Genomic DNA, 115,343 nt, shown 5'->3' with positions numbered 1-115,343 from the left:
GCTGCGCGACTTCCTGCTGCGCACGCGCGATGGCTTCGTTCCAGCCGCGTTCATAACCAGCGGTCAGGCCGCGCCGTTCACCTTCTGCCAGACCGTCGGCCACACCTTTCTGATAGCCCGCCTGCAAACCTTCTTCCTGTCCTGCGCGGCGACCCAGTCGTTCGCCTTCGTGACGGCCTTGCTGCCAGCCATTCTGGAATGCGATTTCAGAACGGTCAAAATAATCTCCGATAACCATGATGTGTGCTCTGTCTGAGGTTGGGTGATGGTGGTCAGCAAGCTGTTGTCCACCGCATTCACCGGAGATGGGGACGCTGGCGCGCAGTGCAAGATCCGTCTTACAAATTCCTGCGGTTGTTTAATTTTTGGCAAACAAGGCTTCGATGGACGCCAGATACGCTGCCATGCCCGGCTCGCCTTCTGCCGGTGCCCATGCGGCTTTTTCTACTTCCTGAACCACCACATACGGGCCGGCTTTCGCTTCAAAAAACACGGAATCTTTTTCCAGCGCCACCATACAGTGAAACACGCCGCTAGGAATATTCACACCGCGCTGCGCACCGGTCGCCGACATTACAAAATGCTGCGTGACCTTACCCTGTTCATCAAAAATCACCATGCCGAAACTGCCCGCTACCACGACGATGGTTTCTTCTTTGTTCGGATCCAGATGGCAATGCGGTTGCACGTAAGTGCCCGGTTGCAGCGCGTTCAGCAAGCGGTGGCAGGCGGCGTTATTGTCGCTGTGGAAATTGTGATTCTTACGCAGACGCGGACTGTCCTGCGCAGCTTTGGCTGTTTGCGCGAACAGGTCGGTATCGATGATGGTGATGCTCATAAAATTTTCTTACAAATGATTAATATGAAAAGCAGGCAACGCAGCGCTTATATTGCGGTGGCGATGTATGCAGATGCAGCTCACGGCGCAAGTATTTGTAAAGACGGAAACCAGCGTGCCGAAATGCGGCGGGCGAGTTTGATGCTCGCGACATCGGCGGCGACGTAGCCTAAGAAAGCGCCGAACGGGGGATTGGTGGCGTGCAGCCAGCCGCCTGCGCTTTCGGCGGCCCAGCGCCAGCAACCGAGCTGGGTACCGGCGATTTCCAGCGCCAGTACGATCCAGGCCATCAGGCCGTACACCAGACTGTAGCGGCGTTTGCGGAACACAAACAGTCCGAGCGCACCGAAGGCCAGCGACAGCGTATCGCCGAGAAACAGCGCCACCGCTGCGATGATCAGCCAGTTCACGCGCGCCAGCCACGGTGCAATCTTCGCGCCGTGTTTCTGAAAGAAAGAGAGATCCGCCAGCACCCATGCAATCACCAGCAGTATCGGGTGACCAAGCGGCACATACACCGGAATATTGCTGAGCCGGTATTCGTACACGCCGAACACCAGACTGAACAGGCATTCGCCGACAATCGCAATCGCGACAAAGCACAGCACAATCAGCTGACGTTCACGCGGCAGGCGTTGCAGGGTCAGCCATAAAAATCCGGCGGTCATGGCGACGGATACGCTCTGGCCCCAGCTGATGAATTGCTGCATCCACAGCGAATCCATGCCAAGCACGATCAGGAATAAAAAAGGCGACAGGCTATATAAACGGTTCAGCGAGATCATGGCGTATTCAGTTTGCGGCAGTGGCGACCCGCGCCGCCTGCATCCGCCGCCGATGGTAACAGAAGCGCCCGTCGCGGTCAGCGGCCTGATCAGATTGTCATCTAGCAGCCATTCTGCCGGTGCGATTCGCCCGACAGGCAAACAGCCCTGAAATTGCCCGAAAACAGCTCAAATGCGGTGTTCAGCACAGCGATCCGGCGGTCGTCGGCAGAAAGTCCGGCTCTCCGTAAAAGGCAAATGCGGATTACTGCATAGTCTTTGAACCATTTACCAGCGCAGACGGTGTGCATCCTGCCAGCCACAATACCGGAAAATCTTGCAAAAAAACCACATTGGCTGACGTATACTCAGCCTGCAACCGTGGCCTATGCTGGCTGCTGCACCCTTATCCAACTCACACCAGAGGAAATGCCATGACCGATCAGCTGTCCGCCCCTTTCACGCTGGAACGCCGCTTCGCCGCCCCGCGCAGCCGCGTGTATGCCGCGCTGACCGAATCCGCGCATTTACGCCACTGGATGTGCCCGCCGGGAATGAACATGGTCAAATGCGAAGCCGATGCCCGCGTTGACGGCGTGTTCCACTACGGCATGCAGGCTGCGATGCCGGGCGCACCGGTGATGTGGGGAAAATGGACATTCCGCGCGCTGGAACAGGATCAGAAAATTCAGGTCGTGGTGCAGTTCAGCGATGCCGACGGCGGCGTCACCCGCCATCCGATGGCGCCCAACTGGCCGCTGTACACCCTGTCCACCACCACCCTCAGCGACGATGGCGACGGCACGCTGATGCGCCTCGAATGGCGCGCCCTGAACGCCAGCCCCAGCGAAGAAGCCATCTTCGACGCATCTCATGCGAGCATGACGATGGGCTGGGGTGGGGCGATGGATGTTTTGGATGGATATTTAAGGACACTCTGAATAAATCCCAGCAAACGCACAAAATAGTCAGTTTTGCGCAGTTCTGCACAGCGATCCGGCGGTCGTCGGCAGAAAGTCTGGCTCTCCGGAAAAGGTGAATGCGGATAGCTGCACAATCAGACACCTCGCACAGCCGACAAACCCTGCTGACTCAGCCAGCTGGAAATAATCGTCCAGCTTTCTTCCGGATATCGCTGCAGAATGCCGTGCGGCCCGGGTAGCGGCTGCAGTGTCATTTGCGGACAATATCTGCGCAACTCCTGCCCGATGGCCGTTGGCACCAGCAAATCCTGTTGCGCCTGTAAGTACAACACCGGCGCAGCAACGGAGCGCAAACTTTCCGTGCAATCCAGATTCGCCAGCAATTGCAGTCGCGAAACAATCACCGACTGAGGCAAGCTACGCCAGACCTGTTCAAAATTTTTTCGCAAAGTTGGCGAGACCATGCCGAACAACAGCGTTTGCATGATCGCCAGTGGTATGTATCTGAACGGGATGAATGGCAAGGCGAATTCGCCTGCACGCAATAACCAGCGCGGGCTGCGGCAAAAACTTGCGGCGAGGATCAATGCCTTACAACGTTCTTCCAATTGCGCAGCGAGACTCACGGCAACGCTACCGCTGAAAGATTCTCCTAACAAAATTACTTGTTCATCGTCGCCAATGTGCTGCGCAACGTACTCTACATAATCGGTCAGTTTCCACTCAGCCCGCTGCGGGTAACGGACAACAACACACTCATACTGCTGCCCGATACAACGCACCAGACTCTCAAACAAAGCACCATTGCCATCCAAACCGGGAAGAAGTATGAGTTTCATATCAGTACGCTGCGTTGAAATAGTCGATAGCGCGGATGACACACATGCATTCCCGCCTTACGGCTTTGCTCAAATGCCGGCGCCAAATACGCCCATTAAAAGCAAGGCCGTCGCATTATTCGCAAAATGCGCAAGCGCGGTAACAACATAGCTGCTTTTTACACCCTGTGAACGGGTTCTCAAATACAGGCAGGCAAACACCGCACCGGCGAAAAAAGTCGAAATGCCGTGTTGTAAATTGCCGTTCAGGTAATGGCCACCACCGAATATCGCTGCACTGACGAAGCCAATCATCAGTGGCGGCAGCTTACACTTACGCAAAATCTCGACAGGTAATAATTGCGCAATCAGCGTTTCGTATAAAGGCGCAAAAATCAGCACGAAAAAGATCACCGATATCAAGCCCGGCCCGCTGTCAAAAAAATTCTCAGGTGCGGATTTGCCTGCCAGAGATGCGGGGATAACCAGCGTTAAGACGTAATTGAGTAGCCATTGAAGAACGAAATTTGTGCAACCCCATGCAATACCTGTTTTTAGATACAAGCGCATACCGAATCTCTTTTTCAACAAACTATTATAAAAATATATTTATTCACATGAAGTCGTCAACAAAAATAGTCTGATATATTTTTGGTCGTTAAATTTTTTCCTTTACCGATTTTTTGGCCTTTGATGAGCGCCAATCGTTTAATCAAAAAAAGAACTGCAACCGGAGAAAATGACGATGATTACTTTTGATCATGAGAGTGTGCGTTGCCTTGAATGCGATGAACATCATGTGTTTCCGCCTGAATTGTTGCTTTACACCTCTGCTGAAACGGGGAAAAAACCATCATACAGAGACTGGAACTGGGCTACGGTGCTGACTAACCGCATATGGTGTTTCCAGTGCGAAGGACCTTCCTATACGGAGAGAATTCCTTCACAACGTGAATTTGATTTAGCCTTTAAATTTCGTTCCGATCCGGACTTACCCAGACCTGACAATCTTGAAGATGAATTACTGGATATTGATGATGAACAATTTCATTTTCTCAGAAAATATCTGAAAGTTCGTCATCAGAAAAATAGCTGTATTTGTTGTGGTTCCGAGTCGGTTCGCTTCTTGCAAACTGCAATGAATCGCGTCGTCAATTTCAAGCATCCGCTGTGCGGAGGAATACTTCAGTTTGATCGCTTCTTTTTTTTGAATGGCTCCGGTAAGAAAACTATTCGCTGGTTTTCCATTCAGGGTGAATTTGTCGGCCAGCAGAATGACTATTTTTAAAGGGATAGTGTTTTTTCATATTTCAAAAATAAAAAAACAGGAGCCATCAGGCTCCTGTTTTTTTCAATCAGCTTCCGGAATAATGTTTACTCCACCGTCACACTCTTCGCCAGATTGCGCGGTTTATCCACGTCTGTGCCACGTGCCAGTGCGGTGTGATAGGCCAGCAATTGCAGCGGGATCACGTGCAGGATCGGGGACAGGTGGCCGTAGTGTTCCGGCAGGCGGATCACGTGAACGCCTTCGCTGGAAGCAATGTGCGAGTCAGCATCGGCAAATACGAACAGTTCGCCGCCGCGTGCGCGGACTTCCTGCAGGTTGGATTTCAGTTTTTCGATCAGTGCATCGTTCGGTGCAACCGTCACGACTGGCATGGCGCTGGTGACCAGTGCCAGCGGGCCGTGTTTCAGTTCACCGGCAGGGTAGGCTTCTGCGTGGATGTAAGAAATTTCTTTCAGTTTCAGCGAGCCTTCCAGCGCGATCGGGTAGTGCATACCACGGCCTAAGAACAGCGCATTTTCTTTGCTGGCAAATTGTTCTGCCCAGGAAATGATTTGCGGTTCCAGTGCCAGTACAGCCGAAATCGCTGCCGGCAGATGGCGCATGGCTTTGATGTGTTCCTGCTCGGCTTCGTCGCTCAGGCGGCCTTTGGCTTGTGCCAGCGCCAGTGTTAACAGGAATAAACCTGCGAGCTGCGTAGTAAAGGCTTTGGTCGAAGCGACACCGACTTCCACACCGGCGCGGGTGATGTAGTGCAGCGCACATTCGCGCACCATGGCGCTGGTGGAGACGTTACAGATAGTCAGCGTGTGTTCCATGCCTTGCGCGCGTGCATGTTTCAGCGCGGCGATGGTGTCAGCGGTTTCACCGCTTTGAGAAATCGTGACGACCAGTGTGTCCGGATCAGGCACGCTGTCGCGGTAACGGTATTCGCTGGCGATTTCGACATTCACCGGAATACGGGCGATGGATTCCAGCCAGTATTTGGCGGTGGAACCGGCGTAGTAACTGGTGCCGCAAGCCAGAATCAGTACGGATTTCACTTTCTGGAAGACGCCGTGTGCTTTGTCACCGAACAGTTCTGGCATGATGCCGGTCACGCCTTCCAGCGTATCGGCGATGGCGCGTGGCTGTTCGAAGATTTCTTTTTGCATGTAATGGCGGTATGGGCCGAGTTCCGCGGCGCCGCTGTGTGCGTGCACGGTGCGGACTTCGCGTTCTACCGGCTGGCCTTTGATGTCGGTAATCCAGTAGCGGTGTACCTGCAGATCCACCACATCGCCTTCTTCCAGATAAATGATCTGGTCGGTCACGCCAGCCAGTGCCATTGCATCGGAAGCGAGGAAGTTTTCACCCTGACCAACACCCACGATCAGCGGGGAACCGTGGCGCGCGCCGATGACACGGTGCGGTTCGTCGCGGCAGAATACGCCGATCGCGTAAGCGCCGACAAGACGTTTAACGGCTTGCTGTACGGCATCAAACAAATCGCCGTGATACAGATGATCGACCAGATGCGCGATCACTTCGGTGTCGGTCTGGCTTTCGAAGACATAGCCCAGCGCTTTCAGTTCTGCGCGCAGTTCTTCGTGGTTTTCGATAATGCCGTTATGCACGAGGGCGATACGTTCACGGGAAAAGTGCGGGTGAGCGTTTTCAGAGGAAGGTACGCCGTGGGTTGCCCAGCGAGTATGCGCGATACCGGTGAAGCCGGACAAGCCGCCCTGCTCTACCTGTTCCTGCAGTTCTGCCACGCGGGAAGTACTGCGGCTGCGGCGCAGACCACCGTCAATATGCAGCGCAACGCCGCAGGAATCATAGCCACGGTATTCCAGACGTTTCAGGCCTTCCAGCAAGACCGGGGTGATGTTTCTTTGCGCAACCGCGCCGACGATACCGCACATAATGACTCCCGTTGAATAAACGATGAAGAAAATAACAATATCGCTATGCTAGCCGAATGAAAGTGGAATTTTTTGTCTGATTCTATTTATAAATGAAATATAATTTCACATGGATTGATTGCATGTTTTTCAGAAATTATTGAATAAGATTTTGAAAGTAAATTTCACTTAAATTTCACCACCATGACAAATTTGCTTACACTGGATGATCTGGATAAGCGCATTTTGCTGCAATTACAACAAAACGCTGCGATCACAAATCAGGAACTGGCTGAAAAGGTACACGCTTCCGCGCCAACCTGTCTGCGCCGCGTCAGACGTTTAACCGAAGATGGCTGGATACAGCGTCAGGTGGCGCTGGTGCAACCGGAAAAACTGGGGATGACGCTGACGGCGATTGTAGAAATCACGCTGGATGTGCAGACCAGCGAACAACTGACCGCATTTGAACAACTGGTGGCAGGCGAACCGGCGATCCAGCAATGCTACCGTGTATCGCCGGGGCCGGATTTTGTGCTGGTGATGCTGGTACAGGATATGCCCGCCTATCATGCGCTGGCGCATCGTTTGTTTTCCAGCCAGCGCAATATCCGTAACGTGCGCAGTTTTTTCTCTGTACACCGCAGTAAGTTTGATACAGCTGTTCCTCTGCCTTAATCAGTACGCGCTGACAGCTGCAACTTGCTCAGCGCGGTTTGCTGCCCGCATTCAGCACATCGGGGCCGTAATACTGTTGAAACGACTTCCATACCACACCGCTGCGTGCGGCTTCTTCCAGTGCTTTCCTCAGGTGATTACGGTCAGTTTCATTCAGGCTGCGCAACGACAGATAGATGCCGCTGTCGGTCCAGTCTACTTCCGGTACCGGCAGGTATTGCAGTGACGATGCCAGATCTGCCACACGTGCATCCTGCGCAATAGATCCGGCGAAAATATACGGTGCCATCATCGTATATTGCACGCTGCCTGCCTTCATCAGCCTCGCTACCGACACCGGGTCTGACTCCAGTTGTACGCGGTTTTGCTGCTGCAAGGACTGCATCCAGTTCATGTAAGCATCTCCGTAATCGAAACCCCGGACCAGGCCAATCTGTAACGCCGGATTTTTCAGCACCGCATCCAGCGAGGCCGGCGGCGTGACGCCTTGCTGACGCATACCAATCAGGGTAGCGCGGGTGTAGAGCAAGGGAACAAAGATGCCATGACGGTCACGACGGCTGGTACGAATCGCGGGAATCAGCACGTCTGCCTGTCCGGTTTCAAACAGCATTTCCAGACGTGCGCGCGGAACGACACTGAATGTCATTTTGCAACCACTGGCTGTTGCAATCTGACGCAGCATGTCCGGGTATACGCCCTCAGGCTTGCCTTGCCGCACAAATACACTGAAACCAGTGGGGGCCATTGGTACCTGAATCAGACGTGTGCAGGCGGCGGCATTCGCGACGGTACACAGCAGATGCAGACCTGCCAGACAGCACACCAGGGTTTTCAAAAAATCTCGGATGAAGGGCATAGATTTCCACTTGCAAATGGCGGGAAGAAATTCCTTGCTTGCGCATTATTCAGAATAGGCGATAGCCACTGCCGATTCCAGCACGACCGTGCAACTCAAGCTTTTCCGTTGTACGACGAAAACGCGTTATGACTCTGCAATTTAGATTTCGCACACTAATGCCGTCGGGCAATTTGCAGGCTGACTGAAAGCTGGCAATCGCTATAACGTTGTTGTGGTCAGACACAAACCGGATATTGCCGTGTTGCCTTAAATCAAGTCACCACAATCACAGCGCATCAGGGTGAAAACAGTACAGTTACCCTTTGTTGCAGTTTCATTTTTTCAAAAAGTAAATAATATTGTGTTTTGTGCAGTTAAAAAATTCTTCAGCGTGCTGATACAACGGAGTCTGGCAATGAAACGATCTGCAGCGCATTTACAAGTCATCGTGATCACCGGTGCATCGGATGGTATCGGTGCGGAACTCGCCGTTCAGCTTGCCGCACGGCATCGCAGCAGTCTGGCGCTGGTACTGGCAGCACGCAATGAAGAACGCCTGCAAATGGTGGCGCGCACCTGCAAACGCTACGGAAGCGCATGCCTGATCGTACGCACCAATGTTGCCTCTGAAAGCGAATGCAAGCATCTGATCCGGTCTGCAGTCGAGCAATTCGGCGGCATCGATATTCTGATTAACAATGCCGGACGTACTGCACAAGCCAGTTTCACCGAACGCCGTGATCTCGGCTGGCATCAGGAGCTGATGCGTGTGAATTACTGGGGCAGCGTATGGTGTACACATGCGGCACTGCCTCATTTGCGTGAGTCACGCGGAAAAATCCTGACGATAGGCACCCATGCCAGTCTGACCGGTGTCGCCGGTGCCAGCGCCTACAGCGCCAGCAAAGCAGCGCTCAGTGCATTTTATCAGTGCCTGCGTGATGAATTGTGTGGCAGCGGTGTCGCAGTGCTGATGGCTTATCCGCACAATGTAGCGACACATTTACAGGATCATGCTTTTCTGAGTACCGGTGTGCTCGGTGCATCTGGTCGCGGATCACGCCTGATGCCGGCCAGTGAATGTGCGTTACGTATATTGCACGGCATGGAGAAAAATCAGTCGCGCATTATGCTGCGCCGCACTGACCGACTGACCCACTGGCTGTATTTGCTGGCGCCGCGTTTTGCTAACCGCTTGCAACGTTTATGGCACCGTGAAGCGGATGACACCACTCAGCAAGGTAATTCACTGCATCCGCATCACTGAATATCCCACGTAGTAATCACCGGCTTTCTGGATTCTCTTTCTGACACCACCTGCGTCCCCCGACACTTCGCAAAAATAAAAAACCCCGGCACGCGGCCGGGGAAAACGCTCTCTTTTTTACAGGGGACACTACAAATCAGAAGCGGTGCTGCATACCAATCGTTGCGCCGGACTGTGAATTTGCGAAACCTGCATCATCGCGTGATACGCCAGTCGCCAAACCATTTTTTGCCTTGGCGTAAGCAGCTGCTACATACAGATCTGTACGTTTGGACAGTGCGTATTTAGCACGTGCTACCAGCATGGACGGATCAGCATCTTTACCGGCTGCCAGATTTTTGATGTCCTGCCAGTAATAAGTACCTGTCAGTGTCCAGTTCGGTGCGACGGCATAATTTGCACCGAGCCAGTAGGTGTCGCTGCGCTGATCTGCAGCACCGGTCGCCAGTGTTTTCTTAAAGTTACGATAACCGGCAAACCCTTTTACCACGCCAAAATCATAGCTGCCCGCCAGATGCATGACAGTGGACTGGTCATACTGACCATTTGCCGCCAGCGCCGCATTGTTTTTTTCATAGGTTGCGACAACCGAAGCAGGACCTGCCGTCAACGCACCGGCGAGAATGTATTTTGCACCGGCGGAATTATTACCAACCGTTTCACCAGCGGCATAACTTGCACCGAGTTTGTAGGTAATGTCATCTGCCTTTCCGTCATACTGGTATTTAACCAGATTCGAAATCGTGGTCAGCATACCGTCTTTGCGGGCACCGGTTGCACCGGCAGAAGTTGCCCAGGAATACTGTGGTGCATAGCCCATCGGGTCATATGAAATCAGGAAATCATAGGTGGTGCTGTAAGAACGGCCAACCACCACTTTACCGAAATCACCCTGCAAACCGACGTTGGCCTGACGACCGAAAATATCACCGTCGGCAGCACCGGTATCCATCACGATACCGCCTTCCAGCTGCATAATCGCTTTCAGGCCATTACCCAGATCTTCGCTTCCGCGCAGACCCCAGCGCGATGTATTCATACCGCCGCTGTTCACTTTGAACTGCTTGCCACCGTTTGCGTCACCGCCATTGTTATAGGATGCATTCATGTCCAACAGACCATAAATGGTGACATTGCTCTGTGCTGCCGCTGTGCCACCGATCATTGCCAGCGCTGCCGCTACTGCGAGTTTCTTCATCGTTATCTCCTTTGTAAAAATTATCGTAATGCTGCATTTCCGCTGCGGGCGCGTCCGGGATCTCCGGCGGGTCTGCGGTTTGTCTGGGTGAATAAACCGCATCCGGTGATACGGTTTATATTGAAACTTATCAGGTTCAGCCTGAGCGGATCGCGCCTGAAGCCTGAGGACATCGTAGAGAGCGAAACTTTCAGTTTCCTTTCGCCCGCTTTCAGGATAGTCAACAGCGGGAAACCTGCATCAAAGCTGTCTCTTTAAAACATCAGTATGCAGAATTGTTGACAGATTTCATCGGAAATTACGGAAACAAAAAAGCCGCAGTCGGCGACTGCGGCTTTTCAGGTGCATCAGCGTCAGAACAAAAGACGCTGAATGATTTATACAGAATCAGGATTTCTTTTGTTTGACCGGACGCTGCCAGTTATCGATGGTCATTTGTTTAGCGCGAGACAATGTCAGTTTGCCATCCGGCGCATCTTTGGTCAGTGTCGTGCCGGCACCAATGGTGGCACCTTTACCCACTACCACGGGTGCAACCAGCTGGGTGTCACTGCCGATGAAAGCATCGTCGCCGATGGTGGTGCGGAATTTATTTGCGCCATCGTAATTACAGGTAATCGTACCGGCACCGATATTCACGCGGCTGCCGACGTCAGCGTCGCCGACATAGGCCAGATGATTGGCTTTACTGTGCGCAGCAACTTTGGAATTTTTGATTTCCACGAAGTTGCCGACATGCACATCTTCGCCGAGTTCTGTGCCCGGACGCAGACGGGCGTAAGGGCCGATCTGAGACGCTGCACCGACGACTGCATCTTCGATATGTGTGTAAGCCTTGATGCTGGCACCGGCGGCAATAACTGCATTGCGAATCACGCAGTAAGGGCCAATGCTGGCGCCTTCGCCGATTTCCACTTTACCTTCGAATACACAACCGACATCAATGCTGACATCACGGCCAGACTGCAGTTCACCGCGCACATCGATACGTGCAGGGTCCAGCAGCATTACGCCCTGTTCCAGCAAACGCTGCGCCACGCGCAACTGATGTTTGCGTTCCAGCTCAGCCAGCTGCACTTTGCTGTTGACGCCCAGCGTTTCCACCACATCATCCGGCTGCGCGGAGACCACCGGCACACCGTCTTCCACGGCGCGTGCCACAATATCAGTCAGATAGTATTCACCCTGCGCATTTTTGTTCGACAAGGTCATCAGCCAGCGCTTCAGATGCGGGGTCGGCACGATCATGATGCCGGTATTGGTTTCATGTACTGCTTTTTCTGCTTCGTTCGCATCTTTCTGCTCGACGATGCGGCAAATCTCACCGTTTTCACGGATGATGCGACCCAGACCGGTAGGGTCATCCATCATTACCGTCAGAATACCCAGCTTGTCGCTACCGGCGACGTCCATCAGGCGGCGCAGACTGACGCTGGTTGTCAGTGGTACGTCGCCGTACAGCACCAGTGTCGGGACTGCATCATCCAGCACCGGTACAGCCTGTGCGACTGCGTGGCCGGTACCGAGTTGCGGTTCCTGTTTTGCAAATTTCAGATCCGGAGCACCTATCGTTTGCGGCACTTGTTCGCCGCCATGGCCATAAATCACACAAATATTACTGGCTTCCAGACTGCGTGCTGTGTCGATCACATGAGCGACCAGTGGCTTACCGGCCACCGGATGCAGCACTTTTGGCAAATTGGATTGCATGCGCTTGCCCATACCGGCAGCAAGAATAACGACGTTCATAGGTGCTTTCTTTGAGAAAGATGAATAAAAGATAAACCGGTTGATTTTACCATTGCGGGGTACTGTACTGCGCACTGCAACAATTTGATAAGAAACAGTACAAACTTCCAGTGTGTTTTCCGGGTCTTTATGTAGACAAATCGGTGCATACCGTTATAATTGAGAATAATTATCATTTACAGGTTCAGAATGCAGGCCAGCTCTTCTCGCAATCAACCCCAGCAGCGCGCTTTCTGGCTGCGTCAGTTACATCAGTGGCACTGGATCAGCTCGGCGATTTGTCTGGTCGCCATGCTGGTATTTGCGATTACCGGCTTTACGCTGAACCACGCCGCGCAAATTGAAGCGCATCCTGTGGTCAGCCAGAATGAAGCACAACTGCCGGCAAATTTGCTGAAAGCCTTGCAAAAGGCGCGCGACGACGAGGCAAATGCAGTACCGCCGCAAGTCAGTGCATGGCTGAACAGTGAAATGGGAATACGCGATCCGGGGCAGGCGCCGGAATGGTCGCCGGAAGAAGTGTATGTCGCGATGCCGCGTCCCGGTGGCGATGCATGGCTGCGCGTCAGTCTGGAAGATGGTCATGCTGAATATGAACTGACCGACCGCGGCTGGATTTCGTTTCTGAATGATTTACACAAAGGCCGCAACACCGGTGCGGTGTGGAACTGGCTGATTGATATTTTTGCGCTGGCCTGTCTGATTTTCAGTATTACAGGTTTACTGCTGCTGAAAATGCATGCAGCGAACCGGCGTTCTACCTGGCCGCTGGTCGCGGGCGGGCTGGTGATTCCTTTGCTGTGCATATTGCTGTTTATTCATTAATTTACTCATTCATTTATTCGTTAAACCGATTCTGTTTTTTCTTTCCGGAAAGAGTTCTCTATGCGTTACGTTTTACCTGTTGCTATCAGCACCTTACTGGGTTCTCCGGCTGCACTGGTGCATGCCGCTGATCTGAATGTGAAACTGGAACTGCCGCGTCTGAATGTGGCGGAATACCACAAGCCTTATGTTGCGGTCTGGATTGAAAAAGGCGACCAGAGCTTTGCCGGCAACCTGACGGTCTGGTACGACCTGAAAAAACGCAATAACGAAGGTACAAAATGGCTGAAAGATTTGCGTCAGTGGTGGCGTAAATCCGGTCGCGATCTGACGATGCCGGTGGATGGCCTCAGCGCCGCAACCCGCACCGCCGGTGAGCACAGCCTGACCTTCAGCACCGATAAATCCGTGCTCGCTCAGTTGCCTGCCGGTGAATATCAGTTGCTGGTGGAAGCGGCACGCGAAGGCGGTGGCCGTGAAGTAGTGAAAGTGCCGTTTACCTGGGGTGGCAAGGGCGAATTCACTGCAAAAGCACAAGGCAGCCACGAAATCGGTACGGTGGCTGTACAAATTAAGTAATCCGCTTGTTAACCATTTCCATTCCCATTCAGATTCAAGATCATAAGGACAGATGATGAAACGCCTGACCCGTTTATGCGCCGCCACCCTGCTGGTTTGCGCCAGCTTCAGCGCCCACGCACACCGTGCATTTCTGGTGCCGTCACAGACTGTAGTTTCCGGCAATACGCCGTGGATTACCGTCGATGCAGCCGCAGCGACCAATGTATTTGAATTTGATCATGTTGCAACCCGTCTCGATAACCTGTTTATCACCGCACCGGATGGCAGCAAAGTCGCCGCAGAAAACCCGTTCACCGGTCGTCTGCGCAGCACGTTTGATCTGCAACTGAAACAAACCGGCACTTACCGCATCGGTATGCTGAACGAAGGTTTGTTCGCCAGCTACAAAGAAAACGGTCAGCCTAAACGCTGGCGCGGTACTGCAGAAACTTTCGCCAAAGAAGTACCGGCGAATGCAACAGATCTGCAAGTAACCCAGCGTATCGGCCGCGTGGAAACACTGGTGACGAATGGCAAACCGGGTGGTGTTGCTGTCAAACCAACGGGCAAAGGTCTGGAACTGAATCCGGTCACACATCCGAATGATCTGGTCGAAGGTGAAAACGCGACGTTCCAGCTGTTACTGGATGGCAAACCGGCGGCAAACGTGAAAGTCGAAGTGATTGCCGGTGGTATCCGCTACCGTCAGAAACTCGGTGAACAAACCTACACCACCGATGCCAGCGGCAAATTCAGCTTCCGCCCTGAAAAAGCTGGCATGATCTGGATGGAAGCCGAAGTGCGCGATGACAAAGGCGTACAGGCACCGGCCACCAACCGTGTTGCCAGCTATGTGGTGACGCTGGAAGTCCTGCCGCAATAAAGCGCTTTTGTTTTTGCTGCTGCGACTGCATTTGTGACTGTCCACCTGTATCTGCCTTTACACCAGACTGAGCCCCGCCCTTTGCCGGACGGGGCGCAGTCTGTACGTTTGTGCGGCAGCACCATGGGTACGCACTGGCAGATTGATGCGCTGATCCCGCACTCTGTGGACAGCGATGTGCTGGAACAGGCGGCGCTTGATCTTCTGCTCAACGTGAATGCGCAAATGTCGCACTGGGATCCGGATTCGGTGCTGTCACGTTTCAACCGTGCCGCTGCTGGTAGCCGTCTGACGATTCCCGATGCGTTTTACAAAGTGCTCGACTATGCGCTGTATCTGGCGCAGCAAAGTGAAGGTGCACTGAATCCTGCGGCTGGTAAGCTGATTAATCTGTGGGGTTTCGGGCCGGAAGGCCGTCGTACCGAAGCGCCGGTGCAGAAATCGGTACAGGCCTGTCTGGACGCCCAGGATTTTCGCGGGCTTCAGCCAGACCGCATGACGAAATCCATCACACAGCCGGGTGGCGTTGCGCTCGATTTATCGGCGCTGGCCAAAGGTTACTCTGTCGATTTACTGGCGGAGATGCTGGAACAGCACGGCGTACACAGCTATCTGGTGGAAGTCGGCGGCGAATTACGCGGGCTGGGCATCAAACCGGATTTTCAGCCGTGGTGGGTGGATCTGGAACCACCGGCAGAACAGGCAGACTGGCCGCTGCACCGCTTTGCGCTGCATGGTCTGGCGCTGGCCACTTCCGGTCAGTACCGCCAGCAATTCCGCGCTGATGGTCAGACTTACGGCCACACGATCGATCCGCGTAGCGGCTGGCCGGTCAGTCACGGCACACTGGCAGTGACCGTCTGCCATCCGCAATGCATGGTGGCCGATGCGATGGCAACTATTCTGCTGGTACTGCCACCGGAACAAGCCCTGCAATGGGCAGAACAACATCAACTGGCGGCACTGATCGTGTACCGCCCTTCTGAACACGCTCCCCTGACTGCCAGCGCCAGCACCCTGCTGCGTGCCATGGCGGAATTGCCATGACTGCTTCACGCTTACATCATCTGAGTGCTTCGCTGGCACTGTCTTCCGTTGCCGCGATGGCGTATCACTTACCGGGCTGGGCCAGCGCCTCGCTGGTCGGCAGCAGTTATCTGAGTTACTGCGCAGCCGTCTGGCGCGCGCACCGCAGCGCACAACAGCAGGCCGACGCCGCAGCCAGCGGGGACGCCGATACCATCATCGCCATTGCCAGCCAGACCGGTTTTGCCGCCACGCTGGCTGAAAAAACCTCGGCACTGCTGCAGGAGGCCGGTATCGCCCATCAGTGTGTCACGCTGAATCAGCTGAATGCGGAACGCTTAGCCAGCGTGCGCCGCCTGTTGTGCATCGTCAGCACCACCGGCGAAGGAGATGCGCCGGACAACGCCAGCCGCTTTTGCCGCGATCTGCTGCCGCAGCGCCTCGCATTGCAGGATTTATCATTTGCCGTGCTGGCACTGGGCGACCGTCACTATCAGCAATTCTGCGCGTTCGGTCATCAGTTAGCACACTGGCTGGATCATTGCGGCGCGCACCGTCTCAGCGATCTGATTGAAGTCGATAACGGTGACGAGGCCGCGCTGCGTCACTGGCAGCAAGAGCTTGGCCGCATCAGCGGCTACACCCTGAGCGCCGACTGGAGCGCGCCGGATTACACCGACTGGCTATTGAAAGGACGCCGCCTGCTGAACCCCGGCAGCGTCGGTGCGCCGGCCTATCATCTGATACTGCAACCGGCAGACGGCACAGCGGACTGGCAAGCCGGTGATATTGCCGAAATCCGTCCGCAACGCCCCGGCCAGCCGGAAGATCAGACGCTGCCGCACCGCGAATATTCGGTATCATCTGTCGCAGCAGATGGTCAGCTGGAATTGCTGGTGCGTCAGTTACGCAAAGACGATGGCAGCCTCGGCCTCGGTTCCGGCTGGCTGACCGAATATGCGGCGATCGGGCAAACCATAGGCTTGCGCATACGCCGTAATCCGCAATTCCATACGCCGGACTGCAAGGGCCTGATTCTGATCGGCAACGGCAGCGGTTTAGCCGGACTGCGTTCCCATCTGAAACAGCGCGAACGCGATGGCCGTCATCAGAACTGGCTGATTTTCGGCGAACGCCAGCGCGCCACTGACTTTTTCCATCAGGATGAGATTCTGCACTGGCAGGATAACGGCCACCTGCAGCGCCTCGATTTGTGCTTTTCGCGCGATCAGGAAGCCCGTCGCTATGTTCAGCATGCGCTGGCAGAACAAGCCGGCCAGCTGCGCGAGTGGATCAGCGATGGCGCAGCGATTCTGGTCTGCGGCAGCCTGCAAGGCATGGGCGAAGATGTACATCAAACCCTGCTCAGCATCCTCGGCGAAGCGCTGCTGGATGAACTCAGCGACACCGGCCGCTACCGGCGCGACGTGTACTGAGCACGACAACGGAGCGCGGCTACGGAGCACTAAAACCGCCTCCGTTGTGCAAATATCGTCATCTGCATTTTCCTGAGGCCCGGACTTTCTGCCGACGACCGCCGGATCGCTGTGCTGAACACCGCATTTAGCCTGTTTTTGAGCACTTGACGATGCTGCGCAGCCGAACAGCAGCTTGCCGGCTGGACAAGCCTCAAAACCCGCTCCTACAATGGGGCATGCAACCCGAACGTCCTACACCGAACGATGCCACCGCGCTGGCTGCACTGCACACCGAGGCGGAAGCCTTACTGTCCCGCCAGCAATGGCAGGCGGCAGATGTTGTGTATCAGCAAATACTGTCACACAGCCCGCAGGATGCCGTGGCGCTGTGCAACCGCGCTTATAGTCTGGAACACTTGCAACAATTACCGGCTGCCGTTGAACACTACCGGCACGCATTGCAACTGATGCCGGAAGAAGCGAGGATTGCCAGCAATCTGGCAGCGGTGCTGATACGGCTGGGGCAATGGCAGCAAGCAGAACAAGCTTGTCGCCACGCGCTGGAAAATGATGCCGGCTGCGTCAGTGCCTGGAGCAATCTCGGTATGGTGCTGGCTTGTCTGCGGCGTGAAGTGGAGGCGGAATCCTGTCTGGAAACCGCGCTGTTACTTGATCCGCAGCACCGGCTGGCGCAATTCAATCTCAGTTATCTGTATCTGCGGCAGGCGCGCTGGCAACGCGCATGGCCTTTGTATGAGCAGCGTCCATGGTTGCCGGATTTGCCGTTTGATTTACCGCGCTGGCAACGCGGCGATGCGCTGCACGGAAAACGGATACTGCTGGTACAGGAAGGCGGCTATGGCGATGTGATGCATATGCTGCGCTATCTGAATGCATTGCGGACGCTGAGTGGACACGACATCAGCCTGCTGTGCGAACCGGCTTTGCAGCGTTTGCTGACGCCACTACCGGCGCTGGAGGCGATTTACACCAGCCGCAGCGAACCCGATCCGCAAGCCTATGACATGTGGCTGCCGGTACTCAGTCTGCCCGCGGTCTTTGATACCCGCAGCAATGCGATACCGGCAGCTGTACCTTATCTGTTTGCGGATGAGGAAGAAGCGGCATACATGGCACAGCAATTACCGCCGCGTATTGCCGGTTTGCATCGTATTGGTCTGGTCTGGCAGGGCAATACCGCATTTCATAACGATGCGGAACGTTCGCTGCCCGTACAGACACTGCCGCAGCTGATACAAGATACCGAAGCGCAATGGTTCAGCCTGCAAACCGGCGCTGCCGCTGCACAGGCAGACAGCCTGCCTGCCCTGATCCGTACCGATCATTTACTGCATGATTTTGCTGCCACGGCCGCAGTACTGCGCCAGCTCGATGCGCTGGTCACGGTGGACACCGCCGTCGCGCATCTGGCCGGTGCGACGGGGATACCGTGCGCGCTGCTGCTGCCAGAACGCATGCCGGACTGGCGCTGGCTGCAGCATAGCAGCACTACCGGCTGGTATCCGCATACCCGTTTATGCCGCCAGCAAAGCGCAGGCGACTGGGACAGCGCGCTGAAGCAGGCAGCGCAGTGGCTGCAAACGCTGTGATGCGGACAATGCGATTCATCCGGCAATAAAAAAGCAGGCCTCAGCCTGCTTTTTCATGTGTACAGCAACATCCGCGTCAGGATTTTTTCGGCGCGTTTTTCTGGCTGCGTATCGTATCCATCAGAATCAGTTCAATCTGACGAACGATTTCAATTGCATCTTCCAGTTCCAGATTCGCACCTTTCGCCATCGCAGAAGCAGCGGGCATGGTATTGCTGACCAGCAGATATTCCAGCACTTCTTTCAGCAAGACATCGTGCACAGGAATTGTCAGCGCCGGTTGTACTTTTTCACGGAAGAACATATAACGCGGGCCGGTCAGATCGTAACGCTGGACCTTGCCACGGGCAGCCGGTTTTTCCGGTTCTGCCACCGGTTTGCTGTCGGCAACTGCAGGCGCAGGAGTCGGGGCAGAAACAGATGCTGAAACAGGTTCGGCAACCGGCTGCGCTGGTACCGCTGGCGGTACTGGCGGTACTGGTGGCGTTGCAGCTACCGGCGTTACAACAGCCGCCGGAGGCGCTGCAGGTGCGGGGGCAGCGACGGGAGCAGGTGCCGGAGCCGCGACTGGCGCTGGTGTGACCGGTGCAGAAGCAGCTACCGTAGCCGGCGCAGTGACAGCAGGGGCAACCGGCGGAGCGGACGACAGACTTTGCTGCATACCGGCGTATGCCGATGGCGCATTCAGCACACTGTCCGGCAGCGGGATATTCACGCCGAGCAAGCGGCTCAGTTCGTTGGCAATCTTGCTGGTCAGATCAGCGCGGGATTCAAAAAAGCGGATTTCATGCTGCAGGCTGATCTGGGCTTTCAGATCCGCGAGACGCAATCCAGCAGGGCCGGTATCAGCGTGTTTCGGCAGTATCCAGTGTTCATCTTCATCCATCAGAAACACCAGCGTCGGCACTGAATACAGTTGCGCTTCTTCGTATTCCAGCTGCACCAGCGATTTTCCGGTATCCGGATCAACATTGCCCAGCATCATGCCGAATATGACGATACAGACTTTGGAAGTACGTACCAGACGCAAACGTTCGGATACCGGCGTATCCGGAAATGTCAGCGCAGGATGCAGACCGGCAGCACTCAGGGTGTCGCCGATCTCTTTACGATGCGCGGCCAGATCAAACGGGGTAGAACTCAGAAAAACGGTAGTCATGCAGTATCCCCACAAAGTTTGCTCAGTCGGCTGCAGACCACCCGCCGGAGCGCTGGTGATCATGCAGCAATCTGCTCAGTATAACCCTTGCAGAGAACAGCGGGGCGGCATGCTGCCACTGCGGATGAATGCAATGTTCCCCGCATGCAACAGATCAGAGTATTTGCTGCAATTCGGGAAACTGCTGTACCAGCGCCGGTATGCGCTGCACCCTTGCGCGGATCTTGTCGGCCGCGGTCTGTCCGGGCATTTCGTGCGAAATCTGCGCCAGTCTTTCCCAGTAATGCCAGTATTCCGGCTGCTGCCGCACCCGTTCAGACACGGAGCGAAACAATGCACACATGATCGCAAATTCATGCTGACGTTCGTCTGCGCAGGCCAAGTCTTCCGGCAATACCGGCTGATCAAGCCAGATGTGCGCACCAAATTGTTCCGAGGGCCAGCTGTAAGCCGGAATGATCATGGCCTGATTTTTACGTGCCAGATAGGCGGTTCCCGGCATCACCCGTAAGTAACGGTCCAGAAACGGAACAAAACCGGTTTGCCGGATATCCTGATAAACATCGGGAAACATGGTCAGAATCTGCCCCTGTTTCAGCGCACGAACTGCTTTCGCCAGACCGCGCGGATTGTTGTACAGCACATTGATATTCGGCTGCGAAGTCAGCAAATCGAAGAAAACAGCGTTGCCGGCATTGTCGGCCGGATCATCGTAAAAAATATTGATCGTCTTTTCCGGCAGACTCTGCGCCAGCGCCAGACTACCGAATGCAAAACTACCGAAATGCGGCGTAACAATCATCACCGGACGCTGCTGAGCGGCTATCCATTCCCAGCTGACAGCACCGCTGGTCTGTATCATCGGTCGCCAGTCGCGGCGGGGAAATAATGCTGCATAACGCCGTAGTAAATCACTCTGCAAACGGGCGCGCTGCACTTTGCGATACCAGTGATCTGCCGGCAGCATTGCCTGTACGGACGCCGGAATCGTTTGCTGTAAAAACCGGCCCAGCTGCCATTTTTCCGGAAAAAATGGCTCAATCTGCGGTAAATGGTGCGCTGCGCGGTAGGCAAGCCGCAAAGCGCTTGCCTGAACAGCAGACAAAAGCGTGTTCTGCATAGTGCTGTCTCCGGTTATGTATGATCTGATCTGACAGCCGGTGCTGCCTGCGCCGTGCCACGGGCTTGCTTCAGTTGCAGTGTCTGCAATAAAGCCTGATGCACAGGATCATCCTGCTGCAGCAAAGCTTCACGTAACACGCATTCCAGCAAACGCATTTCATCCGCCAGCAGCGTTTGTAATTGCTGCGGATGTTTGCAGGCAAAGGTCTGTTCCGCCTCCCAGTCAGGCAAAGGCAGACTGATTTCATCCATCACCGCGCTGTACACTGTATCGGCATACAACTGAAACCGGTCCGGCTGAAAAGCTGGCAAGGTCATATCAACCGGCTGCAGCGTCAGGCGCTCAGAAATAGCGGCGGAGATGCGAAATACCGGTGGCCGGAATCGCTGAAATAATAAAAAATCGATGGCAGACAACATCAGTTCACGCGATCCGTCCTGCCACGGAATGAATGAAGGCCCGCTGCCGTTTAACTGGTCCTGCAAAACAATCACCGTGGCTGGTAATCCGGTTTTTCCCTGCAGACTGCGGATAAACGTAGCGGGACGCATCATCCGTTCAGCCAGCGCGCCGTTATCTTTTTCTTCCCATAACTGACTGCCGATCACAGTCACGGCCGGCCTGGTTTCCACCAGCCAGCGCCATAAGCGGCTTGTAGAACTGGCGATCATCAGCGCAGGTCCGGCCTCACTGACTTGCTCACTGAATACCGGCATCCATTGCACGTGGCGGCTCATGATTCCCTCACAACAGAAATGATGCTGCGCGCCAGGCGCAGTGCAGTCATCAGTGCAATGACACACAGCACTATCAGCAGCAAACCATGACCGCCGGCAGACATCCACGGCAAAACCGGTTGCAACAGCGCCTGTGTCAGTGCCGCAGCCTGAATGCCGCTCATATTGCCGTAGAACAGCAGCAAATTTCCGAAAAACAGTAAAGCCAGTGCCGTGAACGCGAGCAGGCTGAGACGCATTTTTCCTGATGGTGGCTGTACGCCGGACCCCGGCCGCAGACTTTGTACCCAGCGCCGGCTTTCCTGCAATAATTGCTGATGCAGGTTCGGTAACTTCAGCGCATCGGACAATATCCAGTAACCATCAAATTTCATCACCGGATTTAAAGTGTTCAGCATCATCGTTGCAGAAATCCAGATCGCAGCGAATACAGTGGCGTCGCTGCTTTGCAGATACCAGAGACTGAGACCCAGCACATAAACCGCTTGCAGATACAATCCACCGGCATCCACTACCACACGCTGCCAGCGGCTTAAACGCCACGCATCGTGGACTTCGGCATAAAACACAGGCCAGAACCAGTACAAACCTATGCCTATGCCCTGTTGCCTGCCGCCAAAGCGCTGTGCCGCACTGCAGTGGCCGAATTCATGCAGTAAGGTACCGGTCAGTCCCAGTGCCAGTGCGGTTCCCCACTGGGTCTGGTGCCAGTCCGCACCATGTCCTGTCCAGTGTGAAAAAAGAAGATAGCCACTGCATATTAAAAAACTGATTAACAAAAATGCAGCAACCGGAACCAGAAAAAAAAACTGAAAGAGGCGACTCAGTAAACGTACCCAGTCCGCCGGTAAAAAATGCCAGCGCAGCCAGAACGGATGCCGGACCGGGCTGTCGGTCCATAAGCCAGCGGGTAAAGCCAGAATCTGTTGCTGTAAAGATGTCGCATCACACGGGATCGCATACTGCTGCTGCATGATTTCCGCCAGCGCTTCGTAACTGGATTGAGGTTGCTGCAACAAGCGTAATAAGCTGACGGTCGCATGATCTGCGAGAAAATAGCGTTGCCCGGCAATGACCATCATTTTGTCGGGATGGCCGAGTTCAGATGCATTCTGGAATTCCAGATCCGGTCTCAGCGCGGGAACACTGCTTTGTAACTGCCCGGTATAGATTGACATGAATACCCGCCTCCGTAACGCGTACCGTTGCGGACAGGTATTCACCAATCCGGCATGATCGGAAACCCGTTGATCTGCGTTCAGATAAAACTGACCCGGCGGATGCCGGGTCAGGATTCAGCGAAATAAAGCCACGTAGTCCGGTGCCATTTTTATTGAATATCAACAAAAATCAGGTTCACCGAGCGCCACATAGCCCTTTGCTGAATTAGTTCGGAGAGCAAGTTGATGTGCAAGAGGAAGAACCTTTTGCTGCAGACATTTCGGCACCGGAAGTGTCGATCATCGCGCCGTCAGGCATTGCAACCATTTCCATTTCAAAACGGGATTCCAGTTCTTGTACTTCAAAAGTTTGCTTGGTCATGTCGTGTCTCGCTTTTTTATCGTCAATGTATCGCTGCGGATGCAGCTTTTTCCCCGGTTGTATCGTTTGGTATTGCAGAAACCTGACCGGGTACCGGTGAACCATTTCACCGATTCTTTATAAGGCATGTGAAGGCATGCCCAGTGAGAAACATCGTATAGCGATTCTTGCCACTCAGCCATGCGGGAAACAAGTACGATAAATATGAAATACGCATCATTTCAACAAAGAAACCTTTCCATGAATTGGAATCTTAGTTTCCCTTATTTCTTTTAAATCAGATTCAGGCTGTTCCCCTGACCGCTGCCCACACCCACAACAATAAACCAGCTGCTGATACCCAGACCAGCGTCGCGGTACCCAGCACCCACGGCAAACGAGCTTTCTCTGCCATTAAAAACACCGTCAGCAAATACAATCCATAAGGCAGTAATGACACCAGTCCGAACAGCGCTGTCTCACGCAATGCGGACGGACCACGCTCCGTTGCCACCAGAACATGCGCGATCAAAGCAAATGTTGGAAATAAGGGAACCAGTCCGGCCAGATACACATACCGTGTGCGTGCAACCAGACTGATCAGCAGCACAGCGGCGGCACCCAGCAGCGATTTCAGGAACAGGGAAAACATCATATTTGCGGCTTTTACTGCCGCCCTGAGAAAAACAGTCAGCTTAACAGCCCTGTTCTGCATGCCGTATTGTGGAAGTTGCTTAGCCGAAAGTGGTGGAAATTACCCCGTGCAGTCCGAACAATCTGCACTTTAATGCTTTAATTTTCATGAAAAAGATGCAAACCGGCACAATCACAGCCTCAGCCACCGTTACCTGCGAAGGAAATAAGATGAAATCAGGGATATATATTCTTTTCGCCAGCCTGACTCTGCTGGTATCTGCCACCAGCTATGCGGGCAGTGTTTGCCAGTCTTTATGTAGTTCAGAGAAAAAAGCATGCACCCGTGAAGCAGATCAGGATGCCAAAGCGGTGATTGATCCGCTGATCCCGAAAGCAACTGACAGTTACCCTTCGAAAAATCCGAACCAGTTACCGCCAACACCGACACAGGAAACCCGTCAGCAGCGTAATGATGTTTACCGCAAAAGCCTCGCTGAAAATGTGAAGCAATGCGATGTACAGGAGCGCCAGTGTCTTGCTGCGTGCAGTAAATCTGCCGATACAACGGATAAAGATGCGGATAAAAGTATCGAAAAATATTTAGAAAATAAAAAACTGCCGGCAGTACAGAAGGAAAAATAAATCACTGGGCGATACTGTTACCGGCTGCTGCAATCCAGCTGCATAAACATCCAGTGCGGTGCCAGCATCGAAGGCACTTCCGAACCGGGATAAGCAGCACATGGCTGAAAACCCAGATGCCGGTACAGGCTTTGTGCTGAATGCATGAAGGGGCCGGTATCCAGACAGATACGGCGCGCATCCTGCTGGCGCGCCTGCTGTATCAGATCGCGCAACAGCCTTGCTGCGATACCTTTTCCGCGCCACGTGCTTTGTAAATACACACGTTTAATTTCAAAATCACCGTTCGGCAAGCGCCGCATACCACCGTTGCCGATAAACTGATCTCCGTGCCGGATCAGATAAAACCAGTGTTCCGGTGGTGTATGCACACAGAGTTCTTTCTGCATTTGCTGTACATACGCATCCACAGTCATGCCGAGCAAATCCGTGGGCCGAATACCGAGATCGCTTTCTATGTGATGCATGACCCACGCAAAATAGTCGCGCTGCAGTTGCAGGATCACAGACTGATGCTGCGCTGCTGCAGCGACAAACTGAAACTGATCCGGCATATTTCCCCCTTTTTTTCAGAGCAGCACACCCAGTGCTGCCAGTTGCGCGCGGGTGCCGTCCCACCCCTGCACCTGCCATGCCTGCCAGCCTGCAGAGCGCGCGGTGATCACGTTTTCTTCCATATCATCAAAGAACCAGATTTGCTGAGGCTCCCTTTGCAGACGCACAGCCGCCGCCTCAAATATCGCAACATCCGGCTTCATGATGCCTAACTGATGCGAAGACAGCGCCGGATCGAAAACAGACAGCAAATCCGCAAATTTTTGCCAGTGCAGACTATTCGAATCACTCAGACAGGCGAGCTGATAATGCGGTCGCAAGGCTTGCAGGGTCTCGTTCACGCCTTCATAGAATCCTTCCGGCCAGCGGTAAAATTCCTGTAAGAACTCACTGGCGCTGATGGACAAATCCCACTCCTGCACAAATGCCTGTGCAAATTCATCAGCACTGCATAAGCCTGACTCAAAGCGGCGTATCACGGTGGAATGCAGCCAGCGCTGGCGCAATACACTGAGATCCTGTCCGGCTGGTAACAAGGCCGGTAAGCCGGTGAACACAGCATTGCGAATCAGTACGCCACCGAGATCAAAACACAGGCAAGGGTTCTGGCTGCGCGCATCATTTGCCGTATTCATTTTTCTCACTTTTGGAAAACAAAGCCGGTAATCCACTGGCCTGCGAAGGACATTGCAGCGCCGTATGCTGTTTCAGGTAACGCACCATCGCCTGCGTTGCCTGTTGCTGCTCTTCAGCACTCAGTGCACGATAACCGCGACCGTAAGACCAGCCATAACCCCAGCGGAAAGTCGTATTCAGCGCCGCATCGCCACCAACGCGCACACCGTTGTACATCATCTGCGCCAGTTGCGGACTGCCGGATTTGTTTTGTACGCACTCACGCAAAGCGATATCGGCTTGCAGGCGCTCTTCTTCCGTACCACCGCGCCAGTACGCGACATCGTGCTGCACACAGCAATCACACCAGTCCGGTGTGCCGCCCGGTGCACGGTCAGGAAACAGGCTGCAGCCATCTGTTGTAAATTCCTGAATGCCGGTTGTAGCTTTTGAGGTCGCGGGCGGCAAGTTCTGTGCGCTTGCAATACCCGTCAGGAACAGCGCCAGCAGCGTGGCGATCATTTGTTTTTGCAGACTGATCATGATTGCTTTGCATCAGCGTCGAAGACGCTGGCATATAAACGAAAATCTTTAGAAACACCGCGTACCATACGAAAATTTCTGAGCAAGCCTTCAAACTGCATACCGGCTTTTTCTATTACACGGATAGATCCCAGATTCGATGGCAGCACCGTCGCCTGCACACGGTGTAAATGTCCTTCCTGCAGCGCCCATTGCAAGGCGGCCTGTGCAGCAGCCGTGGCGAGGCCGCGTCCCCAGTAATCCGGATGAAAGTCATACGCCAGTTCTGCCGTGCGGTTCAGCGCAGAGACTGTATGAAAACCGACGGTTCCGGCCAGACGTCCGCTGTTGTCTTCGGTGACGGCAAAACGACGCGACGCGTCCGGTAGATTGCTGGCAAAGGCTTGCAGCGATGGCAGCAAGTCTTCTGCCTGCTGGACATTCCAGCTCGTGTGTTGCCAGACCGACGGTAAACACAAATAGTCGTACCACGCTGACGCATCGGTCAGCTGCATCTGCCGCAGGCTGAAACCGGGAAGCTGTAATAAAGGAAGAGAATCGGGAAACATGACATGTCATTGCATAGCTGGAAGAATGACATCATAGCAGCAGAAAATCCTGCACAAAAAAATGGAAAGCCGGCAACGCGAACTGCCGTTGCCGGTTTGCCAGGAGAGTACGGTACGGAAAATTACTGAGGTGCTTAAGACAGTCTGGCAGATTGGCCCTGGGACTGGCTGGCGCGTATGCCTGCATCATGCGATTGCGTCAGGCCAAACAACAAGCCCAGATGCAAACCGATCAGCGCAGCCTGTGGCGCCAGGCCGCTGCTGTAACCCAAAAAGCCACCTGCTACTGCACCGGCAGCAGCGCCGGCCATGAGCATTTTCCATTGAATCTGATGAAGAACAGCGCGCATGAAAAACTCCTGAATCGTGCAAAGCCGTATCACGGCAATGCATTCAGATTACGCTGCTCCGAGTGCGATGCTTTGCGCCGCCGCAAACACCGGCCTGCACTGTTGCAAGGCCACCATACGGATTTGCGCTGGCGCAAAAACCGGACAAGACCTTAACTGGCTTGTGCCGGCATCATGTCGCGTTGCAGTGCTTCCAGAGCCAGCTGACGCATGCGCTGCCTCATAAGTTGACGCCGGATAAAGCGCCAGCACACGACCCATGCCAGCGCCGGAAACAGGATTTTTGCACCTTCATACTTGGCAAAACCCAGTCCCACCGCATACGCCAGAAACACAGCAAACCAGCCCAGCGTCGCCAGCCTGACCCGCCAGTCCGTCCGGATTGCTTTTTCTGCCTGCTGATACACATCCGTCTGGGTGGCTTCATTCAGTTTCTTCAGCGCGGGCAACTGATACAGCTTCGGTACCGCCGCCGCATACGGGAATTCACGAAATGCTGCGGACGACTGCCGGCGCTCCAGCAGGATATCCGCCACTTTTCCGGCGGTTTCCGGATTCAATACATGCACTGGCGTATCGCCGGAATGTTCTGGCTTGTTCGGGGAAGACATCAGATTCACCACTGAAAATTTCACAGGCAGCCATCATGCAGCAGCCCGCGCAGCCCTGCAAGCCTGCTCACGGTGCAGCCGCCACTTAAATGTCAAAATTGCACCAAAATCGTGCAAAATGCGGTGTTCAGCACAGCACCCCGGCGGTCGTCGGCAGAAAGTCTGGCTGTCAGAAAAATACAGATGCGGATAGCTGCACAGTCGCAGGTTCAGATCAGTGTTCAGTCCGGGTCGCCTGGCCAGCGGATGAAGGCGAAGATCCATAGCATCGGCAGGATCATGCCGGGGATCAGGGCGGGCAGCGCCCACCATGCGGAGAAGCCGGCTTTTCTGAGCGTCGGGATACACAGCAAGGCCGGAACGAAAAGAAATATCAGCAGACCGGACACAAACGTCAGGAACAAGGGTACGCCCATGATCGTCAGCATACCGGCGGTCAGAACCACAGCTACCTGAAACGGCTCAAACAAAGCATCCATCAGCGCAACCCTCCGTTGTCCGGATTTGCAGGCCACTGACGGAAGGCGATGATCGCCAGTATCAGACAAAAGCCCAGACCGGGAAGCAGCAATAACAGCAGGACTGCGGGATTGGTTCGGGTACGCTGGCAAATGCGCCACAGCGGAATGCCGAGGATGAAATACATGAGTATGGCTAGCAACACCGGAGTCTCCTTTTTTTACAGTCTCACCGGAAATCGGGGACTGAGGTCGCATCTTGCCAAAAAAGTGACAAAAAAACCATGCCGCTTTGCAGGGGCATGGTTTTTTCGGGAGTATCGTCTGAATTACATATTCCGACGATACTGACCGCCGACTTCAAACAGTGCAGTCGTGATCTGACCCAGTGAGCAGACGCGGGCGGCGTCCATCAGGACGGCGAACACGTTGTCGTTGTTGATCACGGCTTGCTGCAGTGTAGCCAGCGCCTGTGGTGCGACATCAGCGTGGCGTTGCTGGAAGTCTGCCAGACGTTGCAGCTGCGATTGTTTTTCTTCATCGGTGGAACGGGCCAGTTCAATCTTCTGCGGTGCATCACCGGCTTTCGGATTGCGGAAGGTGTTGACGCCGATGATAGGCAGCGTACCGTCGTGTTTCAGGTGTTCATAGTGCAGCGATTCTTCCTGAATTTTGCTGCGCTGATAACCGGTTTCCATCGCGCCGAGCACACCGCCGCGTTCTGCGATACGTTCGAATTCCTGCAGCACGGCTTCTTCCACCAGATCGGTCAGTTCTTCGATAATGAAGCTGCCCTGATTCGGGTTTTCATTTTTCGCCAGACCCCATTCGCGGTTGATGATCAGCTGAATTGCCAGCGCGCGGCGTACCGATTCATCGGTCGGCGTGGTGATCGCTTCATCGTAAGCATTGGTGTGCAGACTGTTGCAGTTATCGTAAATCGCAATCAGTGCCTGCAACGTGGTACGGATATCGTTGAAGTCGATTTCCTGTGCATGCAGACTGCGGCCGGAAGTCTGAATATGGTATTTCAGTTTCTGGCTGCGGTCGTTCGCACCGTATTTGTCGCGCATTGCCACGGCCCAGATACGGCGTGCCACGCGGCCCAGTACCGTGTACTCAGGGTCCATGCCGTTACTGAAGAAGAACGACAGGTTCGCCGCGAAATCATCAATGTGCATGCCACGTGCCAGATAGGCTTCGACAAACGTGAAACCATTCGACAGCGTGAAAGCGAGTTGAGAAATCGGATTCGCACCGGCTTCGGCAATGTGATAACCGGAAATCGACACGGAGTAGAAATTCCGCACCTGATTCTGTACGAAGTAAGCCTGAATATCGCCCATCACTTTCAGCGAGAATTCAGTCGAGAAAATACAGGTGTTCTGACCCTGATCTTCTTTCAGAATATCGGCCTGCACCGTGCCGCGGACATTTTTCAGTACCCATGCACGGATTTGCGCAGCTTCTTCAGCTGTCGGTTCGCGGCCTTTTTCAGCGCGGAATTTATCCATTTGCTGATCAATCGCGGTATTCATGAAGAAGGCCAGAATGGTTGGCGCCGGGCCGTTAATCGTCATCGATACCGAGGTCGCCGGATCGCACAGATCGAAACCGTCGTACAGCACTTTCATGTCGTCCAGCGTTGCCACTGACACACCGGAGTTACCGATTTTGCCGTAGATATCCGGACGAATTGCCGGATCTGCGCCGTACAGCGTGACCGAATCAAACGCAGTCGATAAACGCTTGGCAGGCATGCCCTGCGATACCAGCTTGAAGCGGCGGTTGGTGCGGTAAGGATCGCCTTCGCCGGCAAACATACGGGTAGGATCTTCGCCTTCGCGTTTGAACGGGAATACACCGGCGGTGTAAGGGAAAGAACCCGGCAGGTTTTCCAGCATCAGCCAGCGCAGAATTTCACCGCTGTCCTGATAACGCGGCAGCGCAACTTTGCGGATGCGGGTGCCGGACAGGGTTTGCGAAGTCAGACGGGTGCGGATTTCTTTGTCGCGGATCAGCACGACGTGTTCATCGCCTTCATAGGTTTTCTGCAGTTCCGGCCAGCACAGCAGCAGCGATTTGGCTTCTGCACTCAGATGGTTATCGCGTTCTGCGATCAGGTTTTCCAGTGCTGCATCGCTGGCGGCATGACCGGCTTCTGCCAGCATACGGCGGCTTTCCTGCAATTGCTGACGCTCACGCGCAATACGCGATTGCTTCTGCACAGTTTTGTGATAGCCGCGCACGGTATCGGCGATTTCTGCCAGATAGCGGCTGCGTGCCGGTGGCACGATCACATTATTCCCACTGGAAAAACGTACCGCTACCGGTGCCAGACGGCTGCTGCGTGCTTGCAGACCACGCTGCACCAGCGCGGGCAACAAGCCCTGATACAACGCTGTCACGCCGTCATCATTGAAGCGGGATGCCTGCGTACCGAATACCGGCATTTCTTCCGGACGCTGGCTCCACAGTTCGCGGTTGCGCTGATATTGCTTCGCTACGTCGCGCAGTGCATCCTGCGCGCCTTTGCGGTCGAATTTATTGATCGCGACGAAGTCGGCAAAATCCAGCATATCGATTTTTTCCAGCTGGGATGCGGCGCCGAATTCCGGTGTCATCACATACATCGATACATCCACATGCGGCACGATCGCGGCATCACCCTGACCGATACCGGAAGTTTCGACGATCACCAGATCAAAGCCCGCCACTTTGCAGGCAGCAATCACATCCGGCAGCGCCTGAGAAATTTCAGAACCGGCTTCGCGGGTTGCCAGCGAACGCATAAACACACGCGACTGACCGCCCCACGGATTGATCGCATTCATACGGATGCGGTCACCGAGCAGCGCACCGCCGGATTTACGACGCGAAGGATCGATAGAAATCAGCGCGATGTTCAGGCTGTCGTCCTGATCCAGACGGATACGGCGGATCAGTTCATCGGTCAGCGAGGATTTACCGGCACCACCGGTTCCGGTGATACCCAGTGTCGGCACAGCGGAAGTTTTGGCGGCAGCGTGTAATTGCTCACGCAGTTCAGCGCTGACTTTACCGTTTTCGAGGGCGGTAATCAGTTGCGCCAGCGGACGGTGACGTGCTGCCAGTTCGCCTTGCTGCAGCACATCCAGTTGTTGCGGCGCATAACCGGACAAATCACTGTCGCAAGTCTGAATCATAGACAGAATCATGCCGACCAGACCCATGCGCTGACCATCTTCCGGGCTGAAAATACGAGTCACGCCATAGGCATGCAGATCCGCGATTTCTTCCGGAACGATCACACCGCCGCCGCCGCCGAATACTTTGATATGCGCGCCGCCGCGTTGTTTCAGCAGGTCGATCATGTATTTAAAGTATTCGACATGGCCACCCTGATAGCTGGAAACCGCAATCCCCTGCGCATCTTCCTGCAGGGCAGCAGTCACGATATCGTCGACGGAACGGTTATGGCCAAGGTGAATCACTTCCGCGCCGTTCGACATCAGGATACGGCGCATGATGTTGATCGAGGCGTCGTGGCCGTCAAACAGGGAAGCTGCTGTCACAAAGCGTACTTTGTTAGCAGGTTTGTATTCGGTGAGTTTCTGGACTTCGGACAGGTTAGTCATGTGTTCCTCAGCAAAATGAACAGAATGCGGCAGCTGGTAAATGGCAGCATTCTGATGATCAACGTGCAGCTAAGTTAGCTGACGTTAACGTTAACGTCAATTGAAAATGCCGATCTGTGGCGGCGGTGTCATTGTCGGAATCAGTGGATTTCCGTGAAATACCGGTTTGCGACACAAACCGGACAGCCACAACAGAGCGCTGTTGCAGGCTGGCCGGTTCATCGTGCAAGACCGTAATCAGGCGGATTTCTGCGTGCCACCTGCTTGTTGCAGGGTTTGCAAGCGTTCACGATATTCGGCTACGGCTTTTTCTTTCACGTGCCCGAAACCACGGATCATTTCCGGCAGACTGGCAATCGCCACTGCCTGATCCAGGGTTTCTGCGCTCAGACTTTGCAGCAAGGCTTCTGTCTGTGCGAAATACTCAGCAATCAGGGCGCGCTCCATACGGCGTTCTTCGGTTTTGCCGAAGATATCGAATGCAGTACCGCGCAGGCGTTTGCCTTTCGCAAGCACACGCAGTACACCGAACATCCACGAACCGTAACGCGCTTTGATCAGGCGACCCTGCGCATCTTTTTTCGCGAACAGCGGCGGTGCAAAATTGAATTGCACGCTGAATTCACCGTCGAACTGTTGTTTCAGTTTTTCAGTGAAATCGCCATTGGTGTACAAACGCGCTACTTCGTACTCGTCTTTGTATGCCATCAGCTTGTACGCATAACGCGCAACCGCCATGCTCAGGCGTTCGCCCTTGCCGAGTTTTTGTTCGGCAGCACGCACTTTTGCCACCAGCGTGGTGTAACGCTCTGCATAGGCTGCGTCCTGGTATTCACGCAGGAAATCTGTGCGGCGGGCGATCACTTTTTCCAGACTCAGTGGCATTTGCAGCACCACGCTCTGGGCCGGCAGCGCGATTTTTTCGACTTTTGCCAGATCCACTGCGGCACGGCGGCCCCAGGTGAAAGCTTGTTTATTGGCTTCAATCGCGACGCCGTTCAGTTCAATGGCGCGCAGCAACGCGGCTTCGGAAACCGGAATCGCGCCCTTCTGATACGAGAAGCCGAGCATGAACAGGTTGGTGGCAATCGAGTCACCCATCAGCGCGGTCGCCAGACGGGTTGCGTTAATGAAATCTGCACGGCCTTCCACAGAATCGCTGATCAGACGCTCAGTCGAATCAAGCGGGAATTGCCAGTCCGGATTTTTCGCAAACGCGCCGGTAGGCTGTTCATGCGTATTAATCACAGCACGGGTACGGCCTGCGCGCATTTTGGAAATTGCATCATGCGCACCGGCAGTCAGAATATCGCAACCGAGTACCAGATCGGCCTCGCCGGTTGCAATACGCTGTGCGCGCAAACGGGCAGGGTCTTGGACTATGCGGATATGCGAGGTCACGGAACCATTTTTCTGCGACATACCGGTCATATCCAGCACCGATGCGCCCTTGCCTTCCAGATGCGCCGCCATGCCGAGCAAAGCGCCGACGGTAATCACACCGGTACCACCGATACCATTCAGCAAAATATTGTAAGACTGCTCGCAGGCTGGCAATACCGGTTGCGGCAGGACACCGAAATCATCACCACGGTTGCCGCCGGTTTTGGTTTTGCGCACTTTGCCGCCTTCAACCGTCACAAAGCTAGGGCAGAAACCTTTGACGCAGGAGTAATCTTTATTACAGGAAGACTGATCGATCACGCGCTTACGGCCGAATTCGGTTTCCAGCGGCATCAGCGAAGTACAGTTGGATTGCGCGCCGCAATCACCGCAACCTTCACACACGGCTTCGTTGATAAACAAACGCTGATTCGGGTCAGGAAATTCGCCTTTCTTACGGCGACGGCGTTTTTCTGCTGCACAGGTCTGATCGTAAATCAGCACGCTGCAACCTTCGATATCACGCAGTTCACGCTGAACTGCATCCATATCTTTACGGTCATGCAGTGTGACCATGGCGGGCAAAGCAGAACGGTCGGTGTAGCGGCTCAGATCTTCCGTCACAAGCGCAATACGTTTCACGCCTTCCGCTGCCATTTGCTGCGCCATCATCGGCACGGTAATCGTGCCGTCAACCGGCTGACCACCCGTCATCGCAACCGCATCGTTGTACAGAATTTTATAAGTAATATTGACACGCGCTGCTACCGCCGCACGTATCGCCAGATAACCGGAGTGGAAATACGTACCATCACCCAGATTCTGGAATACATGCGGAATTTGCGAGAAAGCTGCCTGACCAATCCATGGTGCGCCTTCGCCACCCATATGGGTTGTCAGTTTATTGTGTTCAGGGTAAATCGCGGTTGCCATTACGTGGCAACCAATACCTGCCAGCGCCAGACTGCCTTCCGGTACTTTGGTGGAAGTATTGTGCGGACAACCGGAGCAATAATAGGCCGGACGTGCCGGTGTACTGACTTGCTTGCGCAGCACTTCATCTTTTGCTTCGAGGAAAGCCAGACGCGCTTTGATCAGATCACTGGTATGGAAACGGGCAATACGGCCGGCGATCACGCGCGCAATTTGCGCGACCGAGAAATCCGCTTTGGATGTCAGCAGCCATTCGCCGCGCGGATGCACCCATTCGCCTTTTTCATCGAACTTACCAATCACACGCGGGCGCACATCATCGCGCCAGTTATACAATTGTTCTTTCAGCTGGTATTCCACCATCTGACGTTTTTCTTCGACCACCAGAATTTCATCCAGACCCTGCGCGAATTCGCGGATGCTGTCCGGTTCCAGCGGCCATGGCATCGATACTTTAAACACGCGGATACCGATATCGGCGGCGCGCTTTTCATCAATGCCGAGTTCTTCCATCGCTTCCAGCACGTCCAGATAAGACTTACCGGACGCCACGATACCCAGTTTGGCATGCGGGCTGTCGATAGTGGTGTGATTCAGTTTATTCGCACGGGCATAAGCCAGCGCTGCATAGATTTTGTAATCCTGCATCAGCGCTTCCTGCTTACGCGCCTGCACGCCCAGCGTATCCAGCGACAAACGGGTATTCAGTCCGCCTTCCGGCATCACAAAATCTTCGGGATAAACAATTTTCAGGCGGAAAGGGTCAGCATCCACCGATGCAGTGGATTCCACGGTATCTGCCAGCGCTTTAAAGCCGACTGCACAACCGGAGAAACGCGACATTGCCCATGCATGCAAGCCCAGATCCAGATATTCCTGCACATTGCACGGATACAGCATCGGAATCATACAGGCTGAGAAAATATGGTCAGACTGATGCGGCAGTGTGGAGGAATACGCGCCGTGATCATCACCGGCGACCAGCAATACACCGCCGTACTGCGCAGTACCGGCGTGGTTCATATGCTTGAATACGTCGCCGCAACGGTCTACACCCGGTCCTTTGCCATACCACATGGAAAAGACGCCATCGTATTTAGCAGGGCCGATCAGTCCTACTGTTTGCGTACCCCAGACTGCGGTTGCTGCCAGATCTTCATTCACACCCGGCACAAACTGCACATGGTTTTGCTCAAGTAATTTTTTGGTTTTCCACAATGTCTCATCCAGACCACCGAGCGGTGAACCGCGATAGCCGGAAATAAAACCCGCTGTATTCAGCCCCATCGCCAGATCGCGCTGACGCTGTATCATCGGCAAGCGTACCAGCGCCTGAATACCGGACAGGAAAATCGTGCCTGAGTTGGATGTGTATTTATCATCCAGACTGACATCATTCAGGGCGGGGGAAATTTGAACGTCAGCAGTTGCGCTGACAGGGACGGACGCGGACGAGAGTCCAGCAGACTCCATCTTGGTGTCGGTTGACATAGTGGCTCCAAAATTTGTGATTTTTGATCGCAAGGAACATGCATTGCGCCCGGTAAGACCCAATTTTGCTCGTCACCTGTAATGAGGTATCAGTTACAGGCGGATTGCGGTGGCTGTGATAGCAGCCATTTTATTGGAATCCGGCATATTTATCGATAGCAGAACGCTATCGGGCGTTGTACAAAACCGAAAGCTGTGCACGTAGCGCCCTGAGGGAGGGATGCCGGACTCCAAAGAGATCAAAGAAAGTTTTCGAAATTACCGCTGCAGCACTTTCCCGACTTCCTTTGAAATCTGCTGAAATTACAGTCTACCCCCGCAGGCTGGCGGGGAAAAATACGGAATTTGAATAGGGCTATCATCAATTCTGATACCCCTCATTTATTGCTTACTATTTAAGCAATTGCGATATCTGAGAGTAAATCAGCAGTCTGCGCCCTGAACCATGTACCCTGACATCTGAAAAATGGTAATCCTCAGGACGCTGGCTGCGATTGATCGTGATTACTAACCGGCAATCGTATGCAAGCCAGCAAACCACCGCCCGGCGCATTCTGCAATATCAGTTGTCCGTGATGTGCCTGCACAATGTCGCGTGCAATGCCGAGACCCAAGCCCATACCGGACTGATTGCTCTGCCGTCCGTGCTCTAAGCGCACATAAGGATCAAATAAGGTAGCCAGTGCCTGTTCGGCTACGCCGGGACCATGATCACGGATCATAATATCAACATAAGACTCTGTCTGTTGCACAGCGATACCGACATCTTTGCCATAATGCAGCGCGTTATTCAGCAGATTACTGATCGCCCGCTTTAACGCCAGCGGTTTAGCAACTACGGAGATACCGCTCGGTTCAAATGCGATTGCGTGCCCGCTCAGTTTGACATCTCTGACCATGCGCCCGATCAGCGCATCAAGGCGAATCGCGGTCGGATTTTCATGGATATCACTGTCTTTCACACATTGCAGCGCACCCTTCACCATCATATCGAGTTCATCCAGATCATCATGAAACTCGCTGCGGGTGGCATCGTCATCCAGTAATTCCGTCCGCAATTTCAGACGCATGATCGGCGTTCGCAAGTCATGTGAGATCGACACAAACAAGCGCTCGCGGTCTTCGATATAACGCTGTATGCGATCACGCATCAGCGCAAAAGCCCGTGCTGTATTCAGAAATTCTTTACTACCGGTATCGGGCAAAGCAGGAACGCTGTCACCCTGACCGAAAGCATCTGCTGCTGACGACAATGCCGCCAGCGGACGGGTAATCCAGCGCACAACCAACAGCGACAACACAAACACTGCCAGCAGTGTCAGCACTTGCAAGATGACGCGATCACCGGAGAACGGATCGCTGCCATTCAGAAAATACGGGTTAGGCATCAGCGTCGCCAGATACAGCCAGTTACCGCTTTCCAGTTCAGCCTGTATCACCATGACCGGTGCTGGTTTAGGCCGTGTCACCAGAATATGCTCGACCCACTTATCCGGTACATCGCTGATACCGGTACCGTCATTGGAAAAACGCAGATCCTGCGGCCAGGCGAAGCCGACCTGCACCTGCCGAATTGCCGGTAATTCATGCTGTATGACCTTGTGTACCTGTTGCACCGCCAGCACCGATAATTCCTGATCAGCAAACGGCGTCATGCTGACCGGGCCATCGGTCAGATTCGCAAAAAACCGTGTGCCGCCCATTTCGCGGAATTGCTGTATTACAAGACCACGGTAATTGACCGGTAAACTCAGAAAATAGCGCAGACTGCTGGCTGCACTGTGACCCAGATGGTCTGCAGCAGTACGCACTTCAGCACGTGCTTCCTTGCGCATCTGGGCTGCCCAGATCGCATTACCGGCAAACTGTACCAGCATCACACCGGCCAGCATCACCAGACTCAGACGCCCCAGCAGTGACTGCGGCATCCATTGCGCCAGTCTGCGCTGCAAGCGCGATACCGGCGTATCCGCGCCGTTCTGGCTTTCATGCTGACTCATGCAGCGCCGCCTGAACTGACATCCGCTGAAAATACATAACCGGCACCGCGCACTGTTTTAATCAGTTGCGGCTGTTTGCCATCATCATGCAAACGCAAACGCAAGCGACTGATCTGCACATCCAGTGAACGGTCCAGCGGGCCGGAATCGCGACCGCGCGTTTCCTCGCTGAGCACATTGCGATCCAGAATATCACCCGGATGTTCAACGAAATACTTGAGTAACTGAAAATCCATACCGGTCAGCGCAATCAACTCGCCGTCGGCATCCACCACGGAACGTTCGACGGTATCCATCGTGAATCCGGCAAAGCGATAATAACGCGGCGCACCTGCGCTCTCGGTTCCTACGCGCCGGTGAATAGCCTTAATGCGGGCCAGCAGTTCACGCGGATTATATGGCTTAGCGATGTAATCATCTGCCCCTAACTCAAGCCCGACAATACGATCCGTATCATCCGAACTTGCCGTCAGCATGATGATAGGAATATTCGATTTCTGGCGCACTGTTTTGCATAAGGCAAAGCCGTCCGTATCGGGCAGCATCACATCCAGTATTACCAGCGATAACTCATCGCTGTAGCGCTGAAACTCTGTCAGAAAAGACTCGCCGTTATGGGCGAGTTTGACTTCATACTGATTTTTTTCCAGATAAGTTTTTAACAAACTACGGGTTTTCTGGTCATCATCAACGATTAGTATCTTGCGCATCATTGCCTGCTCTATTTTTCGGAAGGGCACGCACCATGGTTGCCATGCGTTTCTGTGCTTCCGCTACGGTCATCTGATCATCCATGAAAAAGCGATGGATTTCACTCATCATCGCATCTCTGGAAATTTCATCGGTTGCCATCCGGTGAGCAAAACTCGGAACCTGTGCAGCAGCACCGCTGGAAAACACTTTCCACGCATCTCTGGCGCAACTGTCCATTTTGCTCAGATCGGGATTTTTCAGCACCGGAATAGAACCCTTTACCTGATTGTATTCCTGTTGCAGTGAAGGTGAGACTACCCACTGCGCGAGTTTTTCCTGTGCGCTGCGTTTACTGCTGTCTTTTGCCAGCATGACCAGCGTATCAATATCATAAATATGATAAGGTGTAGTACCGGGGACTGCAACGCAGGAAAAACCGGCGTCAGTACTCAATCCTAATGCATTCAGCTCACCCTTGACCCAGTCTCCCATAATCAGCATACCGGCCTGCCCATCGGCTAACTGACGGCTCAGATCCATCCATAACTTATCGGACACTGGGTTCGGCATCGCTTTTTTCAGCAAGCGCAAGCGTTTTAAAGCCTGGGCGAACCGTGCATCCATAATTGCCGACGGTTGCTTGCGCACAAATACATCCTGATAAAACGCAGGGCTGGAGACTGACAGCAAAACCGTTTCGAACAGCGTTGCCACCTGCCAGATTTCGCTGCTTTGGGCCAGCGGCGTAATTCCGGCCTGCTGTAATTTACGCACAACCTGATCGAATTCATCCCAGGTCGATGGCGGCTCAATTTCCAGTTTACTGAAAATTTTCTTATTATAAAAAAGTGTATTAATTCTGTGCACACCGAGCGGCGCTGCAATAACATGATTTTTTGCCTGTATCAGATTCCAGACTCTGGGAAACAGATTTTTTTCCCATTTACCGGCATGCGCCACATTATCAATATCCAGCAGCAAACCGAGCTCTGCCCATTCGGATAACAATACGCCGTTCAGTTGCGCCGCTTCCGGCGCATTTCCGGCAAGAATGCGGCTTTTGAGTACGATACTGGCGCCGACACCGGAGCCACTCGGCACCAGTCCGTCACGCCATTGCAGATTATCCTGCGCCAGCTTTGTGGTCAGAAGATTGACTGCCTGTTGCTCGCTGAGGGATTTCCACCAGTGCAAAACCTGCACTGACTGCGCCTGTACTGCTGAACCGCTGATTGTCAGCAGACATGGTATGAACAGCCGGAACCACTTATTGCCGTGGCGTTGCTGCATACGTGTACCTTCCTCCGCGGGCAAGAAATCTTGTTGTTCTGTTTGCACCGTTCGGATCCTTCTTTGTCTCGGCACAAACTATAGCGCAAACCCGTCAGCTTACCGAGGTAAAAAAGCATAGGTCTTTGTAAAGAAGTGTGAGCCTGTCTTGCGAAGCCTTGCAACGATGATCAATCCGGTTTTTCCTCTGCAGACAAGCCTTTACAGATACAGACCACAATTGCGCTGATCGCTGCTTTGTAAAGTTATGTAAGCACGCGATGTTACGAAATTTTAAATTTCCTATATAAATCAAATACTTAAATCACATCCACTGATTCAGCCACAGTACACTGGTATCACATTGACCCCGCTGTTAATGTCTGCCTGCCACAACAAAACCAGCATGCGGTTCCCCTCAATCCCTGCGTTCCGCATGCTGTGGCACCTCAGAAAACACTCAGATAAAAAAGACGGAGACAACATGAAATACAGCAAACTGCGCGGTATGTCCGCGTTGGTCGCGCTCGCCCTGAGCGCAGGTATGGCACACGCCAGCGATGCAGAAGGTGAATTTCACGGCTACCTGCGCGCCGGTGCAGGCAGCAGCTCGGAAAAAGGTCCGCAAAGCTGTTTCGATCTCGGCGGCAATACCATGAAGTACCGGCTCGGCAATGAATGCGACAGCTACTTTGAAGGCGGTTACACCAAGGAACTGGCAAAGTCCGCCAATGGTGTGAGCTTTGTCGGCACATTCTGGCTGGATGCGTACAAGAACGGTTCTGATTTCGGCAATGCCAAACCTGAAATTGCGAAAGCTTATGTTGAAGCCAAAGGTCTGGATTTTCTGAACGGTGGTGTGGCATGGATTGGTAAGCGCTATTACTTCCGGCCTGATATTCATATGCTGGATCTGCAGTACATCAACCTGAACGGCACCGGTGGTGGTTTCGACAAAATCGGTTTTGGTCCGGGCAAAGCCAGCTATGCGATTTTTAAAGACAACGACAGCAATGTGTTTGATCCGAAAACCGGCAAACAACTGAGCAGCGATGCAGCCCTGCGTCAGAACTTTGCGTATGAAGGTTTGCCCGTCAATCAGGATGGTACGATCGATGCGGCAGTGTCGCTGATCAGCGCACAGGGAACAGACCGTCACAACGGATGGCAATTATCCGTGTTCCACAAACAAGACAAAGTCTTGGGCGGCAGCAATACCTTCGGTATTCAATACGGTGTCGGCCCCGGCACTGGCGTTGGCGGCCCTTGCTGTGGTCGTATCGGCAGTTCCGGCAGCACGCTGCTTGGCTCCGACGTCACACGTCTGCGTATTTTCAATGATCTGGTAATTCAGCCTACCCGCCAGTTCAGTATGGAATTCGTTGCTTTAATGCAGCGTGATAAATCGAATGCAGGCGGTTCTTCCACCTGGACAACGCTGGGTACCCGTCCTGTGTATGCATTCACACAAAACTTCAAACTGCAGGCTGAACTCGGCACCAGCCGCGTGACCCAGCCTAACGGTGGCGAAGCGCTGCGCTTGACCAAACTGACGATCGCACCGACCATCACCATGGGCGAAAGTTACTGGTCACGTCCTGAACTGCGCGCTTTTGTTACTTACGGCAAATGGAATAACGCAGCAACAGCTGCCGTCAACGCCAGCAATAACTCCGGCCCGGTCTATGGCAATAACACCAGCGGCACTTCCGTCGGTATTCAGCTGGAAACCTGGTTCTGATCCGGCACGACACAACTGACAAATATTCAATCTGATCACGCGCCGCCATGCCGGCGCCCTTCATGCACAGAGACGCATCTGACCGTATCGTCAGAATGCGCAATTCAGGAGATACAAACATGAAACTCAAACACATTGCACAAGCGACGCTGACTGCTGCCGGTCTGATGCTGGTTCCGCTGTCCGCCATGGCAACGGAAGTTGAAGTTCTGCATTACTGGACATCCGGTGGCGAAGCAAAATCTGCCGCAGAACTGAAAAAACTGATGGAAGCCAAAGGTGTGAGCTGGAAAGATTTCGCGGTTGCTGGCGGTGGTGGTGAAAACGCCATGACTGCGCTCAAAGCACGTGTAATTGCAGGCAGTGCACCGACAGCGGCGCAAATTAAAGGTCCCTCGATTCAGGAATGGGGCAAAGAAGGCGTGCTGGCCAATATTGATGCAGCGGCTAAGGATGGTAAATGGGATGCGAGCCTGCCGAAGGTTGTATCAGATGTCATGAAATACAAAGGACATTATGTTGCAGTTCCGGTCAATGTGCATCGTGTTAACTGGCTGTGGGTTAATCCGGAAGTACTCAAAAAAGCCGGTGCTACCGCACCGACGAATTTTGATGAATTTTTTGTTGCTGCAGACAAAATCAAAAAAGCAGGCCTGATCGCCATCGCCCACGGTGGCCAGCCCTGGCAGGATGCAACAGTGTTTGAATCTGTGGTTCTGGGTACTGGTGGTGCGGCTTTTTACCAGAAAGCACTGGTACAACTTGACCCTGGCAGTCTGAACAGCCCGACCATGATCAAAGCCTTCGACACACTGGCAAAAATCAAAACGTATATTGATAAAGATGCTGCTGGTCGCGACTGGAATCTGGCAACGGCTATGGTGATCAACGGTAAAGCCGGTATGCAGTTTATGGGCGACTGGGCCAAAGGCGAATTCAGTGCTGCGGGCAAACAACCGGGTAAAGACTATCTGTGCCTGCCAGCACCGGGAACCGAAAAAGCCTTCACCTTCAATATCGATTCTCTGGCGATGTTTAATGTAAAAGGTGCGGATCAGCAAAAAGCACAGCTGACTCTGGCAAATGCGGTCATGAGTCCGGAATTTCAGGAAGTATTCAATCTGAACAAAGGCTCCATTCCGGCCCGTGCCGGAGTGTCACGCGCGAAGTTTGACAGTTGCGCGCTGAAATCCATGGATGACATGGATGCCACCAGCAAATCCGGCGGTCTGGTACCGAGTATGGCACATGGTATGGCGATTGATTCTGCCAAAGCCGGCGCCATTCAGGATGTGGTCGCTCGCTTTATGAACTCGACGATGACATCACAGGCAGCCGTTCAGGCACTGGTCAAAGCCGTTAAAGCGAAATAAGCGACTTGCCTCGCCGCTGAGTACAAACGCGCAGCGGCAGGCAGTATCAGTTCAGGCAGTGGCGCATCATCTTTGCCTGCCACCCGACACAGAAATGTGTATGGCAGGCAGATGCTCCGCTGCAGTCCCGGAGAATTTGCGTATGTCGGTCAGTCTTCCGTCTTCCCCTGTTGCATCCCCCGTCAGCCTGCCACTTACCCGGCGGCTGGTCCATCTTGGTGATCGCTGGTTACCCAGACTGGTGTTATCGCCCACTGTGCTGGCTTCATTACTGTTTGTCTACGGTTTCATTGCTTTGACAGCGTGGCTGTCGCTGACAGAATCCAGACTGATGCCGAATTACGAGTTTGCCGGCCTGGAGCAGTATCAGACCTTATTCGAACTTGACCGCTGGTGGACTTCTGCCGCCAATCTGGGCATTTTCGGTGGCTTGTTCATTCTGATTTGCCTGATTACCGGCCTGTTGCTGGCAGTTTTTCTTGATCAGAAAATCCGCTTTGAAGGCGCACTGCGCGCGATTTATCTGTATCCGATGGCCTTGTCTTTTATCGTGACCGGCGCAGCATGGAAATGGATATTGAATCCCGGACTCGGTCTGGAAAAGATGCTGCATGACTGGGGCTACACCGGTTTTTCTATGGACTGGCTGGTCGATTCCGATATGGCAATTTACACCGTGGTCATTGCAGGCGTCTGGCAGTCATCCGGTTTTGTGATGGCATTATTTCTGGCTGGTCTGCGCGGCGTGGATGACAGCATCATCAAAGCAGCGATGGTGGATGGCGCCAGCCTGCCTGTGATTTACCGCAAGATAGTCATCCCGGCACTGCGTCCGGTGTTTTTCAGCGTCTTACTGGTGCTCAGTCATATCGCGATTAAAAGTTTCGATCTGGTGATGGCACTGACAGCCGGTGGCCCCGGCACCTCATCAGATGTCCCCGCCATTTTTATGTACCAGTTTTCGTTCACTCGCGGGCAACTGGGTCTGGGAGCTGCATCGGCCATGATGATGCTGATGACAGTGCTGGCGGTACTGGTACCACTGATCTATCTGGAAACAAAGGAGGCCAGCCGTGCGCGCTGAATCTCAGGGCCGTATCGGCCGTCTGTTTATCTATACCCTGCTGTTCCTGTGCGCTTTGTATTACCTCGCGCCTTTGTACGTCATGCTGACCACGTCAGTGAAAACACTGGATGAAATCCGCAGCAGCAATCTGCTGGACTTACCACATCAGATCAGCCTGCAAGCCTGGCAAAAAGCCTGGAGCGGAGCTTGTACCGGTGTCAGTTGTGAAGGACTGGCGCCGTACTTCTGGAACTCAGTCAGGATCACTGTGCCTGCGGTACTGATTTCCACAATGATCGGTTCCGTCAACGGCTATGTACTCGCGCACTGGAAATTCCGTGGTTCCGAAATCGTTTTTACTGCACTGATGGTCGGCTGTTTTATTCCTTTTCAGGTCGTGATACTGCCGATGGCACGCTTACTCGGACTGGCAGGTTTGTCGAATACAACGACTGGCCTCGTCATGGTGCATATCGTGTACGGCGTAGCATTTACAACGCTGTTTTTCCGTAATTACTACGTCAGCGTACCGGATGAACTGGTGAAAGCAGCACGTATAGACGGTGCAGGCTTTTTCCGTATTTACCGCAGCGTGATTCTTCCTTTGTCGCTACCGATTTTCATGGTCTGCTTCATCTGGCAGTTCACCCAGATCTGGAATGACTTCCTGTTCGGCGTGGTGTTCGGCGGTACCGATGCGCAGCCGGTCACGGTAGCGCTGAATAATCTGGTGAATACCTCCACCGGAGTGACTGAATACAACGTGAATATGGCTGCCGCCATCATTGCCGCATTGCCGACGCTGGGGCTGTATCTGGTAGCCGGGAAATACTTTGTACGCGGCCTGACTGCCGGTGCGGTCAAAGGATAATCCGCGAAACGGAAACGACGCGGAGATTCAACATAAAGAAATAACAGAAGGAGACTGAATAAATGGCGAGCTTATTGATACGCGATGTGCGTAAGGTGTACCCGAATGGTGCCGAGATTTTAAAAGGTGTGAACCTTCATATTGAAGATGGCCAGTTCCTGATTCTGGTTGGCGGTTCCGGCTGCGGAAAATCCACTTTACTGAATATGATCGCTGGTCTGGAAAACGTATCTGAAGGTGGTATTTATATCGGTGATCGCTGTGTCAATGATGTGCCACCGAAGTCGCGTGATATTGCAATGGTGTTTCAATCGTATGCTTTATATCCGACCATGACCGTACGCGAAAATATTTGCTTCGGACTCGGAATACGCCGCGTTGCAGTGGCAGAGCAAAAAAAGATTGTTGACCGCGTAGCGGAAACACTGCAAATCAGTCATTTACTGGATCGTAAGCCTGCGCACTTGTCCGGTGGACAGCGTCAACGGGTTGCGATGGGACGCGCGATTGCACGCAACCCGTCCTTATTCTTATTTGACGAACCCTTATCGAATCTGGATGCGAAACTGCGTGTGGAAATGCGCGCGGAAATCAAACTCATGCACCAGCGCCTGAAAACCACCACTGTGTACGTCACCCATGATCAGGTGGAAGCGATGACGCTGGGCGACAAAATCGCGGTGATGCGCGACGGCGTGGTACAACAATTCGGCAGCCCGCAGGAAATTTATGATCGTCCGGCCAATATGTTTGTTGCTGGCTTTATCGGTTCGCCCTCGATGAATTTTATCCGTGGCAAAGTACGTCAGGAACAACAGCAATTGCAATTTGTGCTTGAGCATCAGAACAGCACCACTTTATTGCCGATACCCGCTGCACAGGCTGATGCGATTCGCCGTCTTGCACCGGCAAACGGTGAAGTCGTGCTCGGCATACGACCGGAACATGTTACCGATGCTGCCAGCGCAAGACGGGCTGAACACAGTGATGCGCATCACCCTACCGAAGTGGATTGCATCGTTGACCTGACCGAACCAACCGGGCCGGATACGCTGGTATTTTCCAGCTTCAATGCAACCCGCCTGACTTGCCGGACCCATCCGCGTGCCGCCGCCAGACCCGGTCAGCCTATGCGGCTCGCTTTCGACTTATCCAAATCTGTATTCTTCGATCCGGCATCGGAACAAAGTCTGCAATAAACGGAGCATCAGATGTCCGATTCCTACGCTATTTCTCCCGCCTGTCCTTTGCTGCTGGCGGATATTGGCGGCACCAATGCCCGTTTTGCGATTGAAACTGCGCCCGGCCAGTTAAGTGCTGTGAAAGTTCTGCCCTGCGCCGCCTACGCCAGTCTGGAAGCAGCAATGCAGCACTATCTGCAGGATGAAGCCAGCCTTGCTGCCGGTGCGCAGGAAGTGCGGCATGCCGGCATTGCGATTGCCAATCCTGTTCATGGTGATCAGATCCGTATGACCAATCACCACTGGGAATTTTCGGTCAGTGCTGTCCGCGCACATTTCGGGCTGGAACGTTTGCATGTTGTGAATGACTTTACGGCGCTGGCACTTTCATTACCGCACTTGCAAGCCCATCAGTATTTTCAGGTGGGTGGCCATCAGCCACTGGCTGACAGCGCAATTGGTTTACTTGGCGCAGGTACCGGACTCGGTGTCTCTGGCCTGATTCCCTGCGGCGAACGCTGGTTGCCTTTACACAGTGAAGGCGGACATGCGAGCTTTACACCAGGCAATGCAAAGGAAGCGGCGATCCTTGATGTTGTCTGGAGCGAATTTCCGCATGTATCCGCAGAACGTTTGCTATCCGGCCCCGGCTTATCTCTGATGTACCGCGCACTGGCTGAACTGCAGAAAAAGTCCGTTACACCACTGGAACCGCCAGCGATTTTATTACGCGGATTGCAGGGAGAATGTGCAATCTGCACCGAAGTACTTTCTACTTTTTGCGAGATGCTGGGAACCATTGCAGCCAATCTGGCGCTGACACTGGGCGCTCGCAAAGGCATTTATATAGGCGGCGGGATCGTGCCACGGCTTGGTGACTTCTTTCAGCACTCCGGCTTCCGCGCCCGTTTTGAAGACAAAGGCCGCTTTCAGGATTACCTCGCAGCAATACCAGTGTATGTCATTACCGAAGCCTATCCGGCATTGATCGGCTTATCCGCACTACACCGCCAGCAATCTGCGCATTAATTTCGGAATCCGTCCGTATTCAAAAGCAACTCAACTCAGACGTTACCGGAAGCTGCTTTCCGGTAACGCTCTCCCCTCTGTGCACAGAAACTTCAAAAAAAATTTCTGACACCGGAAAAGTCCGGAAACGGTAATTGCGCATGTTTCCGGCTTTCTACCTCAGATTCCCGTCATATCCGGCTACCCCTGACAGTCTTAATCGGAATTTGCATGATGATCCTCATTTTTATTCGTTCTCACCATACCAGTCCTTAATTAGTATATTAAAAATTCAATCTTAGTGATGATTAGAACTCATTTCATCAATACCCGCGAGATGCGTTTGTCTCATAGCGCGGGCTGGCAAGGCGGACAAGGCAGTGAATAGCGGTGCTATTCACAACGCGTCCAACGCTGTCCAGCGTGCGCTATGAGGCAAACCCTCCGGGAACGGAGGTGCCGGGCGCATTGCTTTGTTGCGTCGCTTGCACAGGCACCAGCCTGTGCTGCGCAACGGCGCCGCGCACTGCATCCCGACACCCCGCGTTCGCACTCGTGGCTATTGATGAAATGAGTTCTAAATTTCTTTTTTAACCGGCTGTTACCCTGAGTCTGAAATCATCCATGCGAACCGACACATCAGCCTTCCTGATCTGCTGCCAGCTTGCTCAGCGTGAAGCATCCTGCTTCATGTGTATGTGCGCGTCGTGTTGACGCTGTCACTGATACTCACTCTTCCCCTGCCCGCCGGAAACTGATACTGCTGAATATTCAGCCGGTTCAATGCTATCTGACGTCGCAGCGTTTTCTGAATTTTTTACTTTAATTACTATGTCTGTACATGATCCCGTTCTCCGTCTGATCGGAAACACCCCGCTCGTCCGTCTGACCCGTATTGATACCGGGCCGTGCGAACTGTATGTCAAACTGGAAAGCCAGAATCCCGGCGGCTCCATCAAAGACCGTATCGCGCTGGCGATGATTGAGGCTGCTGAAGCATCCGGCCAGCTGCAACCGGGCGGCACGATTATTGAAGCCACTGCCGGTAATACCGGTCTGGGTCTGGCGCTGGTTGCGGTACGTAAAGGCTATCGCCTGCAACTGGTGGTGCCGGACAAAATGAGTACCGAAAAAATCCAGCAACTGAAAGCCATGGGTGCAGAAGTGATTCTGACCCGCTCGGACGTGGAAAAAGGCGATCCGGCCTACTATCAGGATCTGGCAAAGCGGCTGGCCGATGAAACACCCGGCGCTTTCTATATTGATCAGTTCAGCAATCCAGCCAATCCGCAGGCCCATGTGGAAACCACAGGCCCGGAAATCTGGGAGCAAATGGAACAGCGGCTGGATGCGATTGTCACCGGTGTCGGTTCCTGCGGCACACTGACCGGCCTCAGCCGATATTTTGCAGCGACTGCTCCGGAAGTCGGCTTTGTGCTGGCCGATCCGCAAGGCTCTATTCTGGCAGATTACATTCAAACCGGACGCTTCGGTAAAGCCGGCAGCTGGCGCGTGGAAGGTATCGGTGAAGATTTCATTCCACCGATGGCAGACTTTTCATCGGTACGTGAAGCTTACAGCATCAGTGATGAAGAAAGTATCCACACCGCACGCGCCTTGCTGGAACAGGAAGGCATACTCGCCGGCTCGTCCAGCGGCACGCTAGTAGCTGCTGCACTGCGTTTCTGCCGTGCGCAGAAAACACCAAAGCGCGTCGTGACCTTTATTTGCGACAGCGGAAATAAATATCTTTCTAAACAGTTTAATGATAACTGGTTGACCGATCAGGGTTTGCGCCCTCGGGTTCGTCATCACGATTTGCGTGACCTGATTATGCGCTCTCATGCCGATGGTGAAACCATCACGGCGCGTCCATCCGAATCACTGGCCGATGTGTATCGCAAAATGCGCAGACACGATATTTCGCAGTTACCGGTGATCGAAGGTAAAGACACACTGGTCGGCGTGATTGATGAGTGGGACGTACTGAACGCAGTACGGGTCAGCCACGCACAGTTCGCACAACCTGTACGCAGCGTCATGACGACCGATTTGCTGACGCTGGCACCGGATGATTCGCTGGAAGATCTGCTCAGCCTGTTCCGCAAAGACAAAACCGCTCCGGTCGTCCAAAACGGCCGTTTTCTGGGTCTGATTACCCAAACTGACGTACTGAATTACTGGCAACGCCAGAACTGAGGAGAAATCATGCAACACCGCGATACCCTGTTTGTTCATGCTGGCTATACACCGGACGCCACCGGTGCTGTGATGCCACCGATTTATCTGAGCTCCACGTTTGTCCAGCCTGCACCGGGCGAACACACCGGCTACGAATATGGCCGCAGTGGCAATCCTAGTCGTGCAGCTTTAGAAAAAGCACTGGCAGAACTGGAAGGCGGCCATACCGGACTGGCATTTGCGTCCGGTCTCGGTGCGATGACGACAGTACTGGAATTACTGGAAGCCGGCAGCGAAGTGGTCGCCATTGACGATTTATATGGTGGTGCCTGGCGCTTGTTTGAGCAGGTTAAAAAACGCAGCAGTAATCTGAATGTGCGCTATGCCGCACCGGATGATCTGGATGCGATTAAACAAGCCATCACACCGGCAACCCGTCTGGTCTGGCTGGAAATACCGACCAATCCTTTACTGAAACTGCCGGACATTGCAGAGATCGCCCGTATTGCCCGTGAAAACGGCGCGCTGACACTGGTGGACGCAACCTTCTCGACACCGGCGCTGTTGCGTCCGTTTGAATGGGGTGCGGACATTGTGCTGCACTCGCTGACCAAATATCTGAATGGTCACTCCGATGTGATCGGCGGCGCACTGATCGTTAAAGATGCGGCGCTCGGTGACAAACTGCGCTGGCTGCAAAATGCGGTCGGTGCTGTGTTATCGCCGTTCGACAGCTTTCTGGCATTGCGCGGCCTGCGCACACTGGGTCTGCGCATGCAGCGTCACAGTGAAAGCGCGCTGCATATCGCGGGCTGGCTGGCAGAACAGCCGGAAATTGAAAATGTAATTTATCCGGGCCATCCTTCCCATCCTCAGCATGCACTGGCGAAAAAATATCTGCCGGATGGCAGCGGCGGCGTGTTGTCTGTACGTTTGCGCACTGATGCTGAAGGCGTGAAGCGCTTCACCCAAGCCTTACAGGTATTCACGCTGGCAGAAAGTCTGGGCGGCGTTGAAAGTCTGATTAACCATCCGTGGTCCATGACCCATGCTGCCATTCCGGAAGCATTGCGACGGGAAAAAGGCATCGGCCCGGATTTGCTGCGCTTGTCTGTGGGGATTGAACATCCGGCCGATCTGATCCGCGATCTGGCACAGGCGCTGAAAACGCTGCAAGCGGGATGAGTACCTGCATGCTGCCGTTTATTCAGGCTTTATTGCGCGCACCGGCAGAAGTCGGTGCGGTACTGCCCTCTTCCCGTCATCTGGCGCATGCGATGGCGCAGGTCGCCGCTGCCAGTGACCGCGGAGGCAGTCTGCTGGAAATCGGTGCAGGCAGCGGCGCACTGACGCGCGCACTGGTCGCACGTTTCGGACGTGAACGCTTGCAGGTGGTCGAGTGTTCACCGCCGCTGGCCAGTGTGTTACGTCAGCGTTTTCCGCAACTGACGGTACTGGAGCAGCGTGCAGAGCAGGTACTGACGCATGCGATGCAATGTGCAGATCAGATGCTGGTAGTCTCTTCGCTGCCGTTCAAATCCCTGCCCTTACGACAGGCACGACGGGTGGCGAAAGCGTATCAGGATCTGGTGATGCGTGGCGGCAGCGTGGTGCAGTTCAGTTACGGACGCTTACCACCGTTTCCGCTGTCTTCCGGTGTACCCTTGCGCTGGCAGGCACAATGCCGGGTCTGGCGTAATCTGCCACCGGCAACCGTCTGGCAATTGTGCAGAGTCTGATATTCCTTACAGATGCACCGCCCTAAATCAGGTCAGCAGTTTCACATCCGGCCAGTCGCCGCTGCTGACCAGTTGCCGCGTCACTTCCTGTACCCGCTTTGCCACCGCACGGGCGGCGTTTGTTAACGGAATATTTTTAGAAGAACACAAACTGACTGTGCGACTCAGTTTTGCATCGCTGACCGGCACTGCCACCATTTCACCGCGCAGAATTTCCGGCAGCAACGGCGACACCGGTAAGATGGTTGCGCCCATATCCGCCAGCAGCGCCGACTTCAGAATCGCAATCGACGTGATTTCGATGACTTGCTCCGTCGATTTTCCCTGCTCACGCAATACCTGTTCGATACGCGGACGCACACCATGCTGCAGGCTGGGCAGAATCAGCGGTGCGCGTACAAGCTGGTCCAGCCTGATCGATTTCCGCTTGCAGGCAAATTGCGAACCGGCGCGTGTGACATACATCATGTCTTCTTCCACCAGCGGCTGGGTGTGAAAGCCGGATAACTGGCCGTCGTCAAACAGAATCGCCAGATTCAGACGACCGGAACGTAACTGCTCGGTCAGATTACCGGTCAGTTCTTCGGTCAGCTGAAACGTAATATCCGGGTAGCTTTCGCGTACTGCTTTCAGTAACGGAAACGCCAGCGCTGCCGACACACTCTGCGGAATACCAAGCTCGACCGTGCCGCTCGGCGAATCAGTAATCTGGGTGACGGCGCTGCGCGCATCGCTGATTTGCTTCAGGATAGCCTGAGCATGCTCGTAAAAAATCTTACCGGCTTCAGTCGCCTGCATACCTTGTGCGGAACGGTGCAGTAATTGCGTCCCGAGTTCTTCTTCCAGCGACTGAATTTGCTGCGTCAGTGCCGGTTGCACAATGTGCAGCACGCGCGCTGCCCGTGACAGTGAGCCGTGATCCACAATCGCGACAAAATAACGCAGCTGGCGGATTTCCATACTTATCCCGCAGGCCGCACAGCGCGGCGTTCCACCGATGACGATAAGATCAGCGAAGTCGATGTGACACCGCAGCGTGCCAGTCCGGCAATCACACGTTCCAGTTCACGCACGCTGGTCGCAATCACTTTCACGATCACGCAATCCTCGCCGGTGATCGCATGGCATTCAATCACTTCCGGCATCTGATCGACGATCTGCAGCACCGGCACGTCGCTGGAACGGGTGGCGATGCGCACAAACGCGGTGATGCCATAGCCCAGCGCTTCCGGATTCACGCGCGCATGATAGCCGGTGATGACGCCAGCGCCTTCAAGGCGGCGTATGCGTTCTGCCACGGCGGGCTGGCTCAGGTGAATGCGGCGTCCGATTTCGGCGAGGCTGACACGGGCATCTTCCTGCAAAATATCGAGGATACGGGCATCCATCACGTCAACTTCGATTTTCATGGTAAACCTGCCTTTTTTCATTTTCTTTCAAAGAAATGTACCTGAAATACCGTGATCTATCCATTCAAAACGGCATTTTACTTACGTACACTATCCGTATTCTGTTGCACTTTTTCACCTGCTGATACTACCTGCCATTTATGCGTCATTTACCCCGCAATGTTGTGCTCGCCCTGCTGACGGTCTATATCGTCTGGGGCTCTACCTATTTTGGTATTCAGGTCGCGCTGACCTCGTTTCCGCCGCTGATGATGATAGGCACCCGCTTTGTGGTGGCCGGTGGTTTGTTGTATGCGTGGATGAAATGGCGCGGCGCACCGAATCCGACGCTGCGCGAGTGGCGCGACGGCGGCATCATCGGCGTGCTGATGCTGAGTGGCGGTACGGGTCTGACGGCCTGCGCGGAGCAATATGTATCTTCCGGTCTGACGGCAGTGTTTATTGCTTGTTCGCCGATGATTTTATCCAGCCTGTCCGGCCTGTTCGGTGACTGGCCACGCCGTCAGGAATGGGCAGGCATTCTGGCGGGCTTTGCCGGTGCGGTGTTGCTGGCGTCGGACAGCACGTTCGCAGCCGAACCGGTCGGGCTGATCTTATTGCTGGCAGCGATTCTGTGCTGGGACGTGGGTTCGGTGCTGTCGCAAAAGAAACTGAAAATGGCGAAAGGCGGCATGGGCTTTGCCAGCGAAATGCTGGCCGGTGGTGTGTTTCTGGTGATCGCCAGTCTGATTCGCGGTGAGAGCATGACCGGCCCGGTCACCTGGCAGGCAGTCAGCGCCTGGGTGTATCTGGTGGTCGCCGGTTCGCTGCTGGCGTTCAGCGCGTATATGTATCTGTTATCCAAAGTACCGGCGGGACTGGCCGCCAGTTATGCGTATGTGAATCCGGTGATTGCGGTAGCGCTGGGCGTAAGCTTCGGCGGCGAAACTTTATCCTCGAAAGCCGGTATCGCGATGGCCATCATTCTGGGCAGCGTGATTTTACTGACCACCGCCCGCAAGCCTGCCGCATGACGGTCATGCAACAGACGGTCTGCGCCGAACTGAGCTGAAATCAGCTGAAAATCGGTTTGCATCAGCAAAGCCACAACAGCCAACTGAGCCACCTGCGGGTGGCTTTTGTTTTCTACCTTGTATCTGGCAACGTGATTTTGATTGTGGCTGCGATTGTGATTGTGCAGCGATCGTCATCCGGCATTTCCGGAGAGCCGGACTTTCTGCCGACGACCGCCGGATCGCTGTGCTGAACACCGCATTTGAGGCAAAAAACGGGCTTTTCCGGCCTGCGCGGCTGCTGGTACGGCAAGCGCTAAAGATCAGAAAAATTCAGCGGTATCGTTGGCGGATTCGTGCTGTACCTGACCACGGCGCAGCAACTGATCGTAATTGCAGACACAGTTACGGCCACTGGTTTTGGCGTGATACAGGGCCTGATCGGCACGTCCCATGATCGCCACCGGCGCTTCCTGCAAATCGATGTGGGCGTAACCGGTGCTGACGGTGACGCGCCCGACCTGCGGAAAATGCTGCATCTCCACATTGCTGCGGAAACGTTCAAAAATCCGGTGTGCATCGTCGCTGCTGACCTGACGCAGCAACACCACAAATTCTTCGCCGCCGAAGCGGAACAGGCGGTCATCGGGACGGAAAGAAGTGCGCAGTAAGTTCGCAATCAGAATCAGCACTTCATCGCCGTATAAATGCCCGTAATGGTCATTCACTTGCTTGAAATGGTCGATATCAATAATCGCCAGCCAGTCGTGCAACGGCGCATCGGGCGCATTGCGGCGCTGGCAGGCTTGCGGTTGCTGCAATGAGTAACCAGGGTCGCTCCAGTCTGCACGCAAGACTTTGGTGAAATGGTCGTCAAAGGTTTTCCGGTTCAGCAAACCGGTCAGCGTATCGTGCTCACTGTCATTCAGTAAGCTTTGATAATTCTGATAAATCAACAGAATGCCACGGATCACATCCAGCGATGCTGCCGGCAGCGGCGTGCATAAATGCAGTTCGAAGCAGGTATGCACACGCCCTTTGACGGAGACCGGCAACCACAGACAACACGGCGGATCTTTACCGGTGATGACTTGCAAACCGGCCTCCAGTCCTTTGTACAGATCCTGAAAATCCGTCACAGCGCGCCAGCGTGCCGCGTGGCCTTCCGGTGCGACGCAAGCGCCGTCGGAACCGATCATGACCCGTTCGCGCAGCAATACGCCGTGATGGCCGCTGTTGCATTCCCAGATACGGACTGCTTCCGCCGCCGTGATCGCACGCAATGAGGATGCCACTGACATGTTCAGCAATTCATGATCGCGGTGCGCGGTCATTTCCACCAGATACTGAATAATCGATTCCATAACGTGCTGAATGATGTAATCCGGAAAGCGTTGGGCGAACACCGTTTGCAAACGGCGCTGAGTGGGATATTAGATAATTATTCAGCTACGAACTTGTTATTTAAAATCAAAGAGTCTGAGAACTCCTGACCATTTATCAGACCGCCTGCATTTCCGTGCCGCGATCAGCTCCGGCAAATCTGTATCCTGCACAGAGAAGAGCGGATTGTGCGGGAATACAACAAGGCAGGCGGTCCGGCACGACGGTACAATCGCAGCTATTGTCCTCATTTGCCGCCACTATGCCTTTACGTTTGCAACGTCGCTTACTCACAATCACCTGCGGTCTGGTGACCGGACTAAGCCTGCCTTTGTGGCTGCTGGCGGAATGGCAGTTACGTGAACAGGCCACCAGCGTGCCGCAAGCCAGTCTGCAACGCACAGAGCAAAGCCTTCGTTATCTGGAGCAGCAACAAACTCTGCAACTCAGCAACGCCGCCAGTCTGCTGGCGGCGGATGAATCGTTCCGGCAAGCCGTGCAGCAACGCCGCGCAGAAACCATTGTCCCCGCCCTGATACGCCACGCCGCACAGCAGCAAGCCACGCTGGCTGTGCTGGTGGATGCTCAGGGAGAGTTGCTGTATGCCAGCAGCGACAGTCTGGCGCATGGTCTGCAAAACGACTGGCAAGGCTGGATGCGGGCACAACCGGCGGCCAGCGGCGGCTGGTTATTGTCCGGCAGCACCGCCATGCTGGGTGCGCAATCCGTTTCTGTGACGGCGGACGGCGTGAAGGTCGTGCTGGCAAAACCGGTAACCGATGCACTGCTGCAGCCAGTGTCGCAACTGTCCGGCAACCATCTGAGCCTGTTACGCAAAGCTGGCACCAAACCCTGGCAAGTCAGTCAGTCCACTTTACCGGCAGCGCGCAGACAGCAACTGACGGAAATCCTCAGCGATGCGCCGCAGGATTTGTCCACGCTGCAGCTACAGCTGGAACGACGGGATTTCGGTACGCGGCAACTCGCGCTGCCTTCGGACCCGAAAGCACAGCATACCTTGCTGCTGCAAACCCCTGTCGCACCAGTGACGGGGCCTTTGCTGCTGTTACAGCGCTGCATTCTGATTGCCGCGCTGACCGGATTATTTGCCGCTGCGATCCTGACCTTGTTCAGCATTACACAACTGGAAAACTGGATACAGCACATCAGCGAACGCTTAATCCGGCTGCGCGGCGGCAGTTACGGCGCACCGGAAGCAATGGAAATGCCGGAAGAAATGCAGGAAATCGTCACCCATGCCGATGCCCTGCGCAGCTCGCTGCAACAACAGCATCAGCAATTGCAGCATCAGCTCTGGCAAGACCCGCTGACCGGCTTGCCGAACCGTGCGCGCTTTCTGCAAATGACGGAAGAAGCGATCCGCAGCGCCCGTCAGCAACAGGACGGGCCGCCGCGCCTCAGCATCGCGCTGATTGAACCGCAGCATTACTGGCAAGTCCGCCTGCAGGATGGCAGCGAAGCGGCGGAGCAATGGCTGATGCAGTATGCACGGCAACTCAGCCAGTGTCTGGGAACGCAGTTCGCGCGACCGGCGCGGGTCACGGAAGCCTGCTTCGCCTTGCTGTTACCGGCTTGCGATACAGCGGAAGCGACTGCTTACCTGCGGCAATGGCAGACACAGATGCAAACGCAGGCAGCTAGGGAGTCTGGCGGCGATGGTGGTCAGTGGCGCACCGGCATCGCTTGCAGTGAGATGCATGGCAACGATGCTGCTGGCTTACTGCACCACGCCGAAGCCAGTCTGCGCAGCATGACGCCCGCCACCTGAAGCGGCTCACCGGACGGCGTTACTGTGCAGCTATCGTCACCGAGCAATCACGGAGGCCCGGACTTTCTGCCGACGACAGCCGGATCGCTGTGCTGAACTCCGCATTTGAGGCATTTTCAGGCCGCTGGCAGCATTCTGCGCCGTTCTGACAACCGGCGCACGGCACATCAGAAACAAAAAAGCACCGTTCCTGATCAGGATACGGTGCTTTTTTTTGTGGTTTTTACCAGTGTTTATTCCGGTGTTTTCTGGTGTTTTTCGGTGTCTTTGCTGCTGTTTTTGTCGTTGCTTTTTCAATCGTAACCGGCAGGTGAGGTCCGTCTTACACCAGCTGAATCTTCTGCGATTTACGGTCGCGTTTGCGGTTGTACATACGGCTGTCAGCGATTTTGATCAGACGCATATAGTCGTCACCGTCTTCAGGGAAGCTGGCCCAGCCTATCGACGCGCCGACATCCACCACCGCATTTTCCAGCGCAATCGGCTCTTCCACCACCGCGGAAATTTTATCGACCATATGATCAATATCGATCGCATGGCGGGTATCTTTGATCAGCAGGACAAATTCATCGCCGCCGTAACGCGCCACTTCATCGGTATCGCGTATCGCGGCACGCAGACGCGCAGCAATGATCACCAGCACTTTGTCACCGGCATCGTGACCGTAGTTATCGTTGACTTGCTTGAAGCGGTCCAGATCCACAAACAACAGGGTGTAACCGATTTCCACATCCGGATTTTCTTCTGCCATTTGCTGCAGATGGTTGATCTGGGCAAACAGGGATTCACGGTTGGCTACCTGCGTCAGTTTGTCAAAACGCAGTTTATTTTCCATTTCCGTGAAGGTTTGCGCAAGAATCCCGATTTCATCGGTACGACGGATGTCCAGCTTCGGCATCGGTTCACCATTACCGAATTTTTCTGCTGCTGAAGTCAGTTTGCGCACATCGCGGATCACCCGTTCCACAATCGCCAGACCGATGGTCAGCGCGAAAATAATGCAGGCAACCGCAATCACCACGCTCTGGAAAAAGCCCTGATTAATGCTGCTCATGAAATCCGCACGCGGCACCGCCACAATCGTCTGCCAGTTTAAGCCCTGCTTTTGCCCCAGCGGCGAAACCGCGACATCGACCGTACCGATATCCAGTTCCAGTGCATAGGTCGCATCTTTATTGGCCTGATGGTGACCAATCTGGCGGAAGGTATCGCTGATAAGACGGGTTTTCATATCCATCGCGCGCATGCGTTCCGGCAAGCCGTTGACCACACGTTCCGGCAATTCTTTACCGGACGTGGCGACGATATAGCCATCGGCATCAACGATATACGCCACACTGTTTTTACTGATTTCCAGCTTACCGAGGAAGCTGGATAATTCTTTCAGCGTCACATCGGTTGCCACGACACCGGCAAATTCGTGATTTTTCTGGTACACGGATTTGGCCAGCGTAATCGTCGGATAATGGAAAGAAAAGTTGTTATAAATTTTCGACCAGACCGGCGCTTCCGAATTCATAGCCTGCTGATACCACGGGCGTTTGCGCGGATCAAACTGATCCTGACGAATTTGTACAGAACGGTCACCGACACCGGCCACGCGGTACACTTCGCGGTGATCCCATTCAGGCTCACGCCAGAACAATTGCACCTCATTACGGGAAATCCGGTACACGCCGACAAAGCGCCCGTCTTTGCCGCCGAAGTACACGTAATTGTTCACATCCATGAACAAGCCGCTGGCCGCCCAGAATTTTTCTTCCAGCCCGCGCATGTCGGTGCTGAATGACTGGGCCGCCGGAACCCGCGAGGGACTCGGCGCCACCGATTCAAGCGCAGTCAGTGCGCCATCCAGATGTTTTTCAGTGGATAAATTGATGCGGTTAACCATATCGGTCAGTACGCGCTGGGTCAGCGTGTACACCGCATCGGTTCCGGCTTTCATGGAAACCCAGGCAATAGCCGCAGAAACGCTGATCACCAGTACGGTGATCGGTACGACTAACTCCCGGCGTAACGAAGTGCGACTCATAAATGTCGATTAGCGGCAAACTCTGCCTGCACCGCCGCCGAATCAGGCAGCAGCACAAGAAATTAATACGAACGGCAAGCACACCTGAGACGCTGTACGTCCGGAATACTGACCAATAAGAAATTGCTGCGGCGGCATTCTTGTTATTTTGAATTTGCTTATAACCTGAAAGCAGGTTTTAGCATCCGTTACAGGCAAGTTCTCAGCTTTTCTGGCAATTCTCGTGTTCTGCCAAATTGTAACAAGCTTACACCGGTCAGCCCTGCTGCATGCGGATTCCATCCGTTAAGCCGGGACTTTTTTTGATGAATATGTCCTGAATGCAACAGGAATGAAAGCACAGTGACAAGGTTTCCCTGCAGAACACCGCAAAGCGACAGACAAGAGATGATTATGACCAGCAGGTATGACGCACTGATGACGCTGCACAACAGCACAAATCGCTGCTGCTACAGCCGGCTTGTGCAGCAAGTGCAAACACGGGCATTGCCGGTCGGAAATCAGCGTAATGATCAGGCCTGAATCGTTGGCGCCGCTTCAGGCAACGCAGACCGGTGGCGCAAATCGTATGCACCAAAACACAGCGCAGCGTCTGATGCGCTGCGCTGCTGAAGGATGACAGCCGGTTCAACGGTCGTCATCCTGATGTTGACTGCGCTTACTTTGCCGCTTCCGCCGGTTTCAGCGCATCCAGCCACGCTGCGAAATCGGCATCCATGCTCGTGCCCCACTGACGCATCAGCGCCTGCGCGCGCGGCATATCGCCTTTGCGTGTGAAGCTCAGCAATTGCTCGACTTTGTCGCGCTGTTTTTCCATCATGTAGCGCGCACCCAGATAGCCCCAGATATAGACACGGTCTGTGCCACCGTTTTTCAGATAACCGGTGTCAAATAACTGGCTCATTGAATAGGTTTTTTGCGATGCTGCTTTGACTGCGCGTTCATTGTTATCGCCATGCGCCACGTATTCTGCGATGCCTTCTGTCCACCAGATCAGGTAAGGCGTGTCCGGTGCCGGTTTCGGGCAGTTTTCCGGCGCATCATGCGAATCATGCAGGCCTGCGCAGAAATCGCCGTGAATATTGAAACGGCCATCCAGATAATGCGTGAATTCATGGCTCAGATTGTGGATGGAACCATCTTTGCGCTGATAAGCGACAAATTCCGCCTGATTGCCTTTGACGTCCGGCAAACCTTCCAGATACATACCGCCGTTATCGACCGGCATATCGAAGTGCGAACCGGCGTATTTCACAAAGTCATCACGTCCTGCATAAATGTTCATACGCAGACTGGTGTTATTGTCATGCGCGACCGGTTTGCCCTGAGTATTGAACAGGCTGTGAAAACGCTGTTCAACTTTGCCCAGCATCGCGCAGGCTTCTTTTTCCTGTTCACGCGCCAGCGCTTGTGAGCGCAGTACCAGTGTTTTGCTGCAAGGATACACGTGCGACAAAACTTTCTTGGCTGGCGGTAACGAAGCATCTTTGACGACCGGTGTACCGGCTGCATGCGCCATGGCGGTGAGGCTGCTGAAACCGAGTAACAGCCAGAATGTTGACTTCATAAAGACTCCTGATGGGTTAAATAGTCACTACACATATTTTTTTAATATATCTGAAATGCGTATTTACCGGTATAAAAATATCGCCCATGATGTTTTGCAGCGCACATCGCTGACCACACTGACGGGGCTAGGTATGAAATTCTTTCCGGTATGCATGTTGCTATTGCTGTGCAACAGCAGTCTGGCGGCTGACCGTTACCGGATTGATCCGGAACACACCGCCACGCGCTTTTCTTATCTGCACTGGGGTTTGTCGCAACAGCAGGGGAAATTTGAAAAACACAGCGGATGGCTGGAACTGGACACCGCAGCGCAACGCGGTACGGTGGAATTACAGATTGAGGTCAGCTCAGTCCGCACCGGCACTGCTTTGTTCGACAAAACGCTGTTGTCTTCTGCATTTTTTGATGCCGAGCGTTACCCGCAGATTCTGTTTCGCAGCACGGCGATGCAGTTTGACGGCGAGCAACTGAAGCAGGTGGATGGCGTGCTGCGCATACGCGATACAGAAAAACCGGTCAGCTTGAAAATCACCCATTTTCATTGCCGCTGGATGCTGCTGTACCTGCGTCAGGCATGCGGTGCGAACGGAGAAACGACCATTAAACGCAGTGGTTTCGGCATGGGACGCTATGCTCCCTTCGTCAGCGATGAAATGGCGCTGAGTTTCGATATCGAAGCAATTCGTGAATGAAAATTGTGCGGCGCGGTGATTTTCCCCCGTTGCAACTATGCAGATTTACGCATTTTGAAAAAGAAAAATCACAAGACATAACACAGCATCAGGCCTATGCTCAGACCCTCTCAAGACGTCTGAAAAAGGGATAAGCATGACATTGCAAATTGGCGGCTCGACCGCAGAACAGGAACTGGCCGGCATCCGCGCTGATATGTCGGATGTCATTCTGATTCAGCCTTCCGAATTCGCAGCACGGGTAGCAAAAGCAGCGCGCCTGATGCGTGAACAAGGCGTGGCCGCACTGATCCTGCCAGCCGGTACCAGCCTGTATTACTTCACCGGTTTGCGCTGGTATGCCAGTGAGCGTTTAACCGCCGCCATCATCACACCGGAAGCGCGCGTGGTGTTTGTCACACCGACCTTTGAAGAATCCAAATTACGCGAAACCCTGGGCGATAAAGCTGAAATCCGCTTGTGGGATGAAGAAGTCAATCCGGCACTGACCGTCAAAGGCTGGCTGCAGGATCTGGGTTGCACCCGTGGTCCGCTGGCACTTGACGAAGCTGCACAGTTTTTTGTGTTCGATGCTTTACGTCAGGCAATCCCGGATCAGCCGCTGATCAATGGCATGTGCATTACTGCTGAATGCCGTATGCACAAATCCGCCGCCGAACTGGCGCTGATGCAGAAAGCCAAAAATATCACCCTCGATGTACAGCGCCGTGCCGCACGCATTTTGCGCGAAGGAATTTCTTCGTTTGAAGTGGCGGAATTTATCGACCGCGCACACCGTGCTTACGGTGCCAGCCCGTCCACTTTCTGTATCGTCAGTTTCGGCGAAATGACAGCGATGCCACACGGCCCGGATGGTGCTCAGTATTTGCGCGAAGGTGACAATGTGCTCATCGACACCGGTTGCAAAGTCGGTCAGTACCATTCCGACATTACCCGCAGCTATGTGTTTGGCAATCCGACTGCACGTCAGCGCGAGATCTGGAATCTGGAAAAAGAAGCGCAAGCCATTGCATTTGAAACCGCACAAATCGGTGTGCCTTGCGAACAGGTGGATGCTGCAGCACGCCGTGTGCTGGAAGCAGCCGGTTTCGGCCCGGACTACCGTCTGCCCGGCCTGCCGCACCGTACCGGTCACGGCATCGGTCTGGATATTCATGAGTGGACCTATCTGGTGCGCGGCAATACCCGCCCGCTGGCTGCAGGCATGTGTTTCAGCAATGAGCCGATGATTTGTATCGAGGGTGAATTCGGTGTCCGTCTGGAAGATCATTTCTACATGACGGAACAGGGACCGAAGTGGTTCACCGCACAAAGTGCATCAATCGATTTACCTTTCGGCGCTTAATACTGCATACCCGTCAGAACCGGCATTCGCCGGTTTTTGCATTTTCGCCTGAACAAAGCCGGCACAGACCGGCTTTCAGGCAAGCTTCCTGATTACCGGAGACACCATCATGGAAACCGATCTGCCATTCGGACGCTGGCAGGCACCGGCACACTGGCTCAGCATTGATACGCTGGATTGCCATACCGGCGGCGAACCGCTGCGCATTATCACGCGCGGATTTCCCGTTTTGCCGCAAGCCAGCATTCTCGAACAACGCCGCGCCTGTCAGCAACACGATCATTTACGCACCTTATTAATGCATGAACCGCGTGGTCATGCCGATATGTACGGCTGCCTGATTGTTCCGCCGGAACGCAGCGACAGCGCCTTCGGAGCCGTGTTTCTTCACAACGAAGGTTACAGCACCATGTGCGGCCATGCGGTGATTGCGCTGGCAAAAGTGGCGGCGGAATGCGGCATGGTTGCCATTGAACATAACCGCGCCAGCCTGAAAATCGATGTGCCCTGCGGTCAGGTCAGTGCGGTTGCCGAACTGGAAAATGGTCAGGTGGTGCGCAGCGGGTTTGAAAATGTCGCCTCTTATGTCGCCAGCGATCTGTTGCAGATTCAGGTGGACGGTATCGGCGCCGTGCCTTTGCGCATTGCGTATGGTGGTGCTTATTACGCATACGTGAATGCGGATGATATCAGTCTGTCGCTGGATGCTGCATCGTATGCGGCGATTGTGGATGCAGGTCGCCGTATCAAATACGCAGTGATGACCAGTATGCCGGTGAAACATCCGTTTGAAGATGATCTGAGCTTTTTATACGGCACCATTTTCTACAGCGCATCTACTACGCCGGGCGTCTTCCGTCGCAATGTCTGCGTCTTTGCTGACGGCGAAGTTGACCGCAGTCCGACCGGCAGCGGCGTTTCCGGCATGGCGGCTTTGCTGCATGCCGACGGTCAGCTGGAGCCGGGTCAGTCGGTCATGATCGAAAGCATTACCGGCAGCCGGTTCCGTGTTGAATTACGCCGTCCAACCACATTCGGCCCTTATGCCGCCGTGATTCCGTTCGTTGAAGGACAGGCAAATATCAGTGGCCAGCACCGTTTTTATCTGGATCCCGCCGATCCGTTTCCACAAGGTTTTTTTCTGCGATGAAACAAGAACATCAAACCCGTCTGCACAGCCTGCGCGCGCTGATGCAAAGCAATGGCTGCGAAGCCCTCATGATTTTTTCCCCGGCTAATCTGCGCTATCTGGCAGCTTACAGCGGTGAAGCTGCCTGTGCACTGATTACACAGGATCAGCTACACCTGATCACCGATTACCGTTTCATTACCCAGGCGGAAGAAGAATGTGCCGGCTGGCATTGCTATTGCCGTGACCGCGAGGCAGAAACGCTGGGGCAGGTCGTGCAAAAACTGTTACTGCAATCCGGCGTGCGACAGGCTGCGTTTGAAGCTGCCGAAGTGTCGGTACAGAACTGGGCGCAGATCGCACAGGACAGTGCCGGTATTCAATGGACTCCAGCACCCCTGTGGACAGAACAATTACGCCGCCGTAAAGATGCGAGTGAACTGGCACTGATACAGCGCTGCGCCGCCATTGCGGATCAGGCACTGGCAGAAACTCTGCCACTGCTGTGCCCCGGTATCAGCGAAGCGGAGTTTGCACTGGAACTGGACTTCCGTATGCGCAGGCTGGGCGCTGAAGCTTTGTCATTTGAAACTATTACCGGTTTCGGCGAACGCTCTGCCCTGCCGCACAGCATTCCTTCGGAGCGCCGTTTGCGCGAAGGTGATCTGATCGTGCTGGATTTCGGCGCATCGGTTGGCGGCTACCGCTCAGACATGACCCGTACCTACATCGCCGGTGAACCGGATGCACGCCAGCAAGCAATGTATAACGCCGTAACGCAGGCGCAGCAGGCAGCGCTGGCGGTCATCAGAGACGGTATCAGCGCCCGTGAAGCAGATCTGACTGCACGCGCAGTGCTGGCAGAACATGGTTTTGCGCAGCAAGCCGGTTCCAGTCTCGGCCACGGCGTTGGTTTGTGCTTGCATGAACAACCGATCATGACACCGAAGTGTGAAGAAATTCTGCGCAGCGGCTATGTCGTCACGATAGAACCCGGTGTGTACATCCCCGGCTTTGGTGGTGTGCGACTGGAAGATGATGTGCTGATTACCGAACACGGTTACCAATTACTGACCCATTCCCCTCAACCTTTCCGACTGACGTAAATGTCAGATTTCAACATGCAAACATCTGCCAAGCGCAGCCCTTTCATGGGCGCTTTTTATGTTGCCAATACCATGGAGATCTTTGAACGTCTCGCATGGTACGGCTTTTTTACTTTGTCCTCGCTTTATATGACCAGTCCGACCGCTGCCGGTGGTCTGGGCTTCACAGATCAGCAGCGTGGTTTTCTGCAAGGCATGATTCCGTTTCTGCTGTATCTGCTGCCGGTGATTACCGGTGCGCTGGCTGACCGCTACGGCTATCGCCGCATGTTCCTGCTGGCATTTGCGATCATGGCGCCGTCATATTATCTGCTGGGTCAGGTTCGTGATTTCTGGGCATTTTTCGCCGTCTTTTTATCAGTCGCTGTCGGTGCCGCCTGCTTTAAGCCCGTCGTTGTCGGTACGATAGGCCGCACTACCGACGACACCAACCGTGGTCTGGGCTTTGGCGTGTTTTACACCATGGTCAATGTCGGTGGCTTCCTCGGTCCGCTGGTTGCAGGTTATGTGCGTGCGATCGGCTGGGACAAGGTGTTTTTGATGTCTTCGTTGTGGATTTTGCTGAACTTTGTACCGGCGATTTTCTTTTACAAAGAACCGCGTCATGCCAGCGAAGCGGCAGACACCCGCAGTCTGCGTCAGGTGCTACAGGATACGCAGGAAGTGCTCGGCAATGGGCGCCTCGCACTGATGGTGGTACCGGCGATTATCGGCATCATGATTGCTGCTAAAGGCGGTATCAGTTACGCCACTTATGGCATCGCGATGGGTACGTGGATTGCCATCAATCTGCTATGGAGTGCAGTCCTGAGTCAGCCACAGGCAAAAGACTGGTATCGCCAGCCTGTGAAACTGGGAAATACACCGTTTGTGCTGTATCTGATGATCATGACCGGTTTCTGGACCATGTATAACCAGTTATTTATCACCATGCCTTTGTATATCCGTGACTTTGTGGATACCGGTGATCTGGTTCGCATGATCAGCCAGTACTGGCCGTCTGCACTGGATTTTCTGGCCAACGTGAATCAGGATCAGCTGGCAACCGCATTAACAGAACTGGCGGGCAAACTGCCTGCAGACAACAGTGTGGCAGCACTGGAAACCCTGCGTCTGGAACTGGTGAATTACAAAGTGATGGTGCCTGCCGATGTACTGCAACAGGGTCTGACTGCGCTGACGCAACAGCAAATCAGTGCCGCAGAACTGGCGCAACGCTGGACCGGCGCTTACCGTCAGGTGAATCCGGAATACATTGTGAATCTGGATTTCGGCGCGGTGGTGTTAATGCAGATTGCGATCAGTGCGTATATTCAGCGCTGGAGCGCGTTGCCGGTGCTGGTGTTCGGTACGCTGGTACTGGGCGCGAGTATGGTGCTCGGCGGCGCATCGTATGCAATGGTATCCGGCGGCAGTGTGGTTGCCTGTGCTGTCATTTTATTCGCACTGGGTGAAATGATTGCCTCACCGAAAAGTCAGGAATATGTAGCCGCAATTGCACCGCGCCAGAAAACCGCAATGTTTATGGGGTATTACTTTGTGTCGATGGCGCTCGGTAATCTGTTCGCAGGTCTGTTATCCGGCTGGGCATATCAGACACTCGCCCGTGATATGCATCAGCCACTGATGATGTGGTGCGTGTTCGGAGCGATTGGTCTGGTGACAGCGGTCGCGATGATTGCACTGAATAAGTATCTGCGCAGCCGTCCTGCTTCGGCAATGAAAGCGGCCTGATCAGTCAATCCGGGAATATATCCCGGATGATCAAAACAAAAAACCCGGTAAATGATTACCGGGTTTTTATTTGCGGATGCGATATCCGCATTCAGCTTCTCAACAGTCAGAGACTGCGATCAGAAGCGGTAGCCTACACCTACGCCAACCAGCCATGGGTCAACTTTGACTGCACTGATTTTTGCGCCATTCAGCAACACGTCAGAACGGATCTGTACTTTTTTCACGTCCAGATTCAGAGACCAGTTTTTGTCCAGTTTGAAATCCACACCAGCTTGCAGAGCGAAGCCGATGCTGCTGCTTTCCAGATCACCTTTACCGCCCAGCAGGTTCACGTCAGAGATACGTGTGTAGTTCACACCTGCGCCAACGTACGGACTCATTTGTGCTTCTGGCATGAAATGATATTTTGCTGTCAGTGTTGGTGGCAGATGTTTGAAGCTGCCGATGTTTGTGCCGTTCAGCGCAACATCATGTTTTTGCGGGTAAGTCAGAATCAGTTCTGCAGACAGATTCGGCGTGAAGTAGTAGTTGATATCAACTTCAGGAATTGTTTTGTTACTGACAGTGATTGCATCTGCTGCTGCCAGACCCGGAATTGCGTCAGAGCCGTTTGCAGGGCTGATGTTCACAACGCGTGCACGAACTTGCCATGGGCTTTGTTCTGCTGCCATTGCCTGAGTTGCTGTCAAACCAACTGCTGCCAGGGAGAGGGCTAATACGAGCTTTTTCATGTTGTTTTTCCTTGTGATCAAAGTTGATGAACCAAGTGTAGACCTCGGCTCTGTGCCGGATTTGCGCTACCGCAAATTTGGTGCATGGCACAAATTTGATGCAGATCATGGAAAAACTGTCGGGCAGAGCGGCAATGCTGTATCCTTGCGGTCATCCTTTTGTACTCGGAAAACAACACAAAATGGCAAATTACGTCTACACCATGAACCGGGTCGGCAAGATCGTCCCGCCTAAACGTCAGATTCTCAAAGACATCTCCCTGTCCTTCTTTCCCGGTGCCAAAATCGGCGTGCTGGGTCTGAATGGTTCCGGTAAATCCACCCTGCTGAAAATCATGGCAGGTATCGATACAGATATTCAGGGCGAAGCAGTGCCGATGCCGAATATCAAGATCGGTTATCTGTCACAGGAACCGGAACTGAATCCGGAACACACCGTGCGTGAATCCGTGGAATCGGGCATGGGTGAAGTATTTGCCGCCAAAGCGCGTCTGGAAGAAGTGTATGCCGCTTACGCGGATGAAAATGCGGACTTCGATGCGCTGGCGGAAGAGCAAGGTAAACTGGAAGCCATCATCAGCGCTGCAGCCGGTGACAATGTGGAACTGCAACTGGAAATGGCGGCGGATGCGCTGCGTCTGCCACCGTGGGATGCCAAAATCGGCGTACTGTCCGGTGGTGAAAAACGCCGTGTCGCCTTGTGCCGCTTGCTGTTATCCAAACCGGATATGCTGTTACTCGATGAACCGACCAACCATCTGGATGCGGAATCGGTAGACTGGCTGGAGCAATTCCTGCTGCGCTTCCCGGGCACTGTGGTTGCGATCACGCATGACCGCTACTTCCTCGACAATGCAGCGGAATGGATTCTGGAACTGGACCGCGGTGCAGGTATTCCGTGGAAAGGTAATTACTCTTCCTGGCTGGATCAGAAGCAAGCCCGTCTGAAGCAGGAAGAAGCAACCGAATCTGCGCGTCAGAAAGCGCTGCAGAAAGAGCTGGAATGGGCGCGTCAGAATCCGAAAGCACGTCAGGCGAAAAGCAAAGCCCGTCTGGCCCGCTTCAATGAAATGAGTGAATACGAATACCAGAAGCGCAATGAAACACAGGAGATTTTCATTCCTGTGGCAGAACGTCTGGGTAACGAAGTCATCGAATTCAAAAACGTCAGTAAAGCCTTTGGCGACCGTCTGCTGATTGATAACCTGAGCTTCAAACTGCCGCCGGGTGCAATCGTCGGTATTATCGGCCCGAACGGTGCCGGTAAATCCACGCTGTTCAAAATGATCAAAGGCATTGAGCAACCGGACAGCGGTGAAGTGGTACTCGGTCAGACTGCGAAAATCTCGCTGGTCGATCAGTCGCGTCAGGATCTGAGCAATACTAAAACCGTGTTTGAAGATGTGTCGAACGGTGCCGATATTCTGCAGGTTGGCCGCTTTGAAATGCCATCCCGTGCGTATCTAGGCCGCTTCAACTTCAAAGGCGGCGATCAGCAGAAAATCGTCGGCAATTTGTCGGGTGGTGAACGCGGTCGTCTGCATCTGGCAAAAACACTGTTGCAGGGCGGTAACGTATTGCTGCTGGACGAACCGTCCAATGATCTGGACGTGGAAACCCTGCGTGCGCTGGAAGATGCCTTACTGGAATTTGCCGGTTGCGTAATGGTGATTTCGCATGACCGCTGGTTCCTGGATCGTATTGCGACCCATATTCTGGCGTTTGAAGGTGATTCTCAGGTCGTGTTCTTCGATGGTAACTATCAGGAATATGAAGCTGACAAGAAAAAACGTCTGGGTGAAGAAGCAGCAAAACCGAAACGTATCCGCTATAAACCTTTGACGGTATAAACCGCTAACAGGCATACTGAACAGGCTGGCTGCTTTCGCGCAACCGGCCTGTCTTGTTAAAACGGGTGATCTTATGCGCAAACACGCATTCTTCTTTTCAGTCTTGCTCGCATGTTCTGCGGTCGCCTTGCCGCTGCAGGCATCAGCCAATTCCGGTGGCGGCAGTGCCAGCGCCAGTGCCGGTGCCGGTGCAGCAACCACACCGCTGGAACCGTTTATTGTGAATCTGTCGACCTATGACCGCTATCTGCAAGTGGCAATTACCCTGCAACTGGCGAAACCGGAACTGGCAGACAAGATTAAGCAAAACATGCCTGTGGTCAGGCACAATCTGATTATGCTGCTCAGCAGTAAAGACTCTGCCTCGATTCAGAGCGCCAATGGCAAGCATGATCTGATTGAAGAAATCAAAGATAAAATTAACAAAGTGCTGGATGTCAAAGAACGCGATGGCGTAACCGACGTTTATTTTGTTAACTTTGTTATTCAGTAATTTTTTATGAAGGACAGCTGCCGGTCGTGACCGGCAGCTGTTTTTTTATGTATCAGCTCGCCGCTCCGGTTACTTCCGAACTAGAAATCAAAAAAAGCCGCTTTCTGGGATTTTTATTCCCGGTACACAGCCGTCCGCAAGCCATGCAGCATCTGCAAGCCTTACGTGCAGCCCATCCGGGTGCAGTACACGTATGCTGGGCGCTGGTGTGTACCGGCGATTCCGGTCTGGACGATGACGGCGAACCTTCCGGTACTGCCGCCAAACCCATGTACAACGTACTGGTTCACAAAGATGTGACCAATATTCTGGCGGTGGTAGTGCGTTACTGGGGTGGTATCAAACTCGGTGCCGGAGGCCTGACGCGGGCTTACGGCCAGACCATTTCGGATGCTTTCCGCGATGCACAACTGATTGCGGTCGAAGTCATGCAAGAGTTGCAGATCACGGTCGCATACGCCGCTGAAGCACAAGTACGACACTGGCTGGAGAAATTTCAGGCGGAAGTACTGGATGTGCAATATGATAGCCAGACCCGTATGACGGTACGCCTGCGCGAAAAGCAGGTGGATACATTATGTGAAGCGCTGACCACCGCACTGAAAGGGCAGGTCACGCTGCGCCGGATACCGGAATAAACAGACTGCCAGATCCGGCAGCGTTTGTTTCCGGCATTGCCTGCGCTGACCGTTTTTTCTGAGGATGTCTGAATCTGCCCATGCACCGCCACCGCCTGACATGTCTGCTGAGTCTGTGCGCAGTGGCTTTGCTGGCTGCGCTGCCCGGCTGGTCCGGCCTGACGGATTTTTCTCCCGGCCTGATCGAAGCCTTGCAAAAGCGCTTTGGTGCAGAAGCTCCCCGCCGCCTGCAACAGTTTCAGTCCGCTATCAGCCAGATCCGTCGTCAGGCAGGTGCTGACGGCATCCGCAATGCGGTGCAGACTGCCAGTGGCAAAGCTGAATTGCCGTGGTTGCAGAAGGTCAACGATTTCTTCAATAAAGTGCCTTACCTGACCGATCAGGAACACTGGGGCGTGCCTGATTACTGGGCGACGCCGGCAGAAATGGTCGCTTCGTGGGGCGGTGATTGCGAAGATTATGCGATTGCCAAATACATGTCCCTGAAGGAACTGGGTTTCCCGGTCGAACGTTTACGCATTACCTATGTGCGTGCCGTGAAAATCGGCGAAACCCATATGGTGCTGGCCTATTACCCGTATCCGTCGGCTGATCCGCTGATTCTGGATAATCTGGTGGATGAAGTGCAGCCCGCTTCGCAGCGCACCGACCTGATTCCGGTCTACAGTTTCAATGATGAAGATTTATGGCTGGCCAGCGGCGTCAACCGCAAAGGCGGCGCGTCCACCGTGCGCCTGTGGCGCGAAGTCATCGAGCGTATGGAAAAAGAAAAGCGGATGTAAGGCGGCGACACGGACCTACCTTCCCATCCCCGCCATCCACCGGAGCCGGTGTTGAGCCTTCAACTGGCTCAAATGCGGGTTTCAGCACAGCGATCCGGCGGTCGTCGGCAGAAAGTCCGGGCCTTCAAAATCATGCGATGCGGACTTCTGCACAATGATGAGGTTCATTCCGCCCGTTCTCAAAGGTAAGGACGGAATGCGCGCTGGACGGAAACCGGTTCTGCCAGATAAAAACCCTGACCTGCCACCAGTCCGCATTCGCGGGCGAACTGCAACATCGCTTCATTTTCCAGTTTTTGCGCAATCACCGGAATATCCATCGCTGTCGCCAGTTGCACGATAGCCTGCAAATGGGTGCGCCAGTTGCTGTCCAGCATGGCTTGCTGCAGTAATTGCGGATCCATCTTCACATAATCCGGCGTCAGCTGACGCAGCATACGCACCGCTGACGGATGCAGGCCGAACTGATCAATGCCGATCTGTACGCCGTTCTCACGCAGCAATGGCAGGCTGCCCAGTGCGGTATCACCGGCATCCTGCAACTCGGCTTCCGTGAATTCCAGTGCCAGTCGCTGGCGCACCGGCCAGCGTCCGGCACATCCGTCCAGCAGCCATAAACGCCACTCTGTGTCTTGCAGCGAAGCCGCCGCAATATTGACGGCGATGCGGCCCGTCGCGCCTTCATGCCGGCTGATCAGTTCCAGCGCCAGACTCAGCGCAGCTTTGTCCATGATTGCGGATAACTGATGACGTTTCACCATCGGTAAAAATGCGGCCGCAGGCAGAATGTCGCCGGAAGGCAGGGCCAGACGTAATAACAATTCCTGATGCAGTTCGTGCTCGTCTGCAAAGCGCAGTACCGGCTGCACCGATAACAGCCAGCGGTTCTGGGTTTGCGCTTCCGTCAGTGTGGTACGCCATGCTTGCGAACCCATGCCGCTGAGCTGACCACTGCTGGCTTCGTCATGTACCTGAATCTGCTGCCATGCCTGCTGCTGACGTGCCTGCGCCAGCAGAAAATCCGCTCTCGCCAGCAATACACCCTGCTCTGCCGGAGATGAAAATCCGCTGAGCACCGCCAGCCAGCGCAGACCAGTATCCGGCAAAGACAAGCCGGTACTGATGGTTTGCGCCAGCGCCTGTGCCTGCGCTGCTGTCTGATCCTGAATCAGCCATGCAAAGGTGCTACCGCCCAGTCTGGCAACCAACCCGTTGTGGGCCGGAATCTGTTGCTGCAGGCATTGCGCAATCTGGCGCAACACCGCATCGCCCTGTGCAAATCCGTGCTGCTGGTTCAGCTCATGCAAACCTTCCAGCTCCAGCAAACCCAGCCAGGCCTGACTGATGCCTTCATCGCGCTGCAATAGCTGATTCAGTCGTAAACGGAAGCTTTCGCGGTTTTCCAGACCGGTCAGCGCATCCTGCATTGCCTGCTGACGCAGCGTATCTGCCTGTTGCGCAGCGCGGCTCAGTTCCTGATCAATATGCTGACTCATCTGGTTCATCGCTCTGACCAGCTGACGCAGTTCACGCGCATACGGCAAACGCTCAATCGTGGTGAAACGATGCTGACGAATGCCGGTCGCCATGGACTCCATGGCTTCCAGCGGACGCAATAACCAGCGCAGTATCAGTAATCCGGCCAGCATCACCAGCACAAACAGCGCCAGCATCCAGGTCGCCAGATTCAGCATGCTTTGCCACAAATACTGATACGCATAGGCCGGATGGCTGACCACCACCACTTTGCCGAGCTGACGCCAGCCCGCACTGACAAAGGCTTCTGCCGGTTGCAGTTCCAGCCGCACCAGCTGCGTTACCCAGCCGGGTTCGGCCACGGTCTGATCTGCCAGTTCCCGTTTTGCCAGCACCTTGCCATCTGCGTCCAGCACCAGCATTTGCCGGTAATAACCACGGTCAAACACAGAGGCAATCTCGGTTGCCGCCAGCGTCGCATCATGCTGCTGCAACGCGGTTTGCAGCGTTTTGGATAATGTCGTCGCCGCATCCTGTGCGTGAGATGCAAGCTGTTGCTGCAGATAATCGCGGGTACTCAGCACCGTCAGGGTTTGCACCACGATGAACACCAGCAAAAACAGGCCGGACATTGCGAGTAAAAGTTGTTTTTTCAGGGTCATAGCAGATCACGACAAAAATGAATGCCATCAGTCCAGCTGACGCTGACGGCCTAACTCTGAGAAAATAGCACTTTCAGTCTGCCCCTTTCATTTTTTTCTCCGGGGTAGCACTAAATCAGTCGTTTTTTACGCAGGAGTCAGTATGAATGAAGAATCCGGCGCGGACTTGCAGCAGAAAATTCTGCAGGAAACCGCACGTTATCCGTGGAAAGAGTTAATCCGTCAGTTCGCTGCCGGTAATGTGGTGGTGGTGGCCGATGGTTTAGATCTGGTCGAAGTCGCCTACTGGATGGCCAGCGATAATGCGCCCGCCGTTGCGCCTTTGCTGGCGTCGGGCCAACTGGCCAAAGTCAGCGATGAACAGGCGCAGCAATGGCTGAAAGAAGAAGCCGAATTGTGGACGGTGGTGGTCAAACCGTGGATTGTTGTGCAGTACAAAAAAGTTACACACTGACAAGCTGGCACTGTCGCCGCAACAACTATGCTGTGGCGTAAAACACAATACCCGGCATCGCGACAAATGCCACTTTTCGGATACGCTGCGCCGGAATGATGATTTTTGCATATCATGACCGATTCATTGACTCCGGCAGTCCTGCCGGATTTTCCCGCGCAGTGATCCGCTTCCGGTGCACTGCTGATCATTTCCGGTGATGTCAGGAGAGCCCCATGAATGGCTGGAATACTTACCCGCACAGCAGTTCACGTCACAGCGGCATGCTGCTGGCACTCGGATTACATGTTTTGCTGATCAGCGCATGGTGGCAAATGCAGCATCAGCCGTGGCGCAGTCACAACAATGCATCTTCCGCAATGGAGCTGGTATTTGTACCGCTGCCCCAGCCTGCTCCACAAGCAGCCCCGCAAGCACCGGTCGTCAGCCAACCTGTTGCCGCAGAACCGGTCAGAGCAAGCAGCACGCCACCGGCACCTGTTTCTGCAAAGCGCAGCAAACCGGAACTTCCCCGCAAAACAACAAACGAATCCGTCAGTCAGCCAGTGGAGACACATGCTGTCAGCACACCCGTCACTGATAACCCGCCAGCCGAATCCGCAACAGCAGCGACGCCGCGCAGCGGCACCGACCTGCACCAGTTGAAAGCCAGTGCCGGACGCATTGATAAAGAATGGCGCGGCACCACCATGGGCAAAATCCAGATGGCGCAGGATACCGACCCGACCACCGATGAAAAACTCGGTAAAGGCGTCAAAAAAGCAGAGAAAAAGGATTGTCTGAAGGCGTATTCCGGCATCGGTCTGTTGGCAATTGCACCACTTCTGGTCAGCACCGTGGTGGATACCGGCTGCAAATGGTGACGCGCCGGACGACTCCGCTATAATGCGCGTCTGGCGTTTACTGTCAACAGACCGCTCCGGACGTGCGTTGTGTCCGCAGAGCCGTCATTTTGCGGTCACTTTCACTTTGGAAGACTTATGAAAAAATCCTCTTTTCTTCTGGCTGCCATGCTGGCTGCCGTTATCGGCACCGGATTTGCACCAACCTTCACCTCCACCGCATTTGCACAACAGGCTGCGGAAGAGAAAAAAACAGACAATTCTGTGCGTCCTGAATTCGCTAAAGCAATTCCTGAACTGCAAAAGCTGCTGGAAGAAAAAAAATACGCTGAAACAGACGAAAAGCTGAAAACTCTGGATGCGATGGATAAAAAGCTGCCGTATGAATCCTTCATGCTGCACCGTTTCCGCGCCATCATTGCGTCTTCCACCAATAACACCGAATTGCTGGCTGCTTCGTTCAGCGCCATGATCGATTCGCCATACCTGAAAGATGCAGAAAAACTGCGTCTGATGGAAGGTCTGGCCGGTACTTACTACAACGAAAAACAATACGACAAAGCACTGAGCTGGGGTCAGCGTTTCCTGCAAGGCGAACCGAAAAATGCGTCGATGAACAGCATGATCGCCAAAGCGCATTATCTGAAAGCCGACTATCCGGCAACGATCCAGAAAATCCGCGAGATTCTGGCGCAAAACAAAGCTGACGGCGTAAAACCTTCTGAAGAAAACCTGAAACTGTACGCCAGCTGCTACCAGCATCAGAAAGATATGGCTGGTTACGCCAGCGTACTGGAACTGATGGTGGAGTTCTATCCAACCCGCGAACTGTGGAGCGACCTGATCTACCGCGTCGAACACAAAGCCGGTTTCTCTGACCGTCTGCGTCTGGATCTGTACCGCTTGCTGTTAATCAACGGCAACATGGATGACGCCGGTCAGTACGTGGAAATGGCAGAACTGGCATTGCTGGCAGGTTTACCTGCAGAAGCCAAACAAGCCGTGGAAGCCGGTTACAACGCCGGTCTGCTGGGTACAGGCAAAGAAGCTGCGAAACACAAGCAATTGCGTGACCGCGCCAACAAACAGGCTGCGGAAGATCTGAAATCGCTGGACGCCGGTGAAGCGTCTGCACGCAGCGCCAAAACTGGTCTGGGTCTGGTCAATACCGGTTACAACTATGTGATCAGCGGTCAGGCAGAAAAAGGTATCCAGCTGATGGAACAGGGTCTGGTCAAAGGCGGTCTGAAATTTGAAGACGAAGCACGCCTGCATCTGGGCATGGCTTACCTGAAAACCGGTAACCGCGACAAAGCAAAAGAAGTGTTCGCAAGTATCAAATCCACCGACGCTGGCGATCTGGGCCGCCTGTGGCTGCTGACCCGTCCTGCCGCACAAAACTGATCGTTTAACGCATCAGGCTGCTGTGCACCAGCACAGCAGCACCCGACAACACCCTGTACCGCCCTGTGCGTACGGGGTGTTTGTTTTTGCGGAAGCGTTCCGTCAATGATTTTTTATGCCCGTCTCCGCAGGCAGGCTCGGCATTTTTTCTTATGGGATTTGGAGATAATACCAAAACCGTAAAATAACCATACCGGTTTATCACCGCTATTACGATTAGGCATCTGGACTTGCATAAATCTACAACAGAAATTTAAAATATTTTTTATATTTATATTTATATTTACAGTGAAGTATATAGCCCAGCCACCTTTAACAATCCATTATCAAAAATTAGGGCTACAATATATACGCCCAATATTTAACAATTTTTCTTGTATGTCAGATTTTCCGGATTGCATTGACATCCACTCTTCAACCGAGGCACAAACATCCAAACAGAATATGTCGATCTGAAGCTGAAGAGTATTACCGCATTGATTCATATGAATTATACTATTTTTCCCAGGTGGAACAATAAAATGAAATTTATCAAGCGTTTTCCGTGCACTTTGATCTTCTATACCAAATTCACCTTGATGTAAATATGCACATCTTAAAGCATAGCAATCAGAACCATATAGGAAGGTATGAAGCTGTTTTGATGGTCCCAATGAACTTTGATAACGCTTTAGCATAAATTGATCATACCAAGCGACATATCTAGCCTTTGATCCCATGGATGGATTCTCTAGGCAACCACAGATATCAGGAAGAGTCATTGCCAATGTTAAGGCAGCATGCCAGTTATTGCTTTCAATTGAAGCACGTATGGAATTAACAAACTGTTGCACTATGAATCTCCTTTTCGCTATCTTGACGGTAACATACTATGCGTTTTTTACATAAATTAATTTTAACATTTTTTATGCCCGATTAAAATAAACATCACGAGCCTCATCCTTTATTGCCTTCAATACATTTTCAAATAAATAATTCTTTTTATTTAAAATCTCACAAATCCTACAAGCTACAAGGCTAGAATACAACTCATAAACGTCAATTTTATTTTCTTCATCAATTACTATTTTTGAAAAAAAGTAATTTTTATACAAATCCTCATTCCTAAAGAAGTTTGCATCTTCTTCTCTAATTCGAAATTTTAGATTATGAGCCATTTTATTTCTTATTAAATTTAATCTTTTTATAGATCGAATAAATGGTTTTAACTCATCATTCTTATCATTTATTATTTTTATCTTTTTAGAGAAAGTAATATTCAAATCTTTCCTATTATAGCAATATTTTTCTTTTAGATATTTATCTATATAATATTCAACATATAAGTGAGATCTTAATATTCTACCAATTTCAAGCACATCTTGATCAAAGACTTCCCGTGCCTCTTTTGACATAGCCTCACGTTCAGCATGAAATTTATCAATACCACCATACGCGTCAGCCAATGACGCATATGCTTTATCAAATTTTTTACCCATTTATACTTATCTATTTTTTAAAATATATAGCACATAGCTTTCGACGTAACAAGCAATCTGGAGCGGTGAGCCGTATCGCTATAGATTATCGATCGTTCGGATTTACTATGCTTCACTTATCGCCAAGACTCTCAGGAGGCTGTGGAGTCCGACGATTTACTTGAACCCCACCGGACTTCGCAATCGCAAAACCTGCAACAGCACTGAAAATAGGCAATCCTGCTTCTGCGCCGATGAACTTTGCAAGCAATAAAACGGCGAGTACAACCACAATTAAAATGGCTAAAGTAACTTGACTGAAGTGTTCCCAAAAATCATTTCGCTTATCGAGATATTGGTCGTATGAAGAGAGGGCTCCTTCCAGCCATATTCCTCGTGAGTAATGATTAGCAGTTAAGGGTTTAAAAAGTAAAAGATACGCCTAAATAAACTCTGCTCTGCCGAACTCTTGAAAAGAGACTACCCAAAATTTGACAAGTATACGACGAACACTATTCCAGCAATAACAACGCCAGTTGCAAGAACGAATCGTACAACTTGATCATCAATCATCATTTAATTCTCCTTCCAAAACTTAATGTTATATTTATTTTAACTCAAAAAATAGCATTCTCATATATTTAACAATTTTTTAATATATATTATTTTTTTAAAATCATCAATTTATTTAATTGATACTACTTTAAATATATTGCAAATTCCGGCGCAAATAGCGAAAGCCCCTCCGCTTAAGTGCTGAAGTGTCAGTATTTTCATTGTTAACACTGCAGTTTACTCACAAAAAATATTATATTTATATTGGATACGCTTTTTCATTCGCAAGAAATGGATGAGTCTATGGTCGCAAATGCACGGCCTGACCATACACCTGATCACGCGTAACAATACGCCCGCCCCGTTGACAGCCCCCAACAGCGAAAAACGCACCAAAAATGTGCGAAATGCGGATTTCTGCATGGTGGTGCGTCTGTCGTCGGCAGAAAGTCTGGTTGTCCGTAAAATGCAGATGCGGTGTTCTGCACAATCGTTGCTGCTACACCGGTGTGAATCCGGTCAGGGTTCCGGTCAGTGCAATGCCTTCCCCCTGGCATCACCAACGAAAAAAAAAGGCCACTCTGCTTTCGCAAAGTGGCCTGAAAGTTCAGCTTCGTGCGCTCTATACACTGACTGAGGATATCGTTCGCGGGCTCTTGTTCTGATCAGCGGCCCTGACTGAAAACCATATTAAGAGTGATAAGCAGACTCGCCGTGGCTGGTGATGTCCAGACCTTCACGTTCTTCATCTTCCGGAACACGCAGACCAATCACAATATCCACCAGCTTGTAAGCAATCACGGATACCACGACGGACCAGACGATAGTCACACCAACGGCAGTTGCCTGTGTGATGACCTGATCGACGATGGAGTAAGGATCGGCTGACATTTTGTTGGCAACGTAGTCAAAAATACCCTGACCACCGAGCGAAGGGGCAGCGAACACACCGGTCAGCAAGGCACCGAGGATACCGCCGACACCGTGCACGCCGAATACATCCAGCGCATCATCTGCACCGATCAGACGTTTCAGACCGTTCACACCCCACATACAGACAATACCTGCCACCAGACCAATCACCAGACCACCCATAGGGCCGACATAACCGCAAGCCGGGGTGATTGCGACCAGACCTGCCACCGCACCGGACGCACCGCCCAGCATGGAAGGTTTGCCTTTGGACATCCATTCACCGAATACCCAGGACACAGTCGCTGCGGCGGTTGCCAGCAAGGTATTGACGAACGCCAGTGCTGCAACGTCACCTGCTTCCAGTGCGGAACCGGCATTGAAACCGAACCAGCCCACCCACAACAGGGATGCACCGATCATGGTCATGGTCAGCGAGTGTGGCGCCATGGATTCGCGGCCCAGACCAACACGTTTGCCGATCATGAATGCACCAACCAGACCGGCAATCGCTGCATTGATATGCACGACGGTACCGCCAGCGAAGTCCAGCGCACCTTTTTGCCACAGGAAACCGGCTTTCGCTGTTTCTGCTGTCAGGCTGGCAGCATCTTTAATTGCATCCGGGCCAGTCCAGAACCAGACCATGTGTGCCACTGGCAGATAGCTGAAGGTGAACCACAGCACCACGAATGCCAGTACTGCCGAGAAGCGTGCGCGTTCTGCAAATGCACCGACGATCAGACCGCAGGTAATCGCAGCGAATGTTGCCTGGAATGCGACGTACACGAACTCAGGAATCACCACGCCTTTGCTGAAGGTGGCAGCCGTTGTATAGCTGGCTTTGACCGGATCCCAGATGCCTTTCAGCATGACACGGTCAAACGAACCGATAAATGCACTGCCTTCGGTAAAGGCCAGCGAATATCCGTACAGGCACCACAGCACGATGATCACGGCAAAAATCATGAACACCTGCATCAGGATGGACAACATGTTTTTGGAGCGTACCAGACCACCGTAGAACAGGGCCAGACCCGGAATCGTCATCAGAATCACGAGCAGCGTGGCAACCATCATCCATGCAGTGTCACCTTTGTTCGGCACCGGTGCTGCTGCCGCCGGTGCTGCAGGTGCGGCTTCTGCTGCGGATGCCGGTGCAGCTGCAACCGGAGCGGCTGGCGCACTGGCCGGTGCGGCATCGGTAACACTGGCTGCAACCGGCGCTGCGCTTTCCGCTGGCTTAGAGGCAGCGTCCTGTGCGGCTGCCGGCATTGCCAGCACACCCAGCAGGGCTGCAGTACATAACACATTCTGAATCATTTTCTTCATCTTGATTTCCCCCTGAGCGGTCACAGTGCATCGTTGCCGGTTTCACCGGTACGGATACGAATGACCTGTTGCAGGTCATACACGAAGATCTTGCCGTCACCGATCTTGCCGGTACGCGCCGCGTTTTCTATGGCTTCGATAGCGCGGTCTGTGATCGCATCATCGACTGCCACTTCGATTTTGGTTTTCGGCAGAAAATCAACGACATATTCAGCTCCGCGATACAGCTCGGTATGGCCTTTCTGACGTCCGAAGCCTTTGACTTCCGTCACCGTAATTCCCTGTACGCCCAGATCAGAAAGCGCTTCTCTGACTTCGTCCAGCTTGAACGGTTTAATAATGGCTGTGATGAGTTTCATACTTTCCCCGGTCTCAGAATGATTTGACTGCTGTCAGCAACAGTGTGGTTTTGCCGGTAAATTTGCCGGCAGGTGTCACATACAAAGCTTTTTCGGCATTTGTACCGATCAGTGCGAGGCTGAACGCCACACCGTAAAATTCTTTGGTCACACCGAATTTAAAGTCGGTATAGCTGTATGCGCCGTTGTTCTTCACGATCTGGCGGCCTGCGTGCAGATTCATCACATAGCCATCAGCCAGTTCCACATTCGCACCGACATCCAGATAACCGCTGTTTTTACTGTTCACAAACCCGAACAGATTGGTCACGCTGTGCGAGTACTTCGCATAAAACGGGCCGGTGCCGATCTGACCGTAAATTTCAGAGGTATTGGCATTCGCGAAGCCAGCGACTTTGCCCAGACCGTTCGACGGATAGATATAGTTCAGCACGCCGACGTCATATGACCAGTCTTTGGCGATTTCGCCTTTTTTACCGAAGTACAAATCCCATTCGATATCGCCACCACCACCGGCATCCTTGGTCCATTTAATAGTGGACAACCAGGTGCCTGCATACAGACCGGTAGGATTGTGGGTATAGTCCGCACCACCCTGCAAAGCAGGATCCAGACGGGACTGAGAAATCCCGCGGTAACGGTATTCACTGGCCGCACCGACGTTAAAACTGACTTCATGTTCCGGTTTCGCGTCTTCGGCATAAACCAGTCCCTGTGCGCCTGCCAGCAAACCAACTGCAAGTACGATTTTCTTCATTGCGATACCCCTTCAAAGATGTAATACGTCAAGAATCAAAACGAAACCGAACTGAGTTCATCTGTTACCGGTAGACAAGACCTGAAGATCATTCGCAGCCCTGCCAGAAATGATTGCAATAATTCGGAACTAAGCATCACTTAGCACAAGTCGTGCCAACTACCCGAAAGTGGTATGCCCGCACTGCAACACACCATAAATCATTGATCGTTATGCAAAATTCCTGCTGGTAAAGCCTGGTTTTGCGCAGTCGCAGCGTCTGCTTTGCGCTATGATGAGAAACCACTGTGCGCCAACTGTGCAGTTTGCTAAGCTTGAATGCAGGATCTGCACTAATTTGACGCACTGCAACGGAAGGCACTTTCAGAATAGGTGGACTGCACAAAAAATGTGCAGAAAAAGCTAAAAAAACAACATTCAGGTGAAATCATGGATAAACCCAATCTCTTTAACGATCTCCAGAGCAAACTGAATCAGGTACTGGAAAACTCTCCGGCCAAAGACATTGAAAAAAACGTCAAAGCCTTCATGACCCAGAGTTTTTCCCGCCTTGATCTGGTTACCCGCGAGGAATTCGATATTCAGGCACAAGTGCTGGCAAAAACCCGCACCAAGCTGGAAGCACTCGAAGCCCGCGTTGCTGCAATGGAGGCACAACTGAAGGACGAATAATCCGCATGTCACTTGCTGTTCTGAAGACCCGTTCACTGAACGGGATGGAAGCACCGGCAGTCACCGTTGAAGTGCATCTGGCAAATGGCTTGCCGGCTTTCACTATCGTTGGTCTGCCGGAAACCGAAGTCAAGGAAGCCCGCGACCGGGTCAGAGCAGCAATCCAGAATGCGCGGTTTGAATTTCCCGCTCGCCGGATTACCGTCAATCTGGCACCCGCTGATCTGCCGAAAGAATCCGGCCGGTTTGATTTACCGATCGCCCTCGGCATCCTCGCCGCTTCCGGACAAATTCCGTCCGACGATCTGGCTGCTTATGAATTTGCCGGTGAGCTTTCCCTGTCCGGCGAATTGCGCGCGGTGCGTGGCGCACTGGCCATGACTTACGCGATCAGCCGCCAGCCATCTGCTGACTTACCTGCATTTGTTCTGCCCGCTGCCAGCGCACCGGAAGCCGCACTGGTGCGCGATGCAGTCATTCTGCCTGCCGCATCCCTGCTCGATGTCTGCGCCCATCTGGCCGCCACACAGCCCGAACACAAACTCACTCCGTACCGCGCCGAACCGGCAGCTGCTGTCGCGATGTATCCGGATTTCCGCGATGTGAAAGGACAATCCAGCGTGAAACGCGCACTGGAAATTGCGGCAGCCGGTAATCATTCTGTTTTAATGAGCGGCCCGCCGGGAACCGGTAAATCGATGCTGGCCGCCCGTTTTCCGGGCATTCTGCCGGATATGACTGATCAGGAAGCACTGGAAGCTGCCTCGGTACACTCGCTCACCGGCGGCTTTCACGCCGGTCTGTGGCGCCAGCGTCCGTACCGGAGCCCGCATCACACCAGTTCTGCGGTCGCACTGGTCGGCGGTGGGTGTGACTTTTCGAAATAAATGCGACATTTCTGAAATAGCTGCGATAATTGCCTTATGGAAAACTATAGTCATCCAAGTCAACCTGCATGTACGTTCGCAGGAAGCCCAACATGACGCATACCTATGGCGATTCAATTCAAACAGAAATTCAAACGTGTTAATCAAGCAATACGGCTAAAGGAATCCTTGTTGGCCGGGAACGATACTTTAATTGCATGGTGGTATTCCGGTTTCTATAAGAATAGGATGGACTCGTCGCAACCACACGTGCTTGTGATATTTAGAAAATTGGTTGCGGGCATTGTCTCTGACGAGGTAATCCCACGTCGAATTCCGCTCACCGCCCTTGGTCAAGTACGTATCGGTTCAGTCTGGAAGGGAGACGTCTGCCAAGCCGAAACTCAATGGACGAAAAACCGGTTCCAGGTCGACTTCACGGCGGGCGCATGGCGTTTCACATCTTTAGAGCATGCCAGAAAAATGCGTCAGGCACCGCCTTTTGAGCCTGAGACCTTTAAACTTCAATATGAAAACGACCAAAATTGGCTTATCGAGTTTGACTTGGCAAATGGAGGGAAGCTGCTAATCCCATGCATCGAGTTTTTCTCTCGGTGCTACGGACGGTCTGGCGAAGTCAAACGCATTTTGGCGACATATAGATGGCAGGGGCAAGCCGACAGTGTTATGGAAAGACTCTATGCCCCACTCGATACGCCGGATGAGCCTGGAAAATGGCAAGTACGCCTGCGCAAACGATTAGTAAAGGGGGACGTGGTTTTTCTCGCACATACAAAATACGACCCGTATACGCAGAGAGAAGCAAAGAGTATATACGCGCAAATTGAGGCAATGCATGATCCCCAACAGAAGTATCCTGCATTTATTAAGGTGGCACCTTGGTTTGAAGGACCAGCTGAGCTATGCGTAGCCGGCATCCCTTTTGATAATGGGAAATCATTCTTAGCGCTGCAAGTAGTTGGAATGAGCGACCCGCAAGGCTTGCTTATTTTGCGTTCGCGTGAGAATAGCCGTGATGCAGAGAAGCCGGCCCCCGAAGGAAGCCCTGAAGCTTGGGCTGGAGTGCCTGATCGTGTGCTCGTAAAATATCCAGATATTGTTGATCTCACCGGAAACTTGGAACCGGACCATGAAGCAGGCGCAATGGAGATCCAAGACCCTGACTTCGAAATCCTTGGGGAGTCCCGTGCAGTAATTGATGTAAGAGCTAACCAAGCAACCACGTTTGCGGGACCGAAAAGTGATACACCCACGCCGTCCACAGTATCTGGTGGTGAAACACATGGTAGCGGAAAAGGAGTGGGATACGCATCAATCCATGCTAGGCCAGTCTTTGAATCACATGGGATGGTGCGAGATATGTGGGAAGCCATGTTACGGCTGCAAACTACCCGGCCTGATTTGATTCAAGCATTGTCATGGTTCACTTTCAAAGATGGATTTAGTTCAGACCGAACACCAAGAATGATTGCACTAGAACCATTCGACGAAGATGCTGAGGCCACAGCTACTGCGCGTCGATTCCCTTACTTGGACCCAACAATCCCATCGCTACGAGGCGTTCTGGTCGCGCGACTCACGCAATCTGACGGCCCAACATATATTATGGAGATAATGCGCCGCCCAAAAAGAATCGCGGCCGATGATGGTGAGCTAAAAGATGCGGAAGAATCTTTTCAAGGATTAATTTTTCGTCTAACTCACGAAAATCAACTTATTCCTTGGTTACGCGAAATCCTGTCTAGAATCCGTCATGAAAATGGAGTATTTAAACGATTAACTGGAAGCTGTCCAGGTATAGCCGACTCATTCTCGCACCGCCTTTCAAGCAACCTAGCTTCTGATTGCCTACCATGTGAGTCAATAGTACTTGGGGCAATAGCGAAATTAAAAGGACGAACATCGCCGGCTGATCTGGAGACATAGGTATCGACAACAAGGCGGATACCGGTGCCGTGATTCAGTCCGTAACTGGTTCGGCGTAGGCATTCGTATTGCGTGGCAGTGCAGAGTTTGTATTGAAGTCGGAACCAAGAATCCCAAATGTTTATGAAAATAAAAATGCCTTTGGCTGGGTTGCGGTCGCCCGGCCTGCGTTATTCAGACATTGATTTCGTCAAATGGGAACCCGCACAGAAAGCGTTAATAGAGTGAGCCATGTCAGCACAGACATTAACCAGGTCATCGAGCAACGCTGCCACGAGCTGGTGCTGACGCTTGAACGAGCGCAGCGTCTTACTATTAAGAGTGATCGGAGCGACCCAAAATCGCTTTTCAGGCTGCTCGATTTGGGATTCGAAACTCTGTAACCAGTCAAAAAAAAGGCCAAGGAAGTGGCTTTGGATGGCTGTAAACGCATGCAATGTTAGCTATCGGAGCCAGATCAATGAAGAAGAATAATGGATTAGCTGAACAGAATAATTCGTGGTTGGAGGCTTGAGTGGCTGCTGCGACCACTACCGGGCATTCGAAGGGCAGCGCGACTCATGGGCAGGAAATTTCCATATGCAGCTCGGTTGTTTGGCCTGTGACAACGAGTTTTCAAACTACCATGTGATAATATTTGCAAAGGTGGAAACGCAGAAATTCAAGGCTGAGGGAGGCTGCATGCCAGACATGTTAGAAACAAAGAACGATTTCACGTTTGTGGCAGAAAGTGCTGGGGCACTCAACATACTTAGGGCAGTAGAGGAGCCTCTCAATGCATATGGGCCTTGTTGGTGCAAGTCTGGCAAGAAGTGGAAGTTTTGCCATAAGGATCGTGAGAAGCGAAAACCTCTGCCGTTTGGGAAGATCAACGCGGACCGACTGAAGCATTACGCTACCGGATCGTGCCAGCATCCGCAAGCGGCCAATACGACCTGTTCATCGCCGGATTCCATAAAGTCGCACACGATCCAACGTCGGGGAGGGCTAGGTGCCATCTCCGAGAACGGTCATGTTTACTCTACCCATAAGGCATTCGCAAACTTGGAGAAGCGAGCTGGTCAGGTCGATATGGAAAAGATAGGCGTTGGCCAAGCATCAACCTTCCCCGGCTTCTGCAGCCATCACGACACGGAACTGTTCCGGCCAGTCGAGCAGGTGAACTCCAAACTAGACGCTAACAACTGCTTCCTGCTTTCACTTCGTGCAGTCGCCTATGAGTTAGCGACCAAAGATTCCCAGTTGCGCTCGAATGTGGCGCAAAGGGAGTTCATCGACTATGGCATCTCGTTCGAAAATCAGGCAATAGCTCAAAACTTCCTTTACCTGAAACAGGTTGGAATAGAGCAAGGTCTCAAGGACCTCACCCTGATGAAGGCACTGTACGACGAGGCCTTCCAGTCACAAGACTTAGGTAAATTCAGCTTCTACAGCGTGGAGTTTGACAAGGTCCTGCCGTTCGCAGCAGCGGGTGCTTTTATGCCGGAGTTCGATTTCACGGGTGCTCAACTTCAAGAAATAGATGTGGGGCAGCCTGTCAGCCAAATCGCACTGAATATCACAAAACTGGGCGACAACAATACCTGCGTTGTCTTTGGCTGGTTCGGAGGTGCAAACTGTGCCGCCGCCCGACTCGTGGACTCCTTTAAGGCCATCCCGCACCAAGAAAAGGCAAACTCACTGCTTGCGCTGGCCTTGGAGCACCTTGAGAACTTCTTCTGCACGCCGAGCTGGTGGGACGGGCTGACTCCCGAAGTCAGCGCAAAGCTGCATCAGAAGATTGCGGGAGGCTTACTGGCTCGGTCTCAAACTGCTCTCGTTGAGCCCGGCTTGAGTGCTGTCAGCGCGAACGTAGCAGGGAGCATTGAATGCTTCTCTCTTTGAGAACGAATGGCAACTGCTTGGGAGCATTCATTAGACCCAGCCGTGCGGGAGCGAAGGACGACAAAAGCTGAAGAGCGCTTGGCGGCATCAAGTCAGGGCCCGCTATATGGTCAATTCCAACCGGCACGATGGTCAATCGTGATCAGCACTCGCAGCACGCAGATATATTAGGTCGACACCAGATAAGGCTAAAAATTTCCTAGAGATAAGCATCGTCGTCTGAATGTATTGCACTTATATTCAATAAAAAATATGACGACAGGAAAAATTTCAAGAAGACCGAACGTCTCCGCGTTTGCTGGTTAAATCAACATTGATTGTTGCATTTTCGAAAATTGTACGCTAACGTCTGCAGATCTTTGTTAATTATCATCTTGACAGTTAAACCGTAGCGAAAACATCCATGGATCAGGCGCAGGAATCAACACACGTAAACACAAGACCTCTTCGCGTGCTAACCCTCGACGGCGGTGGAGCCAAGGGCTTTTATACTTTGGGGGTACTCAAGGAGATTGAAGCCATGAGCGATTGTCCCTTGCACCAGAAATTTGATCTGGTGTTCGGGACCAGTACCGGGGCAATTATTGCCGCCCTCATTGCGCTTGGGAACAGCGTCGACGCCATCCTGAAACTGTATCGCGACCACGTGCCGGCCGTTATGTCACAGAAGAGCGCCGCAGCCAGGTCCAACGCACTGAAGGCATTGGCGGTAGCTGTCTTCGGCGATGCGAAGTTCGATGATGTCAAAACTGGGGTCGGTATTGTTACGGCGAGGTGGCTTGCCGAACGCCCGATGATCTTCAAGGGTAGCGTCAGCCAGGCGCATGGCCGGGCTGGTACCTTCGTCCCGGGATTTGGCGTCCCGATTGCCGATGCAGTAAAAGCATCTTGCTCAGCCTATCCTTTTTTTGAACGCACAGTTATTCATACGGCAATGGGAGAGGATGTCGAGCTTATTGATGGCGGCTACTGCGCCAACAATCCGACGCTGTACGCGATTGCCGACGCAGTGCACGCGCTCAAACGGGGCCCTGAAGACATTCGACTCGTCAGTGTCGGCGTTGGAGTCTATCCCGATCCCAAGCCAAGTTTTCTGATGATGTTGGCGAAGAAATACTTGGTTAGCGTGCAGCTGTTGCAAAAAACCTTGGAGATCAACACGCAGTCTATGGACCAACTACGGCAAGTTCTGTTTAGCGATGTCCCAAGTATCCGTATTAGCGACGCGTACGTAACACCCGAAATGGCCACGGATTTGCTGGAGCACGATCTCAAGAAACTAGACCTACTGTTTCAACGCGGCCGAGAGTCGTTCGCCTCGCGCGAGACGAAGCTGCGAGAGTTTTTGATGTAACTGAGGAAAAGATGCCAATACCGGAAACCCAGCTGGTAACGTGGTCGCATCAAGGATCGATCACCCAGTCGAGTGAGACCTACAATTCGATTAAGAATGTGTTGGAGGCTAACACGACCCCGTATGCGGACAAGAACTTTAAGGTGTTCCTGCAAGGGTCATATGGGAACGACACCAATATCTATGCTGAAAGCGATGTAGATATCATCATTCGCCTGGATGACTGCTTTCAGAGCGGCCTGTCCGACCTGACCGATGAAGAAAGAATCGCGTATAAAGCTACGTTCAAGGACGCGACCTATACGCACATCGAATTCAAACGCGATGTGTTGGCCGTACTGCGCGCGCAGTACGGCGATGCGGTGACTGATGGCCATAAGGCGATTACCATTGACGCAAATGGCGCCCGGCGTAAGGCCGATGTGATAGTCACCATCCAATATCGTCGCTACTCTAGGTTCAACCCCGTTACAGGTTCCGCCTACATGGAAGGGATCTGTTTCTGGGACAGTAATGGGGCCATGATTGCAAACTATCCAAAGCAGCACTCTACCAACCTGGCACTCAAGCACCAAAACACCGCCAATTGGTTCAAGCCCATGGCACGTGTGCTGAAAAATATACGCAGTCGTTTGGTAAGCGATGGCCTGATCAAAGCGGGAACAGCGCCATCATATTACATCGAAGGCTTGCTTTACAACGTCCCAAATGTGAAGTTCTCGTCCAGCTACCAGGAGTGTTTATTGAATGTGCTGAACTGGTACCAACGGGACGCATCGAAAGGAAATTTGGTGTGCGCGAACGAGCAGTACTACTTGCTGCGCGACGGTTACGCTACTTGCTGGAATCAAGCGGATTGCGATGCATTTATCGAAGCGACCATTAAGCTTTGGAACAAGTGGTAGCCCCAAATGCGCTAGAGATCTGATCCAACGCGCTGCTCTAGCCACCGGTTCAGCACTGCAGGAATGAACCTACGATGTCGGCGCAACGGCTGTCCTCGCAGCACGGAAAACGTCTTGGTGATGTGACATACCGAGTACCGTTGGAAATCGGTGGATGTCCGAATCGCTTGTTAAACCTAGATGCACAAAGGAGAAAGCATGTCCGACTACCCGACGATCAACGCCCAGCCAGCCGGCGCGATGTTCTATCGTGCAGATCTACATATACACTCTCATGGAGCCTCGCACGACGTCTCTGACGTCTCCATGACGCCTGCGAATATTGTGGCTACTGCGGTGTCGGAAGGCATCGCCATTATGTCAATCACCGACCACAACGACATCTCAAATGTCGAGCAAGCGATAGCGGCTGGGAAGAGTAGCGGTGTCTTGGTAATCCCAGGTGTCGAGCTATCGACTGCCCAAGGGCATTTGCTTTGCTATCTTCCCGACCTCCCTCGATTGATTAAATTTTTCGCCAGCCTGAGCATAGTCGATTCTGGACTGCCTACTTCCCGCTGCCAGCAATCTATCCTTGAATGCCTGACCTTGGCAAATACGCACGGTGGGTTCGGCATCCTTGCCCACGTGGACGTGCCCTCTGGTTTTGAGCATGACACCCCTGGCGCTTCACCGCACAAGGTGGATGTTATTTGCCATCCGGCGCTGGCAGGCATTGAGCTCAAACATGCATCAGCGGAGATCCACTATTCGCCGTTTGACAACCATGTCGAACGGGCCCACATGGGGCAAGAACGGATTTTGCGCCTTGGTCTTGGAGCCAAGCAATATCTTGCCCGGGTGGTTAATTCGGACTCTCACTCTTTGAATGCACTCGGCCGAAATGCATCTAACGACAAGCGGATTACGCGCTACAAAATGGACGAACGAAGCTTCGCCTCCCTGAGGATCGCACTGGAAGACGCCGACGCACGAGTTCGTATTGAGGACCTCATACCTCAAGCTGTACCCCATGTCGTTGGCGTAGCAATGGAAGGCGGCTTCCTAGACAAGCAAGTCATTCAGTTCAATCGGAATCTCAACTGTATCATCGGTGGTCGAGGCACCGGCAAGTCAACTACCTTTGAGAGTGTTCGCTGTTTGATCGACTCGGCAGATGAACCTGGCAAAGTCGTCGATTCTGAAGTATGGCCAGATGTTCTGCACCTCGTCTGGCAGGACAAAGCGGGGCAGCGGCACCTATTGACGCGACATAAAGAAGGCGACATAGAGAATGTCGATGATCCAGATGGCGGACCAAATGCCTTCGACATAGACTGCTTCGGGCAAGGTGACGCCGCACGAATTAGTTTGCAGTCTCAATCCAATCCACTGGCACTGCTGAACTACCTCGACAAATTTGTAGATCTTGGAGCCCTTTTGGCAGAGGAGAACGAAGCACGCGATGAGTTGCTGGCCCTGCAGACAGAAATAGAAAAAGCGGAGCAGCAGGTGGCATTGATTCCGCAGTACCAACGCCAGCTTCAGACGACGCGCAACGCCTTGCAGGCTATGCAAAAGGCGGAGGTTCAGGCATTAATCAAGCTTCAGCGGCAACTGGCCACCGAACGTGAACTTCGAACCCAGATTGTGGTAAAGCTTAAGCAACTTAAAGGTAGCGGCGACCTCGCAACCCAATCGACGGCAGCGGAAGAAATTGCAGGCCTGGCGGATTCAAAATCATTGGCGCTTGGTCAGAAAGAATTTGAAACGATCGTCACCGAGGTAGACACCTTCAAATTACTGGTGGTCGACGCAAAAGCAAAAATAACTGCCGGTGCAACAGCGTTGGAAAAGGCCGTCACCGTGCAGACGAACGCATGGAAGCTGAAGGACACAGAGGCGCAAGGGAAAATCGACGCAAAGAAGAAGGAGCTGGAATCTCTCAAAATTACATTTGATATGTCGTATATCACTAAGCTAGCAAACGATGAGGCAAGTTTGGTAGCGACTCTAAAAAACCTCGAAGCGTGGAACGAAAATTTGAAGGCCGCACGACGTAATCGGCTGACTGCGCTGAGTCGTCGACGCGCTGCGCGCGACCGGATTGCCATTCAGCGTGAATCCTTCGGACGCATGGCCACAAAAACGCTCAGGGAATCTCTGTCCGATCTTCAGGTAAGCTTAAAGTACACAAGCAGCGCTTGTTCCCCTGAGGCTTCTGAACAGATCATTGCGGCGATGAACTGGCGCACGAATCAACAGGTACGCGCAAGCTACCTAGTCGAAGGTCTCACTGTGCCAAATTTGCTGGAAGCGATACAGGCAAACGATCCGTCACCGCTCACGAAGTTGCTTACAAAAGAAGGCGCTCAGGTCTTCGATTTGACCGAGGCAAAGCTTGTGTTGGATCGGCTGTCTGTCCAAGCTGTACGTTTCGCACTGGAACGTGTAGCACTCTACGATGTTCCAAAGCTGCAAGTTAGCAAACAGGTACCCGACGGCGCCGGCGGAACGCGAACGATGCAGCGCGAGTTTTCGAAGTTATCGCTCGGCCAGCAGCAGTCCATTCTTCTTGCGCTGATGCTTTCAGCGAACAGTGATAAGCCTCTCATTATCGATCAGCCGGAGGACAATCTGGACGGAGAATTTATCTACTCCACGTTGGTACCCGTTTTGCGACGGGCGAAAGAGAGACGCCAAGTAATTATCGTCACCCATAACGCTAATGTGGCAGTGCTGGGAGATGCAGAACAGATCATCGTCATGAAGGCCAACAATGATCGCGCGGAGATTGTCTCTCGTGGATCGATAGATCGAACAGATACGCGTGATGCAGCCTGTGCCATCCTGGAGGGAGCAAAGGAAGCGTTCACACGACGGTCAAAAATGTATGGCTTTCTGAGCTAGCCGCCGCCATACAACTATGGAATGATTGGCGAAACACGCCGTACCGATGTAAAAACTGGAGTGATGGTGGGGAAAAATATAACGTTATTTATGTGGGGCTATCAACCACACTTCCGTTCGGGTCTCAAATATCTGGCAGAAAATGTGCTGAAAGCGATCGGCGCGGATGTTGAAGTAGAAGTGCTGCTGGTTGGAGCACGACGCCCGGAAGGTACAAGAGTTCATCCGGTATGTATCGAGCCTGAGGACGGCAAATGGAGCATTGCTTTATTTGAAGACCTGTTACCCGCCATCGAGAGTACATACAAAAATCACGATCAGCTCCGTATGGTTTACGGGGATCCTCGCGCTAACAGAGAAAAATTTGAGTGGGCAAGAAGAGACTCAGTTCGGGACTGCATCCAACGATTTCTCGAACCCTACGATCAGAAAAACAACGTTACGTCGTTTTGCGGCCAATCCCGATGTGTTGATGACTACTATGTCACCCCGGTCATCCAGCTATCAAATAATATCTTTGAACAGTATCCGTTACTCCCTCTCTGGAAGAGACGAAACGACCACGACAGGCCTGGACACCGCGGGATGATCCATGCATCAATGCAGGCCATCCTTAGCGAAGCGTCAGAAGCGCTTGAGGGCGATGAAGCTGGAAGAAATTTCAGTGGCAATATACGATCCGCTGAGGAGATCGTACGTATCGCAGCACGAAATTTCCTATGGACAGCAGGGAGTTCAACAAACGCCCGCCACTACAGGAATGATCTTTTTGACGTGTTGAATCTTGTGTCTTCCCTAATGTACGAAGGGGCAAAAGGAACCGGCGAATTGAAGCTCATCAATGTCGACCAAGACCGAGTTGAATATGTGGCAAAATTTTCTGAACCGGTTTCACTACGCGAACCACGTTGGGTACGTAAAGTCTTAGAAATGGCGAAATACGGAGTATCAATTGTCAGCGACTGTGACCATATCTACGGCATTGGAACCCCTCAGATGGATAGCTCTGCAAACGAACGCAGCGGTTTTAACGTCCGTTTCATTGACCATTACCATTGGGAGCTTCGCTACCATAAGCAAGTTCTGCTCCGTAGCCACTATTCCATACCCCGCTTGCCCAAGGAACCATTCAATCAGGATCACTTCATCGCAAACTATCGCCGTCTTTTTCCTCATTCAGAAGTAGAAGATGCGCACCATTTGTGGTCAATGATGATGGTTCAAATGCAGCAAAGACATGGCAGCATGATCGTAGTAGCAGCCGATGTTGCAACTGAATCCCAGCGCCTTAGCGCACAAGGAACCCGCATCGAACCCGTTCATTTAACAACAGAACTACTCCGGAGCGCTAGCGGTATTGACGGTACGATCATGCTGGATCCACTCGGTAATTGCCACGCGATCGGTATGATTCTGGATGGTGATGCAAGTGAACAATGTACACCTTCCAGAGGATCGCGATACAACTCTGGAGTGCGTTACGTGAGGGCTGGTGCTAATAAGAGACTTGCGATCGTAGTGTCGGACGATGGCACGGTCGATTTAATTCCCCAACTTCGGCCAATGATTAGCGGGCCATTGATCGAGAAAAATATCGCCTTGCTCGAGCAGGCGACGCGAGAAAACTACAGGGAGCCCAGGAACTGGCTGGATAGTGAGCGCTTTTATATAAATTCAGAGCAATGCATTCGGATCAACGCAGCTTTGGATCGTTTAGATGCGCTCCCACACATCGAAGACATTTATATCCTGACCCCTCGTTTTGTGCCCCATCCCGAAATGGATGAAAGCTACATTTTAGGCGATAAGTGAGCACTATCTAGTTCTCATTTTAGCTCTCAGAGAAAGGTCATATCGCACTTGGGCCGTCAGCCCCAGAACGAAAATCCCATTGCGGCACAAAGGATGCATTCCCATTTAAGAGGACTAAAAAATTGCCATCTGCATCAGTCGACAACGAAAAGTGTTTTAATTTTTTGCTAACACGTCGTGGCAAACCATGGAAATACGCTAGCGAAATTGATATCCACTCCGCCTCGAATGCATCGTCGCGCTGCCTGTCGTCAAGAAGTTTGATCATTTCCACTTCGAGTTGCTTGCGACGCCTGGCCACCGCTTTTCGGTCATCTACTCGAACGACGAGGTTTGTCGCATATTGTCTGTTTAAGAATGAAATAAAGCCGAACTTAAAGCTGCGTTATCGAGCATCGATTCCGCCAGCAGGTGCTTGAGTTGCGTACTCTCGGCTTCCAGAGCTTTGAGTCGCTGTGCATAGTAGACGCAGTCATGCCGCCGAATTTGGCTTTCCAGTTGTAGTAGGTGGCTTCGCTGATGCCGCGCTGGCGACAAAGGTCAGCCACTTTTTTTCCGGCGTCCGCCTCCTTTAAGACGCCGATGATTTTGGTTTCCGTAAATCACTTTTTAATACTACCTTCTACAGGCAGACTCTACATCTTTATCGCACTAATCTTAGGGATCTGGTCACAACTACCTCACAAATTTAATTTAACTAAAGCTTAAATTTAGTGAATCGCCATTCAGCAGTGCCAGCTGGTATTCGGGAGGTGTTTGTTTGCCTATATCCACAGCAAGACGCAAGTCTTGAACAATGTAGGGAGCAAGGCACTCTCTAACCTTTAATCTCAAAGAAGCAGCACCGGGGAAAAACTCGCAGGCAATCATTTGTCTCTGATGTTCGTTTAAACTAGGATGAGGAGCAATCAACAAATCGACTACATTCATCCACCCAGTGTCTTGTTCTCTGATCCTGCCGATAGCCTGACAAGAGGTACTGTCCGACACCGCTGTAGAAATTCGTCCCAATGTGAAGTCAAGGAAATCTGAGCGCTCTGCGCACCAAGCCCTCATATGCCAGCGTCGAGGTGCTCTAACCAATGCGTGCGGAAACACAAGACGCTCAGTTCCAAGTGGATGATTCATCGACCTATAGTTGATCCGTAGTCCTTGTTGACGCTTGATAGCCCGAAAAATCACAGAAAATATTGCCGGCGAAATCAGTGAAAGATCCATTCGTGCATCTACGACGCCAACTCCGGAGATCAGTGGCGCTCCAGGCAGCCCGTTTAATATGTGCAGATATGTGTCTGGGGATCGGGGTAATTGATCTTTTGAGGATCCATAAAGCATCTTGAGAGGTGCGTGTGCCGATGCGCGCTCGGCTCGACCTATCATTAACTTCATAAGGCCGGACATGAGACGGCTAGCATAGACGGGCTTTACCCCGAGCAGCTCTCGTATACGTTCGTTCGAAAGTTCGCCTTCCCAGTGAATCAACTGCTCAAGATCCACAAGACGCGAGGAACTTGCATCTTCAGTCGAACTTGGCGACGTTTGAATCTGTTTCAAATTATTCATTTGCTTTAATTGAACTGTATGACAAATTATACTTTACCATAATTAATACTGTAGTATAATTTATCCTCAAGGATAATTTATACTCAAGGATAATTATTTACATGAACCTGTTTGATCGGCTGCCTCCTGGCATCTTTAATCCTTTGACCGGCCGCAACAACAGGCGAACATGGGAGCTATTTGTCCGCCTATCGGAACGGTTTTTCGGCCCAGACTCTGTCCCTCCATTTCCCGACGGATATTTACTCGATCAAGTAACGAAAGAAGTTGAACGCTTCTTGCTTGACCACGATTGGGATGATGGAGAGGAAATTACCGATACTCCTATTGCCGCTAAAGCGGCAGAACTTGTAACCCGTCTCTCCGATACTGGCTGGCTGATTAAAGAAAAGATCGGCATGCGAACCTTCATCAGCATGCGCCCAACGGTTATGCGCTTCTTCGAAACATTGCAGCAGTTCGCTACAGAAGACCCACAACACATCGGGGGAAGCATCCAGCTGGTTTACAGTCAACTGCAAAGTGTCCAAAAGGATCCGCAGGGCCAGGCCGCAGGATTTGCAACAGCGGCGCAAGTGTGCGCCCGAATGATCAACTCATTGAACGCAACTACAATTCGCGCTCGGGACTTAATGAAGGATCTAATTAAGGAAAATACGACCCCCGGGTTCATCAAACGCTTTTTTGCAGAACATATTGGCGAGTTGTACGTGCGCGATTTCAAGCAGCTGCGTACCGAAAATCATCCGCTATCGCTGAGATTTGAAATCATCCACTTAGTTACTGAGGTCACTTCCAACGAGATTCAGCGCGCGAAGATTTTAACGGGATATGTAGAAACGTCAGGCTTATCTCCTGTCGAAGCCGAGTTGGCGCTCGATCGAGACGTAGATCGTTTTCGACGTCTACTGGATGTTGAGACTTTCCTTGAGCGTATGGATCGTGTTATGGAAGCCGCAACGCAGCGTGCCTTGGCCTTCATCAACTATCGGCTTAAAGCATCCGACCGACTCGAGTACGCTATTGAAGATACGCTAAACACTATGACAAGGATGGAGAAAGCTGGACTTGAGATCGAAGGACGATTGCTGCCAGCTCCACCGATTGTTTCCGAAGCCCGTCTGCAATTACCTCGACCTGCGCCCATTAAGCCAAAGCGCCTAACAATGCTCAAACGTGAATTAACGTTGCAACAAAAAGCAATGCACGAACTACGCAGAGCTATGATCGCCAGCCGCGATATGTCCCCAGCGGCAGCTAAGCGGTTCATTGAATCGATCCTGGAGCCGGGGCAAACTTTGAACGCTACAGAAATTCCCATCAAAGAGGTGCGTGATGCTGTGTCGTATTTAGGTCTAATGCGCATCGCAGCGCAAGCAGAACGCACTTCGCATCGAAATAGAAATCCGTTGATGCAGAGGCTCGGGTTTAATGCAAAGTTAAATACAAACGACAAAGAAAAAGCGGAAACTGACTTATTCATTACCCCTAATTTCAGCATCTCCAGGAAAGAAAACTATGCCCCGTAATTGGAACGATCTCGCTGAATCGTCAGAAGGAACATACATTGTCGACGATTTCAAACAAGCCTTATACCAATTGGTTGTTAGCCAGTGCTTGTATGCACGGTTTCGTCGACAGGCTGTTTCGTACCGAATAATTAGTATGTACCGCAGAGAGTTCATGGAAGCCGCAGATCTAATGGGCCTGACATTAGTATTCAAAGATGAGCAGGAATACTGCTTTGTCCGACAGGATGTCACAAAACTAGCAATGATGGACATTCAGGAAACTCGGTTTCTCCTTACATTAAGAAAGCTATATCACATGCGCGGTAGCGTTGGGGATCTCAATGAACGGCACGAAGCTATTGTAGGAATAGAGGAATTTGAAACCGTCTTCAAAGAGCTGACAAAGCTGGATTTCAATAAAGGAGGCGGAGATCTAAGGACATTGCTTAAAACTTCACGATCGCGAGGTTTAGCTATGGAAGATAGCGAGGTACTCAACGATGGAGACCCGCAACCCTTCGCGATATCAATTCTGCCAGCCATCGCTGACATTTTCAGCGAGCAAGCAATTGACCGCTTCGGTGCCAGTCTGAAAGCCAGTCTGGTGGGCAATGAACCATTAGAAACTGAAACCAATATCTCACCGGATCAAAGACGACAATGAAAAAATTAAAAAAACTCCATGTCATCCAGTTTTCATTCTGGGATGTCGAATCTTTCGTCTTTGATAAGGACTGTACCGGCATTATTGGCGCAAATGGTGCCGGCAAAACAACACTGATTGATGCAATTCAAATTGCACTTGTTGGTGCAAACAAGCAGCACATGCATTTTAACGCTCAATCAGTTCAGAAAGACTCAAGGCTGCTTCGCGACTATGCTCTTGGTGCGATGCGATCAGGTGATAGTGAAGACCAAAAACAATCCGTAATCACTCGAAAACGTGAGGAAGCGCTATCCTACATTACGCTCATTTTCAAAGGTGATCAGCCTTCAGATACTGTCAGCGCTGGCATCTGCATTCACTCCACTGCGACGGACAGGGATCACAAAGTTTTAGGGCTTTACGTGCTACCGGGAGTTGAACTTCAACAGGACGATCATCTGGAAAGCCGGGGTGCAGAAGGTCGAGCTCCGATGGATTGGGCGCAATTCGAAGCGCTCATCCGGGGCAAGGCAAAAGGGGTCGGACTCACGCCAACGATTACGACCAAGCCCGAGGCTTATCTTTCAGAATTGCTCCATAGCATTCAAGATCCAGAACGTCATATAGACCGCAATCAATTCCTGCGAGCGCTTAAACACAGCATCAACCTTAAGCAAGTGGATGGCGTGGGAGTATTCCTTCGCAAATATCTGGTGGAATCTACTCCTATAGACAAGCAAGGGACACTTTTGCACATCAAGACAATGCGTCTACTTGCACGAAAGATTGAGGAGATAAAAAACCAGATTGCTAGACTACAAAGCATTGGAAAACGGTTTGAATCAGTTCGACATTTTCACCAGCAAAAGGCGGTAGCTGCTGCAGTGAGATTAACGCTTCAAGTTGAAGCCGCAGACACGAATTTGTCAAATCTTGGGATGGAGTTGGATCGACTTGGGGATGAAATTCGAACCGGGCAAAGTAACCTTACAAAGCTAAAAAAAGATACTGAGTTGATGAAAGGCCTCGTTGAGGATTTAATCAGACAACAGGCATCAGATCCTGAAATTCTCAAATCAATCCAGGCTGATCAAATCGGAAATCTGAACCGACAAGCAGCTGAGAGTAGCAAGCGGACGCTCCTAAAAATAGAAAACAAAGTCAGAATTGCTTTAAGTGCTGTCGCTGCAGAGTTAGAATTCCGCAAACATACAGACTCGTTGGTATTCCGAGAATTCGTCGAGCAACTAGATGAACATGCTGCTTCAGGGCCAATTGCCAGTACCTCACTGATCGGCAAAGCCTTCGCCGCGTTGGCAAAAATTAAGCCTGACCTGTTTAAGTATGATGAATCTGCGCTTATTGCAATAGACGAAGCCAAACGCGCCTACGAATCAGCCAATGAACGTCTTAAAGCTAGCGCCAAAGGCATGCGACTTGAATTGGATGACAGTATTAGCGAGGCGATGTCAATTTTCCGTTCGGAAGATATCGATTGTGCAACGGTAGCAAGCCTCGTACGAATTACGGATGTAAAGTGGCAAGGAGTTATTGAGTCCTTTTTGGCTCGCAATCGCTACGCATTGGTCGTTGATCCGGGGCGTGAGCAAGATGCTGTACACCTGCTCCGAGCTTCGCGCCGCCCACTTTATGGCGTGACGGTTGTGCAGCCGCGGCACTTACAAGAAGATCTACATCGTCACTATGAATCCAACTCTGTTGCAGCACTGATCACCGGCGACCACCCTGTGGCGCTTGCCTTTCTACGACGCATGCTTGGGGCTCTACGGCAAGTAGAGAGTGAACAAGATTTGGAAAAACACCCACGTTCCATGACACAGGATGGTATGTTGAGTGCCAATGGTGGTACCACGCGATTGCGCCTCATCGAGCCACAACTTTGGTCGCTTGGCGTACAAATTTCTTCCGTGGAACGAATTGGTCTTGAAAATGAGCTTCGCGAAGCTGACCGTGCGTGGATTGATGCAAAGAGTATTCGCAATCGAACCAAGACGGCTATTGAAGAATTGCAGAGCGCTATTACTGCATATACTATTGAGGAATACGAAGCGGCGATCGATGCTATGAATATCGCGTTCGTCACTATGTCAGCAGCTGGTGCAATCTCCTCGTCTGAAAAAGCACAGTCGTTGGCAGAAAAGCTCAAAGCAGCGACCATAGCTAGGCAAGCTGCAGATCAAGCTGTTCTAGACCAGACAGAACTTCTTGCAACCAAAACTGAGGCAAATCGAGTTAAAGTAATTGAGCGTGATGCCGCCAAGCTCCAATTTATTGACCTATCCGCGAAATGCCAGATGGCCCACGAGGAACAGGACTATGATGCTGAAGCGGCCTCTACTCTCTACAACGAGTGCCAATCCAAGAATGTGCAACTTGGAGTCTCTGCAGCGATGGAGCATCTCGCTTCAAAAATTATTCATGCAAACAAGCGCATCAGCACAGACGAACCTCAAGTTCATGCCGATTTCATTACCTACATCAACGAGCAAGCGATCGCACTCGTCGAAGAGCGTTCTGATTGGCGCCTTGCAGCCGTATGGGTTTCCACACATACACAGCGCCTAGTGAATTCTACCCTTTCCGAATATGAAGGCGATGCAGCACAAGCTCGATCTGCCGCCGAACAGGCTTTCAAAGCGGACGTGAAATTCAAAATGCGCGAGGCTATTCACCGAGTACAGCAGGAAATAGGTGATCTCAATCGCATCCTCGACAAATGTCCCGAATTTACTGGTGGTGAGCGCTACCGCTTTTCCCACGAAATATCTCCTATGCACCGCGATCTCTACGAATTGATTTTAAGTGATGCAGATGCGGGACAACCATCATTCCTCGACGCCACAGACAACGATGGGACACAAGGCAAGTTGGTCACGTTATTGGAAGCTTGCGAAAGCGGTGACGATAAGGGAAACAACCCTTTGGAAGATTACCGCCTACTGTTCAACTTTGACCTGAAAATCATCGTTAATGGCATGGTGGTGGATAAGTTGAGCAAACGGATGGGTGTTGCATCCAACGGAGAGCACCGCGTACCATTTTATGTAATCGCTGGTGCAGCGCTAGCTTCCGCGTATCGAATTAAGCCAGGGGCTCAACATCGAGGTGCGGGGTTAATGCTTCTCGATGAAGCTTTCTACGGCATGGATGCTCAAAACTCCTTTGTAACAGCCGAGTTTCTCAAATCACTAGGACTGCAACTTATCTTGGCGGGCCCGGACACCGATGTGGGCAAGCTGATTCCTGTGTTAGACAGCTATTATGATGTTTTCCGGCCAGACAATGGTGCCGATGCTTACTTTTCTCATGTTCAGATCAAAGAGGCTGCAAAGACACTACTGCAAAGTGACATCCCAGAGATGCATCCGCACCTGGTCGAACAGAAGATGCAGCAACTTTCGATGATCTAGATATGAACATCACAGCAAAGAAAGCGCTTGAGAAGCTATTGTGTTCTGCAGAAAACGTCGCAGGAAAATCAGCGACAGATAGTAACAACTCCTTCGCGAGAACGATCCAGGTACGGTTTAACCAATCCTCCTTCCCAGACTATTTGGGAATAGTAACACACGCGGAAAAAACCTCTTGCAACGCAGCCTTGAGGCTCGCAGAACGTGACGGAGCCATTAGCATAAAGTGGGATACCCGAGCTGGTAACTTTGAGCGTATTGAGCATATCCGCCTAGTAGATGGAAATACCTTGGCCACAGTACTTGGAGTAACACCTAGATGGGACACAACTAATGCTGCTGCTATGGCATTCGCGCCATACTTGAATACACATCCAGTTCTGTCGAATATCTTAGACACATGGCGCAAGGGCGCACCAGTCCGCACAACGAGACCCAGTAAAGAAGCGATTCAAGACTGGCTTGATGCTATTCGCGTAGTCAATGCCTGCCGTGAAACATCAAAAGACAATCAAACAGATACCCCGATAAAAAGACTTAGCATTGCGTTATTTTCTGATAGTAAGCGCATAGAAGGCATTTCACACCTTATTGACGTATTAACTCAAGGAAAGACCACTGGCTTGCCCCGTAACGAGGAGGAAATTTTTCAAGAAATGGGACTGGTCAAATTTCCCCCGACACTGCTCATGGCGGCCAGTCAAGGGGAGTGCAATCGGGTGATCGTCCAACTTGCAGATGCCTCTGTGAGCGTCGCCGCGCCCTATCTGGGATTCCCCCCTCAAGCTGTAGTCGCCGTGAATCTTCCTCAGAAATCAATGACAGTGTTGACAGTGGAAAACCTCACAACCTTCCATGAAACGGCTGAATATCTTCAATGTGTATTAAAGTCCAGCAGCCCAATACTGTTGATGTATACAGGAGGCATGCCTAGTCCTTCATGGCGCCGCGTATATCGTAAAGCATTGTCAAGTCTTACTGAAGAATCTGCCGTCTGGCATTGGGGAGATATCGATGCCGGGGGCTTTCGCATTGCAAATAAGTTGGCGGAAGACTGCAACCAGTGTGGACACGTCCTACGCCTTCATTTGATGAACGTCGCGCCAACATCAAGCAGAAAGAGCCTTTCGGACGCGGAGATTAGCGTCATTACTGCAATTTGCGCTCGCCACAAATGGGGTGCCGAAGCACAATCGGTCGAGGCGCACCGCTCCGCAATTGAGCAAGAATCGATACCAGTGCAGCTGCCAACAACGTCGAGGGTATTTCATTGTAGGTAAGAAACACTGTCAGTATCTTGGAAATATGGCTCAGTAAAACTGTTGACGCAAGCTACGACTCATAAACTAATTTGTAGTAGATCTGGCTTGATCCGATACAGACTGTCAAACAGGATAGAGTTCTACGATAACAGACAAATGCCAGGCAAAACCGGACATCCCTTTCCAGAGCAAGTCTACGCGTCGTAAGTAAAGGAACCGTCAATTGACGCGAAGCATGTACTGCCAACATTACTAGGCCGACTAAAAATTTTATTAATCAGAGGAAGGGGAGTACGATGACGCTATCATTGGAAAATAGCAAATAAATCGATAAAAAAAGGGGTAGCACATTGCCGTAGATTAATATGTGGCCTTTTGGTGATTATTAAGAAAAATCATGAAAATACTTAATGGCTGTATAGCTATACTTATGTACAGAAGGTGCGGCGCTTCGGCAGCAAGCGTATAGAAGGCGTCAACTCCCTTATCAAATTGACTTATCTCAGCTTTATCTGATTTATCTTACAACTTAATCGCCTTCAACAGCCAGTAATACAAACCTGTACTATCGAAAGGCATCCCTTATTAATGTCTCAAGGGATGCGTCCCTGAATCTCAAGTTATAGGTTATGCTACACCCACCTTCTACTTCTATCGTCCATTAAAAAGGGGACGATTACCATTAAAACCCTATATGGCGCATATGGGAAACATTTGAGGATTAAATATGGGCGAAGCAAAGCGACGGGTACAGGAAATAACGAAAATAAAGAACGAATTCAAAACGTGGCAGGAAAGTTTAACAAGCGACGAAAAGTTGGTAGCAGAGATTGCAATTCGGCTAGAAGAACGACTAGTTCGAGGCCGTAAGTTCTATGGTGGTTGTTACCATCTTGCATTTTTTATGACACACCATCTTTCTCTCCAAGGAATAAATCTTCGTCCGGTTATTGGTTGGGTAAATGATGGCCTTTGGCAGGGCATGACTTCACACGCATGGATCGAGTTTAATGGGCGAAAAACAGATGTTTCTTTGACTTACTGCGATCAATCTGATGTGATTCCGACTGGGGAATTAATCGTTCACGATCGTGTTATCCGCCATGGAAAAGCATCCTATACATACTATGAACACAACGACCCTGCTGCCCAAGCTGGCCTAAAGTGGATGCAAGAGCAATCACAATTACAAGCCGTCATTCAGAAAAAAATGATTGAGCACGAACGTATGCGAAATATTGTAGCAAACCGTACATTCAAAGAGTACCTGGAAAACGCTCCACATGGCGGACGTTATTCTGAAATTACCGCTTTAATCTCTTAAAAGAAATTTATGAAAACCGTACTTATGATTGGCGGTAGTCAGCACCTTCGAACAAGTCCAGTTCAGGGTTTTAATACACCTATCAGCTTTTGCAATGGCATTTCACCCCCTGAGCGGTATCACCGAAGAGTCTTTCTAAATCCTCACGATAACGATTTTGTACAGGTCTGGCATGTATATGTCACCGATAACTATTTGTCCTCCAACTGTACGCTTACAAGAGACGAAATTTTAGAAGCTCTGGAGGACAAAGGTATTAAACCGCACTTTCCTTCTACGAGAACCTCTTGTTTTCAATGTGAATTACAAGTTCCGTTGGCGCTCCCGACACTAAGTGAAGGCTCTGCCTGATGCTAAAACTATGTCACAGCAGTTGGGAATAAAAGAAAAGTCTGAGTATTCGAATTTTCGCTATATTTGATACGGAAAATTCACCATTGATCCGGCGTCCCATTTTTTGCATTACTCAGAGCCGATTGTACAAATTTGCCTTTCCAAAGTTTCGTTGATTTTACGTCACCTTTGGGGAACCAAATTTCAGGGGAAGCTCATACGAGAAAATTCTACTTTTAGCGTCTGTTAATTTTCGAGTTGACTACTACAAGATCGAAAATTCCAATGCGGTACAAAATACGTCTTCCCACTCAAGGAGACTAGAAAATTCCCATCTGCATCAGTCGACAAAGAAAAGTGTTTCAAGTTTTTGACTTTACGCCATGGCAAATCATGAAAAAATGATAAAGACACTGAAATCCATTTCTCCTCAAATGTATCATCGCACTTCCCGCTTTCAAGAAGTCTAATCAATTCCGTCTCAAGCTGCTTGCGGCGAAGGAGAATTGTTTTTTGTGCATTTACCTGAATAACAAGATTTGTCGCATAACGTCTATTTAAGAATTTTATGAATCCGAAAATCGAGGCTTTTTGGCCAGGAGTTTTGAGTAGATAACTGTCTAACGTATTTTGTTTAGGTAATTTATTGCCTATTTTTTCGCAACTAGCTAACAACGATGCAGCAGGACGAAGTGCTAAGCGGGCAGATCTGATTGAGAGGCGACCTGCAGCGATCCTAGACTGTAGTTCCAAATTATAAGAATTCAGAATTTTTGCCGCTGTAGTTTCAATCGGAATAGAGGCCATGATAGCAGCGATACGACGGCGATCTGAAGCAATTTCACGCTCCATCGCATTAATGCTGACTTGCAACGTTTCTGACAACCAACGCATTGGGAGCCGGACGCGACGCAGGCCTTCCGCAGTGAAATGAACAAGAAGCTGCTCGTATGATGGAATTTTGCCCCAGCGTTTTTCAATCTCATAGAAAAATGGGAAGTAGCCATGAATAGTCAATGCTGCTTTTTTCGCTGGAATCTGCCCGATAAGCCAAACCCCAAATCTGTGAAATATCTCAACAAATTCCGGACTCGACAAACCTGCTTCGTCTATTTTTAGCCGCTTCAGGTACGTGTCTCTCCAATAACAATTCTCGCAGCGCTTTCCCCTTCCAGCCGGCATAAGATTACTGCAACAAGGACAAGTAACGAGGCCATCTCTCAAGCAGGCTAAGCATAGTTGCCTACCTTCTGGTGACTTTGAGAGACTTCTATAACGTCTACACTGCTGGCAAGTACCGCGCTTAGAAACAGGATGATCAAAGGGGTCGAGTGACTGATACACCTTCGACTCTGTTTGCACCTGTTTTGGCAGCTTCGGCGGCCGAAAATAGACTGAACAACTATTACACACTGGTCCAAACGGTGTAATCTTTCCGATCTTGTATTCGCCTCTTCCACAGCGTATGCAAGGAGCATCCTTGAAGCATTGCCAACATACCGCATGTTTGTCATTTTTGGGGAGTCGTGACATGACACCACACCGAGGACATTCACAGTGAACAAACATACGCTGGTAACATGTCCCACAAAATCGTCTGCCCGATTGAGTGCGATGCGCTTTTAGCATATTCCTACCGCATTCATCGCATTGCAGCTCAAGAGGTTGGTCGCGACTCATGGAAAACGTCGTATTTTCCGTTGTAAGCGCGCCCATTTATATAATACCGTTTGCTTTGATTTCGGCGCGGAAACTACTGCTATATTTGTGCTTCTGGAACGAGCGAGTTGCGGAATTTCTTGCACAATGTCGTGAATGTATTGTGGCAATATTTGCCATCCTTGCCGCAAGGACATACCCGTCAGTGAGTGAGCTAATACGGCACTTCGAAAGTGTTCTGGACCAGTTCGTATCAGTACGCCGACACTTTCAAGAAAGTTGGCGCGTTCAGATGTTGGCAGCATTTCGAAACCTAAACCAGTTATTGGTGGCTTTAGGCAAGAAACACTGGGCAACAAACTGGCAAGGCATTTCCTAACATTGGATGTTTGGTTTCGGGCAGTGAAGCGCAGGAGCATCAAGAGGTAACGTGCAAGAAAAAACCACTCGGTCGTTTTCAACTGATGAGCGCCATAAAATCCAGAGTTAGTAATTACAACATTGTCTGCGTACTCCTGAAACTCCAATGAAGACGCTGAAGCAGGCACCATCACCGCATCGCGTAAATCTCGCTTACAACTAGGACAAGTACTCATCAGATCCTGAGCACTTAATCGATTTGGCTCTATAGGCATATGGCAGTACCAGCAACGATCCCGCAGACAGATCTTGTGAATAGCGCAGCAAGTATGCCACGCCAGCCTCCATTGCACACGAAAGTATGGTCGGGTATCTGTAGCCAAGCAATGGGAGCAGTACTGCAATCCCCCATGTCGTTTTCGGTTGCGCGACCCTAGGGCAAGAAACCAGTACCAAATCGCCCTATCAGCCCTAATTTCCTGCCCAATTGCCTTTGCAATCGGCAAAAAAGATGCCGAATAGAATTCGTCATACTGAATCCCAGACTCCTGAACAAGCCTGGTAGCACACTCCTCGCTGACTCCTCGATCCAGATCAATTGTACAAACTCGCCATCCCGGCCAAAGATGACTAGCCAACACTAAGGGATCAGTTCCCTGCGCCAGGGCAGCTCGGACGAGCCACGTTGAAAATAGCTCGTCTTGCTCTATATTCACCGGAACAGGCCATCTGCTCGCTACCCTACCAGTTCCCGGATGCCACGTGTAGGCCTTAACCATGCTTTGCTTTCGACAATCGATTTGTCGATGTGTTCCTTCCCTGATTTAATTGCCTCACGTGCACATTCGACCAACAGCCGTTGAAGATTACCTGTATTTCCTTCGGAGATTGTGTGGAGCAATTTTGCGAGTTCAGGTGAGTGTAAATTTGAGCGTTGCCGCAATGGTAAAATTTTCTCAAACCCCGCTAGGAGCCGCTGGAAATCGGCGTTCAGCTCCCAAAGAGGCAAACTCAATACATCGAAGCGGCTTGCGTGCTGGGGATCGCTGTGTAAGACGCGTACTGCTTCGCGCGTGCCAACGCCCACAATCGGTATGGCGAGTTCGTTACACATAAGTTTAATGGCGTTCATTACCTCACGTTGCTTAACAGGTGACCCCGTTAACAACGAGTGAAATTCATCAATGACGAGCATACGCACATGGCATGAACGAAAGAGATGAATCACTTGATACCGCAGTTTCGATGTTGGGTCGGTTGCTCGATAAGGCGCAAAAAACTGTTCTAATATGGAGATATATAACCCTTTTTCATCCGCGCTTGGAGGTGCTTCAGCAACAATAACTGGCTTCACTGGTTCAGCATCTTCGTTCACATATCCTTGGCCACACAGAAGCCGAAATCGACAAATGATCGTAGTCTTTCCATTATTAGAATCACCAACGATTAATAAATTCGGCATTCTTGGCCTGTTTGGTTTTAGCAAAAGGCCTTGTAAAGTATCTAAAATGTGTTGTGCAACCTTATGACCGATCCAACGCGGCTGATCTAGAAAGCTCAAGCGCTCCGAATCGGTGAGACTCATTACATGGCGAAAATCTGGATGAATGTGCTCATACTCGTTCATGCGATATCTCCAAAATCTTGAATATCACCTTCAAGCAGCCCATCTGTCTCCAATATTGGAGCCGATTTCTTGGGTATTAAGGATACGTTCACTGTCTGAGCTGGGGAAATATTTTTAGCGTGCTCCTTCCTACGTTGAGCTTGACGCCGCGCAGTCTTTGTCTTTTCCATCGATTCGTCAACACGATTGCGTAATTCAGTAATCGCTCGGAGAATCTGATGCTCATCGACACTCGCAATTCCCTCTCTCCGAAGCTTTTCCCGCGCTTGCTGATACTCCCAAATACTCATCGATGGCAACGCCAAATCCGCAAGTGGGATTTTGTAGTAATGCTTTAGGGTCGGATCGAAAAACCATATCGAACTTATGTCGCGTGGATCTCTCCGGAAAATCAAATCCTTCTTTTTTTTGGTCTCAGGATCTTGGGCATTGATCCACGGACGGAGTGCTTCAGCGTAGTAGGTTAATCCGTCAATGGTTACACCAAATGTCTGTACCGTGCGACGAAAGAAAGGTAAAAAGTCTAGCAGGATTGCTAAGCTATTGGTTGGTCTTGACGGCACACCCACGCCTTGGATTTCCGCATTTCCGAAAATTCCTATTTCCCATTTACGTGTTGGAGACAAACCAATCGCCGAATGAAGACGTCGGTGATAAACCTTGCAGATGAGCGTCACTAACCATTCTTCGAATTCGGACTTAGTCATGGTTGCATGTTTTTCCGAATCATACCCATCACGTGCTTTAACAGACGAAAACGTTGTACCTGGTAGGCTGTGGATTTCACGTAACAAAGTACCTAACATACGTTCGATATGCCCCCCATATCTGGGTTGTTTCACAGGTCGGAATTCCAAACTAATTCCGTACATCAAACACGACTGCTGAAAATTGTTAGACCGAAAATCTGCACCGTTATCGACGTGAATAGTTTTTGGGATACCCCAAACGGGCCATTCCGCATCAACTTTATGTAACAGCATCCAATCTTCTTTCGGAAGAATAGAATGCGCAACACACATCGCCACAGATGTCTCTGACGGAGGATCAAAGGAAAGGTAATATCCTGTGACCATACGCGAATGGACATCGATGGCAAGTGTTATCCATGGTCGGCCTATTGGCTTTCTAAAAACGTCATCCACCAAAATAATGTCGGCAGGTGTGTGATCAATTTGCATTACAGCTAGCGGATAGTCCGCATTCGGAAAACTCCCTGGCGCTGGAAGAAACTTGTTTTTTGCTTGCTCTTTATAGCCGCGTCCCCGCAACTTCTCTCTTTCGGCAATTCTGGAAATCCTCGCACGTATTGCAGAAGAACCTGGCGCCTGAATTCCTTTTTCCTGGCACGCTCTGAGGACTTCGAGCACTGTTTTTTGCGCAGTTGGCCGTTGTGGAGTAAGGTAAAAGTTGCGGATAACCTGTTCGATCAATGCATCCGCATCTGCCCCAATTCGACTGTTACCTGCTTTCCATCCACGTTTTTGAGGAATTAATGCTGATACGACGCCGTATGCTCTGTACCTCTGGAGCCAACGATACAAAGTGGCCGGATCTACACCCGTCTCCTTACCACGCTGCTCGACTGCAATTCGACCAATATGCATTCTGTTTAACAGAGGTTTGATGGCAGCAAAACGTTCCTGAGCAATTCGCCAATCTTCGTCTGCGATTTGAGCCATATCGACATTGACCAACTGTGATACTTTTCCTTCACGGGCTAAAGGGCGCAAGTCTCCCAGACGCAAAGAAATACTACGTCCTGTCAAAACATCAACGCCAATTAAAGATTCAAAATCAAGAACCTGTGCAATCCGAAAGACATCTTCTCCACGTCGAACCAACATGCCAATTGCTACATCTACACGGTCACGAACAGGCTCAAATGCGTCATTAGGCATCGATACATCAGCGTTTTTATGCATGTGGTATCCACACTTGGGTAAATTCATTTAAGGGGTGAGAGACGTCACAATCAAGACGCCTCGTAGCAATTAATGACCAGATGTGTGCAATCCCCTCTTCACGATATATACCCATAAAATGTCTTGCGAGAAGATAGTGAACAGGTGTCGAACCCATATCCCGGACACTGGAAATTACAGCTTCGCTCTCTTCGCGCACAAAAGTCATGCGTTTGTAACGCTCCAAGAACCTCACGTTATGGAATACCTTGTCACGAATCCGAGACTCATCCACGATGTGAAAATTCCACCCTTGAGTGAGTGCATATTGGCGGGCAGCTTTCCACTTAGGCAACCACTCACGCCAGTGTTTGCGCCAGTCAGCCTCGGGCTTTACCTCCACTAACAAAGGCTTAGGATAATTGCAGTAATCTCTACTACCAAGCTTGTAGTAAACAAGGAAATCAGGTGTATAGACATAACTCTCTCCATTGAGGCATGTGAATGGCACTCGTATTGGCTGAGGGATGATGTCAAGAACATCGACAAAGAACTCTGCTCGTATCAAAAAATCTCTTTCGAGTGTCGATTCAAAAGGAATTGAAGTTTCACACCGAAATGGATAAACACCTGAGACACTTCGGCGCGTTGGTTTAATCTTTCGAGTCTGTCGTGGCAAAGCTTCGTCGCAACTATTTCCATTCGTCTTGGGATCAGTCGCATCTAATTTACCAATTTCTGTCGGATAAATTTCCAAAATAATGTCCTAAGTAATTGAAATTTGAGGTGATCTGTCGCATTTATTTGAGAATATCACAGTGGCAGCACACCGCGTCCCGGAGAAATCTCTCTGGCCCATCAGGGTGTGTTGTTTTTAGATGAGTTGCCGGAGTTTGACCGCAAGGTGCTGGAGGTATTACGTGAACCGCTGGAATCCGGCCGGATTCATATTTCGCGTGCGGCAAGGCAGGCAGAGTTTCCGGCACGGTTTCAACTGATTGCAGCGATGAACCCTTGTCCCTGCGGTTATCACGGCCATCCGACTATCGTTTGCCGCTGCACACCGGATCAGATTCACCGTTATCAGGACAAAATCTCCGGCCCGTTACTAGACCGTATCGACCTGCAAATTACCGTACCTGCGCTCAGCCATGATGACTTACTGAAACAAGCGGACGGCGAACACAGTGCAACGATACGTCAGCGTGTACAACAGGCGGCGCAACGCCAGCAACAACGACAAGGCAAACCGAATCAGTTGCTCAGCAGTCAGGAACTGGACACGTTTTGCCAGCCGGATGCCACCGGACTGCAGTTATTGCAGCAGGCGATGAAGCAATTCCAGTGGTCCGCCCGCAGTTGCCACCGTGTTCTGAAACTGGCGCGCACCATTGCCGATCTGGCCGGTCAGGATCAGATCAGCAACCGTCATCTGGCGGAAGCCATTCAGTACCGGCGGGTACTGAAACAAAATACCTGATCAGCATTTGTACAGCTTTCGGACGCCCCTGTGTTTATCCTGCAAACACTTGATTGCGTCCCTCGGCCTTTGCTCTGTACAGCGCAATATCACAACGGCGAAACCAGCTTTCCACGGATTCGCCTTTTTTCAGTTCTGCCACACCAAAACTGGCGGTGACGATACCGACCGGCACCAGTGCCTCGGCGCAAATCGCTGCACGCAAATGTTCTGCAAGCACCATGCATTGCTGCAAATTCGTATGCTGGGTCAGCACGACAAATTCTTCGCCACCCCAGCGAAACACCATATCAGAGGCGCGGGTCGCATTCCGAATCAATCTGGCAACATGACGCAGGACTGTATCACCAGCCTGATGTCCGAAAACATCGTTAATTTTTTTAAAATGATCCAGATCGACCAGAATAATCGACAGTGCTTCATCGAATTGGTTAAAGCGTTCCGCAACAGAGGCAAAACTGACTTCAAACTGCTGCCGGTTGTGCAGCCCGGTCAGACTGTCTGTAGCGGCGAGACTGGTAAGTTCATCATTTTTTAATGCCAGCGTCCGGATCAGCATCTCTTTCTCAGATAATAAGGAATGCGTACGCCGTTCTGCCTCCCGCTGCGCAGTGATATCGGTGTGATGCCAGATCCTGCCACCGGTCTGGCCATCCAGCATCATAGGAATAAAATCCCGTAAAAACGTTTTGCCATCCCGCATTTGCACTTCTTCACCGCGCACCGGCGCACCCACCGTAACGATGTCTTTAATCCTCTGCAATTGCATCGCGGGGTTTTGATATTTACCGAGTATCAGTTCGAGAATTTCAGCCGACGTTTTACCGACACATGCCGCAGGCGATATGTTCAGATCAAATAAATCACAAAATGACTGGTTCACAAGACAGCTCACCCCCTCCGGCAAGATTACCAGCACACCGGAGTACAGATTTGCCAGAATCAGTTCATACAACTGCTGATCACAGCGCTGAGCAGAGTCTTTGTGTCTAATGTCGGGATTGACCATGTTGCATATTCAGTCATATAAAAACCGGTATTGCCCGGATACTGTATTGCGTTCACGCTGATGACAGTAAAAATTGGCGAGTTCCCGATGAAAACATTCACTGCCGGAGAGAAATATCCCGTAGTAAATACCTGCTCACTGATACTACGCCGCAGTATCCGGAGCGTCAAACGTGACTAATCAGCACAGAAAAAATCGTTGGGAAATTTTGCAATTGATGACAAATACGCCAACAGGACACAACACAAAAATCCTTCTCCGAAGGCAACTGGTATCAGAAAAACAGACTGAAAGTATTTTTCCGAAAGACTGCCATTGCGGCTATTGATTTACGGTGTACTGACCTGACATATGGCGCACACAGCTTTGTCGTTTGATCGGGCTGGATTTTTGATTGCTCACCGGAGGTCATATGTCGCCGCAAGAAACGCAAATGTTGCAGAATTTTCTGGATCAGCTGATACAGGTAAAAGGGACGGTCAAAGACCAGCAGGCGCAGACCATGATTCAGGATGCTTACGCGCGCCAGCCGGATGCAGCCTATTTGCTCGTGCAGAAAGCTTTGCTGATGGATCAGGCACTCGCCAATGCAAACCGGCAGATTGCGGATCTGCAGGCGGAAGTACGGGAACTACGTGCTCAGGTGCAAACCGGTAATAGCGCATCACAAAGCGGTTTCCTGAACAGTGCTTCCGGTGGCTGGGGTAACAGCGCACCGGCACGCACGCTGAACACTGCGGCAGTACCGGCGCAGGTCATGCAGGCGGCACCTGCACAAGTGATTCCCCAACAAGCTCCTGCAACAGGCGGTTTTTTCTCGAATAACAGCGGCATGCTCGGCAATATTGCATCGACAGCGGCAGGTGTGGCGGCAGGTGCATTTTTGTATCAGGGCATCAGTCATATGTTCGGCAGCCAGAACAGCAGCAACCACAATGCGCTGTCAGATCAGTCCGGTGCTGCGCAACTGAGCAATAGTCAGGGTGAATTTATTCCCGGTTATTTCAGTCAGCCGCAAAACGACAGCTCTCCGCTGGAGCCGGTCGATACGCCTGTCAGCAGCGATTTTGCAGCGGATGACAGTTACGGTGATGATGATCTGATCTGACCCGTCCCGCACACGGGGGACACAGTTACTCACAGCTGTTTGCAGAACGTCACTTTTCAGCACGTTCTGCAAACTGGTGTTACGTGAATAGAACAAATCTTCCGGTTCTGCAATCCACGTTATGCAGAATTCATTGTATGCTCCGGCATGAAGTTTCATTCAGGAGCATTCATGTTGCCGGTTCACCGCTTACGATTTCAGCACTGCCTGTCAGTTAGTCTGTTCTGCCTGCTGGCCGCCTGCAGTACCCCGCCTAAACAAGAAACAGTCAGCCTGCCACCGGCAGGAAAAGTCTTTGCGCAATCCAATGTACGAACGGATCTGCTGCTGAACCGCCTGAGTTTCGGTGCAAACTATTCCTCCTATCAGCAAGTACTCGCCGTAGGGCCTGACCGGTATCTGGATCAGCAATTGCGGGCGCGGCACAGTATCCTGCCCGGTCCGATACAAGCACAGATCGACAGCATGAGCATCAGCAAAATACCGGCTGAAGCCCTGGTGCGGCAAATGGAAGCACAACGCGTCGAATCCGAACGCCAGAAAGGAACGGACGATACACTGCGCAAAGCATATCAGCAGGAAATGAACCGGCTGGCACGCGAAGCAGCGTCACGCAGCTTGCTGCGCGCTGTATATTCAACGAACCAGTTGCAGGAACAAATGACATGGTTCTGGATGAATCATTTCAGTATTTTTTCCGGCAAACACAATATCCGCGCCATGATCGGCGATTTCGAGGAAAGTGCAATCCGGCCGCATGCACTGGGCAATTTCCGCGACTTGTTACGTGCGACGGTCTATCATCCGGCGATGCTGCGTTATCTGGATAATGAATATAACGCTGTTAATAAAATTAATGAGAATTATGCCCGCGAATTGCTTGAGCTCCATACGCTGGGTGTCAATGGTGGTTATACGCAAAAAGATGTACAGGAGCTGGCTCGTGTATTAACCGGTGTGGGCGTTAACATGCAAGCCCATCCTGAAGTACCGAAACTGCGTCCGGAAGCAGCGAAGCTGTTTGTACGAAAAGGCTTATTCGAATTTCATCCGCAGCGACATGATTTCGGCGACAAGGTAATACTCGGCCATACCATACGCGGGCGTGGCCTTTCCGAAACGGATGAAGTGATTGATATGCTGAGCCGTCATCCGGCGACCGCACGTTTTGTCAGTACAAAACTGGCGCAGTTTTTTGTTTCCGCACAGCCTGGCGAAGCGCTGATCAGCACGATGTCATCTGCTTTTCTGCGCTCTGACGGCGACATTCCTTACACACTGCGCACCATGTTTGACAGCGACGAATTTATTCGTTCACTCGGCAAACAGTTTAAAGATCCTTTGCACTATGTTGTCTCTGCACTTCGTCTGACTTATGACGGCAGCAATATTGTGAATACAGCGCCAGCGCTGAACTGGCTGAATATGCTCGGTCAACCGTATTTTGGTCGTCAGACACCGGATGGCTATTCACTGGCTGAAAGTGCATGGTCCAGCGCGGGACAAATGAGCACGCGCTTCGATCTGGCACGCATTCTGGCAAACGGGAATGCCAACCTGTTCCGGGCTGAGGGTCAGAGCAGCGCAGAGAAATTTCAGGCTCCGACATTATCCAATGCCAGTTGCATCAAAAACATGATGCCTTTTCTGAGTAATGAAACGCAGCAGGCGCTGGCACAAGCGAAAAATACGACCGAATGGAATCTGCTGTTTCTGGCATCGCCGGAAATGATGCATCGCTGAAAAGGAAGGAACGTACCATGGACAGACGTCAGTTTTTGCAGGGAATGGGCGCTTTCGCAGCGACTGCAGGCATCAGTAGCAGCGTAATGGCAGCATCTGCAGATCAGCCGCGTTTCTTGCTGGTTTTTCTGCGTGGTGGTTATGATGCCAGTCATTTGCTGGTGCCGGTTTCCAGCAGCTTCTATTATGAATCTCGCCCGAATATTGCCATTCCCAGACCTTCCGACAAACCTGATTCAGCGCTGGTACTGAACACTGACTGGGGACTGCATCCGGCATTGCGCGAAACCATGTTCCCTCTGTTTCAGCAAGGAGAACTGAGCTTTATTCCTTTTGCTGGCACCGATGATTTATCACGCAGTCACTTTGAGACTCAGGACAGTATTGAACTGGGGCAGGCATTGAACGGAAAACGGGACTTTCATTCCGGATTTCTGAATCGTCTGGCTGCACTGATTCAGCCTCAGCAAACTATGCCGTGTATGGCATTTACAGATCAGTTACCACTGATTTTTCAGGGGGGCGCCAAAGTCGCTAATTTGGCACTGAAAAATCCTGCAAAAATGCAGATCGATCAGCGGCAAAGTCATCTGATTCGTGAAATGTATTCAAAAAGTAGACTGCAGGATGCCGTCAACGAAGGCTTTAATGTACGTGCCGATGTGATGCGTGAGTTACAGGAAGAAATGAATTCGGCTAACCGCAACGCAATCAGTACGAAAGGTTTTGCACTGGAAGCGCAACGCATCGCACGCCTGATGCGCGAAAAATATGCGCTTGGCTTCATTGACGTCGGCGGCTGGGATACCCATGTTGATCAGGGCAGCAGCAAAGGCGCGCTGGCAAACAAATTTGATGAACTCGGTAAAGGTTTGCAAACCTTCCGTGATGAGATGGGCGGTCAGTGGAAAAATACCACTGTGGTTGTCATCAGCGAATTCGGGCGTACTTTCCGCGAGAATGGCAAACGAGGAACAGATCATGGTCACGGCTCGGTTTACTGGGTACTGGGTGGCAGCGTGAATGGCGGAAAAATTCTGGGTGATCAGCAACAACTGACTGCATCCACGCTGTTTCAGAACCGGGATTATCCTGTGCTGAACGAATACCGTGCTGTGCTGGGTGGATTGTTTGCACGCATGTACGGCTTATCCGGAACACAGGTATCGCAGGTCTTCGGCGGTGTCCGTCCGCGCGATTTAAAACTGATCTGATAACGACTTACCGTAAATCCGGCGGAATCACCAGCGGCAGATCGACATAAAACCGTGCGCCGCCACCTTCCGCCGGCGTTGCATTATAAAACCCGATATCTCCGTGCAACTGACGCACAATCATTTTCGAAATCGCCAGTCCAAGCCCGGTACCACTCTGACTGCGGGTATCGGAAGCATCTGCCTGAGAGAATTTTTTGAATATCCGTTCCTGGAAATTTTCAGGAATGCCGGGACCGCTGTCGGCCACAATAATCCGTATCATCTGATCAGCCCACGCCAGTGCATACACCCTGACCTGAGAACCTTCCGGAGAAAATTTGCAGGCATTTGAAATCA

99 protein-coding genes and 4 pseudogenes (2 of these 103 running past the window's edge) are annotated in these 115,343 nt (G+C 52.1%); 52 read left to right on the top strand and 51 right to left on the bottom strand.

The genetic code is table 11. From position 1 onward, the window contains the following. The 3 genes from KDM89_RS01030 to KDM89_RS01020 form a co-directional block, all read right to left on the bottom strand. On the bottom strand, positions 1-238 hold the start of the coding sequence (locus KDM89_RS01030) for a FliH/SctL family protein (RefSeq protein ID WP_212686099.1). 503 nt of this gene lie to the left of the window's left edge; 238 of the gene's 741 nt are visible here — the first part of the coding sequence; the start codon lies at positions 236-238; its stop codon lies off the left edge, out of view. 120 nt (positions 239-358) lie between these two features. Beyond that, positions 359-838: a WbuC family cupin fold metalloprotein gene (locus KDM89_RS01025; RefSeq protein WP_212686098.1), complete on the bottom strand. Its 480-nt coding sequence runs from the start codon at positions 836-838 to the stop codon at positions 359-361. Positions 839-918: 80 nt separating this feature from the next. Continuing rightward, positions 919-1,623, bottom strand: coding sequence for a hypothetical protein (locus tag KDM89_RS01020; protein ID WP_212686097.1), 705 nt, complete (start codon positions 1,621-1,623; stop codon positions 919-921). A gap of 413 nt (positions 1,624-2,036) precedes the next feature. Here KDM89_RS01020 and KDM89_RS01015 point away from each other — a divergent pair, with 413 nt between their 5' ends. Further along, on the top strand, positions 2,037-2,543 hold the full coding sequence (locus KDM89_RS01015) for an SRPBCC family protein (protein ID WP_212686096.1): 507 nt from the start codon (positions 2,037-2,039) through the stop codon (positions 2,541-2,543). Positions 2,544-2,659: 116 nt separating this feature from the next. Here KDM89_RS01015 and KDM89_RS01010 read toward each other — a convergent pair whose 3' ends face one another. Together KDM89_RS01010 and KDM89_RS01005 are read right to left on the bottom strand one after the other, a co-directional pair. Beyond that, positions 2,660-3,364 (bottom strand): alpha/beta fold hydrolase, encoded by a 705-nt coding sequence (locus KDM89_RS01010; protein ID WP_212686095.1) that lies wholly within the window; start codon positions 3,362-3,364, stop codon positions 2,660-2,662. 69 nt (positions 3,365-3,433) lie between these two features. Beyond that, a complete protein-coding gene (locus KDM89_RS01005; RefSeq protein ID WP_212686094.1) occupies positions 3,434-3,913 on the bottom strand; it encodes a CPBP family intramembrane glutamic endopeptidase in 480 nt (159 codons plus the stop codon). Between the two features lie 169 nt (positions 3,914-4,082). Here KDM89_RS01005 and KDM89_RS01000 point away from each other — a divergent pair, with 169 nt between their 5' ends. Then, on the top strand, positions 4,083-4,631 hold the full coding sequence (locus KDM89_RS01000; RefSeq protein WP_212686093.1) for a hypothetical protein: 549 nt from the start codon (positions 4,083-4,085) through the stop codon (positions 4,629-4,631). A gap of 86 nt (positions 4,632-4,717) precedes the next feature. On the opposite strand, the gene glmS is transcribed toward KDM89_RS01000, so the two are convergent. Then, positions 4,718-6,535 (bottom strand): glutamine--fructose-6-phosphate transaminase (isomerizing), encoded by a 1,818-nt coding sequence (glmS, locus tag KDM89_RS00995; RefSeq protein ID WP_212686092.1) that lies wholly within the window; start codon positions 6,533-6,535, stop codon positions 4,718-4,720. Between the two features lie 183 nt (positions 6,536-6,718). On the opposite strand from glmS, the gene KDM89_RS00990 reads away from it, so the two are divergent. After that, complete coding sequence (locus KDM89_RS00990) at positions 6,719-7,192, top strand: Lrp/AsnC family transcriptional regulator (RefSeq protein WP_212686091.1); 474 nt, start codon at positions 6,719-6,721, stop codon at positions 7,190-7,192. A gap of 28 nt (positions 7,193-7,220) precedes the next feature. Here KDM89_RS00990 and KDM89_RS00985 read toward each other — a convergent pair whose 3' ends face one another. Beyond that, a complete protein-coding gene (locus tag KDM89_RS00985) occupies positions 7,221-8,051 on the bottom strand; it encodes a substrate-binding periplasmic protein (RefSeq protein WP_212686090.1) in 831 nt (276 codons plus the stop codon). A 397-nt stretch (positions 8,052-8,448) separates the two neighbouring features. Here KDM89_RS00985 and KDM89_RS00980 point away from each other — a divergent pair, with 397 nt between their 5' ends. After that, positions 8,449-9,300 (top strand): SDR family oxidoreductase, encoded by an 852-nt coding sequence (locus tag KDM89_RS00980; protein ID WP_212686089.1) that lies wholly within the window; start codon positions 8,449-8,451, stop codon positions 9,298-9,300. Between the two features lie 136 nt (positions 9,301-9,436). On the opposite strand, the gene KDM89_RS00975 is transcribed toward KDM89_RS00980, so the two are convergent. Further along, positions 9,437-10,498, bottom strand: coding sequence for a porin (locus tag KDM89_RS00975; protein WP_212686088.1), 1,062 nt, complete (start codon positions 10,496-10,498; stop codon positions 9,437-9,439). Positions 10,499-10,885: 387 nt separating this feature from the next. Next, positions 10,886-12,247 carry a bifunctional UDP-N-acetylglucosamine diphosphorylase/glucosamine-1-phosphate N-acetyltransferase GlmU gene (gene glmU / locus KDM89_RS00970; protein WP_212686087.1) on the bottom strand — a complete coding sequence of 454 codons (1,362 nt, stop codon included), beginning with the start codon at positions 12,245-12,247 and terminating at the stop codon, positions 10,886-10,888. Between the two features lie 189 nt (positions 12,248-12,436). On the opposite strand from glmU, the gene KDM89_RS00965 reads away from it, so the two are divergent. From KDM89_RS00965 to KDM89_RS00940, 6 genes are all read left to right on the top strand, one after another. Next, complete coding sequence (locus tag KDM89_RS00965) at positions 12,437-13,072, top strand: PepSY-associated TM helix domain-containing protein (RefSeq protein WP_212686086.1); 636 nt, start codon at positions 12,437-12,439, stop codon at positions 13,070-13,072. Positions 13,073-13,132: 60 nt separating this feature from the next. Next, positions 13,133-13,651: a DUF2271 domain-containing protein gene (locus KDM89_RS00960; RefSeq protein WP_212686085.1), complete on the top strand. Its 519-nt coding sequence runs from the start codon at positions 13,133-13,135 to the stop codon at positions 13,649-13,651. A 52-nt stretch (positions 13,652-13,703) separates the two neighbouring features. Continuing rightward, the gene (locus KDM89_RS00955; protein WP_230427605.1) at positions 13,704-14,516 is read left to right on the top strand and encodes a DUF4198 domain-containing protein; all 813 of its coding nucleotides are present in this window, start codon (positions 13,704-13,706) and stop codon (positions 14,514-14,516) included. Between the two features lie 33 nt (positions 14,517-14,549). Continuing rightward, positions 14,550-15,563: an FAD:protein FMN transferase gene (locus KDM89_RS00950; RefSeq protein WP_329604592.1), complete on the top strand. Its 1,014-nt coding sequence runs from the start codon at positions 14,550-14,552 to the stop codon at positions 15,561-15,563. Positions 15,564-15,619: 56 nt separating this feature from the next. Continuing rightward, entirely contained in the window at positions 15,620-16,978 is a 1,359-nt protein-coding gene (locus KDM89_RS00945; protein WP_438947493.1) for a sulfite reductase subunit alpha, read from the top strand. 218 nt (positions 16,979-17,196) lie between these two features. Beyond that, entirely contained in the window at positions 17,197-18,570 is a 1,374-nt protein-coding gene (locus KDM89_RS00940) for a tetratricopeptide repeat protein (RefSeq protein WP_212686083.1), read from the top strand. A gap of 76 nt (positions 18,571-18,646) precedes the next feature. On the opposite strand, the gene KDM89_RS00935 is transcribed toward KDM89_RS00940, so the two are convergent. From KDM89_RS00935 to KDM89_RS00910, 6 genes are all read right to left on the bottom strand, one after another. Further along, complete coding sequence (locus tag KDM89_RS00935; RefSeq protein WP_212686082.1) at positions 18,647-19,792, bottom strand: DUF4062 domain-containing protein; 1,146 nt, start codon at positions 19,790-19,792, stop codon at positions 18,647-18,649. A gap of 91 nt (positions 19,793-19,883) precedes the next feature. Continuing rightward, entirely contained in the window at positions 19,884-20,849 is a 966-nt protein-coding gene (locus KDM89_RS00930) for a lysophospholipid acyltransferase family protein (protein WP_212686081.1), read from the bottom strand. 14 nt (positions 20,850-20,863) lie between these two features. Then, positions 20,864-21,589, bottom strand: coding sequence for a hypothetical protein (locus KDM89_RS00925; protein ID WP_212686080.1), 726 nt, complete (start codon positions 21,587-21,589; stop codon positions 20,864-20,866). Beyond that, positions 21,586-22,767 carry a hypothetical protein gene (locus tag KDM89_RS00920; protein WP_212686079.1) on the bottom strand — a complete coding sequence of 394 codons (1,182 nt, stop codon included), beginning with the start codon at positions 22,765-22,767 and terminating at the stop codon, positions 21,586-21,588. The genes KDM89_RS00925 and KDM89_RS00920 overlap by 4 nt, the downstream gene beginning before the upstream one ends. A 208-nt stretch (positions 22,768-22,975) precedes the next feature. Further along, complete coding sequence (locus KDM89_RS00915; RefSeq protein WP_212686078.1) at positions 22,976-23,131, bottom strand: hypothetical protein; 156 nt, start codon at positions 23,129-23,131, stop codon at positions 22,976-22,978. 283 nt (positions 23,132-23,414) lie between these two features. After that, complete coding sequence (locus tag KDM89_RS00910; protein WP_230427604.1) at positions 23,415-23,765, bottom strand: GlpM family protein; 351 nt, start codon at positions 23,763-23,765, stop codon at positions 23,415-23,417. 209 nt (positions 23,766-23,974) lie between these two features. Between KDM89_RS00910 and KDM89_RS00905 the strand changes: the two genes are divergently transcribed. Continuing rightward, complete coding sequence (locus KDM89_RS00905) at positions 23,975-24,388, top strand: hypothetical protein (RefSeq protein WP_212686077.1); 414 nt, start codon at positions 23,975-23,977, stop codon at positions 24,386-24,388. 17 nt (positions 24,389-24,405) lie between these two features. Here KDM89_RS00905 and KDM89_RS00900 read toward each other — a convergent pair whose 3' ends face one another. The 13 genes from KDM89_RS00900 to KDM89_RS00840 form a co-directional block, all read right to left on the bottom strand. Next, a complete protein-coding gene (locus tag KDM89_RS00900; RefSeq protein WP_212686076.1) occupies positions 24,406-24,942 on the bottom strand; it encodes a GNAT family N-acetyltransferase in 537 nt (178 codons plus the stop codon). Between the two features lie 15 nt (positions 24,943-24,957). Further along, positions 24,958-25,578 (bottom strand): HAD-IA family hydrolase, encoded by a 621-nt coding sequence (locus KDM89_RS00895; RefSeq protein ID WP_212686075.1) that lies wholly within the window; start codon positions 25,576-25,578, stop codon positions 24,958-24,960. Then, positions 25,562-26,101: a hypothetical protein gene (locus KDM89_RS00890; RefSeq protein ID WP_212686074.1), complete on the bottom strand. Its 540-nt coding sequence runs from the start codon at positions 26,099-26,101 to the stop codon at positions 25,562-25,564. The genes KDM89_RS00895 and KDM89_RS00890 overlap by 17 nt, the downstream gene beginning before the upstream one ends. Next, positions 26,098-26,649: a GNAT family N-acetyltransferase gene (locus KDM89_RS00885; protein ID WP_212686073.1), complete on the bottom strand. Its 552-nt coding sequence runs from the start codon at positions 26,647-26,649 to the stop codon at positions 26,098-26,100. Before KDM89_RS00885 ends, KDM89_RS00890 begins: the two co-directional genes overlap by 4 nt. Before the next feature lie 134 nt (positions 26,650-26,783). Next, the gene (locus tag KDM89_RS00880; protein ID WP_212686072.1) at positions 26,784-26,999 is read right to left on the bottom strand and encodes a hypothetical protein; all 216 of its coding nucleotides are present in this window, start codon (positions 26,997-26,999) and stop codon (positions 26,784-26,786) included. 152 nt (positions 27,000-27,151) lie between these two features. Then, complete coding sequence (locus KDM89_RS00875) at positions 27,152-27,634, bottom strand: hypothetical protein (RefSeq protein WP_212686071.1); 483 nt, start codon at positions 27,632-27,634, stop codon at positions 27,152-27,154. 197 nt (positions 27,635-27,831) lie between these two features. Continuing rightward, the gene (locus tag KDM89_RS00870; protein ID WP_212686070.1) at positions 27,832-28,089 is read right to left on the bottom strand and encodes a hypothetical protein; all 258 of its coding nucleotides are present in this window, start codon (positions 28,087-28,089) and stop codon (positions 27,832-27,834) included. Then, the gene (locus KDM89_RS00865; protein WP_212686069.1) at positions 28,089-28,271 is read right to left on the bottom strand and encodes a hypothetical protein; all 183 of its coding nucleotides are present in this window, start codon (positions 28,269-28,271) and stop codon (positions 28,089-28,091) included. The genes KDM89_RS00870 and KDM89_RS00865 overlap by 1 nt, the downstream gene beginning before the upstream one ends. A gap of 126 nt (positions 28,272-28,397) precedes the next feature. Beyond that, positions 28,398-31,685 carry a fused isobutyryl-CoA mutase/GTPase IcmF gene (icmF, locus tag KDM89_RS00860; RefSeq protein ID WP_212686068.1) on the bottom strand — a complete coding sequence of 1,096 codons (3,288 nt, stop codon included), beginning with the start codon at positions 31,683-31,685 and terminating at the stop codon, positions 28,398-28,400. Between the two features lie 237 nt (positions 31,686-31,922). Then, positions 31,923-35,492 (bottom strand): indolepyruvate ferredoxin oxidoreductase family protein, encoded by a 3,570-nt coding sequence (locus tag KDM89_RS00855; protein ID WP_230427603.1) that lies wholly within the window; start codon positions 35,490-35,492, stop codon positions 31,923-31,925. Positions 35,493-35,968: 476 nt separating this feature from the next. Further along, the gene (locus KDM89_RS00850) at positions 35,969-37,492 is read right to left on the bottom strand and encodes an ATP-binding protein (RefSeq protein ID WP_230427602.1); all 1,524 of its coding nucleotides are present in this window, start codon (positions 37,490-37,492) and stop codon (positions 35,969-35,971) included. Beyond that, the gene (locus tag KDM89_RS00845; protein WP_212686067.1) at positions 37,489-38,205 is read right to left on the bottom strand and encodes a response regulator; all 717 of its coding nucleotides are present in this window, start codon (positions 38,203-38,205) and stop codon (positions 37,489-37,491) included. Before KDM89_RS00845 ends, KDM89_RS00850 begins: the two co-directional genes overlap by 4 nt. Beyond that, entirely contained in the window at positions 38,180-39,475 is a 1,296-nt protein-coding gene (locus KDM89_RS00840) for an ABC transporter substrate-binding protein (RefSeq protein ID WP_212686066.1), read from the bottom strand. Before KDM89_RS00840 ends, KDM89_RS00845 begins: the two co-directional genes overlap by 26 nt. 463 nt (positions 39,476-39,938) lie before the next feature. On the opposite strand from KDM89_RS00840, the gene KDM89_RS00835 reads away from it, so the two are divergent. From KDM89_RS00835 to KDM89_RS00795, 9 genes are all read left to right on the top strand, one after another. Continuing rightward, positions 39,939-41,195: a maltoporin gene (locus KDM89_RS00835; protein ID WP_212686065.1), complete on the top strand. Its 1,257-nt coding sequence runs from the start codon at positions 39,939-39,941 to the stop codon at positions 41,193-41,195. Between the two features lie 119 nt (positions 41,196-41,314). Then, the gene (locus KDM89_RS00830; protein ID WP_212686064.1) at positions 41,315-42,568 is read left to right on the top strand and encodes an ABC transporter substrate-binding protein; all 1,254 of its coding nucleotides are present in this window, start codon (positions 41,315-41,317) and stop codon (positions 42,566-42,568) included. Between the two features lie 142 nt (positions 42,569-42,710). Next, positions 42,711-43,652 (top strand): carbohydrate ABC transporter permease, encoded by a 942-nt coding sequence (locus KDM89_RS00825; protein ID WP_212686063.1) that lies wholly within the window; start codon positions 42,711-42,713, stop codon positions 43,650-43,652. Beyond that, positions 43,642-44,505 (top strand): carbohydrate ABC transporter permease, encoded by an 864-nt coding sequence (locus tag KDM89_RS00820; RefSeq protein ID WP_438947490.1) that lies wholly within the window; start codon positions 43,642-43,644, stop codon positions 44,503-44,505. Before KDM89_RS00825 ends, KDM89_RS00820 begins: the two co-directional genes overlap by 11 nt. A 62-nt stretch (positions 44,506-44,567) precedes the next feature. Continuing rightward, positions 44,568-45,704 carry an ABC transporter ATP-binding protein gene (locus tag KDM89_RS00815; RefSeq protein ID WP_212686062.1) on the top strand — a complete coding sequence of 379 codons (1,137 nt, stop codon included), beginning with the start codon at positions 44,568-44,570 and terminating at the stop codon, positions 45,702-45,704. A 12-nt stretch (positions 45,705-45,716) separates the two neighbouring features. Beyond that, complete coding sequence (locus KDM89_RS00810; protein ID WP_212686061.1) at positions 45,717-46,715, top strand: glucokinase; 999 nt, start codon at positions 45,717-45,719, stop codon at positions 46,713-46,715. Between the two features lie 810 nt (positions 46,716-47,525). Further along, positions 47,526-48,893: a pyridoxal-phosphate dependent enzyme gene (locus KDM89_RS00805; RefSeq protein ID WP_212686060.1), complete on the top strand. Its 1,368-nt coding sequence runs from the start codon at positions 47,526-47,528 to the stop codon at positions 48,891-48,893. A 9-nt stretch (positions 48,894-48,902) separates the two neighbouring features. Beyond that, on the top strand, positions 48,903-50,060 hold the full coding sequence (locus KDM89_RS00800; RefSeq protein WP_212686059.1) for a trans-sulfuration enzyme family protein: 1,158 nt from the start codon (positions 48,903-48,905) through the stop codon (positions 50,058-50,060). Next, complete coding sequence (locus tag KDM89_RS00795; RefSeq protein ID WP_212686058.1) at positions 50,057-50,614, top strand: class I SAM-dependent methyltransferase; 558 nt, start codon at positions 50,057-50,059, stop codon at positions 50,612-50,614. Before KDM89_RS00800 ends, KDM89_RS00795 begins: the two co-directional genes overlap by 4 nt. A 27-nt stretch (positions 50,615-50,641) precedes the next feature. Here the strand turns inward: KDM89_RS00795 and KDM89_RS00790 are convergent, their stop codons facing one another. Together KDM89_RS00790 and KDM89_RS00785 are read right to left on the bottom strand one after the other, a co-directional pair. Next, positions 50,642-51,574 (bottom strand): LysR substrate-binding domain-containing protein, encoded by a 933-nt coding sequence (locus KDM89_RS00790; RefSeq protein ID WP_212686057.1) that lies wholly within the window; start codon positions 51,572-51,574, stop codon positions 50,642-50,644. Positions 51,575-51,576: 2 nt separating this feature from the next. Then, complete coding sequence (locus KDM89_RS00785) at positions 51,577-52,023, bottom strand: Lrp/AsnC family transcriptional regulator (RefSeq protein WP_212686056.1); 447 nt, start codon at positions 52,021-52,023, stop codon at positions 51,577-51,579. A 140-nt stretch (positions 52,024-52,163) separates the two neighbouring features. Between KDM89_RS00785 and yedA the strand changes: the two genes are divergently transcribed. Together yedA and KDM89_RS00775 are read left to right on the top strand one after the other, a co-directional pair. Next, positions 52,164-53,036, top strand: coding sequence for a drug/metabolite exporter YedA (yedA, locus tag KDM89_RS00780; protein ID WP_212686055.1), 873 nt, complete (start codon positions 52,164-52,166; stop codon positions 53,034-53,036). Between the two features lie 56 nt (positions 53,037-53,092). Beyond that, positions 53,093-53,269 carry a hypothetical protein gene (locus tag KDM89_RS00775; RefSeq protein ID WP_212686054.1) on the top strand — a complete coding sequence of 59 codons (177 nt, stop codon included), beginning with the start codon at positions 53,093-53,095 and terminating at the stop codon, positions 53,267-53,269. 69 nt (positions 53,270-53,338) lie between these two features. On the opposite strand, the gene KDM89_RS00770 is transcribed toward KDM89_RS00775, so the two are convergent. After that, positions 53,339-54,421: a GGDEF domain-containing protein gene (locus KDM89_RS00770; RefSeq protein ID WP_329604612.1), complete on the bottom strand. Its 1,083-nt coding sequence runs from the start codon at positions 54,419-54,421 to the stop codon at positions 53,339-53,341. Between the two features lie 218 nt (positions 54,422-54,639). Here KDM89_RS00770 and KDM89_RS00765 point away from each other — a divergent pair, with 218 nt between their 5' ends. Next, on the top strand, positions 54,640-56,187 hold the full coding sequence (locus tag KDM89_RS00765) for a sensor domain-containing diguanylate cyclase (RefSeq protein ID WP_212686053.1): 1,548 nt from the start codon (positions 54,640-54,642) through the stop codon (positions 56,185-56,187). A 322-nt stretch (positions 56,188-56,509) separates the two neighbouring features. Here KDM89_RS00765 and KDM89_RS00760 read toward each other — a convergent pair whose 3' ends face one another. Both KDM89_RS00760 and KDM89_RS00755 read right to left on the bottom strand, forming a co-directional pair. After that, positions 56,510-58,219, bottom strand: a complete 1,710-nt coding sequence (locus tag KDM89_RS00760) for a sensor domain-containing diguanylate cyclase (RefSeq protein WP_212686052.1) — start codon at positions 58,217-58,219, stop codon at positions 56,510-56,512. 658 nt (positions 58,220-58,877) lie between these two features. After that, positions 58,878-59,786: a collagenase gene (locus KDM89_RS00755; protein ID WP_212686051.1), complete on the bottom strand. Its 909-nt coding sequence runs from the start codon at positions 59,784-59,786 to the stop codon at positions 58,878-58,880. A 133-nt stretch (positions 59,787-59,919) separates the two neighbouring features. Here KDM89_RS00755 and KDM89_RS00750 point away from each other — a divergent pair, with 133 nt between their 5' ends. The 5 genes from KDM89_RS00750 (at position 59,920) to KDM89_RS00730 (ending at position 65,794) form a co-directional block, all read left to right on the top strand. Next, a complete protein-coding gene (locus KDM89_RS00750; RefSeq protein ID WP_212686050.1) occupies positions 59,920-60,480 on the top strand; it encodes a YceI family protein in 561 nt (186 codons plus the stop codon). A gap of 136 nt (positions 60,481-60,616) precedes the next feature. Then, positions 60,617-61,825 (top strand): M24 family metallopeptidase, encoded by a 1,209-nt coding sequence (locus KDM89_RS00745; protein WP_212686049.1) that lies wholly within the window; start codon positions 60,617-60,619, stop codon positions 61,823-61,825. Positions 61,826-61,934: 109 nt separating this feature from the next. Then, positions 61,935-62,975: a proline racemase family protein gene (locus KDM89_RS00740; protein WP_212686048.1), complete on the top strand. Its 1,041-nt coding sequence runs from the start codon at positions 61,935-61,937 to the stop codon at positions 62,973-62,975. Further along, entirely contained in the window at positions 62,972-64,060 is a 1,089-nt protein-coding gene (locus tag KDM89_RS00735) for a M24 family metallopeptidase (RefSeq protein WP_212686047.1), read from the top strand. The genes KDM89_RS00740 and KDM89_RS00735 overlap by 4 nt, the downstream gene beginning before the upstream one ends. 15 nt (positions 64,061-64,075) lie before the next feature. After that, positions 64,076-65,794 carry an MFS transporter gene (locus tag KDM89_RS00730; protein ID WP_212686046.1) on the top strand — a complete coding sequence of 573 codons (1,719 nt, stop codon included), beginning with the start codon at positions 64,076-64,078 and terminating at the stop codon, positions 65,792-65,794. A 119-nt stretch (positions 65,795-65,913) separates the two neighbouring features. Here KDM89_RS00730 and KDM89_RS00725 read toward each other — a convergent pair whose 3' ends face one another. Next, complete coding sequence (locus KDM89_RS00725; RefSeq protein WP_212686045.1) at positions 65,914-66,528, bottom strand: OmpW/AlkL family protein; 615 nt, start codon at positions 66,526-66,528, stop codon at positions 65,914-65,916. Positions 66,529-66,710: 182 nt separating this feature from the next. Between KDM89_RS00725 and ettA the strand changes: the two genes are divergently transcribed. The 4 genes from ettA to KDM89_RS00705 all read left to right on the top strand — a co-directional run bounded on the left by ettA (position 66,711) and on the right by KDM89_RS00705 (position 70,291). Beyond that, positions 66,711-68,378, top strand: a complete 1,668-nt coding sequence (gene ettA / locus KDM89_RS00720) for an energy-dependent translational throttle protein EttA (protein WP_189357924.1) — start codon at positions 66,711-66,713, stop codon at positions 68,376-68,378. Positions 68,379-68,451: 73 nt separating this feature from the next. After that, positions 68,452-68,871: a flagellar basal body-associated FliL family protein gene (locus KDM89_RS00715; RefSeq protein ID WP_212686044.1), complete on the top strand. Its 420-nt coding sequence runs from the start codon at positions 68,452-68,454 to the stop codon at positions 68,869-68,871. A 47-nt stretch (positions 68,872-68,918) separates the two neighbouring features. Then, positions 68,919-69,509, top strand: a complete 591-nt coding sequence (locus KDM89_RS00710; protein WP_212686043.1) for an IMPACT family protein — start codon at positions 68,919-68,921, stop codon at positions 69,507-69,509. A gap of 80 nt (positions 69,510-69,589) precedes the next feature. After that, on the top strand, positions 69,590-70,291 hold the full coding sequence (locus KDM89_RS00705; protein ID WP_212686042.1) for a transglutaminase-like cysteine peptidase: 702 nt from the start codon (positions 69,590-69,592) through the stop codon (positions 70,289-70,291). Between the two features lie 179 nt (positions 70,292-70,470). On the opposite strand, the gene KDM89_RS00700 is transcribed toward KDM89_RS00705, so the two are convergent. Then, positions 70,471-72,429, bottom strand: a complete 1,959-nt coding sequence (locus KDM89_RS00700; protein WP_212686041.1) for a bifunctional diguanylate cyclase/phosphodiesterase — start codon at positions 72,427-72,429, stop codon at positions 70,471-70,473. Between the two features lie 142 nt (positions 72,430-72,571). Here KDM89_RS00700 and KDM89_RS00695 point away from each other — a divergent pair, with 142 nt between their 5' ends. The 3 genes from KDM89_RS00695 to KDM89_RS00685 all read left to right on the top strand — a co-directional run bounded on the left by KDM89_RS00695 (position 72,572) and on the right by KDM89_RS00685 (position 75,129). Further along, positions 72,572-72,883 carry a DUF2288 domain-containing protein gene (locus KDM89_RS00695; protein WP_212686040.1) on the top strand — a complete coding sequence of 104 codons (312 nt, stop codon included), beginning with the start codon at positions 72,572-72,574 and terminating at the stop codon, positions 72,881-72,883. Between the two features lie 215 nt (positions 72,884-73,098). Further along, positions 73,099-73,746 (top strand): hypothetical protein, encoded by a 648-nt coding sequence (locus tag KDM89_RS00690; protein ID WP_212686039.1) that lies wholly within the window; start codon positions 73,099-73,101, stop codon positions 73,744-73,746. 117 nt (positions 73,747-73,863) lie between these two features. After that, entirely contained in the window at positions 73,864-75,129 is a 1,266-nt protein-coding gene (locus KDM89_RS00685) for a tetratricopeptide repeat protein (protein WP_212686038.1), read from the top strand. Between the two features lie 326 nt (positions 75,130-75,455). On the opposite strand, the gene KDM89_RS00680 is transcribed toward KDM89_RS00685, so the two are convergent. The 5 genes from KDM89_RS00680 to KDM89_RS00660 form a co-directional block, all read right to left on the bottom strand. Continuing rightward, positions 75,456-75,962, bottom strand: coding sequence for a hypothetical protein (locus KDM89_RS00680; protein ID WP_212686037.1), 507 nt, complete (start codon positions 75,960-75,962; stop codon positions 75,456-75,458). Positions 75,963-76,034: 72 nt separating this feature from the next. Then, positions 76,035-76,607 (bottom strand): hypothetical protein, encoded by a 573-nt coding sequence (locus KDM89_RS00675; RefSeq protein ID WP_212686036.1) that lies wholly within the window; start codon positions 76,605-76,607, stop codon positions 76,035-76,037. A gap of 1,224 nt (positions 76,608-77,831) precedes the next feature. Next, on the bottom strand, positions 77,832-79,385 hold the full coding sequence (locus KDM89_RS00670; protein WP_329604591.1) for an ammonium transporter: 1,554 nt from the start codon (positions 79,383-79,385) through the stop codon (positions 77,832-77,834). 20 nt (positions 79,386-79,405) lie between these two features. Continuing rightward, entirely contained in the window at positions 79,406-79,744 is a 339-nt protein-coding gene (gene glnK, locus KDM89_RS00665) for a P-II family nitrogen regulator (RefSeq protein ID WP_212686035.1), read from the bottom strand. A gap of 13 nt (positions 79,745-79,757) precedes the next feature. Continuing rightward, positions 79,758-80,501 (bottom strand): TorF family putative porin, encoded by a 744-nt coding sequence (locus KDM89_RS00660; RefSeq protein WP_212686034.1) that lies wholly within the window; start codon positions 80,499-80,501, stop codon positions 79,758-79,760. A 429-nt stretch (positions 80,502-80,930) separates the two neighbouring features. On the opposite strand from KDM89_RS00660, the gene KDM89_RS00655 reads away from it, so the two are divergent. From KDM89_RS00655 to KDM89_RS00620, 8 genes and pseudogenes are all read left to right on the top strand, one after another. Beyond that, a complete protein-coding gene (locus KDM89_RS00655) occupies positions 80,931-81,173 on the top strand; it encodes an accessory factor UbiK family protein (protein WP_212686033.1) in 243 nt (80 codons plus the stop codon). A gap of 5 nt (positions 81,174-81,178) precedes the next feature. Then, positions 81,179-82,042: pseudogene (locus KDM89_RS00650) on the top strand (YifB family Mg chelatase-like AAA ATPase); the annotation flags it as partial. A gap of 123 nt (positions 82,043-82,165) precedes the next feature. After that, on the top strand, positions 82,166-83,986 hold the full coding sequence (locus KDM89_RS00645) for a hypothetical protein (protein WP_212686031.1): 1,821 nt from the start codon (positions 82,166-82,168) through the stop codon (positions 83,984-83,986). Positions 83,987-84,565: 579 nt separating this feature from the next. Then, on the top strand, positions 84,566-85,870 hold the full coding sequence (locus KDM89_RS00640; RefSeq protein WP_212686030.1) for a hypothetical protein: 1,305 nt from the start codon (positions 84,566-84,568) through the stop codon (positions 85,868-85,870). A 403-nt stretch (positions 85,871-86,273) separates the two neighbouring features. Continuing rightward, positions 86,274-87,224 carry a patatin-like phospholipase family protein gene (locus KDM89_RS00635; RefSeq protein WP_212686029.1) on the top strand — a complete coding sequence of 317 codons (951 nt, stop codon included), beginning with the start codon at positions 86,274-86,276 and terminating at the stop codon, positions 87,222-87,224. A gap of 11 nt (positions 87,225-87,235) precedes the next feature. Next, positions 87,236-88,129 (top strand): nucleotidyltransferase domain-containing protein, encoded by an 894-nt coding sequence (locus KDM89_RS00630; protein ID WP_212686028.1) that lies wholly within the window; start codon positions 87,236-87,238, stop codon positions 88,127-88,129. Between the two features lie 198 nt (positions 88,130-88,327). After that, complete coding sequence (locus KDM89_RS00625; RefSeq protein WP_212686027.1) at positions 88,328-91,018, top strand: TrlF family AAA-like ATPase; 2,691 nt, start codon at positions 88,328-88,330, stop codon at positions 91,016-91,018. A gap of 21 nt (positions 91,019-91,039) precedes the next feature. After that, a complete protein-coding gene (locus KDM89_RS00620) occupies positions 91,040-92,830 on the top strand; it encodes a hypothetical protein (protein WP_212686026.1) in 1,791 nt (596 codons plus the stop codon). A gap of 37 nt (positions 92,831-92,867) precedes the next feature. On the opposite strand, the gene KDM89_RS00615 is transcribed toward KDM89_RS00620, so the two are convergent. The 3 genes and pseudogenes from KDM89_RS00615 to KDM89_RS00605 form a co-directional block, all read right to left on the bottom strand. Beyond that, the gene (locus KDM89_RS00615; protein ID WP_212686025.1) at positions 92,868-93,104 is read right to left on the bottom strand and encodes a hypothetical protein; all 237 of its coding nucleotides are present in this window, start codon (positions 93,102-93,104) and stop codon (positions 92,868-92,870) included. 101 nt (positions 93,105-93,205) lie between these two features. Continuing rightward, positions 93,206-93,417, bottom strand: a pseudogene (locus tag KDM89_RS00610) (transposase); the annotation flags it as partial. A gap of 106 nt (positions 93,418-93,523) precedes the next feature. Further along, complete coding sequence (locus tag KDM89_RS00605; protein ID WP_212686024.1) at positions 93,524-94,384, bottom strand: WYL domain-containing transcriptional regulator; 861 nt, start codon at positions 94,382-94,384, stop codon at positions 93,524-93,526. A gap of 110 nt (positions 94,385-94,494) precedes the next feature. On the opposite strand from KDM89_RS00605, the gene KDM89_RS00600 reads away from it, so the two are divergent. The 5 genes from KDM89_RS00600 (at position 94,495) to KDM89_RS00580 (ending at position 102,567) form a co-directional block, all read left to right on the top strand. After that, positions 94,495-95,922 (top strand): Wadjet anti-phage system protein JetA family protein, encoded by a 1,428-nt coding sequence (locus KDM89_RS00600; RefSeq protein ID WP_212686023.1) that lies wholly within the window; start codon positions 94,495-94,497, stop codon positions 95,920-95,922. Continuing rightward, positions 95,912-96,568 carry a DUF4194 domain-containing protein gene (locus tag KDM89_RS00595; protein WP_212686022.1) on the top strand — a complete coding sequence of 219 codons (657 nt, stop codon included), beginning with the start codon at positions 95,912-95,914 and terminating at the stop codon, positions 96,566-96,568. Before KDM89_RS00600 ends, KDM89_RS00595 begins: the two co-directional genes overlap by 11 nt. Then, entirely contained in the window at positions 96,565-99,981 is a 3,417-nt protein-coding gene (locus KDM89_RS00590; protein ID WP_212686021.1) for an SbcC/MukB-like Walker B domain-containing protein, read from the top strand. Before KDM89_RS00595 ends, KDM89_RS00590 begins: the two co-directional genes overlap by 4 nt. Before the next feature lie 2 nt (positions 99,982-99,983). Next, positions 99,984-101,261: a Wadjet anti-phage system protein JetD domain-containing protein gene (locus KDM89_RS00585; protein WP_212686020.1), complete on the top strand. Its 1,278-nt coding sequence runs from the start codon at positions 99,984-99,986 to the stop codon at positions 101,259-101,261. Between the two features lie 709 nt (positions 101,262-101,970). Continuing rightward, a complete protein-coding gene (locus KDM89_RS00580; protein ID WP_212686019.1) occupies positions 101,971-102,567 on the top strand; it encodes a lasso peptide biosynthesis protein in 597 nt (198 codons plus the stop codon). Between the two features lie 579 nt (positions 102,568-103,146). Here the strand turns inward: KDM89_RS00580 and KDM89_RS00575 are convergent. The 6 genes and pseudogenes from KDM89_RS00575 to KDM89_RS00555 form a co-directional block, all read right to left on the bottom strand. Continuing rightward, positions 103,147-103,998: a hypothetical protein gene (locus KDM89_RS00575; protein WP_212686018.1), complete on the bottom strand. Its 852-nt coding sequence runs from the start codon at positions 103,996-103,998 to the stop codon at positions 103,147-103,149. 578 nt (positions 103,999-104,576) lie between these two features. After that, positions 104,577-105,155: a hypothetical protein gene (locus KDM89_RS22335; RefSeq protein WP_230427599.1), complete on the bottom strand. Its 579-nt coding sequence runs from the start codon at positions 105,153-105,155 to the stop codon at positions 104,577-104,579. A 78-nt stretch (positions 105,156-105,233) separates the two neighbouring features. Next, positions 105,234-105,698 (bottom strand): annotated as a pseudogene (locus KDM89_RS22945) (TniQ family protein); the annotation flags it as partial. Continuing rightward, positions 105,656-106,546: a TniB family NTP-binding protein gene (locus KDM89_RS00565; RefSeq protein WP_212686016.1), complete on the bottom strand. Its 891-nt coding sequence runs from the start codon at positions 106,544-106,546 to the stop codon at positions 105,656-105,658. The gene KDM89_RS00565 and the pseudogene KDM89_RS22945, both read right to left, overlap by 43 nt. Further along, a complete protein-coding gene (locus KDM89_RS00560) occupies positions 106,543-108,471 on the bottom strand; it encodes a Mu transposase C-terminal domain-containing protein (RefSeq protein WP_230427598.1) in 1,929 nt (642 codons plus the stop codon). Before KDM89_RS00560 ends, KDM89_RS00565 begins: the two co-directional genes overlap by 4 nt. Continuing rightward, entirely contained in the window at positions 108,464-109,207 is a 744-nt protein-coding gene (locus tag KDM89_RS00555; RefSeq protein ID WP_230427597.1) for a TnsA endonuclease N-terminal domain-containing protein, read from the bottom strand. Before KDM89_RS00555 ends, KDM89_RS00560 begins: the two co-directional genes overlap by 8 nt. A 63-nt stretch (positions 109,208-109,270) precedes the next feature. On the opposite strand from KDM89_RS00555, the pseudogene KDM89_RS00550 reads away from it, so the two are divergent. Beyond that, positions 109,271-109,930, top strand: a pseudogene (locus KDM89_RS00550) (ATP-binding protein); the annotation flags it as partial. A 34-nt stretch (positions 109,931-109,964) separates the two neighbouring features. Here the strand turns inward: KDM89_RS00550 and KDM89_RS00545 are convergent. Next, positions 109,965-110,939 carry a sensor domain-containing diguanylate cyclase gene (locus KDM89_RS00545; RefSeq protein ID WP_212686015.1) on the bottom strand — a complete coding sequence of 325 codons (975 nt, stop codon included), beginning with the start codon at positions 110,937-110,939 and terminating at the stop codon, positions 109,965-109,967. Positions 110,940-111,351: 412 nt separating this feature from the next. On the opposite strand from KDM89_RS00545, the gene KDM89_RS00540 reads away from it, so the two are divergent. The 3 genes from KDM89_RS00540 (at position 111,352) to KDM89_RS00530 (ending at position 115,004) form a co-directional block, all read left to right on the top strand. Beyond that, the gene (locus tag KDM89_RS00540; protein ID WP_212686014.1) at positions 111,352-112,047 is read left to right on the top strand and encodes a DUF2076 domain-containing protein; all 696 of its coding nucleotides are present in this window, start codon (positions 111,352-111,354) and stop codon (positions 112,045-112,047) included. 171 nt (positions 112,048-112,218) lie between these two features. After that, positions 112,219-113,790 (top strand): DUF1800 domain-containing protein, encoded by a 1,572-nt coding sequence (locus KDM89_RS00535; RefSeq protein ID WP_212686013.1) that lies wholly within the window; start codon positions 112,219-112,221, stop codon positions 113,788-113,790. Between the two features lie 17 nt (positions 113,791-113,807). Continuing rightward, on the top strand, positions 113,808-115,004 hold the full coding sequence (locus KDM89_RS00530; RefSeq protein ID WP_212686012.1) for a DUF1501 domain-containing protein: 1,197 nt from the start codon (positions 113,808-113,810) through the stop codon (positions 115,002-115,004). 7 nt (positions 115,005-115,011) lie between these two features. Here the strand turns inward: KDM89_RS00530 and KDM89_RS00525 are convergent, their stop codons facing one another. Next, positions 115,012-115,343, bottom strand: the end of a protein-coding gene (locus KDM89_RS00525; RefSeq protein ID WP_212686011.1) for an ATP-binding protein. 1,858 nt of this gene lie beyond the right edge of the window; the window shows 332 of its 2,190 coding nt (coding positions 1,859-2,190); its start codon lies off the right edge, out of view; it ends in the stop codon at positions 115,012-115,014.

Source organism: Cognatundibacterium luofuense (assembly GCF_018139685.1).
Taxonomy (GTDB): Bacteria; Pseudomonadota; Gammaproteobacteria; order Burkholderiales; family Burkholderiaceae_D; genus Undibacterium; species Undibacterium luofuense.
This window is presented reverse-complemented; position numbering and strand designations above follow the sequence as displayed.

Excerpts from the sequence above, each read along its gene's own strand:
- KDM89_RS01025 (WP_212686098.1), bottom strand. The coding sequence starts at position 838 with ATGAGCATCACCATCATCGATACCGACCTGTTCGCGCAAACAGCCAAA.
- KDM89_RS01020 (WP_212686097.1), bottom strand. The coding sequence starts at position 1,623 with ATGATCTCGCTGAACCGTTTATATAGCCTGTCGCCTTTTTTATTCCTG.
- KDM89_RS01015 (WP_212686096.1), top strand. The coding sequence starts at position 2,037 with ATGACCGATCAGCTGTCCGCCCCTTTCACGCTGGAACGCCGCTTCGCC.
- KDM89_RS01010 (WP_212686095.1), bottom strand. The coding sequence starts at position 3,364 with ATGAAACTCATACTTCTTCCCGGTTTGGATGGCAATGGTGCTTTGTTT.
- KDM89_RS01005 (WP_212686094.1), bottom strand. The coding sequence starts at position 3,913 with ATGCGCTTGTATCTAAAAACAGGTATTGCATGGGGTTGCACAAATTTC.
- KDM89_RS01000 (WP_212686093.1), top strand. The coding sequence starts at position 4,083 with ATGACGATGATTACTTTTGATCATGAGAGTGTGCGTTGCCTTGAATGC.
- glmS (WP_212686092.1), bottom strand. The coding sequence starts at position 6,535 with ATGTGCGGTATCGTCGGCGCGGTTGCGCAAAGAAACATCACCCCGGTC.
- KDM89_RS00990 (WP_212686091.1), top strand. The coding sequence starts at position 6,719 with ATGACAAATTTGCTTACACTGGATGATCTGGATAAGCGCATTTTGCTG.
- KDM89_RS00985 (WP_212686090.1), bottom strand. The coding sequence starts at position 8,051 with ATGCCCTTCATCCGAGATTTTTTGAAAACCCTGGTGTGCTGTCTGGCA.
- KDM89_RS00980 (WP_212686089.1), top strand. The coding sequence starts at position 8,449 with ATGAAACGATCTGCAGCGCATTTACAAGTCATCGTGATCACCGGTGCA.
- KDM89_RS00975 (WP_212686088.1), bottom strand. The coding sequence starts at position 10,498 with ATGAAGAAACTCGCAGTAGCGGCAGCGCTGGCAATGATCGGTGGCACA.
- glmU (WP_212686087.1), bottom strand. The coding sequence starts at position 12,247 with ATGAACGTCGTTATTCTTGCTGCCGGTATGGGCAAGCGCATGCAATCC.
- KDM89_RS00965 (WP_212686086.1), top strand. The coding sequence starts at position 12,437 with ATGCAGGCCAGCTCTTCTCGCAATCAACCCCAGCAGCGCGCTTTCTGG.
- KDM89_RS00960 (WP_212686085.1), top strand. The coding sequence starts at position 13,133 with ATGCGTTACGTTTTACCTGTTGCTATCAGCACCTTACTGGGTTCTCCG.
- KDM89_RS00955 (WP_230427605.1), top strand. The coding sequence starts at position 13,704 with ATGATGAAACGCCTGACCCGTTTATGCGCCGCCACCCTGCTGGTTTGC.
- KDM89_RS00945 (WP_438947493.1), top strand. The coding sequence starts at position 15,620 with ATGGCGTATCACTTACCGGGCTGGGCCAGCGCCTCGCTGGTCGGCAGC.
- KDM89_RS00940 (WP_212686083.1), top strand. The coding sequence starts at position 17,197 with ATGCAACCCGAACGTCCTACACCGAACGATGCCACCGCGCTGGCTGCA.
- KDM89_RS00935 (WP_212686082.1), bottom strand. The coding sequence starts at position 19,792 with ATGATCACCAGCGCTCCGGCGGGTGGTCTGCAGCCGACTGAGCAAACT.
- KDM89_RS00930 (WP_212686081.1), bottom strand. The coding sequence starts at position 20,849 with ATGCAGAACACGCTTTTGTCTGCTGTTCAGGCAAGCGCTTTGCGGCTT.
- KDM89_RS00925 (WP_212686080.1), bottom strand. The coding sequence starts at position 21,589 with ATGAGCCGCCACGTGCAATGGATGCCGGTATTCAGTGAGCAAGTCAGT.
- KDM89_RS00920 (WP_212686079.1), bottom strand. The coding sequence starts at position 22,767 with ATGTCAATCTATACCGGGCAGTTACAAAGCAGTGTTCCCGCGCTGAGA.
- KDM89_RS00915 (WP_212686078.1), bottom strand. The coding sequence starts at position 23,131 with ATGACCAAGCAAACTTTTGAAGTACAAGAACTGGAATCCCGTTTTGAA.
- KDM89_RS00910 (WP_230427604.1), bottom strand. The coding sequence starts at position 23,765 with ATGATGTTTTCCCTGTTCCTGAAATCGCTGCTGGGTGCCGCCGCTGTG.
- KDM89_RS00905 (WP_212686077.1), top strand. The coding sequence starts at position 23,975 with ATGAAATCAGGGATATATATTCTTTTCGCCAGCCTGACTCTGCTGGTA.
- KDM89_RS00900 (WP_212686076.1), bottom strand. The coding sequence starts at position 24,942 with ATGCCGGATCAGTTTCAGTTTGTCGCTGCAGCAGCGCAGCATCAGTCT.
- KDM89_RS00895 (WP_212686075.1), bottom strand. The coding sequence starts at position 25,578 with ATGAATACGGCAAATGATGCGCGCAGCCAGAACCCTTGCCTGTGTTTT.
- KDM89_RS00890 (WP_212686074.1), bottom strand. The coding sequence starts at position 26,101 with ATGATCAGTCTGCAAAAACAAATGATCGCCACGCTGCTGGCGCTGTTC.
- KDM89_RS00885 (WP_212686073.1), bottom strand. The coding sequence starts at position 26,649 with ATGTTTCCCGATTCTCTTCCTTTATTACAGCTTCCCGGTTTCAGCCTG.
- KDM89_RS00880 (WP_212686072.1), bottom strand. The coding sequence starts at position 26,999 with ATGCGCGCTGTTCTTCATCAGATTCAATGGAAAATGCTCATGGCCGGC.
- KDM89_RS00870 (WP_212686070.1), bottom strand. The coding sequence starts at position 28,089 with ATGGATGCTTTGTTTGAGCCGTTTCAGGTAGCTGTGGTTCTGACCGCC.
- icmF (WP_212686068.1), bottom strand. The coding sequence starts at position 31,685 with ATGACTAACCTGTCCGAAGTCCAGAAACTCACCGAATACAAACCTGCT.
- KDM89_RS00855 (WP_230427603.1), bottom strand. The coding sequence starts at position 35,492 with ATGTCAACCGACACCAAGATGGAGTCTGCTGGACTCTCGTCCGCGTCC.
- KDM89_RS00850 (WP_230427602.1), bottom strand. The coding sequence starts at position 37,492 with ATGAGTCAGCATGAAAGCCAGAACGGCGCGGATACGCCGGTATCGCGC.
- KDM89_RS00845 (WP_212686067.1), bottom strand. The coding sequence starts at position 38,205 with ATGATGCGCAAGATACTAATCGTTGATGATGACCAGAAAACCCGTAGT.
- KDM89_RS00840 (WP_212686066.1), bottom strand. The coding sequence starts at position 39,475 with ATGCAGCAACGCCACGGCAATAAGTGGTTCCGGCTGTTCATACCATGT.
- KDM89_RS00835 (WP_212686065.1), top strand. The coding sequence starts at position 39,939 with ATGAAATACAGCAAACTGCGCGGTATGTCCGCGTTGGTCGCGCTCGCC.
- KDM89_RS00830 (WP_212686064.1), top strand. The coding sequence starts at position 41,315 with ATGAAACTCAAACACATTGCACAAGCGACGCTGACTGCTGCCGGTCTG.
- KDM89_RS00825 (WP_212686063.1), top strand. The coding sequence starts at position 42,711 with ATGTCGGTCAGTCTTCCGTCTTCCCCTGTTGCATCCCCCGTCAGCCTG.
- KDM89_RS00815 (WP_212686062.1), top strand. The coding sequence starts at position 44,568 with ATGGCGAGCTTATTGATACGCGATGTGCGTAAGGTGTACCCGAATGGT.
- KDM89_RS00810 (WP_212686061.1), top strand. The coding sequence starts at position 45,717 with ATGTCCGATTCCTACGCTATTTCTCCCGCCTGTCCTTTGCTGCTGGCG.
- KDM89_RS00805 (WP_212686060.1), top strand. The coding sequence starts at position 47,526 with ATGTCTGTACATGATCCCGTTCTCCGTCTGATCGGAAACACCCCGCTC.
- KDM89_RS00800 (WP_212686059.1), top strand. The coding sequence starts at position 48,903 with ATGCAACACCGCGATACCCTGTTTGTTCATGCTGGCTATACACCGGAC.
- KDM89_RS00795 (WP_212686058.1), top strand. The coding sequence starts at position 50,057 with ATGAGTACCTGCATGCTGCCGTTTATTCAGGCTTTATTGCGCGCACCG.
- KDM89_RS00790 (WP_212686057.1), bottom strand. The coding sequence starts at position 51,574 with ATGGAAATCCGCCAGCTGCGTTATTTTGTCGCGATTGTGGATCACGGC.
- KDM89_RS00785 (WP_212686056.1), bottom strand. The coding sequence starts at position 52,023 with ATGAAAATCGAAGTTGACGTGATGGATGCCCGTATCCTCGATATTTTG.
- yedA (WP_212686055.1), top strand. The coding sequence starts at position 52,164 with ATGCGTCATTTACCCCGCAATGTTGTGCTCGCCCTGCTGACGGTCTAT.
- KDM89_RS00760 (WP_212686052.1), bottom strand. The coding sequence starts at position 58,219 with ATGAGTCGCACTTCGTTACGCCGGGAGTTAGTCGTACCGATCACCGTA.
- KDM89_RS00755 (WP_212686051.1), bottom strand. The coding sequence starts at position 59,786 with ATGAAGTCAACATTCTGGCTGTTACTCGGTTTCAGCAGCCTCACCGCC.
- KDM89_RS00750 (WP_212686050.1), top strand. The coding sequence starts at position 59,920 with ATGAAATTCTTTCCGGTATGCATGTTGCTATTGCTGTGCAACAGCAGT.
- KDM89_RS00745 (WP_212686049.1), top strand. The coding sequence starts at position 60,617 with ATGACATTGCAAATTGGCGGCTCGACCGCAGAACAGGAACTGGCCGGC.
- KDM89_RS00740 (WP_212686048.1), top strand. The coding sequence starts at position 61,935 with ATGGAAACCGATCTGCCATTCGGACGCTGGCAGGCACCGGCACACTGG.
- KDM89_RS00735 (WP_212686047.1), top strand. The coding sequence starts at position 62,972 with ATGAAACAAGAACATCAAACCCGTCTGCACAGCCTGCGCGCGCTGATG.
- KDM89_RS00730 (WP_212686046.1), top strand. The coding sequence starts at position 64,076 with ATGCAAACATCTGCCAAGCGCAGCCCTTTCATGGGCGCTTTTTATGTT.
- KDM89_RS00725 (WP_212686045.1), bottom strand. The coding sequence starts at position 66,528 with ATGAAAAAGCTCGTATTAGCCCTCTCCCTGGCAGCAGTTGGTTTGACA.
- ettA (WP_189357924.1), top strand. The coding sequence starts at position 66,711 with ATGGCAAATTACGTCTACACCATGAACCGGGTCGGCAAGATCGTCCCG.
- KDM89_RS00715 (WP_212686044.1), top strand. The coding sequence starts at position 68,452 with ATGCGCAAACACGCATTCTTCTTTTCAGTCTTGCTCGCATGTTCTGCG.
- KDM89_RS00710 (WP_212686043.1), top strand. The coding sequence starts at position 68,919 with ATGTATCAGCTCGCCGCTCCGGTTACTTCCGAACTAGAAATCAAAAAA.
- KDM89_RS00705 (WP_212686042.1), top strand. The coding sequence starts at position 69,590 with ATGCACCGCCACCGCCTGACATGTCTGCTGAGTCTGTGCGCAGTGGCT.
- KDM89_RS00700 (WP_212686041.1), bottom strand. The coding sequence starts at position 72,429 with ATGACCCTGAAAAAACAACTTTTACTCGCAATGTCCGGCCTGTTTTTG.
- KDM89_RS00695 (WP_212686040.1), top strand. The coding sequence starts at position 72,572 with ATGAATGAAGAATCCGGCGCGGACTTGCAGCAGAAAATTCTGCAGGAA.
- KDM89_RS00690 (WP_212686039.1), top strand. The coding sequence starts at position 73,099 with ATGAATGGCTGGAATACTTACCCGCACAGCAGTTCACGTCACAGCGGC.
- KDM89_RS00685 (WP_212686038.1), top strand. The coding sequence starts at position 73,864 with ATGAAAAAATCCTCTTTTCTTCTGGCTGCCATGCTGGCTGCCGTTATC.
- KDM89_RS00675 (WP_212686036.1), bottom strand. The coding sequence starts at position 76,607 with ATGGGTAAAAAATTTGATAAAGCATATGCGTCATTGGCTGACGCGTAT.
- KDM89_RS00670 (WP_329604591.1), bottom strand. The coding sequence starts at position 79,385 with ATGAAGAAAATGATTCAGAATGTGTTATGTACTGCAGCCCTGCTGGGT.
- glnK (WP_212686035.1), bottom strand. The coding sequence starts at position 79,744 with ATGAAACTCATCACAGCCATTATTAAACCGTTCAAGCTGGACGAAGTC.
- KDM89_RS00660 (WP_212686034.1), bottom strand. The coding sequence starts at position 80,501 with ATGAAGAAAATCGTACTTGCAGTTGGTTTGCTGGCAGGCGCACAGGGA.
- KDM89_RS00655 (WP_212686033.1), top strand. The coding sequence starts at position 80,931 with ATGGATAAACCCAATCTCTTTAACGATCTCCAGAGCAAACTGAATCAG.
- KDM89_RS00645 (WP_212686031.1), top strand. The coding sequence starts at position 82,166 with ATGGCGATTCAATTCAAACAGAAATTCAAACGTGTTAATCAAGCAATA.
- KDM89_RS00640 (WP_212686030.1), top strand. The coding sequence starts at position 84,566 with ATGCAGCTCGGTTGTTTGGCCTGTGACAACGAGTTTTCAAACTACCAT.
- KDM89_RS00635 (WP_212686029.1), top strand. The coding sequence starts at position 86,274 with ATGGATCAGGCGCAGGAATCAACACACGTAAACACAAGACCTCTTCGC.
- KDM89_RS00630 (WP_212686028.1), top strand. The coding sequence starts at position 87,236 with ATGCCAATACCGGAAACCCAGCTGGTAACGTGGTCGCATCAAGGATCG.
- KDM89_RS00625 (WP_212686027.1), top strand. The coding sequence starts at position 88,328 with ATGTCCGACTACCCGACGATCAACGCCCAGCCAGCCGGCGCGATGTTC.
- KDM89_RS00620 (WP_212686026.1), top strand. The coding sequence starts at position 91,040 with ATGATTGGCGAAACACGCCGTACCGATGTAAAAACTGGAGTGATGGTG.
- KDM89_RS00600 (WP_212686023.1), top strand. The coding sequence starts at position 94,495 with ATGAACCTGTTTGATCGGCTGCCTCCTGGCATCTTTAATCCTTTGACC.
- KDM89_RS00595 (WP_212686022.1), top strand. The coding sequence starts at position 95,912 with ATGCCCCGTAATTGGAACGATCTCGCTGAATCGTCAGAAGGAACATAC.
- KDM89_RS00590 (WP_212686021.1), top strand. The coding sequence starts at position 96,565 with ATGAAAAAATTAAAAAAACTCCATGTCATCCAGTTTTCATTCTGGGAT.
- KDM89_RS00585 (WP_212686020.1), top strand. The coding sequence starts at position 99,984 with ATGAACATCACAGCAAAGAAAGCGCTTGAGAAGCTATTGTGTTCTGCA.
- KDM89_RS00580 (WP_212686019.1), top strand. The coding sequence starts at position 101,971 with ATGGGCGAAGCAAAGCGACGGGTACAGGAAATAACGAAAATAAAGAAC.
- KDM89_RS22335 (WP_230427599.1), bottom strand. The coding sequence starts at position 105,155 with ATGAGTACTTGTCCTAGTTGTAAGCGAGATTTACGCGATGCGGTGATG.
- KDM89_RS00565 (WP_212686016.1), bottom strand. The coding sequence starts at position 106,546 with ATGAACGAGTATGAGCACATTCATCCAGATTTTCGCCATGTAATGAGT.
- KDM89_RS00560 (WP_230427598.1), bottom strand. The coding sequence starts at position 108,471 with ATGCATAAAAACGCTGATGTATCGATGCCTAATGACGCATTTGAGCCT.
- KDM89_RS00545 (WP_212686015.1), bottom strand. The coding sequence starts at position 110,939 with ATGGTCAATCCCGACATTAGACACAAAGACTCTGCTCAGCGCTGTGAT.
- KDM89_RS00540 (WP_212686014.1), top strand. The coding sequence starts at position 111,352 with ATGTCGCCGCAAGAAACGCAAATGTTGCAGAATTTTCTGGATCAGCTG.
- KDM89_RS00535 (WP_212686013.1), top strand. The coding sequence starts at position 112,219 with ATGTTGCCGGTTCACCGCTTACGATTTCAGCACTGCCTGTCAGTTAGT.
- KDM89_RS00530 (WP_212686012.1), top strand. The coding sequence starts at position 113,808 with ATGGACAGACGTCAGTTTTTGCAGGGAATGGGCGCTTTCGCAGCGACT.